The organism is Acinetobacter sp. CY79, from assembly GCF_059515845.1.
On record NZ_JCAKMY010000008.1, the window covers coordinates 1 to 115,343 of the forward strand.

General features: G+C 39.3%; 103 protein-coding genes and 1 pseudogene (1 of these 104 running past the window's edge). 46 read left to right on the top strand and 58 right to left on the bottom strand.

Translation table 11 applies throughout. From position 1 onward, the window contains the following. Window positions 1-616 precede the first annotated feature (616 nt). The 5 genes from AC5YCE_RS04265 (at window position 617) to AC5YCE_RS04285 (ending at window position 4,816) form a co-directional block, all read left to right on the top strand. Complete coding sequence (locus tag AC5YCE_RS04265) at window positions 617-1,597, top strand: MlaA family lipoprotein (RefSeq protein ID WP_496171178.1); 981 nt, start codon at window positions 617-619, stop codon at window positions 1,595-1,597. Between the two features lie 222 nt (window positions 1,598-1,819). Next, window positions 1,820-2,788, top strand: a complete 969-nt coding sequence (gigA, locus tag AC5YCE_RS04270) for an RsbU family protein phosphatase GigA (protein ID WP_496127244.1) — start codon at window positions 1,820-1,822, stop codon at window positions 2,786-2,788. Between the two features lie 113 nt (window positions 2,789-2,901). Then, entirely contained in the window at window positions 2,902-3,408 is a 507-nt protein-coding gene (gene gigB / locus AC5YCE_RS04275; protein ID WP_496127243.1) for an anti-anti-sigma factor GigB, read from the top strand. A gap of 47 nt (window positions 3,409-3,455) precedes the next feature. Beyond that, on the top strand, window positions 3,456-4,280 hold the full coding sequence (locus AC5YCE_RS04280) for a carbon-nitrogen hydrolase family protein (RefSeq protein WP_496127242.1): 825 nt from the start codon (window positions 3,456-3,458) through the stop codon (window positions 4,278-4,280). A gap of 110 nt (window positions 4,281-4,390) precedes the next feature. Further along, on the top strand, window positions 4,391-4,816 hold the full coding sequence (locus AC5YCE_RS04285; RefSeq protein WP_496171179.1) for an organic hydroperoxide resistance protein: 426 nt from the start codon (window positions 4,391-4,393) through the stop codon (window positions 4,814-4,816). A gap of 104 nt (window positions 4,817-4,920) precedes the next feature. Here the strand turns inward: AC5YCE_RS04285 and AC5YCE_RS04290 are convergent, their stop codons facing one another. Continuing rightward, complete coding sequence (locus tag AC5YCE_RS04290) at window positions 4,921-7,002, bottom strand: DUF262 domain-containing protein (protein WP_496171180.1); 2,082 nt, start codon at window positions 7,000-7,002, stop codon at window positions 4,921-4,923. Between the two features lie 255 nt (window positions 7,003-7,257). Next, window positions 7,258-8,745: a type II secretion system ATPase GspE gene (gene gspE / locus AC5YCE_RS04295; protein ID WP_496171181.1), complete on the bottom strand. Its 1,488-nt coding sequence runs from the start codon at window positions 8,743-8,745 to the stop codon at window positions 7,258-7,260. Between the two features lie 100 nt (window positions 8,746-8,845). On the opposite strand from gspE, the gene AC5YCE_RS04300 reads away from it, so the two are divergent. Continuing rightward, complete coding sequence (locus tag AC5YCE_RS04300) at window positions 8,846-9,664, top strand: DUF432 domain-containing protein (protein ID WP_496171182.1); 819 nt, start codon at window positions 8,846-8,848, stop codon at window positions 9,662-9,664. Window positions 9,665-9,673: 9 nt separating this feature from the next. Next, window positions 9,674-10,594 (top strand): mechanosensitive ion channel family protein, encoded by a 921-nt coding sequence (locus AC5YCE_RS04305; RefSeq protein WP_496124819.1) that lies wholly within the window; start codon window positions 9,674-9,676, stop codon window positions 10,592-10,594. A 141-nt stretch (window positions 10,595-10,735) separates the two neighbouring features. On the opposite strand, the gene AC5YCE_RS04310 is transcribed toward AC5YCE_RS04305, so the two are convergent. Beyond that, window positions 10,736-13,507 (bottom strand): DUF2339 domain-containing protein, encoded by a 2,772-nt coding sequence (locus tag AC5YCE_RS04310; protein ID WP_496171245.1) that lies wholly within the window; start codon window positions 13,505-13,507, stop codon window positions 10,736-10,738. A gap of 161 nt (window positions 13,508-13,668) precedes the next feature. Here AC5YCE_RS04310 and polA point away from each other — a divergent pair, with 161 nt between their 5' ends. Next, the gene (gene polA / locus AC5YCE_RS04315; RefSeq protein ID WP_496171183.1) at window positions 13,669-16,434 is read left to right on the top strand and encodes a DNA polymerase I; all 2,766 of its coding nucleotides are present in this window, start codon (window positions 13,669-13,671) and stop codon (window positions 16,432-16,434) included. Between the two features lie 102 nt (window positions 16,435-16,536). On the opposite strand, the gene AC5YCE_RS04320 is transcribed toward polA, so the two are convergent. The 5 genes from AC5YCE_RS04320 to ppx form a co-directional block, all read right to left on the bottom strand. Continuing rightward, window positions 16,537-17,085: a YggT family protein gene (locus tag AC5YCE_RS04320; protein ID WP_496151224.1), complete on the bottom strand. Its 549-nt coding sequence runs from the start codon at window positions 17,083-17,085 to the stop codon at window positions 16,537-16,539. Between the two features lie 25 nt (window positions 17,086-17,110). After that, complete coding sequence (gene proC, locus AC5YCE_RS04325; protein WP_496124822.1) at window positions 17,111-17,941, bottom strand: pyrroline-5-carboxylate reductase; 831 nt, start codon at window positions 17,939-17,941, stop codon at window positions 17,111-17,113. Between the two features lie 25 nt (window positions 17,942-17,966). After that, window positions 17,967-19,319 carry a tRNA lysidine(34) synthetase TilS gene (gene tilS / locus AC5YCE_RS04330; protein ID WP_496171184.1) on the bottom strand — a complete coding sequence of 451 codons (1,353 nt, stop codon included), beginning with the start codon at window positions 19,317-19,319 and terminating at the stop codon, window positions 17,967-17,969. Further along, window positions 19,256-20,080 (bottom strand): acetyl-CoA carboxylase carboxyltransferase subunit alpha, encoded by an 825-nt coding sequence (locus AC5YCE_RS04335; protein ID WP_496124824.1) that lies wholly within the window; start codon window positions 20,078-20,080, stop codon window positions 19,256-19,258. Before AC5YCE_RS04335 ends, tilS begins: the two co-directional genes overlap by 64 nt. 66 nt (window positions 20,081-20,146) lie before the next feature. Beyond that, on the bottom strand, window positions 20,147-21,670 hold the full coding sequence (ppx, locus tag AC5YCE_RS04340) for an exopolyphosphatase (RefSeq protein WP_496124825.1): 1,524 nt from the start codon (window positions 21,668-21,670) through the stop codon (window positions 20,147-20,149). A 268-nt stretch (window positions 21,671-21,938) separates the two neighbouring features. Here ppx and trxA point away from each other — a divergent pair, with 268 nt between their 5' ends. The 3 genes from trxA to AC5YCE_RS04355 all read left to right on the top strand — a co-directional run bounded on the left by trxA (window position 21,939) and on the right by AC5YCE_RS04355 (window position 24,553). Beyond that, entirely contained in the window at window positions 21,939-22,265 is a 327-nt protein-coding gene (gene trxA, locus AC5YCE_RS04345; protein ID WP_496124826.1) for a thioredoxin, read from the top strand. 321 nt (window positions 22,266-22,586) lie between these two features. Beyond that, on the top strand, window positions 22,587-23,855 hold the full coding sequence (rho, locus tag AC5YCE_RS04350; RefSeq protein WP_496124827.1) for a transcription termination factor Rho: 1,269 nt from the start codon (window positions 22,587-22,589) through the stop codon (window positions 23,853-23,855). A gap of 413 nt (window positions 23,856-24,268) precedes the next feature. Then, window positions 24,269-24,553 carry a hypothetical protein gene (locus tag AC5YCE_RS04355; protein ID WP_496124828.1) on the top strand — a complete coding sequence of 95 codons (285 nt, stop codon included), beginning with the start codon at window positions 24,269-24,271 and terminating at the stop codon, window positions 24,551-24,553. Window positions 24,554-24,754: 201 nt separating this feature from the next. Here AC5YCE_RS04355 and AC5YCE_RS04360 read toward each other — a convergent pair whose 3' ends face one another. The 3 genes from AC5YCE_RS04360 to pheS form a co-directional block, all read right to left on the bottom strand. Continuing rightward, entirely contained in the window at window positions 24,755-25,051 is a 297-nt protein-coding gene (locus tag AC5YCE_RS04360) for an integration host factor subunit alpha (RefSeq protein WP_496124829.1), read from the bottom strand. Then, complete coding sequence (gene pheT, locus AC5YCE_RS04365; protein ID WP_496171185.1) at window positions 25,048-27,429, bottom strand: phenylalanine--tRNA ligase subunit beta; 2,382 nt, start codon at window positions 27,427-27,429, stop codon at window positions 25,048-25,050. The genes AC5YCE_RS04360 and pheT overlap by 4 nt, the downstream gene beginning before the upstream one ends. A gap of 120 nt (window positions 27,430-27,549) precedes the next feature. Continuing rightward, entirely contained in the window at window positions 27,550-28,530 is a 981-nt protein-coding gene (gene pheS / locus AC5YCE_RS04370) for a phenylalanine--tRNA ligase subunit alpha (RefSeq protein ID WP_496171186.1), read from the bottom strand. A gap of 182 nt (window positions 28,531-28,712) precedes the next feature. Between pheS and AC5YCE_RS04375 the strand changes: the two genes are divergently transcribed. Beyond that, the gene (locus AC5YCE_RS04375) at window positions 28,713-29,771 is read left to right on the top strand and encodes a hypothetical protein (RefSeq protein WP_496171187.1); all 1,059 of its coding nucleotides are present in this window, start codon (window positions 28,713-28,715) and stop codon (window positions 29,769-29,771) included. On the opposite strand, the gene AC5YCE_RS04380 is transcribed toward AC5YCE_RS04375, so the two are convergent. Beyond that, on the bottom strand, window positions 29,756-30,298 hold the full coding sequence (locus tag AC5YCE_RS04380; RefSeq protein ID WP_496171188.1) for an AAA family ATPase: 543 nt from the start codon (window positions 30,296-30,298) through the stop codon (window positions 29,756-29,758). The genes AC5YCE_RS04375 and AC5YCE_RS04380 overlap by 16 nt on opposite strands. Window positions 30,299-30,347: 49 nt before the next feature. After that, window positions 30,348-30,722 (bottom strand): hypothetical protein, encoded by a 375-nt coding sequence (locus AC5YCE_RS04385; RefSeq protein ID WP_496171189.1) that lies wholly within the window; start codon window positions 30,720-30,722, stop codon window positions 30,348-30,350. Window positions 30,723-30,771: 49 nt separating this feature from the next. Here AC5YCE_RS04385 and AC5YCE_RS04390 point away from each other — a divergent pair, with 49 nt between their 5' ends. Next, the gene (locus AC5YCE_RS04390) at window positions 30,772-31,962 is read left to right on the top strand and encodes a hypothetical protein (RefSeq protein ID WP_496171190.1); all 1,191 of its coding nucleotides are present in this window, start codon (window positions 30,772-30,774) and stop codon (window positions 31,960-31,962) included. A 49-nt stretch (window positions 31,963-32,011) separates the two neighbouring features. On the opposite strand, the gene rplT is transcribed toward AC5YCE_RS04390, so the two are convergent. Together rplT and rpmI are read right to left on the bottom strand one after the other, a co-directional pair. Continuing rightward, complete coding sequence (gene rplT, locus AC5YCE_RS04395; RefSeq protein WP_151837196.1) at window positions 32,012-32,371, bottom strand: 50S ribosomal protein L20; 360 nt, start codon at window positions 32,369-32,371, stop codon at window positions 32,012-32,014. A 12-nt stretch (window positions 32,372-32,383) separates the two neighbouring features. After that, complete coding sequence (gene rpmI / locus AC5YCE_RS04400; protein ID WP_004278281.1) at window positions 32,384-32,578, bottom strand: 50S ribosomal protein L35; 195 nt, start codon at window positions 32,576-32,578, stop codon at window positions 32,384-32,386. 308 nt (window positions 32,579-32,886) lie between these two features. On the opposite strand from rpmI, the gene AC5YCE_RS04405 reads away from it, so the two are divergent. Further along, complete coding sequence (locus AC5YCE_RS04405; RefSeq protein ID WP_496171191.1) at window positions 32,887-33,618, top strand: TonB family protein; 732 nt, start codon at window positions 32,887-32,889, stop codon at window positions 33,616-33,618. Between the two features lie 39 nt (window positions 33,619-33,657). On the opposite strand, the gene AC5YCE_RS04410 is transcribed toward AC5YCE_RS04405, so the two are convergent. The 3 genes from AC5YCE_RS04410 to AC5YCE_RS04420 all read right to left on the bottom strand — a co-directional run bounded on the left by AC5YCE_RS04410 (window position 33,658) and on the right by AC5YCE_RS04420 (window position 35,074). After that, window positions 33,658-34,086 (bottom strand): YqaA family protein, encoded by a 429-nt coding sequence (locus tag AC5YCE_RS04410; protein ID WP_496171192.1) that lies wholly within the window; start codon window positions 34,084-34,086, stop codon window positions 33,658-33,660. Beyond that, window positions 34,086-34,370: a hypothetical protein gene (locus tag AC5YCE_RS04415; RefSeq protein WP_496171193.1), complete on the bottom strand. Its 285-nt coding sequence runs from the start codon at window positions 34,368-34,370 to the stop codon at window positions 34,086-34,088. The genes AC5YCE_RS04410 and AC5YCE_RS04415 overlap by 1 nt, the downstream gene beginning before the upstream one ends. An 80-nt stretch (window positions 34,371-34,450) precedes the next feature. Further along, window positions 34,451-35,074, bottom strand: a complete 624-nt coding sequence (locus AC5YCE_RS04420; protein WP_496171194.1) for a glutathione S-transferase family protein — start codon at window positions 35,072-35,074, stop codon at window positions 34,451-34,453. A gap of 319 nt (window positions 35,075-35,393) precedes the next feature. Between AC5YCE_RS04420 and AC5YCE_RS04425 the strand changes: the two genes are divergently transcribed. After that, on the top strand, window positions 35,394-35,864 hold the full coding sequence (locus AC5YCE_RS04425) for an Hsp20 family protein (protein ID WP_496171195.1): 471 nt from the start codon (window positions 35,394-35,396) through the stop codon (window positions 35,862-35,864). Window positions 35,865-35,949: 85 nt separating this feature from the next. On the opposite strand, the gene infC is transcribed toward AC5YCE_RS04425, so the two are convergent. After that, entirely contained in the window at window positions 35,950-36,501 is a 552-nt protein-coding gene (gene infC, locus AC5YCE_RS04430; protein WP_496124948.1) for a translation initiation factor IF-3, read from the bottom strand. Window positions 36,502-36,506: 5 nt separating this feature from the next. Continuing rightward, window positions 36,507-38,429, bottom strand: coding sequence for a threonine--tRNA ligase (gene thrS / locus AC5YCE_RS04435; RefSeq protein ID WP_496124842.1), 1,923 nt, complete (start codon window positions 38,427-38,429; stop codon window positions 36,507-36,509). A gap of 241 nt (window positions 38,430-38,670) precedes the next feature. Between thrS and AC5YCE_RS04440 the strand changes: the two genes are divergently transcribed. The 3 genes from AC5YCE_RS04440 (at window position 38,671) to AC5YCE_RS04450 (ending at window position 43,534) form a co-directional block, all read left to right on the top strand. Further along, window positions 38,671-39,738 carry a hypothetical protein gene (locus tag AC5YCE_RS04440; protein WP_496124843.1) on the top strand — a complete coding sequence of 356 codons (1,068 nt, stop codon included), beginning with the start codon at window positions 38,671-38,673 and terminating at the stop codon, window positions 39,736-39,738. A gap of 300 nt (window positions 39,739-40,038) precedes the next feature. Then, window positions 40,039-41,658, top strand: coding sequence for a glutamate synthase-related protein (locus AC5YCE_RS04445; RefSeq protein ID WP_496171196.1), 1,620 nt, complete (start codon window positions 40,039-40,041; stop codon window positions 41,656-41,658). A 229-nt stretch (window positions 41,659-41,887) separates the two neighbouring features. Beyond that, entirely contained in the window at window positions 41,888-43,534 is a 1,647-nt protein-coding gene (locus AC5YCE_RS04450; protein ID WP_496171197.1) for an acyl-CoA synthetase, read from the top strand. A 90-nt stretch (window positions 43,535-43,624) separates the two neighbouring features. Here the strand turns inward: AC5YCE_RS04450 and AC5YCE_RS04455 are convergent, their stop codons facing one another. The 10 genes from AC5YCE_RS04455 to mazG all read right to left on the bottom strand — a co-directional run bounded on the left by AC5YCE_RS04455 (window position 43,625) and on the right by mazG (window position 51,134). After that, entirely contained in the window at window positions 43,625-44,167 is a 543-nt protein-coding gene (locus tag AC5YCE_RS04455) for a cysteine peptidase family C39 domain-containing protein (RefSeq protein ID WP_496171198.1), read from the bottom strand. Window positions 44,168-44,383: 216 nt separating this feature from the next. Beyond that, window positions 44,384-44,920 (bottom strand): ribosome biogenesis factor YjgA, encoded by a 537-nt coding sequence (gene yjgA, locus AC5YCE_RS04460; RefSeq protein ID WP_496124847.1) that lies wholly within the window; start codon window positions 44,918-44,920, stop codon window positions 44,384-44,386. Window positions 44,921-44,922: 2 nt separating this feature from the next. Continuing rightward, on the bottom strand, window positions 44,923-45,192 hold the full coding sequence (locus AC5YCE_RS04465; RefSeq protein WP_496171199.1) for an HPr family phosphocarrier protein: 270 nt from the start codon (window positions 45,190-45,192) through the stop codon (window positions 44,923-44,925). Then, complete coding sequence (gene rapZ, locus AC5YCE_RS04470; protein ID WP_496124849.1) at window positions 45,189-46,040, bottom strand: RNase adapter RapZ; 852 nt, start codon at window positions 46,038-46,040, stop codon at window positions 45,189-45,191. The genes AC5YCE_RS04465 and rapZ overlap by 4 nt, the downstream gene beginning before the upstream one ends. A 21-nt stretch (window positions 46,041-46,061) precedes the next feature. Then, a complete protein-coding gene (panC, locus tag AC5YCE_RS04475; protein ID WP_496171200.1) occupies window positions 46,062-46,910 on the bottom strand; it encodes a pantoate--beta-alanine ligase in 849 nt (282 codons plus the stop codon). A gap of 33 nt (window positions 46,911-46,943) precedes the next feature. Further along, the gene (gene panB, locus AC5YCE_RS04480; protein ID WP_496124851.1) at window positions 46,944-47,753 is read right to left on the bottom strand and encodes a 3-methyl-2-oxobutanoate hydroxymethyltransferase; all 810 of its coding nucleotides are present in this window, start codon (window positions 47,751-47,753) and stop codon (window positions 46,944-46,946) included. 33 nt (window positions 47,754-47,786) lie between these two features. Further along, window positions 47,787-48,281, bottom strand: coding sequence for a 2-amino-4-hydroxy-6-hydroxymethyldihydropteridine diphosphokinase (gene folK / locus AC5YCE_RS04485; RefSeq protein WP_496124852.1), 495 nt, complete (start codon window positions 48,279-48,281; stop codon window positions 47,787-47,789). Then, on the bottom strand, window positions 48,278-49,756 hold the full coding sequence (gene pcnB, locus AC5YCE_RS04490) for a polynucleotide adenylyltransferase PcnB (protein WP_496171201.1): 1,479 nt from the start codon (window positions 49,754-49,756) through the stop codon (window positions 48,278-48,280). Before pcnB ends, folK begins: the two co-directional genes overlap by 4 nt. Window positions 49,757-49,909: 153 nt before the next feature. Beyond that, window positions 49,910-50,329, bottom strand: a complete 420-nt coding sequence (locus AC5YCE_RS04495) for a ComEA family DNA-binding protein (protein WP_496124854.1) — start codon at window positions 50,327-50,329, stop codon at window positions 49,910-49,912. Continuing rightward, window positions 50,310-51,134 (bottom strand): nucleoside triphosphate pyrophosphohydrolase, encoded by an 825-nt coding sequence (mazG, locus tag AC5YCE_RS04500; RefSeq protein WP_496171202.1) that lies wholly within the window; start codon window positions 51,132-51,134, stop codon window positions 50,310-50,312. Before mazG ends, AC5YCE_RS04495 begins: the two co-directional genes overlap by 20 nt. Before the next feature lie 120 nt (window positions 51,135-51,254). On the opposite strand from mazG, the gene AC5YCE_RS04505 reads away from it, so the two are divergent. Continuing rightward, window positions 51,255-52,031 (top strand): SDR family oxidoreductase, encoded by a 777-nt coding sequence (locus AC5YCE_RS04505; RefSeq protein WP_496171203.1) that lies wholly within the window; start codon window positions 51,255-51,257, stop codon window positions 52,029-52,031. A gap of 78 nt (window positions 52,032-52,109) precedes the next feature. Then, complete coding sequence (locus AC5YCE_RS04510; protein ID WP_496171204.1) at window positions 52,110-52,550, top strand: hypothetical protein; 441 nt, start codon at window positions 52,110-52,112, stop codon at window positions 52,548-52,550. A gap of 63 nt (window positions 52,551-52,613) precedes the next feature. On the opposite strand, the gene AC5YCE_RS04515 is transcribed toward AC5YCE_RS04510, so the two are convergent. The 7 genes from AC5YCE_RS04515 to cysM form a co-directional block, all read right to left on the bottom strand. Further along, a complete protein-coding gene (locus AC5YCE_RS04515; RefSeq protein ID WP_496171205.1) occupies window positions 52,614-53,309 on the bottom strand; it encodes a hypothetical protein in 696 nt (231 codons plus the stop codon). Between the two features lie 12 nt (window positions 53,310-53,321). Beyond that, entirely contained in the window at window positions 53,322-55,382 is a 2,061-nt protein-coding gene (locus AC5YCE_RS04520; protein ID WP_496171206.1) for a hypothetical protein, read from the bottom strand. Next, window positions 55,373-56,878: a hypothetical protein gene (locus tag AC5YCE_RS04525; protein ID WP_496171207.1), complete on the bottom strand. Its 1,506-nt coding sequence runs from the start codon at window positions 56,876-56,878 to the stop codon at window positions 55,373-55,375. Before AC5YCE_RS04525 ends, AC5YCE_RS04520 begins: the two co-directional genes overlap by 10 nt. A 273-nt stretch (window positions 56,879-57,151) precedes the next feature. Beyond that, complete coding sequence (locus AC5YCE_RS04530; protein ID WP_496171208.1) at window positions 57,152-59,458, bottom strand: RelA/SpoT family protein; 2,307 nt, start codon at window positions 59,456-59,458, stop codon at window positions 57,152-57,154. A 45-nt stretch (window positions 59,459-59,503) separates the two neighbouring features. After that, on the bottom strand, window positions 59,504-60,880 hold the full coding sequence (gene rlmD / locus AC5YCE_RS04535; RefSeq protein WP_496171209.1) for a 23S rRNA (uracil(1939)-C(5))-methyltransferase RlmD: 1,377 nt from the start codon (window positions 60,878-60,880) through the stop codon (window positions 59,504-59,506). 8 nt (window positions 60,881-60,888) lie between these two features. Next, window positions 60,889-61,719: a 3'-5' exonuclease gene (locus AC5YCE_RS04540; protein ID WP_496171210.1), complete on the bottom strand. Its 831-nt coding sequence runs from the start codon at window positions 61,717-61,719 to the stop codon at window positions 60,889-60,891. A 27-nt stretch (window positions 61,720-61,746) separates the two neighbouring features. Continuing rightward, window positions 61,747-62,667: a cysteine synthase CysM gene (gene cysM, locus AC5YCE_RS04545; protein WP_496171211.1), complete on the bottom strand. Its 921-nt coding sequence runs from the start codon at window positions 62,665-62,667 to the stop codon at window positions 61,747-61,749. Between the two features lie 152 nt (window positions 62,668-62,819). On the opposite strand from cysM, the gene AC5YCE_RS04550 reads away from it, so the two are divergent. The 5 genes from AC5YCE_RS04550 to rsfS all read left to right on the top strand — a co-directional run bounded on the left by AC5YCE_RS04550 (window position 62,820) and on the right by rsfS (window position 68,966). Beyond that, window positions 62,820-65,618 carry a GacS-like sensor histidine kinase gene (locus AC5YCE_RS04550; protein WP_496171212.1) on the top strand — a complete coding sequence of 933 codons (2,799 nt, stop codon included), beginning with the start codon at window positions 62,820-62,822 and terminating at the stop codon, window positions 65,616-65,618. 245 nt (window positions 65,619-65,863) lie between these two features. Continuing rightward, window positions 65,864-66,652 (top strand): crotonase/enoyl-CoA hydratase family protein, encoded by a 789-nt coding sequence (locus tag AC5YCE_RS04555; RefSeq protein WP_496124863.1) that lies wholly within the window; start codon window positions 65,864-65,866, stop codon window positions 66,650-66,652. 63 nt (window positions 66,653-66,715) lie between these two features. After that, window positions 66,716-67,582: an NAD(P)-dependent oxidoreductase gene (locus AC5YCE_RS04560; protein ID WP_496171213.1), complete on the top strand. Its 867-nt coding sequence runs from the start codon at window positions 66,716-66,718 to the stop codon at window positions 67,580-67,582. An 84-nt stretch (window positions 67,583-67,666) separates the two neighbouring features. Continuing rightward, entirely contained in the window at window positions 67,667-68,449 is a 783-nt protein-coding gene (locus tag AC5YCE_RS04565) for a hydroxypyruvate isomerase family protein (RefSeq protein WP_496171214.1), read from the top strand. A gap of 112 nt (window positions 68,450-68,561) precedes the next feature. Continuing rightward, window positions 68,562-68,966 (top strand): ribosome silencing factor, encoded by a 405-nt coding sequence (gene rsfS, locus AC5YCE_RS04570; RefSeq protein WP_496124866.1) that lies wholly within the window; start codon window positions 68,562-68,564, stop codon window positions 68,964-68,966. A 278-nt stretch (window positions 68,967-69,244) separates the two neighbouring features. On the opposite strand, the gene AC5YCE_RS04575 is transcribed toward rsfS, so the two are convergent. Genes AC5YCE_RS04575 through AC5YCE_RS04585 form a run of 3 tightly spaced genes read right to left on the bottom strand, consistent with a single transcriptional unit; the run spans window position 69,245 to window position 72,156 of the window. Then, window positions 69,245-70,690: an NAD(P)(+) transhydrogenase (Re/Si-specific) subunit beta gene (locus AC5YCE_RS04575; protein ID WP_496171215.1), complete on the bottom strand. Its 1,446-nt coding sequence runs from the start codon at window positions 70,688-70,690 to the stop codon at window positions 69,245-69,247. A 3-nt stretch (window positions 70,691-70,693) separates the two neighbouring features. Then, the gene (locus AC5YCE_RS04580) at window positions 70,694-71,017 is read right to left on the bottom strand and encodes a proton-translocating transhydrogenase family protein (RefSeq protein WP_004783638.1); all 324 of its coding nucleotides are present in this window, start codon (window positions 71,015-71,017) and stop codon (window positions 70,694-70,696) included. Between the two features lie 11 nt (window positions 71,018-71,028). Then, on the bottom strand, window positions 71,029-72,156 hold the full coding sequence (locus AC5YCE_RS04585) for a Re/Si-specific NAD(P)(+) transhydrogenase subunit alpha (RefSeq protein WP_496171216.1): 1,128 nt from the start codon (window positions 72,154-72,156) through the stop codon (window positions 71,029-71,031). Window positions 72,157-73,068: 912 nt separating this feature from the next. Between AC5YCE_RS04585 and AC5YCE_RS04590 the strand changes: the two genes are divergently transcribed. Next, entirely contained in the window at window positions 73,069-73,995 is a 927-nt protein-coding gene (locus AC5YCE_RS04590; protein ID WP_496171217.1) for a DMT family transporter, read from the top strand. A gap of 54 nt (window positions 73,996-74,049) precedes the next feature. Here the strand turns inward: AC5YCE_RS04590 and soxR are convergent, their stop codons facing one another. Further along, entirely contained in the window at window positions 74,050-74,532 is a 483-nt protein-coding gene (gene soxR, locus AC5YCE_RS04595; protein WP_496171218.1) for a redox-sensitive transcriptional activator SoxR, read from the bottom strand. A 66-nt stretch (window positions 74,533-74,598) separates the two neighbouring features. On the opposite strand from soxR, the pseudogene AC5YCE_RS04600 reads away from it, so the two are divergent. Then, a pseudogene (locus AC5YCE_RS04600) lies at window positions 74,599-75,030 on the top strand (RidA family protein). A gap of 21 nt (window positions 75,031-75,051) precedes the next feature. After that, window positions 75,052-76,257 (top strand): MFS transporter, encoded by a 1,206-nt coding sequence (locus AC5YCE_RS04605; protein ID WP_496171219.1) that lies wholly within the window; start codon window positions 75,052-75,054, stop codon window positions 76,255-76,257. Between the two features lie 102 nt (window positions 76,258-76,359). Here AC5YCE_RS04605 and AC5YCE_RS04610 read toward each other — a convergent pair whose 3' ends face one another. Beyond that, on the bottom strand, window positions 76,360-76,707 hold the full coding sequence (locus AC5YCE_RS04610; RefSeq protein WP_496171220.1) for a hypothetical protein: 348 nt from the start codon (window positions 76,705-76,707) through the stop codon (window positions 76,360-76,362). 45 nt (window positions 76,708-76,752) lie between these two features. Continuing rightward, complete coding sequence (locus AC5YCE_RS04615) at window positions 76,753-77,010, bottom strand: hypothetical protein (protein ID WP_496171221.1); 258 nt, start codon at window positions 77,008-77,010, stop codon at window positions 76,753-76,755. A 177-nt stretch (window positions 77,011-77,187) separates the two neighbouring features. Here AC5YCE_RS04615 and dusA point away from each other — a divergent pair, with 177 nt between their 5' ends. Continuing rightward, window positions 77,188-78,213 (top strand): tRNA dihydrouridine(20/20a) synthase DusA, encoded by a 1,026-nt coding sequence (gene dusA / locus AC5YCE_RS04620; RefSeq protein ID WP_496171222.1) that lies wholly within the window; start codon window positions 77,188-77,190, stop codon window positions 78,211-78,213. Between the two features lie 58 nt (window positions 78,214-78,271). Here the strand turns inward: dusA and AC5YCE_RS04625 are convergent, their stop codons facing one another. The 7 genes from AC5YCE_RS04625 to AC5YCE_RS04655 all read right to left on the bottom strand — a co-directional run bounded on the left by AC5YCE_RS04625 (window position 78,272) and on the right by AC5YCE_RS04655 (window position 88,730). After that, window positions 78,272-79,057 (bottom strand): tRNA threonylcarbamoyladenosine dehydratase, encoded by a 786-nt coding sequence (locus AC5YCE_RS04625; RefSeq protein ID WP_496171223.1) that lies wholly within the window; start codon window positions 79,055-79,057, stop codon window positions 78,272-78,274. Window positions 79,058-79,423: 366 nt separating this feature from the next. Continuing rightward, window positions 79,424-80,257, bottom strand: coding sequence for a TatD family hydrolase (locus tag AC5YCE_RS04630; protein ID WP_496171224.1), 834 nt, complete (start codon window positions 80,255-80,257; stop codon window positions 79,424-79,426). 32 nt (window positions 80,258-80,289) lie between these two features. Next, complete coding sequence (locus tag AC5YCE_RS04635; protein ID WP_496171225.1) at window positions 80,290-81,270, bottom strand: RsiV family protein; 981 nt, start codon at window positions 81,268-81,270, stop codon at window positions 80,290-80,292. Window positions 81,271-81,427: 157 nt separating this feature from the next. Next, the gene (locus AC5YCE_RS04640) at window positions 81,428-82,267 is read right to left on the bottom strand and encodes a hypothetical protein (RefSeq protein ID WP_496171246.1); all 840 of its coding nucleotides are present in this window, start codon (window positions 82,265-82,267) and stop codon (window positions 81,428-81,430) included. A 108-nt stretch (window positions 82,268-82,375) separates the two neighbouring features. Continuing rightward, window positions 82,376-83,968, bottom strand: coding sequence for a peptide chain release factor 3 (locus AC5YCE_RS04645; RefSeq protein ID WP_496124880.1), 1,593 nt, complete (start codon window positions 83,966-83,968; stop codon window positions 82,376-82,378). A 300-nt stretch (window positions 83,969-84,268) separates the two neighbouring features. Further along, window positions 84,269-86,332, bottom strand: coding sequence for a bifunctional diguanylate cyclase/phosphodiesterase (locus tag AC5YCE_RS04650; protein WP_496171226.1), 2,064 nt, complete (start codon window positions 86,330-86,332; stop codon window positions 84,269-84,271). Between the two features lie 214 nt (window positions 86,333-86,546). Continuing rightward, window positions 86,547-88,730 (bottom strand): carboxy terminal-processing peptidase, encoded by a 2,184-nt coding sequence (locus AC5YCE_RS04655; protein WP_496171227.1) that lies wholly within the window; start codon window positions 88,728-88,730, stop codon window positions 86,547-86,549. A gap of 197 nt (window positions 88,731-88,927) precedes the next feature. On the opposite strand from AC5YCE_RS04655, the gene nagZ reads away from it, so the two are divergent. Together nagZ and AC5YCE_RS04665 are read left to right on the top strand one after the other, a co-directional pair. Then, window positions 88,928-89,947: a beta-N-acetylhexosaminidase gene (nagZ, locus tag AC5YCE_RS04660; protein ID WP_496171247.1), complete on the top strand. Its 1,020-nt coding sequence runs from the start codon at window positions 88,928-88,930 to the stop codon at window positions 89,945-89,947. A 97-nt stretch (window positions 89,948-90,044) separates the two neighbouring features. Next, entirely contained in the window at window positions 90,045-90,941 is an 897-nt protein-coding gene (locus AC5YCE_RS04665) for a class I SAM-dependent methyltransferase (RefSeq protein WP_496171228.1), read from the top strand. A 118-nt stretch (window positions 90,942-91,059) separates the two neighbouring features. Here the strand turns inward: AC5YCE_RS04665 and AC5YCE_RS04670 are convergent, their stop codons facing one another. Then, complete coding sequence (locus tag AC5YCE_RS04670) at window positions 91,060-92,382, bottom strand: alpha/beta fold hydrolase (protein WP_496171229.1); 1,323 nt, start codon at window positions 92,380-92,382, stop codon at window positions 91,060-91,062. Window positions 92,383-92,669: 287 nt separating this feature from the next. Between AC5YCE_RS04670 and AC5YCE_RS04675 the strand changes: the two genes are divergently transcribed. From AC5YCE_RS04675 to AC5YCE_RS04710, 8 genes are all read left to right on the top strand, one after another. Continuing rightward, entirely contained in the window at window positions 92,670-93,935 is a 1,266-nt protein-coding gene (locus AC5YCE_RS04675) for a glutamate-5-semialdehyde dehydrogenase (RefSeq protein WP_496124886.1), read from the top strand. A 287-nt stretch (window positions 93,936-94,222) separates the two neighbouring features. Further along, entirely contained in the window at window positions 94,223-94,636 is a 414-nt protein-coding gene (locus AC5YCE_RS04680; RefSeq protein ID WP_496171230.1) for a hypothetical protein, read from the top strand. A gap of 309 nt (window positions 94,637-94,945) precedes the next feature. Continuing rightward, on the top strand, window positions 94,946-96,160 hold the full coding sequence (locus AC5YCE_RS04685; protein WP_496171231.1) for an acetate/propionate family kinase: 1,215 nt from the start codon (window positions 94,946-94,948) through the stop codon (window positions 96,158-96,160). 50 nt (window positions 96,161-96,210) lie between these two features. Continuing rightward, on the top strand, window positions 96,211-98,352 hold the full coding sequence (gene pta, locus AC5YCE_RS04690) for a phosphate acetyltransferase (RefSeq protein WP_496171232.1): 2,142 nt from the start codon (window positions 96,211-96,213) through the stop codon (window positions 98,350-98,352). Between the two features lie 82 nt (window positions 98,353-98,434). Continuing rightward, window positions 98,435-98,899, top strand: a complete 465-nt coding sequence (locus AC5YCE_RS04695; protein ID WP_496171233.1) for a hypothetical protein — start codon at window positions 98,435-98,437, stop codon at window positions 98,897-98,899. A 187-nt stretch (window positions 98,900-99,086) separates the two neighbouring features. Continuing rightward, window positions 99,087-100,613: a fumarate hydratase gene (locus tag AC5YCE_RS04700; protein WP_496171234.1), complete on the top strand. Its 1,527-nt coding sequence runs from the start codon at window positions 99,087-99,089 to the stop codon at window positions 100,611-100,613. 71 nt (window positions 100,614-100,684) lie between these two features. Then, on the top strand, window positions 100,685-101,188 hold the full coding sequence (locus AC5YCE_RS04705) for a hypothetical protein (protein ID WP_496124892.1): 504 nt from the start codon (window positions 100,685-100,687) through the stop codon (window positions 101,186-101,188). Further along, window positions 101,188-101,682: a DUF2059 domain-containing protein gene (locus tag AC5YCE_RS04710; protein WP_496171235.1), complete on the top strand. Its 495-nt coding sequence runs from the start codon at window positions 101,188-101,190 to the stop codon at window positions 101,680-101,682. Before AC5YCE_RS04705 ends, AC5YCE_RS04710 begins: the two co-directional genes overlap by 1 nt. Before the next feature lie 175 nt (window positions 101,683-101,857). On the opposite strand, the gene AC5YCE_RS04715 is transcribed toward AC5YCE_RS04710, so the two are convergent. From AC5YCE_RS04715 to tig, 4 genes are all read right to left on the bottom strand, one after another. After that, window positions 101,858-102,610: a DUF2846 domain-containing protein gene (locus AC5YCE_RS04715; RefSeq protein ID WP_496171236.1), complete on the bottom strand. Its 753-nt coding sequence runs from the start codon at window positions 102,608-102,610 to the stop codon at window positions 101,858-101,860. Window positions 102,611-102,774: 164 nt separating this feature from the next. Continuing rightward, window positions 102,775-104,085 (bottom strand): ATP-dependent protease ATP-binding subunit ClpX, encoded by a 1,311-nt coding sequence (gene clpX, locus AC5YCE_RS04720; RefSeq protein ID WP_496171237.1) that lies wholly within the window; start codon window positions 104,083-104,085, stop codon window positions 102,775-102,777. Between the two features lie 36 nt (window positions 104,086-104,121). Then, on the bottom strand, window positions 104,122-104,733 hold the full coding sequence (gene clpP, locus AC5YCE_RS04725) for an ATP-dependent Clp endopeptidase proteolytic subunit ClpP (protein ID WP_496124896.1): 612 nt from the start codon (window positions 104,731-104,733) through the stop codon (window positions 104,122-104,124). A gap of 192 nt (window positions 104,734-104,925) precedes the next feature. Then, window positions 104,926-106,260: a trigger factor gene (gene tig / locus AC5YCE_RS04730; RefSeq protein ID WP_496171238.1), complete on the bottom strand. Its 1,335-nt coding sequence runs from the start codon at window positions 106,258-106,260 to the stop codon at window positions 104,926-104,928. Between the two features lie 261 nt (window positions 106,261-106,521). Between tig and AC5YCE_RS04735 the strand changes: the two genes are divergently transcribed. From AC5YCE_RS04735 to AC5YCE_RS04755, 5 genes are all read left to right on the top strand, one after another. After that, on the top strand, window positions 106,522-108,708 hold the full coding sequence (locus AC5YCE_RS04735) for a TonB-dependent receptor domain-containing protein (protein ID WP_496171239.1): 2,187 nt from the start codon (window positions 106,522-106,524) through the stop codon (window positions 108,706-108,708). Between the two features lie 554 nt (window positions 108,709-109,262). Next, the gene (leuA, locus tag AC5YCE_RS04740; RefSeq protein ID WP_496171240.1) at window positions 109,263-110,960 is read left to right on the top strand and encodes a 2-isopropylmalate synthase; all 1,698 of its coding nucleotides are present in this window, start codon (window positions 109,263-109,265) and stop codon (window positions 110,958-110,960) included. A 100-nt stretch (window positions 110,961-111,060) separates the two neighbouring features. Then, window positions 111,061-112,221, top strand: coding sequence for a homoserine O-succinyltransferase MetX (metX, locus tag AC5YCE_RS04745; RefSeq protein ID WP_496171248.1), 1,161 nt, complete (start codon window positions 111,061-111,063; stop codon window positions 112,219-112,221). Beyond that, complete coding sequence (gene metW, locus AC5YCE_RS04750) at window positions 112,221-112,814, top strand: methionine biosynthesis protein MetW (protein WP_496124900.1); 594 nt, start codon at window positions 112,221-112,223, stop codon at window positions 112,812-112,814. The genes metX and metW overlap by 1 nt, the downstream gene beginning before the upstream one ends. Beyond that, window positions 112,811-113,401: a tetratricopeptide repeat protein gene (locus AC5YCE_RS04755; RefSeq protein WP_496124901.1), complete on the top strand. Its 591-nt coding sequence runs from the start codon at window positions 112,811-112,813 to the stop codon at window positions 113,399-113,401. Before metW ends, AC5YCE_RS04755 begins: the two co-directional genes overlap by 4 nt. 69 nt (window positions 113,402-113,470) lie before the next feature. On the opposite strand, the gene AC5YCE_RS04760 is transcribed toward AC5YCE_RS04755, so the two are convergent. Together AC5YCE_RS04760 and AC5YCE_RS04765 are read right to left on the bottom strand one after the other, a co-directional pair. Beyond that, window positions 113,471-113,746, bottom strand: a complete 276-nt coding sequence (locus AC5YCE_RS04760; protein WP_496171241.1) for a hypothetical protein — start codon at window positions 113,744-113,746, stop codon at window positions 113,471-113,473. Window positions 113,747-114,006: 260 nt separating this feature from the next. Next, window positions 114,007-114,255, bottom strand: coding sequence for a hypothetical protein (locus AC5YCE_RS04765; RefSeq protein ID WP_496171242.1), 249 nt, complete (start codon window positions 114,253-114,255; stop codon window positions 114,007-114,009). Between the two features lie 207 nt (window positions 114,256-114,462). Between AC5YCE_RS04765 and rdgB the strand changes: the two genes are divergently transcribed. Beyond that, the gene (gene rdgB / locus AC5YCE_RS04770; protein WP_496171243.1) at window positions 114,463-115,089 is read left to right on the top strand and encodes an RdgB/HAM1 family non-canonical purine NTP pyrophosphatase; all 627 of its coding nucleotides are present in this window, start codon (window positions 114,463-114,465) and stop codon (window positions 115,087-115,089) included. Between the two features lie 40 nt (window positions 115,090-115,129). Here rdgB and AC5YCE_RS04775 read toward each other — a convergent pair whose 3' ends face one another. Beyond that, window positions 115,130-115,309, bottom strand: a complete 180-nt coding sequence (locus tag AC5YCE_RS04775) for a hypothetical protein (protein ID WP_496171244.1) — start codon at window positions 115,307-115,309, stop codon at window positions 115,130-115,132. On the opposite strand from AC5YCE_RS04775, the gene AC5YCE_RS04780 reads away from it, so the two are divergent. Next, window positions 115,308-115,343, top strand: part of the annotated coding region (locus tag AC5YCE_RS04780; RefSeq protein WP_496170659.1) for a helix-turn-helix domain-containing protein (this coding region is incomplete at its 3' end). Its footprint extends 196 nt past the window's final position; 36 of its 232 annotated nt are in view. The two genes, AC5YCE_RS04775 and AC5YCE_RS04780, sit on opposite strands and share 2 nt — an antisense overlap.

Sequence of the window (115,343 nt, forward strand, 5' to 3'; positions counted from 1 at the left end):
TGCCGCCAGCGTTCAATCTGAGCCATGATCAAACTCTTCAGTTTAATATTGCTTAGTGCCTATAGGGCACCAATCTTGGCTCATCAATCTTCTGACAAATATTTCTCAAATAAACTTCGAGTCATTTTTACCATCAATCAATGAAAATAATTTCGATTAATCAATCAGTAAAAATCCACACAAGTTGTTCTTCATAATCTCTTAATGATCTTCTCGTTGGTTCGTCACCAGCAAGCTAGGTCGGCTATACTACTCTCTTTCGATAAATAGTCAACTGCAATTTCAAATTATTTTAAACTTTCTTTCTAAAACCCAACTTAATCATTTTAACTAAGTTACTGTTTTATCAGAAGTTTTAATCTTCATCACCGCCGATGGATGTGCATTCTACAGCATTTCAGATCAGGCACAACCCCTATTTTTAAATATTTTGCCTGACTGTATCTTTTTCATGCAAAAGTTATTTAATTTCACATTATTTGCACAAATATGAGATAGTTTTCGATCAAATTAGCATTAACATCTCATTTTAATAAGCTGTTAATATAGAACATGAGTGCTTTTTACAGTCATATATAGAGTACTTTTTCCTTTCATTATTATATTTGGGTTTGTTATGCATCATAAGAATATTTTATGGGTAAGTATGCTGGCGCTTGGATTAAGTACAACAACTTATGCTCAAGATGCTTTAAATGCTAATCAAGAATCTGCAAATCAGGCGTTGTCTACAGATACAGAAGCGAGCCGAACGAGTGATGCATTGGACTCAGATAGTATAGATTCCCAAAATGCAGAAACTAAGAATGCAGAAACTAAGAATAATGTACAGGATGCAGTTACTCGCCATCCTCGGCTTGAAGCTTTAAAAGAATTAAAGTCAATTAAAATAGACCAACTTAAAGTCGATGCCAATGCGGCTCAAGCCGAAGAAGTAAAAGATCCGCTTCAGCCTTTAAATCGTCAAATCTATGAATTCAACGATGTACTCGATCGAAATATAGCTCGTCCATTGGCTGTTCAATACACCAAAAAAGTTCCAACTGAAGTCCGTGGCTCATATCGATCTTTCCGTAAAAACTTGGGCGAACCGTGGAATGCTGTGAACCAACTTGCACAAGGGCGTTTTACTCGTGCAGCAAAAACCTTAGGTCGCTTCACTTTAAATACAGTCACAACTTTAGGTTTTGCAGATCCAGCGACTCGTTTAGGCATGAGTACTGAGGAAGAGGATTTAGGAACAACACTGGGTTATTATGGTGTGCCTTCTGGCCCTTATTTAATGCTACCAGTCATGGGTCCAAGTACATTCCGCGACAGCTTAGGGCGTATTGTAGATAGTCAAGCCAGACCTCAAAAATACATTTTAGAGAATAATGACCGTCTTTATTATGGTGAACAAGCGATGCGTGGTATTGATGCTCGTTCACAACTTTTAGACGTTGAACAAGTCTTACAAGGTGACAAATACGCAGCTTTACGTGACATTTACCTTCAACGTAAAAACTTTCAAATCGCAGAGAAGAAAGGTATTGAATCAAGTGATGGTTTATTCATTGAGGATAGCCTATCCAATGATGGCAATGCAAAAGAGTAAGGTTTTATAAAATAAAAGTATTTAGCGAAATGATTATGCCTATTACTTTAGGGTTCTAGGCATTGAAAGATAAATCCATAGAATTTATTAGTCATTTCTCACCCCATTTAAGTGTCCATCACTGACAAGCATGAGTTTTCTGTTTAGCTTAATGCTTGGATATGCTTTTTACTTGGTCTAAGATAGTGAAAAGCATCATCATTAGGATCAATCTTCAACTCCATGTATTTCATTCAGCCCACTCGCACAATTCCAAATTTAGAATTCGTTCTAGATACTCTTCCGAGTTTGCAAATGATTCATATAGAAGATATTCATCTCTATGATCCTACGATCATTGCTATTGCAGACGTGAATGATTTTCTTCACTATAAATGGTCGATTCCTACCATTGTCATTGGTCATGAAGATCAAGGTAGTGAACTGTCTCAAGCTTGGGAATTGGGTGCATTAGCCGGTTGGATTTGGACAAAGCTTCCAAGCCAACTTGAAGAGTCATTACTTAAAATTGATGCACAATATAAACGTAATCAAGATAGTCGCGATCTACCATCCGCAGCTGAACTACAAAAGAAACTTCTCCCTAATCCAATTGAACTGCAAAATTATGAGTTTGAGACTTTGTTTCAACCTTCTGCCTATTTATCAGGTGATTGGTATGACTATTGGAAGATTAGCGATAAAGAAATCATTTTCTATCTCGCTGATGTCTCAGGACATGGTGTCACCAGTTCGCTTTTAACATCTTGGATGGCTGCCTTTCATGGTCGCTCTAAAACTCCACGTGAATTACTTAAAAAATTGAATGGAATGCTCGTTCAAGAAAATATTGAAAAGCATATCACGATGATTGCAGGTGTTTTGAATCTAGAAACACATCAATTGAAATGGTCTAGTGCGGGTCATTACCCTCCTGCTATTATTTTTGAGCCGAATCAACCCCCTCGTATCTTAAATACCAGTAGTTTTCCATTAGGACTGACTGAAGACCTCGACATCGAAGAACAAGAATGTACCTTGAATCGTCATGCTCGTTTTATCATTTGTTCGGATGGTGCACTTGAACCTTTTGACGGTGGGCTCAATGAACAATTTGCTCAATTGGTCTATCACTTGCAAAATCATTCATTTGAAGCACCAGAACATGTTGCTGATGATATTGCGATTTTAAGTCTAAAAAGATTGAATTAAGTTTATAATCAATACCCTAGAGTTTTTTACTCACTTCTACGACCCTAGACTACTTGAGAATAGGGTTGCGCTATGTGATAATTTTCCAATCCTTCTCTGCAAATGGCATTTATATGTCAACAGGTCATGTTGAATATGCAAGCTTGAATGGAACGCATATTTTCAAAATTATTGGTGAAGTGCGAGCCCAATCTTGTATTAGTCTAGACAAACTTTTGTCTCGGATTGAACAGCAAAGTAACGTCACTGGCGCGATTGTTGATTTAACCCAAACCACATTTATAGATAGTACTGTTTTAGGCATATTGGCAAAGCTTGGTCTGAAACTGAAACAAATTCATCATATCCAAGCAGTGATGCTGTCTACAAACCCAGATATCACCACGCTTGCCAATAGTATGGGTCTAGGTCAAGTTTTTGTAATTTTGAATTATTGTGGTGATCCCAATGTTTGCACACGTGCACTCTTGGATGAACATATTTCACATAACACCATGCTTTCTACAGTATTAGATGCGCATCGTACATTGATGAAATTAAATGAAAGCAATCAAAATATGTTTGAACCTTTGGTTAAACAGCTCGAAAAACAGCAAGACACGATTGATCACAGCATCTAAATGATAAAAGCTAGACTATAAAATCTAGTCCACGTATGGGATGAGTCATGACTTTACTTTCCGTTGTTCAAATGAATTCTCAAAATGACATTGAAGTAAACTTCAGTGTGATTGAGTCATTGATGATTGAAAGTAAAGCTCAAGGCGCGAGCCTGATCGTTTTTCCAGAAAACTTCGTGTGTTTTGCTGCTGGAAAACAACGTGAAACAGCTGACCGTTTTGATGAGTTTCAAACGCGTTTACAAAATCTGGCACATCAATATCAACTTTGGATCGTTGCAGGCACTCTCCCTTGCCCTTATCGCCCAAATGGTACGGTGATTCAAGATGGTCGTGTTCGTACAGTCAGCTTATGTATTAGCCCTGAAAGAACCGAAGCACGTTATGACAAGATCCACTTGTTTGACGTTCAAGTCGGTGATGCGGTCGGTGGCTATCAAGAGTCTCAGTTTTTTGAGCCTGGCGATGAAGTTGTCTTAGCAATGACTCCTTTTGGCAATATTGGCTTAATGGTGTGTTATGACCTGCGTTTTCCAGAACTTTCACTGACTTTAAGAAATCGTGGTGCAAATATCTTAACTGCTCCTGCTGCTTTTACTTATACCACTGGTGAAATGCATTGGCAGTTATTGCTTCAAGCACGTGCCATGGACAGTCAATGTCAAGTTCTCGGTGCTGCACAACAAGGTTGGCATGGTGAGAAACGTCAAACATGGGGTCATACTTCGGCGACGAATAGTCGCGGTCAACTTTTAGATATGGTGTATCAAGAAGGTGCTCAGCTCATTACTGTTCCGTTTAACTTAGAAGAACAATCTAAAATTCGCGAATCTATGCCTTTAATGCAGCATAGAAAATTAATCCAATATTGATTCGGTTCATTTTTAATTTAACTCGCTCTACATCTTTACAATTCTACTGCTTATTTTTCAATCAAATTCAGCCACGATCTTAGTTCAATATAATGAATTAGGATAAGTTCATGTCTTTAGAAAAAATTGTCTACACTGCAAAAGCGAAAGCAACTGGCGGTCGTGATGGAAGTGCGACTTCATTAGATGGAATTTTGGATGTCAAACTCGCTGCACCTAAAGAAATGGGTGGTCCGGGTGGTGGAACTAATCCTGAGCAATTGTTTGCTGCGGGTTATTCAGCTTGTTTCTTAGGTGCTATGAAATTTGTTGCAAACCGTGACAAGCTTAAAATTATACCTGATGCCTATATTCAAGGTGAAGTAAGTATCGGTCCGATTCCAACAGGTTTTGGGATTGCGGCAACTTTAAATATTCATTTGGAAGGTTTAGAGCAAAGCGAAGCGCAAAAGTTGGTGGATGCTGCACATATCGTTTGCCCTTACTCTAATGCAACGCGTGGCAATATTGATGTGACGTTAAATGTAATTGTTTGATTTTTAAAAATTAAAGCTCAACATAAAAAGGAAAAGCTGATCTTGCAGATCAGCTTTTCTATGAATAATAGATTTAACTTCATATAGAAGCTTATATGTGAAATTTAATCCTCATTATTCTCTTCAGCACTAGAAGAGTATTTTATAAACAATTCGTCCTCTAATTTTAGTAACTCTAAGGCATGCTTAATTCTGTTGAGTTTTTCATTATTATTAATATTTGTTTCTATGCAATAATTATCATTAATTTTTGCAGGAGCTCTCAAATAATTTTCCCTTTCGATAGGAACTAGATTAATTTTGTTTCCTAAATTCGAATTAAAAAATGTATTTGGTTCTAATTCAAATAATTGACTCATTATTTCAGCATATAATTTTGACATATGCCTTACTTGAAATTTCCTTCCTAAAAATACTGCATATTCAAGTTTCTTATATTTAGCATCATCGATATCAAAGATATTTATTTCATCATCATTGATTGAATTATCCAATTCAATTTTAGGGAACGCCCATATTCTTAAAAATCTCTCAGCTATAGTGTTAAATCGATTCTCAATTTCACTTTTCCCCCATTTTTCGAAAGAAGCTATCTGTTTATTCAACCATAAACGACTTGCTTTATAACCTTTATCCTTTAGGTCACGTTTTTCAATAAAGGTTTTATTTGATAATGACCCATTATTTCCAGACAATGTTAAATTTGATATCGTATGTAAATAATTGTTTTCAATAAAATTGTAGTCTTCTGAGCCTATGTCAGTTTTCCATTTTATATCAGGATTTTGAGGGAATATGTGCTCAATAGTAATATTCGAATTTTCATCTATATTAACTTTTTCATTGTTATTAAAATTTTCAAGCCTATTTAAAAAATAAGTTCTATTTTTTGATTGTATATTGTACACATCTTTGATCTTTAAAGCATCTAACAACTCAGAATCTTTAGGAAATCTTTGAGCACCAACTTTTTTAATTAGAGCTTCTTGTATAGAATACAGATAATTATTAGTATCTACAGACTTATATAAATTCATGAATGTTTTATTTAAAGAATTAGTTTGCAATCCTAAAATAAATCTTCGCCATGTATAAGACTGAACCAACTCTAAAACCTCAATCAACGTATCTTTTGTTATTATATTTTTAAAGTAATCATCATAAACTTTTAATAAAAAAGGATATGCAACATTTATTTCTAATTTTTGAATATATTCAAGCTGATTTCTTATTTCAAAATCACTTTCATTTTCTGGATTTATTAGCTTATTATAATGTTTTACTAATTTTTTTAATTTTAATAGTGTGGATTTAGTACTTTCAAAGTTGTTAGTTGGATAATTTTTTTTAAACTCTATATAAACTTTTCCTTTATTGGGAATAGTACTTGTTTCTAGTGTCAGAAAGTCTCGAATAAAATCAGAGACTAAACTTTGATTGGTTGTTTCATTCTTTGCTAAATTTTCAATAATTTCCCAATAGTTTTCATAGATATTTTTTTGGTCATCATGATTTAAGCCCATTAATATATAATTTCTAATTAAATCAGCTTGAGTAAGTTCTAAGCCAGTCGAGTTCAAACTTTCGAATATTCTTTGAGGATCATCTTTTTCTCTATCCAATGAAACCTCTACGAACATTAATTTAGATAGACCATCTCTTACAAATTTTAGGTTATCTGAGTGAATTCGTTTTCTAAAAAAATTAAAATTATCAATTATTTTTGAAAACCCCCTATATTCTTCATTTTTATCAGCTCTTAATAAAAATTTTAAAGCATTTAAATTATTCTCAGTAGTTTTAAGTTTTACTTTTTCGTTTTCAGATGCAAATTTATTTATTAAATAAGTTTCGTGTATCTCACTTTTTAATTCTTCATTATTCATGCTAATTGCTAGATCAAAAATAGCTAAATATATTAAGGTTAAAGTTGTTAAACGTTGTTGTCCATCAATAATATTTAATTCTTTTATTTTTGAAGATGTATAAACATCATCATGCACATATACGATACTTCCAATAAAATGTGCACTAAGCTTTTCATCACTTCCGACTTCTAATATATCATCTAGAAGTTGATTGCATTGAATAGTATTCCATTCATAGTTTCGTTGATATACAGGAATTAAAAACTGTGTCTTATTCGATGCTAAAAAATCTTCAACTTTTGTTTCACTTGCTTTCATAAAACACTCTTATAGATTTAAACAATAAATATTTTATTTTTTTAAATAAGCTTAAAGACTTATTCAATATTTATAAAATCATATCAATTAATAAAGGTAGCGAATTAAAAATCACTACTATGTAACTCATCTAACATTCGCATAATACAATTCTTGCTAAATAGTTTCTAATTACTTAAATAGCTTAATTTTAATCTTAAAATGCCATTCGTCATGATTCAGGCATTTCATTGAACATTACTCAACTACTCTTAATCACTCCGCTGCTTCATTTGTCACTCTTAAAACTTCCTCAAGTGTACTCTTACCTGCCAGTACCTTTCTCAAACCATCATCACGAATCGATGTACTTTGATTTCGAGCATAGGTTTCCAACTCATACTCAGCCGCATTGCCATGAATCAAACGGCGCATTTGATCGTCTACAGGCACAATTTCATAAATCGCAGTACGACCACTAAAACCTGTATGAGAACAATGCTCACAGCCTTTTGGACTTGGAAGCTTCAATTCTTCAGTTAACTCTAAATTTTTAAATAGCTCTTTTTCAAAGGCATCTGCTTCATGCCATGTATGGCAATGTGGGCATAGCGTTCGAACCAAGCGCTGTGCAATGACTCCGATCAAGGAGCTTGCCAACAAGAATGGCTCAATCCCCATATCTTTTAGACGAGTCACAGCACCAATCGCAGTATTGGTATGCAGTGTAGAAAGAACCAAGTGACCTGTGAGTGATGCTTGGACTGCAATTTCAGCCGTCTCCAAATCACGGATTTCCCCCACCATCACTACATCAGGATCCTGACGAAGCATGGCTTTTAAAGCACGTGCAAAAGTCATATCCACTTTATTATTAACCTGCGTCTGCCCAATACCTTCCAATTGATACTCAATCGGATCTTCAGCAGTCAGAATATTTTTAGAGCCATCATTTAAGTCAGACAAAGCAGCATAAAGCGTGGTGGTTTTACCTGAGCCCGTAGGTCCCGTCACCAAAATAATGCCATGCGGTCGATGCACCAAATGGGTCAGACGTTCATAGTCATCTTTCATTAGACCCAAATGGGTCATATTTAAACGCCCCGCTTGTTTATCCAGTAAACGCATCACCACACGTTCACCATGTGAAGAAGGCAATGTCGATACACGCACATCGACTTCACGACCTGCAAGTCTTAAAGAAATACGGCCATCTTGAGGTACACGCTTCTCCGCAATATCCAGTTTTGCCATGACTTTAATACGTGACACAAGGAGGGGCGCAAGCTCACGACGAGGTTGCACAATTTCACGCAGTTGACCATCTACACGTAACCGCACTGAAAGTTTCTTTTCGAATGCTTCAATATGAATATCAGAAGCTCCAACACGAATCGCTTCCGACAGTAATGCATTAATCAAACGAACGATGGGTGCATCGTCCTCTTGATCCATGAGATCTTCAGTTTCAGGCACTTGATCGGCAAGACTGAGCAAATCAGGATGATCTTCAAGTCCCGCAGCCACTTGCTGTGACTCGCCTGTCTCACCTGCATAACTTGAAGTCAACAATTGATTAAAATCTTGGTCAGAATTAAGCTGATGATGGGCAACTCGACCTACGAAACGTCGTGCCTCTTGAATCGCAGTTAAAGTCGTATCTTGACGGCGAACAATAAAAACTTGATCACCCTCATAACGTAACAAAACGCCATGCTTTTTTGCAAAACTATACGGAATTTGTAGTTGTTTAAGTACTTGCATTACAACTTATGATGATGATTTAGGTTAATTTGAGTGTACTCTAAGCACATCTTAGCGTGAACCAGTTTTTTGAAAGAATTTAAATAAAGGATGAGTGACTTTGTTTCAAAATGATCAATTCGAATCTGAAGTTACAGATTTTAAGTGGTGGGGCGAACAACAATTTGAACTGAATCAATCCAAGGCATGGAAATTCGGTTCTTTGTTGGTGAGAGTGACGCGCAGTTTACAAGAATGGCGCTTGGAATATTATCGTCCTCAAGTTCAATACGACTATGAACAAACTTGGCACCGTATAGAAGATGTGAATTTTGCATTTCCACAGCCAGTTCATGTCGAACGCTATATGTTTCGAGAAACCAGTCCAAGTTTTCAACTGATTCCCAGACTAGCTGATCGCTCAGTGGTGATTCGCCCTGTAGATCCGATTTATATTCCTGCTGGACAACGCGGTACACTCTATATCAGTACACCACTATGGATTTCAGGTTTTGCACAAGGTCAAAAAAATCCTTTATTTGATATTCCTGTCATTCAACCCAAAGATACTTGGTTTGGTCCAGATCATCGTAGTGGTGACATGTGTTATGCCACCTCTGTCGATGGACGTACCGAGTTGAAACAACTTCGCCCTCGTGCTTTTCGTGCGGTGACGCCGATTGATTTCCATAATGTCAGTAACCATCAGCTTCGTTTCGACCGTATGAATGTTCCAGTGCCTGCCCTTCCACTATTTTTTAGTGAAAGTACTACTCGACTATGGACATCACAAATTAAGGTTATCCATGAAGGAATGGACCGTCCAGCGCGTATTCGAATTGAAAATAAAACGCCTCCTTTGGCTGGAGAAGTGACTTATATCAATCAAGCGCGAGCACCGGGTGGTGTTTTATTTAATATGTTTGATTCATTCTTCTAAGGAGGCAACATGGCAGATAGTCTTACTAAAACCATTGCAGACAGCCTCAAAAGTATATTTACCAATATCAATACCGATCGCCTGACTGAAATTATCATTGCGATCGTCCTGTGTTTTATTGGCTTTTTGTTTGCTCGCGTGGTATCAAACACTTTCATCCGTACCATCGGTGCAAAGTTTAATGCTCATCAACGCTTAGTCTGGCGTCGGGGTATTTTCTACTTTATTTTTCTCATCTTCGTGATGGCAAGCTTAAAAGAAGCCGGATTTAAACTCAGCGTCTTTCTCGGTGCTGCGGGTATTTTAACGGTTGCCTTAGGTTTTGCCTCGCAAACGTCTGCAACCAACTTAATCAGCGGTTTGTTCCTCATCGGTGAAGGCTCATTTGAGATTGGCGATACCATTCAAATTACTTTGATTCGTGGACATACCATTGAAGGTGAAGTAATTTCGATTGATTTATTGTCTGTGAAGCTTTTAACGCAGGACAATGTCTATGTTCGATTGCCGAATGAACAGCTGATTCGAGCCCCTGTACACAACTTATCGAAGTTTCCTATACGGCGAATTCCGATTACGCTTGCAATCAACTTTCATGAAGACATTATTAAAGTACGTGAAGTTCTACTCAAAGTTGCGGCATCTTATCCATTGGTTCTTGCCGATCCGAAACCCGCAGTAACAGTAACTGCTTTTCGTGAATCCTCTATCGAATTGTTATTCGCAATTTGGTGTCAACAAGAGAACTTTTTAAAAGTTCGTGATGAAATGCAAGAACGTATTCGAAATGGTTTTGTGGAAAACCAAATCGAGATTCCTGTACCTAAAATGGGCTTTGTGGATCGTCCATCTCAGCAACTGTTGCAAGACGAGGAAATTGATCAATATGCCAATCAAAAAGAAATTGACCGTGAGCCGAAATTAAAATAAAGCCCAATAAAAAGTACATCCAGTCTCTTCGTGATTAAGGAACTGGATGTACTCAATTAAATACTTTAAGTTCTTATCAACTCTTAATCCAAATGCTTTGGATGCTCTCATTCTTTGTCTTTATGACATCATCACATTAAACTAATTCGCTTCATGTTTGATGACTTGCTCACTTTCTGGAATCGGTGCGATATAAGCAATCATCAACATCACCAAGCCTGCCCCTAAGAATGATATGACTCGTGTTAGTGTTCCGATATGTGACAAATCAAACAGCACCAACTTCAAGGTCACAATAAATAAAATACTTCCACCTAAAATCCACACGGAACGGATTTTTTTTCGACTGGCTAGGCTCATGGTGATAAATGCGAGACTGACCCAAAGCAAGGTCAAACTCAGTTGTATCAGTGCATTGCCCCAAATGGTTAAATCGTTATAAGGCGTATCGAAATAGACATGCAATGCTCTTAACAGAATATAACTACTCAGCCACAACACACTTAAAACCATCAATATCGCGACAATGCCTTGATCAAGACCTGATTTAAGCTGAAGGGATAGCATCCACAAGAATCCAGCAAGCATAGCCAAACTCACCACATCAAAAGGATTGATTACGACGAATAAATAGCCTTGAAATGCCTGCTGTGAGAAAAGTTGTGAACCAATAATCCAAATCATCATCAGCAATAAACTACTGCGCGTTTGCCAAAATATTTGCCAGTCTGAATCCGTCTTTTTGAAATAGCACCAAATACAAAATACCAATGGCAGAATCACGACACTGATAAAGGGCATGCTTGGAACGATCGTCAAACTTGCCAAAGCGAAAGATGACAATCCCCCTAGACTGACCCACTCTTGTTCAGCCTTTAACCCCAACATCGATCCTAGCCCCAGCAGGGGTCTTAACCATAGCCAAGCCATCATTAAACCTGCCAATGCGAAGCCTAATTGATTGAATGTCGTTGTCCAAAGCACCACACCCTCTTGGCTATAACGAATCAGAATGCCAAATGCGAAGATAAACAACACCATCAGACCGAAGCATTTCGGTAGTCGCCAAGACCATGCGGCTTTCGCATTGAATAGACCTTCATTGATCAGCATGAAAATCGTTGTTCCAATGAGCAGGCTCATCACCCATTGATTCGAACTATTGAGATAATCCATACATAAGATGAGCAGCATTGTTGTGGCAACAATACTGATCAGACTAAAGAATGCTGTGGTCGCCATTGAAAGTTGGCTTTGAAAACTCGCTTTGACATTGGCAATGTACAGAACTGCAAAATAACAAAGCGTTAGAACCCCAAACATCAGTCGCGGAAATTCAGGCAATTCCACCCAATAATACAAACTGGTCAACCCCGCAACCATCAGCAAACCCATTGCAAGATAACGGCTAATCGAGGAATTACGATATAAAGCGAAGATAAAAATGAGTAAGCCTTCAATAGACCAACCAATGACACTCCAGTCTTGTTTTAATAAAATCGGAGGAATCAATGCCAAGAAAATCAGCATCAAACTAAAATAACTTTGTGCAATCATACTGACGACATGACTGCGCTTTGCCAATAGATAAAGGAATCCATAACTTGTAGCAAAGCCTAAACTCATCCCTGCTTGCGTATAACTTTCCTGAAAGTAGATTAGATAAATAAAGCCAAAACCGACAATCGGTGCACTAAAAATTAAGGCAACATCGAGCACGGGTTTTAATTTAAATTGATCTAAATCCGTCTGAGCAATCAACTGACTAAATCGAAAACCTAACCACACAAAAATCGTAGTGTGTATAAGCACTAAAATGGTCATCATGGATCGGTCATGATCACTCCCATTTAAAAATGCATAGCCACCTGCAACAAATACCGTCGCTAAAAAGGCAATCTGATTAAGTATTTTCCATGGTCTAAGCGTCGTTAAAATAGCAACCGCTATATTGATCACCACATAGTAGGCAACAAATTCAACCGCAGTTGCATCGCGAACAGGCAAAGTAAACGGTGCTAAATAAGCAATCAACATTGCCATCAACGCCAACTCAATACTTTGTTGTTTTAAACTGAGATACAAAGTCAGCATCATGATGATGGCATAACACAGTGCAGCGACAGTTAAAGTACTGATCACTTGATTATAATACGCAAAAAATAAGGTCAGAAATAATCCAGCTTGCCCCAACCCTTCTAATGCCAACGAGAAACTACGATTCTTATTGTGTAACACATACCCAATTGCGGTGACCGTAGCACTCATCAGGCCGACGATTCCTAGCTTCAATGCCAAGCTCAGTTGCCAATGTTCAGTTGCAAACCGAAGTAAAAGAATGACACCAATCACCAGTACCAATATTGCAACTTTTAAGACTGGATTACCTTTAAAAATCCACTGACTCATTTGTTCAGTGAAACTGAGTTGCTCATGCTTGGTTAAAGAGTTGTTAAGATTCGATGCTGGATAAGGCAATTGGTGTGCATCTAAAGGGATATTAGAAGTTGGTTCTTGGGCTTTACTTTGTTGCTGTTGGACAGCCATTGACTGACGATAATGAATGACTTCTAAATTGGTTTCTAAACGCCTTAACCATCTTAAAAAGAAAAAAATCCACAGTGTCGCGCCAAGGGCGACCATCCAACTTAAATGAATAAATCCACCCACCAAAGCAATAAGGGATGAAATGTATAAGGGCACTTTGGAGGTATAAGCGACTTGATCATCATGTTGTTGTGCGATCACCTCTATGGGTTTCTGAATGGCATCCACGTACTGAATCACACTCATCACGAAAGCAATTAAACAGATATACGTTAAAGTCGGTACGGCTAAAAACCATGCTCCGACGGCACAAATGATCAGGACCATCAACCAAATCATTCTGACTTCGCTTTGCGCTTTAAACATATTATTTGTTTCTCTTTCCATGAACCGCGATCATACAACAGCTTATTTCTTTATATGCTTCAATTCATCAGATATTCGGTAAGTCCATGATTCATCTTGATACAACTTTGGGAGCTAAAATCACGTACAATACCCTAGTTATTTGGATTAGGAACGTTTCGATGCCACCATTTGTCTTGGTCGATGGGTCATATTTTTTATTTCGTGCATACCATGCATTACCACCGCTAACCACTTCAACAGGGTTACAGACCAACGCGATTCGTGGTGCAATTTCTGCGATCCAAAAACTGATGCGTCGTGTCCAACCAACTCACATGGCGGTTATTTTTGATACGCCAGAGCCTACTTTTCGTCATGAGCTTTCACCGATTTATAAAGGTGATCGTCCAAGCATGCCAGATGAACTCTCTCAGCAAATTCCTTACTTGCACAATTTAATTCGTGCTTTGGGTATTCCTTTGCATGTTCTGCCCGGTGCTGAAGCCGATGATATTATTGGTACATTGGCAAAACGTGCGGAAAAAGAAGGTTATCAAGTCTTGATCTCGACAGGAGATAAAGACATGGCACAGTTAGTGACTGACAAAGTAACTTTAGAAGACAGCTTTAAAGATAAACCGATGGATGTGAATGGCGTCTTTGAAAAATTCGGCGTCTGGCCACACCAGATTATCGACTATCTTACCCTGATGGGTGATGCTTCTGATGGCATTATGGGAGTCCCAGGTGTCGGTGCAAAAACTGCCGCTAAACTGCTAAACGAATATGGTTCAATTGGCGGTATTCTAGAAAATGTCGACAAGATCAAAGGTAAAGTCGGTCAAAACATTAAAGACAGTGTTGAAGGCATTACCCTCGATCATCAATTGGCAAGTATTGTGTGTGACCTAGATTTAAATCTAACGTATGAAGATTTAAAACTGGCTGATCCAAATGTAGAGGAATTACGCCGTTTATATACTGAATTGGAGTTCCGTAATCAACTTCAGTCTTTAGACCACCCCAATAATCCAAATAATTCGACCTACAAGCAAACTTCTAAAAGTATTGAAAAGTCTGTCCCTGCAGTACCTATAACAGCACCAGAAGATCAAGCCACCTTAAGCAGTGTAGATGATCAATTAGGAAAAGCGACTTACCACACGGTACTGAGCCAATCCGACTGGGAAACATTCTTCAAACGCTTAAGCACAGCAACACGTTTTGCATTTGATACTGAGACCACCAGTCTAGATTATCGGATTGCTGAAATGGTCGGATTTTCGGTTGCATTTGATGGCAATGATGCTTATTACGTACCACTCGCACACGATTACGAAGGTGCGCCTGAACAGCTCAATCGCGATTCGATTATCGCGCAGATCAAACCGATTTTAGAAAATCCTCAAGTTGAAAAAATTGGACATCATTTAAAGTACGATGCTCATATTTTAGAAAATCACGGCATTCATTTGCAGGGTTGGTATTTCGATACCATGTTGGCGTCTTATGTCCTGAATGCGGTTGCGACGCGTCATGGCATGGATGATGTGGCACGTGTTTACTTGAGTCATTTGACTACAACTTACGAGCAGGTTGCAGGTAAAGGTGCAAAACAAAAAACCTTTAATCAGATCGAGATTGAAACTGCTGCACACTACGCCGCTGAAGATGCGCATGTGACCTATCGCCTCTATGAAGTGCTGGATCGTAAGCTCAAAGAAACGCCACCATTAAGTGACATTTTACATAAGATCGAAGTCCCAACAGCATCGGTACTGACCTCTATGGAGGAAAATGGCATTGAGCTTGATTTACAGTTCCTAGATCAATTGGGTTGTGAGTTTGCAGATACCATTCAAAACTTAGAAAACCAAATTATTGAGATAGCGGGTCAACCGTTTAATGTCAGCTCACCCAAACAAGTCGGTGAAATTCTATTTGATAAATTAGGGTTAAAAGGGGGCAAAAAAACAGCTACAGGTCAGTACAGCACCAGTGAAAGTATTTTAGAAAAAATTGATCACCCGATTGCAGAACTGATTTTGGAATATCGTGGGCTGACCAAACTTAAAAGTACTTACACAGATGGTTTGTTAAAACAGGCCAATGATGGAACCAAACGCGTTCATACCAGCTACCATCAAGCTTTGACAGCAACGGGTCGCCTCTCATCTACCGATCCAAATCTACAAAACATTCCTATACGTGAAGAAATTGGTCGTCAAATTCGTAAAGCCTTTGTCGCACCTGAAGGTCGCGTATTACTAGCAGCCGATTATTCGCAAATCGAGCTACGTTTAATGGCACATTTCTCTCAAGATGATGCTTTGGTAGATGCTTTCAATAACGGACAAGATGTACATCGTCGCACTGCTGCGGAAGTATTGAATGTTGCACTGGAAGATGTGACCCATGATCAACGTCGTCAAGCCAAAGCGGTTAACTTTGGATTGCTCTACGGTATGTCTGAATTTGGCTTGATTCGTCAACTCGGTTTTACTCGTGAAGAATCACAAAATTACATTAAGCAGTATTTCCATCGCTACCCTGGTATCTATGAGTACATGCAACGTACTCGCCAAGTCGCTTTAGAACAAGGTTATGTGGAAACCATCACTGGACGCCGTTTATATACACCCGATATTGATGCACGTAATATGATGATTCGTAAAGCAGCTGAACGTGCAGCCATTAATGCGCCACTTCAAGGCTCTGCGGCTGAAATCATTAAACTCGCGATGATTGAAGTTGATAAAATTCTGCCCAAAAATCAAGCAAAGCTGTTACTGCAAGTACACGATGAATTGGTGTTTGAAGTAGATGAAAGCATCGCAGATGAATTGGCAGTGAAAATTGCTGAAGCTATGCAAAATGTGGTGAAAATCTCAGTGCCTTTACTGGTTGAAGTCGGTCAAGGTAAAAACTGGGACGAAGCACATTAACCATTATAATCTCCCTAAATCCCTCTTTTTCAAAGAGGGACTTCAGTCCCTCAAGCAATAAAAAAGGACTCTACTGAGTCCTTTTTTATTGCTTATCAAATTTTATCCGATTGATTTCAACATCATTTCAGCAATATACAGTGTAAAAAATGCCAAGATTGGAGAAAGATCGATCATCCCCATATTCGGCATAATTTTACGGAATGGCGCAAGCATCGGCTCAGCAAGTTCTTGTAATACTTCAATGTATGGGGAACGAGATTGAGTAAACATCACGATCCAACTGCAAATGATGTAACCGAACAGCATGTATTTCAAAATACTCACTAACGAGAGCAACATCGACAACATGGTCGAAACAACAAAATAAACCGTTGTTCCAGTCGGTTGAGCATTGAGATATTTAAAACCAAATACTTTTAAGAAATAAAGTAAAATGACCAATACCAATGCAGCGAGATTGACACGTCCACCTGCAACAGTCGGTAAAATACGACCAAATACATCGACGATTTTTGTCGCTTTGGTGGTCGATTGAACCACTGGATTATATGGATTTACACCCGCCAATTGCATTAAGAAGCGAAAGAAAACCAATAAAATTGCAACATTAATGATAATGTCAAAAAATAGCGCAGAACTCGCACCCATACTTCAACTTTCCTAATAAAATTGGTTATTTAGCACTATCGCTTAAATCTTGAGCCAACTCTTGACTACGTTTTTGTGCAGCAGCCAAAGCTGTTTGAATATTTTGTGATATTTGCGCGCGATCAAAAACTTCAAGCGCAGCTTGCGTCGTACCATTTGGCGAAGTCACATTTTTACGTAACTCAGCAGGTGTATTTGAACTGGTGATGGCCATTTGTGCAGCACCCAACGCTGTTTGTAAAGTCAAAGCAGTCGCCGTTTTTTCATCCAAGCCCATATTTTTGCCTGCGCGAATCATACTTTCCATCATATAGAAAAAGTATGCTGGACCTGAACCTGATACTGCTGTTACTGCATCAATTTGATCTTCACTTTTTACCCAAAGCGTCAAACCTGTTGCAGCCAATACCTGACTTGCCAATTCACGCTTAGCATCATCAACGACAGGATAAGCAAATAAGCCATGCGCGCCAGTTTGTACCAGAGCAGGCGTATTCGGCATGACACGAACCACCATTTCAGAACCCGTGAATTTAGAAAGGGTTTCAATTTCAGCACCAGCAACGATTGAAACGATCAATTTATCGTTGAATAAACCATTCAATGGTTTCAAAACATCTGCTAAAACTTGAGGCTTAACAGCAAGAACAACGATGTCTGCATCACGAATTGCATCGATATTATTGTCAGTCACATGAATATCTTTAGCTTGTAATAATTCACGCACATGTTCAACTGGATCAGACACAGTCACACGTGTAGCAGGTAAACCACGACTCAATAGACCGCCAATTAAGGCTTGAGCCATATTCCCACCACCAATGAAACAAATATTACAATTTAAAGCAGCACTCATGAATCACACTCGACCTAAAATCTTTTTATAACGAAGAGATTAACTTTGGTTGCCATCCGCCCACTTCACAATATTCGGATTGCGCCAACCAAAACCCTTTTGGCGTAAAAACACCAAGCATAACATTATCTATGCTTAATATTTGAATTGTATGACGAGTCCAAGGAAAAATTTGCGCTTCTTGAATGGCTTTTTTCAATGGCCATGCACCAACCCGACCATAGAGATGAATTTTTTCTCCACCCTGTCGTAACTTTAACTCTAGCTTTTGATTTAACAATGCAAAATTCAAACCTATTTCGGCAGTCTCAATGTGAAAATGACCACTTGCAGTTTGGATCGCTTGATTTAAGAAGCATTGAATCTTTTGATCAACTTTTAAAGCCTGTTGATCTGCCAAATATATTGCTTTGTCTAATCGATATAAAACCTGCTGGAAACGAACATAATAAAATTCATTCCAATGCAAAGCGGATTGAGCATCTTTTTTCGACTCAATCACTTCATCCACTAAACGTTGAACCATTTCAAATGCAGGCCGATAAGTTGACTCCCCTCGCATCCATGAAGAAAGTAGCTGACGTTGGCGTGCTTTGGAGAGCTGATTTAAAGCCTCTATTTTGAGATGTTGACTATCTCCACACTTTAGTAAATCTTGTTCTAATACTTCATTTAGAATTTCATCAGCATCCTGCATCAGATAACTCGTTCGACTGACAGCTTGCTGCATTTTAGGAAAACGACTTTGCAAAATATGCCAAAGTTCTTGCCTACACCATGCACGGTCATAGTGAGTATCAAAATTGGTCGGATCATCAACATAGGGGATCTGGCTTTGCGCTACCCATTGGCAAATTTGCTCACGAGATAGATCAAGAAGAGGACGCCAAATAGATAAATGATTGCGTTGATCTACGTGCTTCATCGCACTCAAGCCTTGCACTCCAGCGCCTGAAAGTAAACGCAGTAATACGGTTTCAGCTTGGTCTTGTTGATGATGCGCAAGTACTAAAACTGCATGCGATTGAATATGTTGCTGGTAAGCTTTATACCGAGATGTTCTGGCTTGATTCTCAACATTTCCTTCAGCGACAGTCACTTTTTGAATGATGTAAGGGATATCAAGCGCTTTACATTGCTCAGCTATAAATTTAGCCCAATCATCACTGATCGCTTGAAGTTGATGATTGACGTATATCGCTCTTATTTTTTTAGGAAATATTTCAGACATCAGATATAACAACAGCATGGAATCCATGCCGCCGCTACATCCAATCAGGAAGGTAGTATCTTCACTAAATTGTGAACTTTGTTTTAAGAAGCGAGCCCTAAATTGTCGCTGCCAAACTTCATTAAACGTTGGTAACGTGCTTCGCATCGTTGGTTTGCATCCATTGGAAGAAGTTCATCAAGTGTTGCTTGTAATACATCTTTCAATTTTTCCATGACGTCATACGGATGTAAATGTGCACCTTCACCTTCATCAACCACATGTTCCACGATTCCCATCGCTTTTAACTTATCCGCAGTTAAAGCCAGTGCTTCACTTGCTTGTTCAGCCTTTTCAGCTGTTTTCCAGAGGATGGAAGCGCAACCTTCTGGAGAAATCACAGAGTAGATACTGTGAGAGAGCATGATTACGCGGTCAGCTACACCAATACCCAGTGCACCACCTGAACCACCTTCACCCAATACGGTTGCAATAACAGGCACTTTTAAACTAGAAAGTTGCGCTAAGCTTGTTGCAATCGCTTCAGCCTGACCACGTTCTTCCGCACCCACACCTGGATATGCACCCATCGTGTCAATGAACGTGAACACAGGTAGATTGAAACGTTCAGCCATATCGAGCAAACGTTGTGATTTACGATAACCTTCAGGATTACTCATCCCAAAGTTATGTTGAAGTTTTTCACGAGTACTACGACCGCGATGCTGACCAACCACCATCACAGCTTGACCATTAAAACGTGCTAAACCACCAACCATTGCACCGTCATCACCATAGAGACGGTCACCATGCAAGGCATCAAATTCAGTAAAAATTTCACCGACATAGTCCAAAAATTGTGGACGTTCTGGATGACGTGCAATTTGAACCGTTTTCCATGCTTTAGACTGAGCAGCTTTATTTTTCATAAGTCGATGAATATCCCTAAATTAGCTTGATCAGCTAACCAATAAAATTCTGTTTTAGAGATGCGATTAGGCATCAATAAATTTTTCCGACTGAATATTTAAAACAATATCCCAGTTTTTAAATTGCACTTGCTCATCATGCAAGTCTGCAACCAACAAGGGCCACTGTTTCGAATCTCCGGAAACACTAAGTTGCCATTGTTGCTCATTCTCAATGGTCAATTCAATGGCAGGAAGCATCTCATCACTGCGACTATGATTCAGTAAAATTGCGAGACGAAGTAATAAACTTAAATGTACAAGCTTAATTCCACCGACTTTTTGCACATCCATTTTGGCTTCAGCGCGTAATTTACGACGGTGATGAGCGACCAAATGTGACAAAAAGTTCTGATCAATTTGAGAGAAACCGGGAATATCCGAGTGCTGTAGTAAGTAAGCACCATGACGATGATAACCCGAATGACTGATTGCCAATCCAATCTCATGTAAATAAGCAGCACGACGCAATAAATCACTGTCATCGCTATTCATTTTTAAAGCTTCAGCAACACGATCAAACAACTTCTGTGCAGTTTCGACCACACGCTCAGCCTGTTTTGGATCCGCTCCATAGCGACCCATCAAAGCATGCACACTGCGATCACGCACATCTTCGTGCTGGAAACGACCCAATAGGTCATACATTACGCCTTCACGTAACGCACCATCTGAATACACCAATTTATCAATATTCAGCAACTCAAATACGGCATAAAGAATGGCAATCCCCGCAGGTAAAACAGCACGACGGTCTTCTTTTAGACCATCAAATTCTATTTCTGCAACATGCTTATATTTAAGCAATCTATCTTTTAATTTTTCCAAACCTTCGCGTGTCAGATTTTCCTGATCATCACTCCAGCCCATATTAACTGCAATTTGACGACATGCCTTAATCGTTCCACTCGATCCAACAACCGTATCCCAACCAGCAGCTTTATAAGTATTGACCAAGCCTGACATTTCTTTACGCGCAGCAGTGAGTGCTTTATCAAATGCTTTTGGGCTAATTTCACCATCTGCAAAAAATGCTTTTGTAAACGCAACACAACCCATTTGAACAGATTCGGTATGGATCGGCTCAAATTCTTCACCAATGATTAATTCAGTTGAACCACCACCAATATCAACCACCAAACGACGACCTGAATTTGCCATCGTATGTGAAACGCCTAAATAAATGAGACGAGCTTCTTCACGCCCTGCAATAATTTCAATCGGCTTAGGTAAAATTTCAGCAGCTCTTTGAATAAATTCGTGACCATTCTTCGCCTGACGTAAAGCATTGGTTGCGACAATACGTAAACGATTACTTTGTACTGAGCTTAAACGTCCAACAAAACGTGCCAAACACGCCAGCCCACGTTGCTGTGCAGCTTCGGTTAAATTTTTATTTTCATCTAGCCCAGCAGCCAGTTGAACCTTTTCTGACATTGAAGCAACTTTCTTCACTTCACCATGATCAACACGTGCAATCGCCAAATGGAAGCTGTTCGACCCCATATCAATGGCAGCAAGTAATTCTTCATCAATCAAAAAATCTGACATTATTTTCGACAAGTTCAACCGGAATTGTTGCTTAGATTAATTCACGCGCTCATTTTTTTAAAGCCATTTATGATGACAAATCATGCAAATTGATTATTTTCACTATTCTGATCATGTTTAGAGCTCCGATTGTAAATATCGTGAGCTTCAATTGGACAATTGCACAATTTAGGATAAAAATGGATGCATTCCCCTACTTTGTTAAAGTGGTCTATGTAATACTTATATTCATAGATAGATCATCTTTAAAATATTTGGAGCAGATTCCATGTCAGCTAACATCGTAAATACAACTGATGCTAACTTTGAAGCAGATGTTTTAAACTCAGATACACCCGTACTTGTCGATTTTTGGGCAGGTTGGTGCGCGCCTTGTAAAGCGATTGCACCTGTGCTTGAAGTCCTTTCTAACGAATACGAAGGTAAAGTTAAAATCGTTAAAGTTGATGTGACTGCTTGCGAACAAACAGCTGTAAACTATAACATTCGCAACATTCCTGCACTATTAATGTTCAAAAATGGCGAAGTTGTGGCGACTCAAGTCGGTGCTGCACCAAAATCTAAATTAACTGCTTTCATCGAAGACAATATCTAAGCATTGATTAGATTTTAAATATTAAAGCGCTATAAATTTATAGCGCTTTTTTTCAAGCTTAAATTGACAAAAGCACTGCTCTGACTTATATTGCTAAATCAAGAAACCCTTGGGCAATTTATCCTCGTTTCTTACAAAGACACAAAACATAAGATCGCCGCTCGGCTCAAGAAATTGTTTATACATTTCTCCTCGAAAGAACTAACTAGATTTAGAGTTTGTTATTGTGCAAGTTCAATTGCGATTCTTTTCTTGCATTGCGGATATCTTTTGCTTCTATTTTTTCTGTATACCACACACCTTTATTCAATCTGACCATTTATGAATTTAACTGAACTCAAGAAAAAACCGATAGGCGAACTCATCAAAATTGCTGAGTTTATGGGCCTTGAAGGAATGGCGCGTAACCGCAAACAAGATATCATTTTTGCCATTTTGAAACGCCATGCTATGAATGGTGAAGAAATTTTTGGTGATGGTGTTCTTGAAATTCTTTCTGACGGTTTCGGCTTTTTACGCTCTGCTGCGGGTTCTTACCTTGCAGGTCCAGATGACATCTACATTAGCCCATCTCAAATTCGTCGTTTCAACCTGCGTACAGGTGATACGATTACAGGTACGATTCGCCCACCCAAAGAAGGTGAACGTTACTTTGCACTTCTGAAAGTGAATCAAATTAACTACGACACACCTGAAAACTCTCGCAACAAAATCTTATTCGAAAATCTCACACCACTATTCCCGACAGAACAACTGATCATGGAATTGGGGAATGGTTCTTCTGAAGATCTAACAGCGCGTGTTGTCGATCTCATTGCGCCAATTGGTAAAGGACAACGTTCAATTATTGTTGCTCCGCCAAAAGCGGGTAAAACAATGTTGCTCCAAAACATTGCGCAATCGATTGTTCGTAATAATCCTGAATGCTTCCTGATCGTTCTTCTGATTGATGAACGTCCTGAGGAAGTAACGGAAATGGAACGTACAGTGCGCGGTGAAGTCATTGCTTCAACATTCGATGAAGCACCTGCTCGTCATGTACAAGTGGCTGAAATGGTGATTGAGAAAGCCAAACGTTTAGTTGAGCATAAAAAAGATGTGGTTATCTTATTGGACTCAATCACGCGTTTAGCTCGTGCATACAACACAGTTATTCCATCTTCTGGGAAAGTATTAACAGGCGGTTTAGATGCACATGCACTTGAGCGTCCTAAACGTTTCTTTGGTGCTGCACGTAATATTGAAGAAGGTGGTTCACTGACCATTATTTCTACTGCATTGATTGAAACAGGCAGTAAAATGGATGAAGTGATCTACGAAGAATTCAAAGGTACAGGTAACCAAGAAATTACACTTGATCGCCGTATTGCTGAAAAGCGCGTATTCCCTGCTATGAATATTAAAAAGTCTGGTACACGTCGTGAAGAACGCTTAATGTCTGAAGACAACTTACGTAAAGTGTGGATTCTACGTAAGCTACTTCATCCTATGGATGAACTTGCCGCAGTGGAATTCTTGCTCGATCGTATGAAAGAAACCAAAACCAATGATGATTTCTTCGATCAAATGAAGCGTAAAGCCTCAAACTAATGATTTAATTTTATAGACTTAAGCCATCTTTTAAGATGGCTTTTTTATGCCCGTTGACAAAAGTTACATAAAATAACAATTGGCGGTTTTTTATGTAAACTTAGATGTAAACATGTGATTTATCTCATTTATTGCTAAAAAATCTGTTTGAATTTATAAGCTTACCTTCCCTTTACCAATATAAAATGTAAAATCAATTGTAAATACCTGTTAAAAAAACATCTTTTTTTTACCTATTTGAGCATTTTTTTTGAATCACCCAGTAGTATTTCAAAAAGCGCAGTGATAGCATGTGCGCATACCAGTTAGGCTGCTCCATGCGTTATTTACCTTACTAACGTCAGGAACAATAAAAGCACACAACAGACTAACCAGGTTTTTTATGTCTCTAATATTTTAATGAGAGTGATGCCATGTTATTCAAAAAAATCGCTATTGCTGCTGCCGTTGCTACTACTTTAGCTTTCGTTGGTTGTGCTAAAAAAACTGAAGAAGCTGCTGCTGACGCTACTGCTGCTGCATCTGAAGCTGTTGAAGCTGCATCTGAAGCTGTTGTAGCTGCTGACGCTGCTGCTGTTGAAGCTACTTCTGAAGTTGCTGTAGCTGCTGAAGCTGCTGCTGCTGATGCTACTGCTGCTGCATCTACTGCTGTAGAAGCTGCTGCTGATGCTACTGCTGCTGCATCTACTGCTCAATAATAATCGATTCGATTATTATTTGAAAAAAAGAGAACCTTTGGTTCTCTTTTTTTATATCTATATTTTTTATAGATGCATAGAAACGGTTTGCTGTTCCAAATTAGATAAATAAATAACCTAAAAAATATAAAATTACATTAAATAATAGTTATAAAAAAACCCCGAATAGTTAACCATTCGAGGCTCTACAATCAACTCTAATTATTCAACTTGCTCAGTTCCAACACGTTGTCTAAATTTCTGACCCGCACGGAATGTCACTACACGACGTGCTGAAATTGGAATTTCTTCCCCAGTTTTAGGATTTCGACCTGGACGTTGACGTTTGTCACGTAGCTCAAAATTACCAAAACCCGAAAGTTTAACGTGCTCACCCGCAATTAATGCCTGGCTAATTTCATCAAAAAACAACTCAACCATTTGCTTAGCTTCACGACGGTTTAAACTCGTCAGCTCGCTCAAATGATCAGCCATTTCTGCTTTTGTTAATGCTGTCATGAGGCCCTCAATGTCGCTTGGTAAGTGTCTTGCAACACTTGAATAATGTGATCCATACCGGATTTTATTTCAGCATCTTCAAGTGTTCGTGATGGATGCTGCCAAAGAATTGCAAACGCTAAAGAACGCTTACCCTCTTCAACACCTTGACCCGTATACACATCGAACAACCAAGTAGAGTCTAAAAGCTCGCCACCTGTTTTTTCGATAAGTTGCTGAATTTCACTAACATTAATCTTATCATTAATTAAAAGCGCAATATCACGTCTTACCGATGGAAATCGTGATAATTCTGTAAAATTAGATACATAAGTTTGCAAAACAATCGATTGATCAACTTCAACCACCCAAGTTGCAGCTAAATCAAGGCTTTCTTCAAGTGAAGGATGTAAACGACCTAAATAACCGACTGATTGACCATTTACTAAAATTTCAGCAGACTGTCCAGGATGTAACCAAGCACGCTCAGAACGGACATATTCAACATCCACACGTGCTGAAGCAAACAGCTCTTCAACTTCACCTTTCAGATCGAAGAAATCCATAGATTGTACTTTGCCGTGCCACGACTCTGTCGACTTCGCGCCTGTTGCAATCATCGCCAAAGTTGGGATTTGCTTCAAATCATGAATATTTGCAGCATCTTGATAATCAAAACGTAAGCCCAACTCAAAGAAACGTACACGACTTTGTTGACGGTTCACATTGTACTGAACGCAAGGAATCAAGCTAGAAAGCAATGTTGAACGCATCACCGCTAAATCACTTGAAATGGGGTTTGCCAATGCCAAAGGATTGATATCAGGGTTCAATTGCTTTTCAAGTTTTAAATCAGCGAAGCTAAAGCTAATTGCTTCTTGATAACCTAAAGTAACCAGAGTTTGACGCAGTTGTGGCAATTCAAACTGATCTTGATGCTTCGCAAGTTTTACATCGATCACAGGCAAACTGATTTGAATATTGTCGTAGCCATGGATACGTGCAACTTCTTCGATTAAGTCTTGGTAAATTGCCATATCGTAACGATGTGATGGAGGAACAACAGACCACTCACCCATTGCTTTTACAGTCACAGCACAACCTAAGCGCTGTAGTGCATCAGTAATAAAGTCTGATTCAACTGTATATCCCAAGAGTTGATCAACTTGAGCCTGATTTAATTCAATCGCTTCACGTTTTGGAAGTAGGGATTGATTTTCCGCAATGGTAATTGGACCAAAATCACCACCCGCAAGTTCAGAAATTAACTGTGATGCACGGTGCATCGCAATCAATGGCAATTCGAAATCGACACCACGTTCATAACGCTGAGACGCATCGGTATGCAAACCAAACTTACGTGCACGACCTGCAATCGCAAGCGGCGCAAAGAATGCTGATTCTAAGAAAATCTCAGTCGTTTCATCTGTTACCGATGAAGATAACCCACCCATGATCCCTGCGATTGCCAATGCTTTTGCATCATCTGCAATCACCATTACATCTTCAAAAAGTTCAACTTCTTGCTCATTGAGTAGTGTTAATTTTTCAGCAGCCGTTGCTTGACGAACGTGTACCGAACCTTCAACTTTTCCACCATCAAATGCATGAAGTGGTTGACCCAGTTCCATGAGTACATAGTTAGTAATATCAACCAAAATACTGTGCTGACGAATACCAGAACGCGCTAAAGCACGCTCCATCCATACTGGCGTAGGTGCTTTAGTATTGACGTTTTTGATCACACGACCTAAGTAACGTGGGCAACCTTCCGTTGAAACAACAACTTTTTTCTCATCCGAAATCGATGCTGCAACTTCCTTGATTTCAGGTACAGTTACAGGCAATTGGTTGATCACACCAATTTCACGTGCAATACCACGGATGCTGAAACAGTCACCACGGTTTGGCGTGATACTGATGTCAATCACATTGTCATCAAGTTCTAAGTATTCACGGATATTTACGCCCACAGGTGCATCCGCAGGTAATTCTAATAAACCATCAATCTTATCTTCTAGATCGATTTCAGAAGCACCACACAGCATCCCTTGTGATTCAACACCACGAAGTTTGCCTTTCTTGATTTTGAAATCGCCCGGTAATACAGCACCGATTGTTGCCACAGGCGCTTTCATACCTGCACGTACATTTGGTGCACCGCAGACGATTTGAAGGGGCTCACCTGAACCGATATTCACAGTGGTTACACGTAAACGGTCTGCATCTGGATGCTGTTCAACTGTTAATACTTCACCTACAACCACACCCGTAAATGCTTTTGCAGCAGGTGCAAGCTCATCAACTTCTAGACCTAACATGGTCAATTGGTCAGACAAAGTATCGCTATCAATCGCTGGATTTACCCACGTACGTAGCCAATTTTCGCTAATTTTCATTAATAAAAACCTATAATTCAAATCTCTAGAATCCCCTCAGACTCTCATTCTTTTTGAGTCCATCTCCTTTTTATAGGAGATGAGAAGCACGGCTTCGCAAGAGAGGATTAAATAAATGTTTTAAGCAAACTGGCGTAAGAAACGCACGTCATTTTGGTAGAACATACGAAGGTCATTGATGCCATAACGCAACATTGCAAAACGTTCTACACCCAAGCCAAATGCAAAGCCCTTATATTTATCAGGATCAATGCCGGCAGCCTGAAGTACATTTGGATGCACCATACCGCAACCTAATACTTCTAACCACTTACCACGCTCATCCATAATATCCACTTCAGCACTTGGCTCAGTAAATGGGAAATAAGAAGGACGGAAACGTACGTTCAAATCTTTTTCGAAGAATTCATTCAGTAAGTTGATTAACAAGCCTTTTAATTCTGCAAAGCTGGTATTTTCAGCGACGTATAAACCTTCGATTTGATGGAACATCGGTGAATGCGTCTGATCTGAGTCACAACGATATACACGACCCGGACAGACAATACGAATCGGCGGTTGTTGAGTTTCCATGGTACGTACTTGAACACCTGAAGTATGCGTTCGAAGCAAATGGTTCGCATCAAAATAGAAGGTGTCATGCATTGCACGCGCTGGATGATGCCCCGGAATATTCAATGCTTCGAAGTTATGATAGTCATCTTCAACTTCTGGACCAGTGGCAACGGTAAAACCTGCTTTGGTAAAGAATTGACAAATACGCTCTTGAACTTGAGTCACAGGGTGAATACTTCCCACAGTCTGACCACGACCCGGTAAGGTAATATCAATTTGTTCGCTTGCCAATTTTTGTTCTAAGGCAACTTTTTGTAATGCGGTTTGACGCTCAGTTAAAGCTGCTGTAATCGCTTCACGTACAGCATGAATTTGAGCACCGAAAACTTTACGTTCTTCAGGGTCCATTTTACCCAGTGCTTTCGATTGTTCAGCAAGCTGGCTTTTCTTACCCGTAAACTGCACTCGTACTTGATCGAGTGTAGCAAGGTCTTGAGCTGCTGCAATGGCAGCGAGCGCTTCAGTGGTCAGGGCTTCCAGTGACATAGTAACTCTCAAAGCAACAATATAAGAAAAAATAATATAACTGCACATTCTAACAGTTTTTATGCAGTGGGATGAAGCCTACTCTTCAGTAAATCTACAAGAAAAAATAGATCGTGAATTTGATTAGTAATTTGATTTATAAAAAGGATAAGATAAACGCATTGTCACCAAGAAGATGAATAATGGCACTTGATCCAATTTGGAAGCAACAGCTCACCCTTGTTACCTATGGTAATGAGTTCCTCAGTCAAAAGTTGAACTTTAAGCAATGGGTGAATCATTCTATTTTCAATCAGCACTATTTTGCGTTCCGTGATCTAAATTCACAGCATTTACTGGCACAGCATTTTCAAGTCTGGCTCGAAGGCTTAAAACAACAAGGCGTGACCCAACTGAGCTTACACAATTCAAGCTTACTTTTAGATGAGAAAAATCCAAATCCAAATGTTGAGCTGTTGCCTTATGCTCATTTCATTGTGAGTCATGTTGGTAGTCATAAAACAGCTTGGATTTGTGGCAAAGAGTTGGCGACTTGGTACATCGCAGATAATGATTATGAGATGCCTAGTGCTCAAAAGATTCCAACACGTATCGAAACCATGTGGCGTTATGAACTCAATGCAAGCCACGCTAAACGTGTAGATACCGATTTAGCACACCCCAATTGGGAAGATATTCATGTCTATACAGATAATGAACTCTTTGATCGCCCTCTCGCTCAAGGATTGATTCAGCCTGTAGAACTTGGACAATCTTACTTTGGCTATCAGCAATCAACAGCACATCCAGATTCATCCTCTAAAAGCTTAGATTTGTCATTACTGCCTGATGCTTATAGTGCGAGTTATGCGCATGAAACATTGATTCACTTAGAAACATTGGATCAAGCTTTAGAAAAAAAGTTAAAACAGCCTTTTAATGATCTTGGTGAGGCAATGACTTCTGAAGAAATTTTAAATATCCGTCATTTCCGCCAAAAATTAGAAGATTTAACTGCCAAATTTGTGACTAAGGTTGCGAACCATTATAAAACTGCAAGGCTCACCCCGATTGCAGTCACTTCACCTTTGGATGAGTCTACTGAGGCAAGCAATCAAAAACGTTTCTTTCAAAATAAAACTATAAATTCAAATCAAGAAACAGTAACACCCCCAACGACCAAATCAGGTAAAACGGGTGTATTTACACTGATTCTCATCACTGCACTGATTTGTATTTGTGCTTATTATTTCGGACTATGACCTTGTTTTAGAAACTTATCCATTTCTCTTTGATTTCTCAATCTAATCCAATGGATATGAGCATACTCATTGGATTGCATCATCTCTAAATATTTTTGCCGATTCTTTTGATGCGTTTTAATCATCCACCACACGATCGAGTCTCGACTAAACAACGATTGAATACTCTCTATATTGTTTGAGCTCACCCAAAGGTGTTGCTTGCTCCAAGCCCGATGTAGCGCCCGCTTCACTGAACGATAAAGATTAAGATGAAAAGGTAAATCTAACCAAATAATCGTGTCGGTGTCTTTCCACTTAATATGCTTTGTCCGAGTATAGTTCCCATCAATGACATAACCCTCAGAGGCCTGATCGATTTTCTGTTGTAACTTTTTAAAGAACTCATGATCGGATGATTCTCTCCAATCATCCAACCAAAACAAATCATCCAGTTCGATATAACTCAGACCCAACTTGTGAGCAAGCATTTTAGAGAATGTGCTTTTTCCAGAAGCCGATGTTCCGACGACATTAATTCTTTTCACACCACCCTCTACACATGAGCCTTCTTTTTATTGAGTTGCACACGCCACTTCAATCATAAGATAAGTCATCTTCATCAACATTGATAAAGTCAGGTTGTGGCATAACTTCAAATTGCACCGCTTGAACTGCATTCAGATTCATCATTTTAGTTTTTGCTACTCGATGCATACCATCCATCACTCGTCCTTCGGGACATAGAATAATGGGATAACTTAGATCAGCTTCCTGTACTAATTGGAAATGATCTATTAACTCCTGCGTTGTTGGATGGTGATTTGGAAACCAATAAGGCTCCCTCAACTCTTGAATATTATCCAATTGAACTTGGATAACAGATAAATGTGAACTTTGATCAATTAAATGATCCACATCCCAAATATAGGTGTCTTCACCGACCTTTCTAAAATGATATTGTTTTCGCACTGAGATATAATTTCCTAAATTTTTATAATTTAAACTCGGATAATAATAAATGTATTTAGAACAAGCTTACCGTCAAATTGCATTTGTGAGTTATGGTAATGAATACTTAAATGGTGCCGTAGAAAGTGAAATTTTAGACCGACATCCTCTCCTTTTTAATCATTTTCCAATTTTACGTGATCTAGAATACGGCACTCTATTATGTGGTTCAGCATCACATCTACTTGAACATCTTAAATCTCTAGGAGCCACCAAAATCAGTCTTCACCTAAGTTCTGATTTACTCAGTGATCTTACGGACTCTAAGCTTTTCACATTTTTTAATAGTGAATCGAGTTTTTGCATTGCTGTGCATTTTCAAAACAATACCGTCAAAGTTTTAATCTTCAGTAAAGAGCGACCCAGCTTTCAAATTTATGATGATACTAATTATCCTGTTTATTCAAATTACGCTAACTATTACGACAATACAGAAGCTTACACTTTGCATGAACTATCAGAGAGTAGTATTCCAATCATACAAAAAGATATAGCATCCATAGATTGGCAGAGTTTTTTTAATTTCATACAGAATAATTTATACCCGAATGAAATCGCAAAACGATATGGAATCTATCCAATTCCTTTAGATAATAATAATTGCTATGAAGGAGATTTATTTAATAGCCAAAAAGAAGAGCAGTATCCATTATTGCCTTTTACCATACGTAAAAATTATGCCTCAAATTTAATTGAGAATACTGCCATTTTAGAAAAGTATTATGCCTCTGCTTCACATTGTAAAAATGAATACAATGATTACATTCAAATGAATGACGATGAAAAAAAACAGTTTGATATCGCAACTAGAAACTTAACCCAATTACATCCTATCATCATAAAAAATGCAGCGAATCACTATCAATACTCAGGGTTTCAAAATACAAACTATTTCTCTGGTCATGCTATCCCGTTAAATCATAATTACAACTCTAATTCTCATCTACAGATCGATCAAGCCACTAAAGGGTATGAAAGCATATCTCCTTACGATGAAACATTCTTATTAGCTGATTCCAACCTTCAGAAAGAAGAACCTAAAGTCTCTTTGAGTCTTTTTGGGGTATTAAAATTCTTTTGGTATTTAATATGGTGTTACTGCGCCATTTGGACACTGACTAATTTTGTCGTTCAATGGGGAAATATTGTAATTACAACATGTGCGCTAATTTATGCCATTTATAAAATATCAAAAAAGTGAGGTAATAAAAAAGACCGCTAAAAAGCGGTCTTTTTTAAGTCATAAAGACTTATGCAGCTAATGCGCTTTTCGCTTTTTCAGCGATAGCAGCAAATGCAACTGCATCATGCATAGCGATGTCAGCAAGAACGCGACGATCGATAATTACTTGAGCTTTTTTCAAACCAGCAATCATACGGCTGTATGACAAACCGTTTAAACGAGCACCAGCATTGATACGTGCAATCCACAAAGCGCGGAATTGACGTTTCTTTTGACGGCGGTCACGGTAAGCATATTGACCCGCTTTGATTACAGCTTGGAACGCTACGCGATATACGCGTGAACGAGCGCCATAGTAACCTTTAGCACGAGCAAGAATTTTTTTATGACGACGATGCGCCTGTACACCACGTTTTACACGAGCCATTTATAAATCTCCTTAGATGTATGGGCACATACGACGAACTGAAGCAACGTCACTCACGTGAACCATTACACAGCCGCGTAATTGACGAATACGCTTAGCAGATTTTTTGGTCAAAATGTGGCGTTTGAACGCTTGTTTACGCTTAAAACCGTTAGCAGTCGCTTTAAAGCGTTTAGCTGCACCACGGCGAGTTTTCATCTTAGGCATAACAACCTCTTTTGAACACCTGTTCGGAACGTCTGCACCATTGCAAAACGACCTGCAGGTAAGGGAGCGAATATTCTAAAGCATATTTGTTTAAAACAAAAGCACAAACCATCATTTCTGTCACGCATGCGAGTGAACATTTCTAAGTAATTTTTATCTTCTTTTTATTGATTTTTTGTTTGTTCATTAAATCTAGTAAACATAAACAATTATTGTATCCCCACTCACGCTCTTTTCTCTGTATGCGTTAAAATGCTTCTCAATTCAAAGCCATCTTCATCCAGCCGCACCTTACAAGACTTAAAACTATGAAATCACTTGCCTGCATTACGTTTACTTTATTATGTGCAACAACTATGGCGCATAGCCAAACAGCTGAAACCGTTGCCAAACTGGGCGTACAAACGGTGATGGCAGAACCAGCGCATTTAACTACACGTATTGAATGGGTCAAATTCCCTAAAGTTGATTTCCAAGATTCAGATCTTGCTGGGCGTGACCGTGTTGCTATAGTTCGAATCAAAGCCAGTGAATCAGGTAAAATCGTCGATGCTTCTATCAAAGAAAGTACAGGATTGGCGAAACTCGATCAGAAACTCTTGAACGCAGTATTTAAAGGCAAAACTAAACCTTATCAAAACCAAGGTCATGAATTATCCCTTATCGGTTATCAAGTCTTTAAATTGAACTTGAGTAAAAATAATGAGTCAGCATGTAGCTATACATTTGAATCAAAAGTATGGAATAACCAACAAGGAGATCGAAGAGTTCCTTTTCAATATCTCACCCAACCCAAGTTAAAGATCAGTGCTGAAGACTTAAATGATCACACTCGTAAGATCAAATTTAGCTTCAAAGTTAATAAACATGGAGACGTGAAAAGTTCGAAGATTACCAAGGGCTCAGGCATTTATCGCCTAGATCAACAGGTACTGACTGCTGTGAATGGTGCGAAAGTGGATGTTCCTAGACAATACTGGATATATAAAAAATCCAAATTAAAAGATGAGATTGAGTTTAATCTTCAAAAGTGTGATTAAAATTGTTAAATTTCCTGTTCTAAGATAAGTAATAGAGCATTAAACAATTCCAATATATAAAAGGTAAATAAATAGATAACGTCCGATTTTTGCAATGGAGACAATCCATAAAAATCGGACGAAATTTTCTTTCATCAATCCTGCAATCAAAGTGATTGGGTCTCCAATAATAGGCACCCAACTCAACAGCAAAGACCAAAATCCATATTTATGGTAAATATTTTGCGCTTGATTCAATTTACCTTCGGAGACAGGAAACCATTTCTTATCTTTAAACTTCTCTATCTTTAGCCCAAGATACCAATTCACACAAGAACCTAAAATATTTCCAAGGCTTGCCACAGCAATCAGGATCAACGCCGAGTATTCAGCCTGAATAAGCAGCCCGACAAGAACAGCCTCCGACTGGAGAGGCAACAGTGTGGCAGCCCCCAAAGCACAAATAAATAGAAAGAATAAACTCAGCATTAAAGCCCTAATTTTTTCTTAGTAGATTTATATTCATAAATAGACCACACAATCCCAACGATCAAAAGCCCATAACGACTGAAATCATAACGCTGTGTCAAAGGGCGAATCACTTCTCGTAGGATAGATTGGTCTTTGGTTGCCAACTCTGTTACCACAGATTGAATATGAACTGCTTCAGTAATGAGCAACAATAAACACCCGACTAAGCCCAAAAGAATACCAGCATAGATGCGTGGATTAGTCTCAATCATCTTCGTAAGGTTTAAAATAAATGTTTTCATAAGGCGTTTACTCAATAAAAAACCACCATTGCGGTGGTTTAACTCTTCACTTTTATCTTATCACAACTCTTTTAACACTGTTATTTCACACTCATATTGGATAGTGCTTTATCCACCGCAGGGCGTTGCTTTAAGCGTTCAAAATATCCTTTAACATTTGGAAATTCATTAAGATTTATTCCCTGCCACTCATAGCGCATTAACCAAGGGAAAATCGCAATATCTGCAATTGAATAATCACCTGCGACATAATCTTGACCAATTAACTGGCGATCGAGTACCCCATACAGTCTTTTAGTTTCAGCTTGATAACGCTCAATGGCATACGGAATTTTTTCAGGAGCAAACTGACTAAAATGATGATTTTGACCTAACATTGGTCCGAATCCCCCCATTTGCCACATCAACCATTGCTCTACTTCGACACGCTGTTGCTCATCCTGAGGATAGAACAGCCCAGTCTTACGACCTAAATATTGCAGGATAGCGCCAGACTCAAAGATGGAAATCGCTTCACCTCGAGGACCTTGCTGATCGACAATGGCTGGAATTTTATTATTGGGAGAAATTTTTAAAAAATCAGGTTGAAACTGGTCATTCTCTAAAATATTAATTGGATACACTTGATAATCCAAACCCATTTCTTCTAATGCAATCCTAATTTTAAGCCCATTGGGTGTTCCCCAATAATATAAATCGATCATTTGCCTTTTTTACTCCATTCACCATTTCGGTGCTCTGCTAGACAACATAATAGAACTCTGATGAAACAACAAGGACGTTTTATACACATATTATTAACCATATGCGCAAATGCACCAACTCCATCCTTATTTTTTCAAAAATTTTTAAAATTGATCACTTGAAATTTTTCACCCAGATCACATATTTATTTTGAGCAAGATTGAGCTGAGACTACATGCTTCATTTGTAGTGATTCACTCGTTTGCTTACTGTTGATGCTTAGCATGACAGGCTGATTTCTTATTTTTATGACTTTGCTAAATATAGAAGGTTCTAATCATGAGCAATTTAAACTTAAACCCACTTTTCCGTCGTAGTATTGGTTTTGATCGTTTGCATGACTTTTTCGATTATGCAATGCAAAGTGATACCCCGAATTATCCGCCATACAATATTGAAAAACACGGTGAAAATCGCTATCGAATTATTGTTGCCACAGCAGGTTTCAATCAAAGTGAATTAAACCTCAGCATTGAAAATCAATTACTCACGATTTCAGGAAAACCTGATGCATTGCAAAATGAGTCAACTGAGTATTTGCACAAAGGCATCGCACGTCGCTCTTTTAAATTATCACTTCGTTTAGATGAGCATATTGAAGTGCAACAAGCCGATTATGAAAATGGTTTACTCATTATTGATTTAGAACGGATTATTCCTGAAGAAAAGCTCCCACGTGAAATTCCGATTGGTAAAAAGCTTCTTTTAGAATCCAAAGATCAAACTGAGAAAACAGTTCAATCAGATTAACTTCAACCTAAAAATATCAAACTCTATGTTTGAACATAAAAAAAGCCCTGCAATTGCAGGGCTTTTTTTATGTCATAAACGTATGTTATTTTTTCTTTTTCGGTCCAATTAACATACCCATTTGACGACCTTCCATTTTTGGTGATTGTTCAATCACACCAAATTCAGCTACATCTGCTTCAATTTTTTGCAATTGAGCTAAACCTAACTGTTGGTGAGCCATTTCACGACCACGGAAACGTAGAGTAATTTTAACTTTGTTACCCTCTTCTAAGAAACGAAGAATGGCACGCAGCTTGATGTTGTAATCACCAACGTCTGTACCAGGACGTAACTTGATTTCTTTCACCTGAACTTGATGCTGCTTTTTCTTCGCATCTTTTTGCTTTTGCTTCAGATCAAATAAATGTTTGTTAAAGTCCATGATTTTACAAACAGGTGGCTCTGCATTCGCTACGATCTCTACAAGATCAAGCTCAACTTCTTCCGCAGCACGCAATGCTTCAGCCAAAGAAACGATGCCCTTTTGCTCTCCTTCAGCACCAACGAGACGTACTTCTTTTGCACGGATCTCGTCATTTAATGCAGGACGATTGCTTTTAGCACCTTGTTGTTGGTTACGGTCAGGCTGTTTAATCTTTCTTACTCCACAATATACCGGCCGCGTTCGGCTACGGCTGCTTTCACTAAGTCAACGAAGGCATCAATTGACATAGTACCTAAATTTGTTCCAGAGCGAGTACGTACGTTTACTGTACCTTCCTCAACTTCACGGTCTCCAAGAACCAATAAGTAAGGAATACGCTCTAATGTACGCTCACGAATCTTAAAGCCGATCTTCTCATTTCTCAAGTCTGAAATCGCTCGAATGCCATTTTCTTGCAGTTTAGCGACCACTGACCCACATGCTTCTGCTTGAGAATCGGTAATATTCATGACACATGCTTGGACTGGCGCCAACCATGGTGGCATAAAGCCTGCGTAGTGTTCAATAAGTATACCAATAAAACGTTCGAAACTGCCAAGAATTGCACGATGCAACATCACAGGATGATCACGATCGTTATCTTCAGTGACAAATGACGCATCTAAACGCACTGGTAAGTTAAAGTCACACTGTATTGTACCGCACTGCCAGATACGACCTAAACAATCTTTTAAAGAAAATTCAATTTTTGGACCGTAGAATGCACCTTCACCCGGTTGTAGATCCCATTCAAGCCCTGCAGCATCTAAAGCATCCGCCAAAGATTTTTCAGCGACATCCCAAAGTTTGTCATCACCCACACGTTTTTCAGGACGTGTAGACAATTTCATTTGAACGTCTTCAAAACCAAAGTCTTTATATACATCTAAAGTCAATTGAATGAAGTCTGCTACTTCTTGACCAATTTGTTCAGTGGTACAGAAAATGTGTGCATCATCTTGCGTAAAACCACGAACACGCATAATCCCGTGTAGAGAACCTGATGGTTCGTTACGATGACATGAACCGAATTCTGCCAAACGAATTGGAAGATCACGGTAAGACTTTAAACCTTGGTTGAACACTTGTACGTGACAAGGACAGTTCATGGGTTTAATAGCATAGTTACGGTTTTCAGAATGCGTGGTAAACATGCCATCAGCATAGTTTGCAGCATGACCTGACTTTTCCCAAAGGGTAAAATCAACCACCTGTGGTGTACGAATTTCTTGGTAGCCATTGTCTTGCTGGATTTTACGCATGTATTGTTCTAATACTTGGTAAATGGTCCAACCATTTGGATGCCAGAACACCATACCTGGTGCTTCTTCTTGCATATGGAACAAGTCTAAAGCTTTACCAATTTTACGATGGTCACGCTTCTCAGCTTCTTCAATACGTTTTACATAAGCAGCTAACTGTTTTTTGTCTGCCCAAGCTGTACCATAAATACGTTGAAGCTGTTCATTTTTCGCATCACCACGCCAGTATGCACCTGACATTTTGGTGAGTTTAAATGATTTTAAGAATTTAGTGTTTGGTACGTGTGGACCACGGCACATATCGACATATTCTTGATGATAGTACAGACCCATTTGAGTCTCGTTCGGCATATCATCAATCAAACGTAATTTATAATCTTCGCCACGTGCTTTGAACACTTCGATCACTTCAGCACGCGGTGTCATTTTTTTAATGACATCGTAATCTTCATCGATCAGCTTTTTCATGCGTGCTTCGATGGCTGCGAAATCGTCTAATGTAAATGGTTTTTCGCTGAAGATGTCGTAATAGAAACCTTCTTCGATCACAGGACCAATCACCATTTTTGCTTCAGGGAACAATTGCTTAACAGCATGACCCACTAAATGTGCGCAAGAGTGACGAATAATTTCGACACCTTCATCATCTTTAGGCGTGATGATTTGTAGTGTTGAATCTTCTGTAATGAGATCAGACGCATCAACAAGACGGTCATTTACACGACCTGCGACTGTATTTTTTGCTAGACCTGGTCCGATGCTGAGCGCAACGTCCATCACTGAAACCGCTTGATCAAACTGCTTTTGATCACCGTTTGGCAAAGTAATAATTGGCATAAAAAATCCTTAAGGAGTGATGCCCCGTACCATAGGGCATGTCACCGCGAGATTATGATCGAGGAAATCCTCAAAAGATAAAATCGGTGCAACCAAAATAATGTGCGAAAATTTTACACCCTTATTCATTTTTTATAAACCATTCACTAAAATTTAACAGTGATCTCATCCAAAATATGACAATATTCTCAAAACTATATTTTTTTATAACAACGAACAACAACTTTTGATTGAGATCACAATGAATATTAAACCTAAATTTAGATTCAATGCATTGCTTACATCCTTAATCACAACTTCTCTATTATTGAGCGCATGCGGCGGTGGCGGGGATGACCTATCGTTTACAGATAACCTTGATCAAAACCAGGCAATTGAGTGTGTGAATGGCATACCGAAAAATTTAAAAACCAAGGGGCAAGGTATTCTTTCAGAAGAATTATTTGAACTTGAAAATGATCGTCAACAAAACGGTAAGCCAATTGTATTTTTCCTATCTAGCTTTCTAGATCAAGGTGTTTGGTATCAAAAAGTCAGTCAATTGATTCCCAATCAAGTCCCAAATAGTTTTAGCGAATTTGATTCTGCTTATCAAATTTCTCCAAACATACTGACCACTCAATTTAAACAGCAGGTGGGGTCTACAGGCTTTCCGCTTGGCTATGTATTATCGCAAAACAAGGAAGCGTTACAAGTTGTTCCATTTAGCGATAGTTGTAATACTCAAACTGAACGTCAAATTGCGATGCATTTAAAATCAATCGACGTCAGCGGTAAAAAAATTGCAGATTTATTTGCTTACTACGAAAAAAACTCGAATCAAAATGAACGTTTAATTAATTCTGAACTTTATCAGATGATATCCTCCGATAGCGAACTCAATCCAAAGCTTTTGAAAAGCAATGCAATCTTCCCTGCCAATGCTAAAATTTATTACATCGATCAAGAGATTTATAATCAACCAATTATGGATTTCCATGACAAAAGCATTACTCAATATCGTAATTTAAATGAATATATCAGTGATAATAAACACCAACTTCCAAGTGGATTTAGCTGGAAATCGGATCAATTCTCAGGTCAAAACGTAGTCTACCCAGTGGACACTAAAACTGGAAAATATGCGTATTTGCAAAATGATGACATTTATCCAGCAGTTCAATACAACGGAAAGATTTATGCAGGTGAAGGTGTAATTCCAGGGAACTTTATTGAATACTCAAAAGATGATCCTGATGAAGCGATCGATATGTATACCACCTACTTCAATAAAGTTGCAGCTCAAGCTTTTGCGGATGCATTGAAATAATTTACTTGAAAAATTAGTTTCCTAAATAAGGCCACAAATATGTGGCTTTATTTTCATATCCCTCAATCCGTGCATTGTCCTAGATTTAGAAAACAGCTTATTGAGATTCTTGCTAAAACTAAATCCTTGTCATGGCATACTAAATACGCATTTTTTGATATTTTTAATTGAGATCATAATCTGATATCCATGAATAAATGGATACAACCCAAAATAACTTATCCTCTAAAAATAACATATTGATTCATCAACACTTTAGATCTATTTAATTTTAGCCACCAAAATATATAGGCAGGTCACATGCAAGCACATCCGCTCATTTCATTTGATTCATTAGACGTTTTAAAACCGGCTTACGCACTCGCAGCCAATGTTGATCTGGTGGTTTTAAGATTAGCCGAGGATGACCCCGAACAAGTTGTGGTTATGTATGGGCGTTGTCAGCATCGTGGTGCATTGATGTCAGATGCTCACATTCAAGGTGATAAAATTGTCTGTGGTCTACATGGCTCACATTACAATTATAAAACTGGCATTAACCCCCGCTATATCACCCATAATCTGCAAAAATTTAAAGCATGGATTGAAAATGATACGGTTCATGTTGATCTTGAAGAAATTGCAGCTTGGGAAGTTAAACACCCTCAAAATATTAAACGCGACCAATATCAGGGCTTATATGCTGACTCGCAATCTGCCCCCGAAGAACCACACAACAAATTTATTTTAGAACTCGCAAAAAATGGTTTAAGCAAATTTGGACATCATGGTCCAAGTGCAGCTATGGGTGTTCCTTTTGACAAGTTACCTCAATGGGACGACATCCAGATGGTGACAGCTCAACTGTGGAAAATTCCCCTTTTAGATGATGCTCATGTCTCTACTGAAGTCATCATTGGTCCCAATGCTAAAAAACCGCTGAAATTAGATATTCCACTTTTTGTTTCTGACATGAGCTTTGGTGCATTGTCACAAGAAGCTAAAGTTGCATTAGCACAAGGCGCCGAACTTGCAGGCACAGGTATTTGTTCAGGTGAAGGCGGCATGCTGGATGATGAGCAAGCATCAAACTCCAAATACTTCTATGAACTGGCTTCAGGACGTTTCGGCTATGACATCGAAAAAGTAAAAAAATGTCAGGCTTTCCATTTTAAAGGGGGTCAAGCAGCGAAGACAGGAACAGGTGGTCACTTACCTGGACATAAAGTGGTGGGTAAAATTGCTGAAGTGCGCGGTTTACCTGAAGGTCAAGCGGCAATCTCCCCTGCGACATTCCCAGACTGGACTGAACTTGCTCAATATAAAGCTTTTGCAGACTATATCCGCGAAGAAACAGGTGGCATCCCGATTGGTTTCAAACTCTCAGCCCAGCATATTGAACGTGACATTGACGCAGCACTCAGTATCGGTGTGGATTATATTATTTTAGATGGCCGTGGTGGCGGTACAGGCGCGGCTCCAACGCTGTTCCGTGACAATATCTCAGTACCCACGATTCCAGCTTTAACACGTGCACGTCGTCATTTAGATCGTTTGGGTCGCCGTGATATTAGTTTGGTGATCACCGGCGGTCTGCGTGTGCCAGCAGACTTCATCAAAGCCTTAGCTCTGGGTGCAGATGCGATTGCTGTCTCTAACTCAGCAATGCAAGCCATTGGCTGTTTAGGTATGCGTGCATGTCAAACCAATGACTGTCCTGTTGGTATTGCAACGCAACAAGATCATTTACGCCGTCGCTTAGAAATTGAAAAATCAGCACAACAATTGGCAAATTTCTTTGGGGCATCTGTTGAGCTGATGAAAGTCATGGCGCGTGCATGTGGTCATCATCACTTAAATCAATTTAACTTAAGTGATTTAACCACTTGGAAAAAAGAGATCAGCGAGTTAACTGGAATTGAATACGGCGGTATCCTTTAAAATCATCCTGATATACAAGATCTGCAAAAGTCTATTCATTTAAATGGGTAGGCTTTCCTTTAGACCCTACAATTATTTTTGATTTAAGTTGCCTGATTGATAATTGATACAAAATCCCACTAAAACACACCAGTGACGAAATAACACACGACTAAAGCATAAAGGACTTTTTGATAAAAAATTCTTATCTTGTAGCAAGGAAGAATAATTATACTTTTGGAGAAACACCATGGTCAGTGCTTATGATGAATTACCACGTACACCAGCGAATTTTGTTGCTTTATCCCCTTTGCGCTATTTAGAACGTGCTGCATACATCTATCCTGATCAAGCTGCCATTATTCATGGACAGCGTCGTATTACGTGGCGTGATAAATACAATCGCTGTCGCCAATTTGCCCATCAACTGCAAAATCTCGGCATTAAAAAGAACGATACTGTTTCTGTACTTCTTCCTAACGTTCCTGCGATGCTGGAAGCACACTTTGCTGTTCCCATGTCAGGTGCTGTTCTCAATACATTAAATACTCGCTTAGATGCCAAAACTTTAGCGTTTATGCTCGAACATGCAGAATCAAAAGTGCTGTTGGTCGATCCTGAATTTTCAGTACTTGCACAAGAAGCACTGGCACTCATTGATCAAGATATTTATGTGATTGATGTTGCTGATACTGAATATGAAAATCATGCCACGACTGCTTTGATCGGTCAGATAGAGTATGAAGAATGGCTCAAAGGTGGTGACAGTAACTTTGAATGGCATTTACCACAAGATGAATGGGATGCCATCAGTTTAAGCTATACCTCGGGTACAACAGGCAACCCGAAGGGTGTGGTTTATCATCATCGTGGGGCTTATATCAACGCAGCCAGCAATATCATTGCCTGCGGTATGACCCCTCGTGCGACTTATCTTTGGACGCTGCCACTGTTCCACTGCAATGGTTGGTGTTTTGGCTGGACAATGGCAGCCAATGGTGGCACCAACATCTGTTTACGCAAGGTTGACCCTGAGTTAATTTTCAAACTGATTGCTGAGCATAAAGTCGATTATTTCTGTGGTGCACCGATTGTCCTTTCCATGATGATCAATGCGCCAAAAGATAAACAAATCAAAATTGAGCATCGAGTAGAAGTCATGGTTGCAGGTGCTGCACCTCCAGCAGCAATCATTGAAGGCATGCGTAATCTCGGTGTGAATGTCACCCACGTTTACGGTTTAACCGAAACCTACGGTCCATCTGCGCTTTGTGCTTCTCAAGCGGGTTGGAGCGACCTTTCTATTCAGGAACAGGCTCAACTCCATTCGCGTCAAGGTGTACCTTATCCGCTACAAGACGGCATGAAAGTGCTAGACCCTGACACCATGCAGCCTGTTCCCAACGATGGAACGACCATGGGAGAAATCATGTTCCGTGGCAACATCGTCATGAAAGGTTATTTGAAAAATAAACAAGCCACTGAAGAAGCCTTTGCAGGTGGATGGTTCCACACAGGTGACTTAGCGGTGAGTCAGCCTGATGGTTATGCAAAAATTACCGACCGCTCAAAAGATGTGATCATTTCAGGTGGTGAAAATATTTCATCCTTAGAAGTTGAAGAAGTCCTTTATCAACATCCAGCGGTGATGACGGCTGCCGTCGTTGCAAAACCTGATCCACGTTGGCAAGAAGTGCCATGTGCATTTATTGAACTCAAGCAAGGGGCTGAAGCAACACCTGAAGAGATTATTGAGTATTGCAAACAACATCTCGCACGCTTCAAAGTGCCTAAAGATGTGATCATTACTGAAATTCCAAAAACATCGACAGGAAAATTACAAAAATTCGTTCTGCGTGAATGGGCGAAAGAGCGCTCAGTCGGTGAATTCACCTAAGTGATCAAAATCTGATGAAAGGCTAATTTTCCTTAAAATAAAAAGCGACCGATTGGGTCGCTTTTTATTTTTAGTCTTGAAATTATTCATTTAGGAATAAAGCACGGATTCAGTTTCAAGATGTAATAAGGGTTTAATCACAATCGCTTGACGACAAATGCCCTCAACTGCGCGTTGTTGCTCAAAAATATCAGCAGGCATGGCTTCAAAAGAATCAAAAAATTGAACTTCAAGCTCATCAATGTCATAGATCAAGGAATGGTTACCAGTACCATCCAAGGTGTCGTAATACACGATTACCCAAGCACCTTGTTGTACTTCATTCAGAAGCTCAGAATAACCCAGTGCGGGTTGAACCTGAATATTCATCTTTTGTGCAGCTTGATATAGAGCAGGTTCATTTTCATGCTGATCCAAATCCTCATCGGTATGGAACAACACATTGAAGCCTAATCGTTTCAATCCCACTGCCAATCCAATGCCAAAGGTTCCAACCTCAGAATCATAGTTTAAAATTTCAAGTAGCTGACTAAATGCGATCTCTATTTCACAATGCTGTAATACCATCCACACTGCAAATACACCGCAGTTTGACTCCAGATTCTGTAACTCTTGGGGTATGACTATACTCATGTCAGGGCTCATATGGGCTGGTCATTGTGATTGCTTCATTCATACCTTTAGCTCACTGAATAAAGATTCAACTTAGCTTTGATGCAAATCTAAATCAGTTGACTAAAAAAATGCAGTGCAATTTTAAAAGGTTTGAAATGTAAAAAAGCGACCAAAGTCGCTGAATTACAGAGCTCAACATACTTAAAATTTAAGCATATCAGCAGATGAAATAGATTATGAATTTTCTGAAATCAGTGCAACTTGCTGTACATAATTGGTTAAATTCAATTTTGACTGTGCAACAGCTTCTTCGCCCAACTGCTGCTTAATATCACGTTGAATACGCAAAATATGTTGGCGAATAGGATGATGCTCCGCTGCATTATACATTTTCATGAATTCTTTAATCGCAGGATCACCTTGTGCAATCATACGATCAACCCAACGATGTAACTGCGCTGTCTTCTTTAAACCTTGTTGAGGGGTTAAATAAGACAAAATCACCGATTCATCCTCATTACGCAATAATTTACCAATGCGTAAAAATTGACGACGACGAGCCTCTCCCGATGTGATCAATTGGACATCTAGAATTGCTTCGATTAAGCGCTCTTCCACAGGAAGACTGAGGATTTTCTTTTTCGGCAACTCAGCGAGTTGCGCCCCTAAAGCAGCCATGCGTTGCACAGCTTTCTTTTGTTCGGTTTTACTTGCACGCCCTTCTAAAGAATCAAAATCATCTTCAGTAAAACGTTGCGATCGACGTGCCACGATTATTCAGCCTCGTAAAATTTTGCTGCGAATAATGCTTGAATCTCAGACAAAGCTTTTTCTTCGTCCGCTCCTTCAACCACTAAACGTAAAGTTGTACCTTTGCCTGCACCAAGCATCAGCAATGACATGATATTTTTGGCATCAACTAATTTATCGCCTTTACCAATTTGAATCGAACTACGAAACTTGGTAGTAACTTCGATGAGCTTGCCAGATGCACGCGCATGTAATCCTAATTTGTTAATAACGTCAACAGTTGTGTCAATCATGACCAGTGCTTCATTTCTCTATGCAAGACTTGAATAGACCATTTTGCCTCAAGAGCCTTTTTCAGTCTATCTACAATATATACAGAACGATGTTGACCGCCCGTACACCCAATAGAAATCGTAATATAATGACGATGCCCTTCCGCAAAGGCAGGCAGCCATTTATTTAAAAATTGATGTAAATCATTATACATCTCATTGGTTTGCTCAAATGAATCTAAGAAAAGTTGCACAGGCTCATCTAAACCTGAATATTTTCTGAGTTCATTGTCCCAATGTGGATTTGGCAAATGACGCACATCAAAAATAAAATCTGCGTCTAAAGGAATGCCATGCTTGTATCCAAATGATTGTAAAATCACGATCAGATTATCAACCTGACCCAATTTGGATAATAAAGTATCTTTTAAGTCATGAACACTTTTATCTGAAGTATCGATCTGAACAGTAGCTTTATGTTGAATGGGGCGAAGTAATGATTTTTCTTCTTGGATACACTCATTCAAGCTTTTAAAGCGACTAGCCAAAGGATGTGGACGGCGTGATGCGCTAAAACGTGCAATCAGCTCCTGATCCTTGGTGGTCAAATAGATAACATCAACAGCGCCATGTTTTTGCAACTGTTCAAAAACCTGATCAAACTCTTGCAAATCAGCTCGGGTGCTACGAACATCTACACCCAAAGCCAACTGTTCTAAATTATTTTCTTGATCCAATTTACCGACAATTTCAGGGAGTAAAGCCAAAGGCAAATTATCAATACAGTAATATCCAAGGTCTTCAAGTACCTGCAAAGCAGATGACTTACCTGATCCAGATTGTCCTGTAACAATAAGAATGCGCTTCATGAAATCTCCATAAAAAATGCGTTAAGCTTTGAAATTCACCTGTAAATTATCAATCAAACGTGTTTTACCAATTTTTGCTGCCACAAATAACACGACATTTTGATCAAAGTTTTCCACTGCTTGAAGCATCGGTGTACGTGCTTCAACATAATCAACAACGAAACCAGCAGTGGTTAATTCAGCTTTAATTTTAGCTAATACGTTATTGAGATTTTCGCCAGCACGAAGACTTGCTTCAGCCGCCTTTAGAGATTGATAAATCACAGGAGCAGTTTGACGATGCTCTTCTGATAAATAACCATTGCGTGAACTGAGTGCCAAACCATCTTCCGCACGTGCAATTGGCACACCAATCACTTCAATGGGCATGTTCAAGTCTTGTACCATTTGCTTAATCACGGCCAATTGCTGAAAATCTTTTTGCCCAAAGAAGGCGAAGTTTGGCTGAACAATATTAAATAACTTGGTGACAACCACAGCAACACCATCAAAGTGCCCTGGACGCTGTGCACCACACAGATCGTTGGTGATTTGGCTCACACTGATATTAGTCAGGCGTGGCTTTCCTATACCATACATTTGTTCAACTGAAGGCGCAAAAACGATGTCACAACCGACATCTGCCAGTAGATTACTGTCTTGCTCTAACGTGCGTGGATAACTGTCATAATCTTCATTGGGTCCAAATTGAATTGGATTGACGAAAATACTTACAACCACAACATCACAAAGCTTTCTTGCCTCACGAACAAGATTCAAATGACCCTGATGCAAGTTACCCATTGTAGGTACAAAACCGATCGTTTTACGCGTTTGACGAGCACTGCTTAATGAGGCAGTTAATCCATGTATTGTTGTTTCAGTTTTCATTCTTTACAGCTCAACTTCTTCGCATTTGACGACTTAGAGTTCGACTTGAAATGTATGTTCTTTCGCAGGGAAAGACTGATCTTGTACCGCAACATGATACGCTTTAATCGCATCAAGAATCGCAGTTTCACCTGATTGTTCTTTCATAAAGTTACGGACGAAACGTGCCACTCGACCAAAATTTAGACCTAACATGTCTTGAACAACCAGCACCTGACCATCTGTATCTGCACCCGCACCAATACCAATCACGGGTACATGTGGGAACAATTCCGTAATTTCTTTACCCATTTGTGCAGGGACACATTCAAGCAAAAGTACAGCAGCACCCGCTTCTACTACCGCTTTACAATCCGCAATCAATTGATCCGCTGCATCGCGTGTTTTCGCTTGTAATTTATAGCCACCAAAGACATGGACAGATTGAGGCGTTAGCCCCAGATGCACACACACAGGAATACCATTACGCGTCAGGGTTTGTACCGTTTCGCTCAGCCAAGCACCCCCTTCAATTTTGACCATTTGCGCGCCAGCTTGCATCACTGTTTTCGCATTGACTAATGCATCATTCAAAGTCGCGTAGCTCATGAACGGCAAATCCGTCATGATAAATGAATGCTGATTGGTACGACGTACTGCAGCGGTGTGGTACGCCATATCTGCAACATTAACGGGTAATGTCGAGTCATGACCTTGAATGGTCATACCCAAAGAATCACCAATTAAGATCGAATCAATTTCGGCAAGTTCCATTGCCTTTGCCATGCTTGCGTCATAACACGTTAGACATGAAAATCTGCGACCTTGCTGTTTGAATTGTCTTAAATCGCTTAGACTAATCATGACGATGTCCTCTAAAATTGTTCTTTCGAACATTTAAAATGAAATATTGACCCAAGTTGCATCTGCGAGCACAGTCAAATCACTCTGTTGCACGATGTCTAAATCTTTGATCGAATGATCGTTTACAACTAAATTTGGATCAAGATCTAACAGCGGAATCAAAACAAAATCACGTTCTAGTACGCCCACATGTGGAACGGTTAAACGTTCATTCTGTATCTGCTGTTGTCCATATATCAGCAAGTCTAAATCTAAAGTTCTTTCACCCCAATGACGTAGACGTACCCGACCTGACTCTTGCTCAAATTGCTGTAGTTGATCAAGCAAATCGAGCGGTGCTAACTCAGTGGTCAATGCAACCACAGCATTATGATAATTGGGCTGATCCTGCGGTCCCATCGGAGAACTTTGATAAAGCTTGGAGGCTTTCACTGTCCCTAAGGTTGCAAGCTTATGGTAAGCCTCAGCCAAAATTTGCTGAGAATCCCCTAAATTACTACCTAAACCAATGTACGTAAGCTGACTCATTGTGTAGGACCAAAAACCACTTCTTTTAAATCACGTTGAACACGACGACGCTTTAATATCGGGTGATCTGCATGAATCGTACCCGGTGCGACAGCTACTTGTGACGCTGAACGTCCTTGACCATTACGATGATTCTCATACGGTTGATTAGCAGGTTTACGCGGACGACGCGTTCTAGACTCGGACTCTTTCACTAAAGGTTCGATACGCGCAGAAACAGTTTCTTCAGGTAGTTGCTCTGTCGTCACTGTTTTTCGACGACTCTTGGTACGTTGACGATTATATTGCGCAATTACGCGCTCTTTTTCATCACGTGACATGACCTGATAAGCATCCCACCAAGATCCCATGCCTTGTGTCGAATCATCACCCGATTTTTCGCGCAATAGCATAAAATCAAAACCAGCGCGGAATCGTGCATGACTTGATAATGCTTCAATTTGCTGTGGTTTTGGATTCAATAAACGGGTTTGCATTTCCCAAACTTCACGAATAAATGTTTCCGCGAAGCGTGGGATAATGGTGCGCGTGGCTTGAAGTTTCAGGACGTCTAATCCCGCTTGAGCTCTAGCTTCAGCGGCGACCATGCCTTTACTTAAATTTGCAGCACAACGCTCTAAGAAAGGCTGCCATAACAACACTGCATAGAAAAATGCAGGGTTAATCGTTTTACCCACCTGAATACGTTGATCAGTATTTTTAGCTGCACGCTCGATAAATTGATTGGTTTTCGGGGGTAATTCGGCAAATAACTGCTTCCAAATACCAAATTCAATCAACATCGGTAGCACACGATGCAAATGCCCCATCGTAAATAATTTTTGTGACTCATCGTATAAACGGTGCGGAGAAACATCACGTAAAAGTTGAGTCAATTCTGGGGTGAAAACTTTAAGAATTTCAGGTGCAATTTTAAAATTTAATTTTGCAGCGAATCTTAAAGTACGCAACATACGCACTGGATCTTCTTCAAAACGCAATAACGGATCGCCCAATAAACGTAAGGTTCGAGATTGAATATCTTCTATTGCATTACAAAAATCCAGCACAATGCCTTTACGTGGTTGGTAATACATGGCATTGATCGAAAAATCACGGCGAACAAAATCTTGTTCAATCGTACCCCAGTTATTATCGCGTAAAATCATACCAGCGGCAGACGTCACGGCTTTTTTAGGGGGAGCACGGAATGTCGCCACTTCAATCAGTTCACGCCCTGAATAGACATGTGCTAATTCAAAGCGACGACCGATAATACGGCAACGACGTCCAAAGACTTCCTTAATTTGCGAAGGTGTTGCGTTGGTTACTGCATCAAAATCCTTAGGTTCAAGCCCAAGCATTAAATCACGCACCCCACCACCGACTATATAAGCGTCATAGCCAGCTTTAGTTAATGAATCGATGACATCTAAAATGTAAGAAGGTAATTGAGTGGTGGATAATCCACACTTTGACGCGTGCAAAGTTTGCAAAAGACGCTGTCTCCTACGTCAGGACGTAAAAATCATAATTGTGCTAATCATATATCTAACACAATCAAAGGGCAATTTGATTATCCCAATCTATCGTATATTCTTCAGTCACCAGCTAAAACATCTAAACTATAAATAACCCTACTTTTCAGGTTATAAGCTTAGCAGCGCCTTATTCTTTTCTAAAAGTTTAGGTCCTATCCCCTTCACATTTTTAAGTTCATCAATACTTTTAAAGCCCCCATTCTTTTGGCGATATTCAATAATCGCTAATGCTTTTTTCTCACCAACACCATGAAGCTGTTGTAGCTCTGATACGGGTGCAGAGTTTAACTTGACTTTTCCACCCGCTAAATGCTGTGTTGATTTTGAGGATGAGCCTTTACTCGAAGTCGTGGGTCTGGACAGATAGTGATTCGGTTGGCTTTTAGCCAGTTGAGCATCCTTCGCCTCTTGCTCGGCTTTCCACTGTAAATATTGGCGATCAAATTGCTGAGCATGCCCAAAGATAGGAATACTCAAAGCCACAATAAAAGAAAGTAGAGAAAATAACTTAAGTTGAAGGATTTTCATAAGATACCTGTACAAGACTATGTTTATTTTTAAGTTCAGCTTGTTGTTTTAAAAATTGTTTTGCCTGATCCCAAAGTTGATCCATTTCTTCTAAACTCATCTGTTCCAAGTTCTTATTTTGTCGGATCGCTTGGTCTTCGATATAGCTAAATCTGGATTTAAACTTGTGAATTGTACTTAACAACGCCATTTCACTGGACACATTGAGTTTACGACCAACATTGATTAAAGAAAATAAACAATCACCAAACTCATCCTGCATTTCATCGGAATTATTATTCAGTACAGCTTGACGTAGCTCACCTAACTCTTCTTCTAGTTTTTGATAAGCATCTTCGGCATGTTTAAAATCAAAACCAATTTTTGCCACATTTTTTTGAATTTGCTCAGCTTGTATCATCGCTGGACCATGCTTTATTTCATCCAATCGAGATTTCGGCTGATCTTTTTTTTCATCCGCTTTAATCAGCTTCCAAAGCTCAGCAACCTCATTTTCACTCAATTGATTAAACTCATCTAGTTGAAACACATGAGGATGTCTTCGAATGAGTTTCTCAGAAATACTTTCAACCACATCATTAAAATCAAATGCACCTTGCTCACTATACATTTGCGCTTGAAAAACCACCTGCAACAGTAAATCCCCCAATTCCTCCTTAATATGTTGTGCATCACCAGATCGCACCGCATCTTCAACTTCATACGCTTCTTCGATCGCATAACGCGTTAGACTCATTGGCGTTTGAGCTTGATCCCATGGACATTTTTCTCTTAATGTTTGCATGATGTTTAGTAGTTTTTCCATTGAAGAAACCTCTCATAAAACCTGTAGATACAATGCTTAAATCATTTGCTTAAAGCCAATGCTCGTTTTATGCTCAGAACAACAAGTCAAAACAACAATGCAATAAACAAGGACATTTAAATGACACAGAGTATTTTCATCAGTGGGTCAGCACAAGGTATCGGTGCAGCAGTTGCAAAATTATTTTATGCGAAAGGTTATAAAGTCGGTATTTATGACATCAATACTGTTCAAGCGCAGAATTTAGCATCTGAATTAGGGGCAAATGCTAAAGCAGGATTACTCGATGTCGCCGATTATGAAAATTGGCAAAAATCATTACAAGAGTTCAGTGACTGGGCTGGCGAAATCAATATTCTGGTCAATAATGCAGGGATTCTGTATTCAGGTGCTTTCGAAGCTACGGACATTCAGGCGCATCATCGAACCATTAATATCAATGTGAATGGCGTACTTAATGGTTGTCATGCCGCATTTCCTTATCTTAAAAATGCTTCTTTTGCTCGAGTTATTAACCTTTCGTCAGCTTCAGCTATATATGGCCAAGCAGATTTAGTGTCTTATTCGGCAAGCAAGTTTGCGGTGCGTTCGATCACTGAAGGTTTAGATGTCGAATGGGAAAAATATGGAATCCGAGTTTTAGATGTCATGCCACTCTTTGTGCAAACGGCAATGGTAAAAGATATGGATGCAGGAACGATTCAAAATATGGGGGTTAATCTCACGCCGGATGATGTTGCAGAGCAAATCTTTAAAACTGTAATACTGAAAGATTCAATTTTTACTGCGACTCATCATACTGTTGGTCTCAAAGCCGAAGCCATGTTTCACCTCTCTCGCATGAGTCCTCAATTTATAAATAGATTGAGCAATTTATTTTTAAGTAAAAAGAAATGACAACTTCGTCACATTTATGTAATATTCTCTCGCCCTCCAGGGCTTTTAATAACAATGCGTTACTTATGAGAATATAAAATGAAAAAAATGATTACTTTGGCTCTTGCTACAGCGCTTACATCGACAGCATTTGCAAACTCTACGAGCGAGACACAGAGTTTAACAAAGCAACATACCACTGCTGAACTTAAAGCAATGGACTGCGCAACACTTGCTGTTGAAAAAGCGAATGCTAAGCGTAACCTAGAAGCTGCTGATAAAAACATTGCAGCGGCAGCAACTCAAACTCCAGGTAAGTCTTTGAGCAAATGGGCTGGTATGGCTGGTAGTGCACTGTCTACATTTGGTGGTAACTCTGAAAAAGCGACTAAAATGGGGCAAGTGGCGAACAGCGTAGCGGGTGAGAAAGATACTTCTGAAGCGGGTAATGTTCAATTACAACAGCAAATCAAAGCAGCATCGCAAGCTAACGTTGACAATATTGGTATCTACCAAGGTTCTAAGAAATGCAAGATCTAAGTCTTAATTAATATTTTGACTTTCATCAGTATTTAAAAAGCCTGCAATTGCAGGCTTTTTAGCTTATAGAAAACTACTAATATCAACAGGCTTGGATGCAGAGGATTCAGGTGCTTTGAACTCGATACCCGCTTTTTTCAAAAGCTTTGGATACTCTACAAGAGCAAGTGTCGAATTTTTAGCAATGCCACCAATATCACTTATTAAACCTCGTGTTTCCATAAGCGAAAGCCCCGTGTTGGATAAACTCATAGGATTGGAGATCAAACCAATTGAGATCTGCTTACCATTAACGACAAGTTCACGTGCAGTTAGACCTGCAATAAAAAAATTGGTCATCGATCCAAGTAATAAACTCTTTTGCTTACTATCTAAGGTTGATAACTTTTCAAGTGTCCCTGCTTCGTCCTTCTTAGATGCCTCAATTACACTATCAGATAGTTTTGAAATTTCTTTCTGCAGAGCCTTTTGTTCCTTCAAGTCTGAAGTGTTTTGTAGGCTCTTTAATTTAGTTTTTAATTCATCTGAGTCCTTTTTACTCGCAATCAATGAGGCAAGCATAGTACGACTTTCCATAAACATATGATTCGTCGCTTGAGCTTGTTTAACAAATCCAGCGAGATCCATATTTGAAGAAGAAACACCTGTCACAGATTCAGTAAGTGACGATGCTAAACTACTTAAAGAGCCCCAATTTGCCTGGGCTTGAACCGATGTAAAACACATTGTAATCGCAAGTATTTGTACCACTTTATTCATTGACTCATTTCCTTATTGTGTCGCATCTGCTTTTTCAACGACTTGATTTAAAATTTTTGGTAAGGCATTAAACATTTGAATGTTATACATTTCATTTTTATGATGAAGATCTATTCCTTCCAATTTAATTTCTTGCTGCAACCCATAAGCACCCACTCTTACAGCACTACTATTAAATCTTCTCGCACCACTACTCATAACTAGTGTCACATCACACTGAGTTTTTTGAGCATTGCAATTTACGCTGTCTTGTTTCACTTCTATTTTAAATACAGGCTGCAGACAATCATTTTGAGGAATATGCAGTTTTAGGTTCATCTCTTTTTTAAACCCTGCATTCTCGGTCATTCTAAACACGGCATCTTTAAACAAAGTTTGCCCTTTGAAGCCTGAACCTGTTGCATAAAAAGGATGTTTTGATTGACTCGTAAATGCGTGATAAATCAATGGTCCAAAACCATAAAAAGGAATTTCACCGATTTGTTCAGTATGCAGAGAGGGACATAATACTCTGGACATTTTCGAGTCACCAACAGGTGCTGAACTATCGAGTAATACCCGATCTCCAGATCTCACTGGCAGTCGATCACTATGACTTACTGCAAAATCAAGCTGAGCTGTAACTTTTGAACGATTTTTTTCAATTACCGTAGCTTCCCAAGTTGGAATCAAAACCTCACGTCCTGCGGCTTTATCTTTACGATAAATATGAACTTTCATTCCTGTCGTTAAACGATCTCCCTGATCATCTATTTGAATGGTTTGATTGTTCGCACTCGAAACCTTTAAATCAGATCGGGTAAATTGAATCCCAGACTGAAACTTTTCACCCAATTTGATCAGAGCATTTTTTAATACAATTTCTTTACGAGCTTCAATCGAAAAACCCATCCCCTCCGAAATCACTTCTTTAATTTCATCAGATGCTTGAGCTGAATATATTACGCGACCAGATCGATCAATCATTTCAGCAAAAACTTGACTATGCGCAACCTGTTGTTGGGTAATCTGACCAATTTTCTGATGATATGTAATCACCGGTATAACCGTTACCCTTACAAAGAATTCAGGTAAATCACGCTGATTAATATCACTCAATTGAGCAAGCTCAGTCTGCTCACTAATGCTTTGCGCTAACGTACTGTAACGATGATTTACAGGCGTTAATGTAAAGGCTGCATTTTCACCAACAGCATCCGAAAAAATTTGTTCAATCAGATCTTTAGACTCACCCTGATAAGTCAGTACATCGACGAGTAATGCTTTCGGCTTATTCATCGACTGTCGCGTATTGGTCACAACTTTCACAAATTTCTTACTATTACTTTGCATCAACACAGGCAATGCAACAGCATAGTCACTATCTACATGTACTATTCGAATCAGATCCCCTTCATTCGAGCTCAATTCATCCTGCATCGAAATACCGTGATTGAAACCTTTATCCAAAATCAAATAGGATTTCCACTGATCAATTACATTCGTTTCAATTTCTGTGAGCTTTAATTTATGCTTGAGTGATTCGCTTACTTGCTGAGTTAAGGTCAACATGGTGCTTTGGAATTTTTCTTGAACTGCTAAACGCGTTTCAGGTGTATCAAGATCAGTACTTAAAACTTGTATTGGCTGAGATAAAGTCGAACTATCACTATAGATCACCTCTCCAGTGAGAATATTTGTAAGCTTTAAGCTTATAGTGACTGGAAGAAAGATTTCAGCAGTTGATTCCTTTTGAACCACATATTCACTCGCACGTATTACTTCTAATGAGGCCACATAAGTTCTATGTTTCGTGTTCTGAGAAATTGTGTCTACAACCTGATCAGCAAAATTCTTTTTGAGTGTAGATGTGAACATTTGATCGGTCTGCTGACGCATAACATTATTAGATACAGCTTGATTAAAGCTGCATACAATAGATGAATCATTGGCCTTATAGATTTCAGAATTCTCTCTACATTGTTGCTCTAAGCCATAAATTCCCTTTGCTGGGAATATCAGAATCTCTGAATGAGCCCATGTAGAAATAAATAGCGGCAATGTATACAGCAACAATTTCTTCATCATTTGCATTGGGTGCCACCAATACATAAAGTAATGGTATTTCCTGCCTGTAGGCGCTCAGCATTAGATAAGGTTGGATTAACTTTTCGTAATACTTTGGCTAATTCTGCTGTAATGGGTTTATCACTTTTATAAATCATGGTCATTTCAACCAGTTTTCCATCTTGGGTCCGGATATCAATATCTTCAGCACCCTCAATATCATCCAGTGCTATATATAAATCATCCCCTAGACGCGTTGAAACATTTCCTGAAATACTTTTTACGAATATCGTGATTTCTTTTCCATACATAGAACGATTTTTTGCATAGCCGAGAATCTGTGGTCCAACTGTACCAATCGCAAGTTCACCTAATTTTTTTGCGACATTGGTTCGACATGTATCTGTAGTAGCCCCAGATGCAGACTCGGTCCGTGTTTCACCGCCCAATAAGGTTGAATCATTGACAGAATAAATCTTAAAACTAATTGCACCATCACATACAAACTGTCCTGTTACATCTGAGCGACCACGATCATAAATATAAGAACTACCCGCCATGAACCAATCTGCTTTCACTTTCCGTGCTGCAACCACCAACTTGTTAAGTTCAGCATCACTGGTAAGTTGTTGAATCGTCATACTACGACCATTCAAATACTGACTTTTGAATACATCTGAATCGAGTAATCGCAAATCATATTTGGATGCTGCTGACGAAATAGCACTTAAAGTTTGATTATCCCGCTCAGCCTTAGTACTTGGCGTTTGATATTCGACATATTTTACAAAACTTTGGATATCATTTTGACGTTCTGATTGGTTATATCTTGCTGACTCACTAGCATTGTAGCTACTTGAAGCTTTTGATTTAGCTGACTCGTTGTAACTCGCTGATTGTGAAGCTCCGCCAGCACCTCCACCATAATAATTGCCATAAGCATAACCAGAAGAACTAGCAGCGCGGCCTTTTGAGGAATAAGCATCACTCGAACTTGCTTTTGCATTGGCTTTTGCATCATAGCTTGCATTTTCATCATAGCTATAACTACGGTCAGAGAAATAAGAGGTAAATTCTTTAACAGGTTTTGAGTTATCTCTAGGTACACCAAAATACTCATCCATCACGATCATGATTGGACTGGTACGACTGGTTTTCTTTGCCAAACCCATATCATTTAAAATACTACGAAATTCCTGATCATCCATTTCTAAACTGATTTGAGTTATCAGCTCATTATCAGCATTGGTCGTACTTCCACGATTAGAAACATAATGATTATCTACTTGCTTGATAATGTCATTCAACATTGGTTCTGCATCATGCAGCGCTTGAGGACCATTCACTTTTTTTATTAGTGCAATAACAGCATCTTTTTTTGCATTTTGAAAAGCTAAATTACGCGTTGCAGTCGGATCTTTTTTTATTATTTTTGCTATCCCTTCACCATTTACCTTAATGATCTCCGCTTGAACCAAACTACATCCAAATGTACATGCCAATGCTATTAATGTCTTTTTCATGCAATATTCCATTCTTTAATTTATTTTCAAAATCCAACTTTTCTTTGAATTCTAAAAAATTAAAACTTCAAGTGAATAATCAAATAATAATCAAATAATAATCAAGGCAATACTATACAAAAATAAACAAAACAAAAACATAAAATTCAATAAAAATCATATATTTAATTTAACTTAAGAGTCTGTTAAACAATAATAAAAATATACATCTTAAATTTTAAAATAAAAAAAGAGCGATAAATCGCTCTTTTTTTTATAAATAGCTTAAGCCAGTTAATTACCCTGAACTAAACGTCTTGCACTGATAATTCCAGGCTGCTGCTCCAGACGAGCTAACAAACGCGATAATTGGGCTAAGCCTTTAACCTCAATCAATAATTTCATATTCGCGATACCATCCATTTCAGAAATGGTATTCACCTGACGAATATTAATTTGATCTGAGAAAATCACCTGCGTTAAATCTTTAAGCAAGCCACGTCGATCATAAGCCTCAACCACGATTTGGACACTTTGACCACGTGTGGGTTGCATTTCCCAATCCGCCTCAACAGCACGTTCAGGCTCATGTGAGATCATGCGCACATAATCAGGGCATGCAACTTTATGGATACTCACACCACGATTTAATGTGATATATCCTGCGATTGACTCACCATGTACAGGCTGACAACATTGTGCGATATGCAATTCAACATTATCTAGACCATCAATTAAAATCCCATGTGCAGACAAAGTATGGCTTGCACGTGGATTTAAAGTCGGCTTCAACACCAGTTCAGGTTCATCCTGATCCAAGTGCATATGACGATTCACTTGATTCATCAGTGCGTGCAAACTAATATCGCCACTCACCAATGAAACTAAAATATCCTCACCTGTTTTGACATTAAAATGATTACAGTAATCGTTCAGGTCAATACTCTTTGGGTGAATCGCAAGACGTGAAAGCTCTTTTGCAAGCAATTCACGCCCCACTTCAAGATTCTTACTACGATCTTGTTGTCTAAACCAATGACGTAATTTATCTCTTGCTCGCGCAGTTTTAATATAACCTAAAGAATTTACCAACCAATCACGATTTGGTTCACGATCCTTCTTGGTTAAAATTTCAACCTGCTCACCTGTTTTCAATGTATAGGTCAGTGGTACATAGCGTTGGTTCACTCGTGCGGCATAGCACTTATTCCCAACTTCAGTATGTACGTGATAAGCAAAATCTAGAACCGTCGAATTACGTGGCAATTCTTTGATATCACCATCGCGACTAAAGACATAAATTTTCTCAAAGTCTTCAAAATCTTGAAGCTGATCAAAACTCTCTGTGTCATCCTCATTGGGATGACCACTTGACTCATTACGCTCTTGATAATGTTCGAGCACTGAACGCAAAGAATGTAAGCGATGATTAAATGAATAATCGGTTGCTTTCGAGCCTTCTTTATAATTGAAGTGAGAACACACCCCAAGCTCGGCTTCATTATGCATTTCATGCGTACGAATCTGAATTTCTAAAGATTTATTTTCCGCAATCACCGCTGTATGCAATGAACGATAGCCATTGGCTTTAGGATTAGTAATGTAGTCATCAAATTGATGTGGAATATGGCGCCAAATCTGATGAACAATACCAAGTGTGTGATAACACTCAGGCACTTGTTTGACCAATACACGTAAAGCGCGAATATCGTAAAGCTGATCAAAACTTAAATTCTTGCTTTTCATTTTTCGATAAATCGAATAAATGTGCTTCACTCGACCAGAGATTTCAGCTTCAATACCGTGATCTAAAAGCTCATTCTTGAGACGATCAACCACAAACTGAATATATTGTTCACGCTCTAAACGCTTTTCATTGAGCAATGATGCAATTTCTTTATAACGTTCTGGTGCAAGATAACGGAAGGCTAAATCTTCGAGCTCCCACTTTAACTGCGCAATCCCTAGGCGATGCGCTAAAGGTGAATAAATCGTTAGAATTTCACGTGCTACCCGTTCTTGACGTTCACGTGATGCATCAGCCAACTCACGAAGTGCCAAAGTACGTTCAGCCAACTTAATCAATACAACACGAACATCTTCAGTGACAGAGATCAGCATCTTATAGATACCGGTCAAATGCTCACGTTGGTTGTTATTAAAGTGATCCTCTAAACGCTTATTTTTCTCAATCAATTCAGAAAGTTTACCCATCGCCAAAGTTCCTTTGACGAGGTTATACACATTTTCACCAAATGATTTTTTAATTTCTTCAAGCGAGGTAATGCCTTCACGGACACTACGATAAAGCATTGCCGCTGAAAGCGTATCTTCGTCTACATGTAAATGCGCAAGAATATCCGCCATTCCCAGGCCTGTGGCAAAGGTATTGGTCTTATGATTTAGCGTCGACTCAAGTTCCTTTTGTAGTACCGACTGAGCTACTTTTTCTAGTTGTTTAAGTTCTATACCGTCCAAAATAACACGCGCACGGTCTAGCCAAGTTGCTAGTCCCAATTGCGCTTCAGCGGCATGTTCTACAGACGTTTCCTCAGACAACTCAGTGAGTCGTCCAGGCAACTGTTCACGTACTGTGACCATACCCTTCTCCTATCAATCTACTCTTCATTATTCTCAATCAAATACTTAACTTTTTTCAAATAAAGCAATAGATTCAACATGTCCCGTGTGGGTAAACATATCCATTACACCTGTTTTTTTAAGTTCATATCCATATTGAACCAAAATACCAGCGTCTCTTGCTAATGTAGCAGGATTACAAGAAACATAAACTATTCTTTTTGCACCAAAATTAGGTATATAGTTCATAATTTCTTCTGCTCCAGCACGAGGCGGGTCAATTAACAGTGCATCAAAGCCTTGATTTGCCCAAGAATGTTGCGAAAAGTCTTGTGTTAAATCTTGCGAGTAAAATTTAACATTGGTGATGCCGTTTTTCAGTGCATTTTCTGTACCGCGACTCACCATCTCTTCACTCCCTTCCACCCCCACAACAAGCCCTTCTCTACCCACTTTACGCGCCAATGGTAGAGAAAAATTACCTAAACCACAGAACAAGTCGAGCACTCTTTCACCTGACTTTAACTGTAGCAATTCACATGCCATCTTTATCATTTGGGCATTAACTGTTGGATTAACTTGGGTAAAATCTGTTGGCTTAAACGAAAATTTAATATCAAATTCATGTAATTGATAATGCAAACGCATTTCCGCTTGAGCATCATCTATACGATGTAAGCTCTCTATTCCTTTCGGCTGCAAATACAATTGCCACTGTTTATCTAACGCAAATTTCTTTAATCGGTTGACATCATCTTGATTCAATTTATTGATATGACGGACCAATAGAGCAGTATCCTCATCTCCCTTGGCTAATTCTATATGACCAATGTCGGATTTGCCTTTTAGACTTTCGAGTAATGCGCGTAGCTCAGGAAGTGCTTGATCTAGCCCTTGATTTAATATTTTACACGTTTGAATATCAGTGAGTCGGTTACTTTGCGCTTCTCGAAAACCCATCAGTAATTTATTTTTGTTGGGAATATAACGAATGCCAATACGGGCTTTATGACGATAATCGGATCGTAATGAAAGAATGGGCGCTAACCACTCCCGTGGTTGAATTCCTGCAAAATGTTCTAAATGTGATTTGAGCACGTCTTGCTTTACGCGAATTTGCTCGTCGGTGTGAATGTGTTGCATGCTACATCCACCACACGATCCAAAATGTGGGCAGATTGGATCGACACGATATGGACTGGGTTCACTCACCAATTGCACACAATCTGCTTCTTCTAATTTTTTGGCTTGATGCGTAATTTGAGCTTCGACAGTTTCTCCAGGTAAAGCATAACGGATAAATACTTTCTTACCTTGCTTGTCCTTTGGATGATCTGTCCCTTCCGTATAGTGTGCGATCCCTCGCCCCTCATGTGAGATTCTCTCAACTTGAAAAGTATAACGTGGAAGTTGAGATGGGCGAGATGGAGCGCTATGTTTCAAAGGATTACCTAATGCTGATGAGTAGACTGAGTCAGAAAATCTGATGATGTAAAATCAGTTTGAAGTGAATTGGTCTTCCACATGTGCAAAAATTCTTCTTGCTGTGGTTGACCCTGTAAATAATGAATCGTGGCTTGAATCCATAAACGATGATCTTCAGCAGACATTTGCCCTTTGAGTAGAAGATAGCGTAAATAGACCAACCAAGTATTGAGTACGTCGCCTTCACAATAACTGGTCATTTCTAACCATTGTTGATGACGCACATACTCTGGAATTAAATAGCCAGATGGTCCGCGTTTACCCGGAAAGCCAAGTAAATGTGCAATATCATCTAACTTTTGAAAATGACGACCGTTAAACATCGCCATAATATCCATCAGATCAATATGACGATGGTGATAACGGTTCTGATAGTTATTATAACGCTTTTGCGTATCAATTTCGCCTTGATCGAACAGACTTGGCGCAGATAAGCCATGGTACATTGCTCGGAATAAAATCACAGGTAAATCAAATTGTGATCCATTCCAACTGACTAATGTCGGATTACGCTTATCAAAGATCGATAGAAATTTTTTCAAGATTTCAGCTTCAGTTAAATTTTCTCTGCTAAAAGAAAATAGCTTCATCGCCCCATTTTCATCAATCCATAGCCCTGAAATACACACAATTTCATGCAAAGGCAAACGCTGAAAATCCGAACCTGAATCTTGACGGCGCAGTTTCGTTAAAGCACTTTCAAGATCAGCATCGGGTAAATCTAAGCCGTATAAATGCGCCCCCGATTTTAAATCAGTTAAGGTTTCTATATCGAACACTAAAACTGGAAGACGCATATATACTCTCTTTTTTAATCTTTTCGATTAATCTTCATCAACAACTGAGAATAACCCTGTTGATAGATAACGGTCACCACGATCACACACAATACACACAATCACGGCATCGGGGTTCTGTTCAGCAATCTTAATCGATGCCCACACTGCACCACCCGAAGACGTTCCTGCACTAATGCCTTCTTGACGTGCAAGACGACGTGCCGTTTTTTCGGCTTCGATTTGTGGAATATCCATGATCTGATCAACACGTTTGGCATCAAAAATCGTTGGAAGATATTCTTGAGGCCAACGGCGAATTCCCGCAATATTTGAACCTTCTGAAGGCTGCAAACCAATAATTTGTATCTCTGGATTTTGTTCTTTTAAATATTTTGAAATCCCCATGATCGTGCCCGTGGTTCCCATCGAGCTCACGAAATGAGTAATTTTACCACCTGTTTGCTTCCAAATCTCTGGACCTGTCGTCAGGTAATGTGCCTCAACATTATCAGGATTTCCAAATTGGTTTAAGACTAAACCTAAGCCGTCTTTCTCCATTTGTAGCGCCATATCACGCGCTTGTTCCATATTTTCAGCATCAATCAGCTCAGCGCCATATGCACGCATCGCATCTTTCCGCTCTTGGCTTGAACTTGCAGGCATAATGAGTTTCATGTTGTAGCCACGCATTGCAGCCACCATAGCTAAAGCAATACCTGTATTTCCACTCGTCGCTTCAATCAACGTATCACCCGGTTTAATTTGTCCACGCTTTTCAGCTTGCATGATCATATTATATGCAGGACGATCCTTCACGGAACCTGCTGGGTTGTTGCCTTCCAATTTAGCCAATACGGTTGCTTGAGTATGATTTGCAAGACGTTGTAACCTTACTAGCGGCGTTCTTCCGACATAATGGTCTAACAAAAATTCGTCTGCTAAGAAATCAGGTTGTGTATTACTCATTATTCATACCTAGATCGAGGTTCGGCTATTGTATGAAAAAATCAATCTAACTGCATTAACTTCACAGGCTTTTTATCGAAAGTGATTAAAGCGCAAGCATTTTTAATAAAGCATGCTAATATTCTTTGCATGGGGAATGAGCCGCTTAATACATGTCGAATTTCAACAACAAACTCTTCAAACGCCTTAAACTTAACCATGCTTATGGTCAGCTCATTGCACTGATTTTTGTACCGATTGCGATACTTGCCAGTGTCGGTTCTGCTTTGGTTTTATCTGAAACCAGCAACTCAGCTAAATCTGAACAAAAGTTCGCAGCCAATGCCATATTAAGCCGCTACAAATATACGGCAGAGCAAGTCGTTGTAATCTTAGAATCATCTCCTTCTCAGCAACAACATGATCGCGCGAAAAGTATTTTGCAAAATATGTTCAATGAAAAATACTTATTGAGCGTTGCAATTGTCGATCAACAACAAAAAAACTACTTAGGTTTAGGCTATCAAAATCAACGAACTTGGCCTAGACCACCGACTAAAGGCAGTTTTTTCGGTCCAATCAGATCAGATCACAGTAATCTCTATGGACTTCAACTGAATGGTACACATCCTGACAAAAAATGGTTAGTGATCGAACTGGACAATCAGCCGCTTGCGATCTCTCAATATCGCGTGTTTGTCGTGCTCATCACAACAGGTTTGTTGACCTTACTGTTGTTACTGCTGTGCCTGAATTTTTATTCAAGACGTTGGATTGCCCCTATGTATGAAATTCGCATGCAATTACAACGATTAAATGCCGATACGCTTGATCAACACATGGTCATTAACAGTACAGGGGAGCTTCGTCTTTTACAAAGAGATATTGCCAACGTTGTTAAACGATTACATTTCAGTTTCTTGGAACTCAAAGAACATACTGAGCAAACTGAAGATGATTTACGTCGTACACTCGACACCCTTGAAGTCCAAAACATCACCTATAAACAAGCACGTGACCAAGCAATTTCATCGAATCAAGCCAAATCGGTCTTCTTAGCCAACATCAGTCATGAGTTAAGAACACCTCTGAATAGTATTGATGGCTTTATTCATTTGTTGTTACGCCAAGACAACTTGAGTAATGATCAAAGTCTATATTTACAAACCATTCGAAAATCATCTGCACACTTATTGGCATTGATTAATGATGTCCTTGATTTCAGTAAAATTGATGCAGGAAAGCTTGAACTGGATAAAGCGTCTTTTGATTTAGAAGAAGCCATCTTTGATGTGATGGATATGCTGTCACCTTTGGCCGCGCAAAAGCATATTAATATGGCTTTTTATTTTGCTGATAATGTACCGCAACACGTCATTGGTGATGCTTTACGTTTTAAACAGATTCTGACCAATCTGATTTCCAATGCCATTAAATTCACCCCTGACGGCGAAATTATTGTTCGTGCACGAATGGAACATGATGATATTGGACATTGTCATCTGCATTTCAGTGTACAAGACAGTGGCATTGGCTTAAGCGGTACAGATCGTAAACGCTTATTTGAATCCTTTTCACAAGGTGATGCCTCAGTTACCCGTCAGTTTGGTGGTACGGGTTTAGGTTTAGCCATTTCAAAGCAGTTGGTCAGCTTAATGCATGGGCAAATTGGCTTTGAAGACAATCAGGAACGTGCGCCTACAGAAAAAGGATCAACCTTTTGGTTTACTGCACAATTTGAGGTGGATGAAGAAGAGATCATTCATCCACAATACCCTGAATTGAAAGTCATTTCTTATTTGGCACACCCTGCGACTGCCAATGTATTACGTCATTATCTTGAAAACTATCAAGTTGAGCATATTGAATCCGCGTCTATTTTAGATCTCTTTAGCCGTCTAAACGCTTCAAATATTGATATCGACAATACATGGCTGATTGTCGACCACAGTGGTGATACACAAGCATTATTACGTGAAATCCGTGGTCGCTATCAAGGACATATTGCCATCTATGGCTATCAAATGTCGCTCGACTTAAATATGCTCAATGAATATAAAGCACGCCCTTTATATCAACCTTTAAGTCGTTCTTCGCTGATTCAACTTTTAGACAATAAGCCTATCTTTGAAGCTGAAAAACATGATGATTTCAAAGCCCTTGATCTTAATATTTTAGCTGTCGATGATCATTTACCCAACCTGATCGTCCTTGAGGCACTTTTAGGCGATATTAATGTCAAAACAACCAAGGCTCAAAGTGGGCAAGAGGCTTTACAGATCATTCAAGAACGCATTCAACAAGGTGCTGAACCATTTGATTTGATCTTTATGGACATTCAAATGCCAGTGATGTCTGGGATTGATACTACACGTGCGATTCGTTCATTAGAATCCACCATTGAAGGCATGAAAATGCCGATTATTGCTCTCACTGCTCATGCCCTCGCCGATGAAAAAGAAAAATTACTCAAAGTCGGCATGGACGACTATGTGACCAAGCCAATTCAGATGGATCAAATTATTCAAATTTTGACTCATTGGACCAGTGATAATTTTGTAAAACCCTTAAAGTCACAAGAAAAATCGAGTCGCTTAGATACGCTTGATCCTAATATTTTAGATTGGAAACAATGTATTCAACTGGCAGCAAATAAAGAAGATTTAGCGCAAGACCTATTGAAAATGTTGGTCGACAGTTTCCCGACAGAGCTAAATGAAATTGAGCAGTTAATCGAGATGGAAGATTACCCTCAACTTGAGCATGTACTGCATCGTTTATACGGAGCAACACGTTATGTAGGCACGCCTCAACTCCAAATGATTACAGGTGAATTTGAGCAATTTGTTTCTACGTTGAGAAAAGAGAGACGTAAAGCCGATGAAAAATTCATTGCTGAAACGCTACAACGTTTGGAAAAAATGAAGCATGCGATTCATGATGTTGAAATGGCCTATCAACAAATTTTTTAAAGTTTTTAGATTCGATGGTTAAAAGTTTAAATAGTTTTAATTTGAATCAGTTTTAATTGCTTAGTTGTGTTGCGTTGAGAATGAATTCTTAAGCAATAAGCTTTAAAGGTGCATCATCTTATTTACTTTATTTAAGTCCTTGGAAGCCTAGCATTTAGAAAAAGGACAGATGACTCAGCTGTCATGTATGCCAATCAGACACATGCTATGCTTGATGCATAACACAATAATCACGAGTAGGGATCATGGATTTATTACGTATTGAAAAAAATAATGGTATTGCGACAGTCTATTTAAACCGCCCAGAAAAGCGTAATGCCATGAGTTTTGCTTTACTTCAGGCATTGGTGGATACCGCTAAAAAAATTAGAAAAGACCGCACTATTCGTTGTGTCATTTTAACAGGTGAGGCATCAGTGTTTAGCGCTGGTATCGACCTTGCTGATCTGAATAATCCTAAAAATCGTGCTTATGCGGCTTGGGAGTTAATTAAACCCGGTCAAAGTTTATTTCAAAGAGCTTTTCTCATTTGGCAAGAACTCCCTGTACCTGTGATCGCAGCCATTGAAGGATACTGCTTTGGTGCGGGTATGCAATTGGCATTGGCAGCCGATATTCGTATTGCACACCCTAAAACGCAAATGTCGATTATGGAAACACGTTGGGGACTCGTGCCTGATATGGGATTAACACGCTCGATTAAAGGTGTGATCGGTATTGATCTTGCTAAAGAACTGTCATTAACAGCACGCATTTTTGAAGGCCATTATGCAAAAGACATTGGATTGGTCACGCATTTAGATGATCAACCTTTGGTGAAGGCTCAAACCATTGCTGAAGAAATGTTACAACGCTCACCAGATGCTTTAGCAGCCGTCAAACAAGTACTCGACGCAATGCAACATCAGCCTAGAAAATCACTGCGTCTAGAAAAAATTTGGCAACTCAAATTACTTTTGGGTAAAAACAGTCAAATTGCCCGTAAAAAAGATAAACATCCTGAAGTACAATTTTTACCGCGCCAATTCAAATAGACAGAATGATGTGTTTCACATCATCTCACTTAATCGCACAATCAGAATCACGGAAGAGTTGCTATGAGCTACACCAAACAGACTAAAATTGCATTCTTAGGCATGGGCTTAATGGGAAGTCGCATGGCTTCTCGACTGCTTCAAGCCGACTTTAAAGTGGCCGTCTGGAATCGTACTGCATCCGCATGTGATCCGCTTTTGTCTCAAGGTGCAAAATTCCTCAATTTAGAAGAGGTGGGCGACTACCCTGTTGTACTGATGTGTTTATCTGATGATGATGCGGTGCAAAGTGTATTGAATCTGATCAAGCCCCATTTAGTTGCACATCAGGTGATTGTGGATTTCTCAAGTTTATCTGTGGATAAAACCAAAAGTCTCGCTGAAGAAGCAAAATCTAAAAATGTCATTTGGATTGATTCCCCTGTTTCAGGCGGAACAGCAGGTGCTGAAAACGGTTCATTGGTGATTTTCGCGGGTGGTGATACCCATGTGATTGAAAATCTGAGCGAGATCTACACTGTACTTTCTCAACGTGTTACACGGATGGGCGACACAGGTACAGGGCAAGCAACCAAAATCTGTAATCAGCTGATCGTAGCTGCTAACAGTACGCTCATTGCAGAAGCCGTAGCGCTGGCGGGTCAAGCAGGTGTGGATACACGTTTACTTGCACCTGCACTGGCCGATGGATTTGCGGACTCAAAGCCTTTTCAAATACTTGCGCCACGTATGGCAATCCATCTTTTTGAACCTGTGCAATGGAAAGTGAAAACTTTATCCAAAGATTTAAACAATGCCCTAAAGCTTGCTGAACAATTTAATTTAGACATTCCTGTTGCAAAACAAGCATTTTCGCAATTGTCAGCGCATCAACAACTCGGTCATGCTGAAGATGATTTAGCAACGGTCATTCAACACGTTGAAAAGTAGCTACTGTTTCCATCGTTCATGGCTATACGACTTCATCTGCTTTAACTTATGCTTCAACTTATAAATAAACAAAGGAATACTTTCATGATTCAACTGGCTGTCAATTTGTCGATGATTTTCACTGAAGTTCCTTTGGTTGAACGTTTCGCATTGGCAAAAAAACATGGTTTTCAGAATATCGAAATCCAATTTCCTTATGAATTAGATATTGCCACCATTCAACAGCAATTAGATGAGCACCAGCTTAGACTTTGTCTGATCAATGTCCCAGCAGGTGATCTGATGCAAGGTGGAAATGGACTTGCGGGAATACCGGGTCAAGAAGTTGCATTTGCACAAGCGGTAGAACGTGCGATTGAATATGCCACTGCTTTACAAGTGTCCTCGGTGAATATTCTTGCGGGAAAGCAGCCTCAAGATGCTGACCTTCTCCCTTGCTTGACCACTTTGGCTGAAAATTTAAAGTTTGGTGCAATCAAGCTTTCTGACAATAACATTCAACCCGTATTTGAAATGATTAATGGCACGGATATGCCACGTTTTCTGATTCAGAATATTGCTCAAGCACAAGAAATGCTCGAAGCCGTCAATCATCCTTTCTTGAAAATGCAATTTGATTGCTACCATATGGCGATGATGAATGAAAATATCCTCGAAGCATTACAAGAGAATATTCAATCTATAGGTCATATCCAATTTGCAGATTGTCCTCATCGTCATCAACCTGATACCGGTGATATTCACTATGCAGATATTTTTGAATATTTAAATCAAAGTAATTACAAAGGTTTTGTTGGGGCAGAATATAAACCCACCCCAACGTCTGAAACTTCATTTGATTGGAAAGATAAATACTTTTCGAATTAAATGGCTCAATGGGTTTAGAGAATCGCTTGATGGTTTTATCCACTAAATTTGAAATTTTGCTGTAAAAGCGCTATAGTGAAAGATGAGTTATAGTCAGGACAAAACACTTCTCATGAATTTAGAACCATCGCCCGGCGCTTCTAATTCTCACGAACTCTCAATGAATTCTCAAAATCAATCTGTTCAACAATGTTTGGCTGTTGTTAAAGAAGCATTGCTAGACGTTAAAGCGAAAGAAATTACTACGATTGAAGTTTCAGCAATTAGTAACGTTGCTGATGCTATCGTGATTGCATCAGGTACTTCTACACGTCATGTGAAGTCTCTAGCAAACAACGTGGCTGATGAAGCACGTAAAGCTGGCTTCCGTCCGATCGGTATCGAAGGTGAAAGCGATGCAGAATGGATCCTTGTTGATTTAGGTCTGGTTGTTGTTCATGTCATGCTTCCGACAGCACGTAAATTCTACGACTTAGAAAGCTTATGGCGCAATGCTGCTACAGAACCTGTAGCTTAAAAACGCACATGAATGAAAAAAGCGACTCTTGAAGTCGCTTTTTTTATGACTTTAATTTGGTGTAATCTTGGTATTTTAATCTGCTAACGATATTGAGGCATAATCTCGATTAATGAGAATGCTATATACTATCTCTTCAGCTTCGATGCCATCAATCATTTACAAGGTATGTCTTAAATCAAGATCCTGAGATTTCGGAAATACTTTGCCCTGCAACTTGGCATAAAACGCAAAAAACCACCCGAAGGTGGTTTTCATTACATTAGGAAATTAAAGTCTTAGTGACCCGTACCATTGATGGCTTTAGTCATGTCTTCTACCACTTTTTTCGCATCACCAAAGATCATCATGGTCTTGTCGTTATAGAACAAGTCATTATCCAGACCCGCATAACCTGTTGCCATTGAACGTTTGATCACCATAATCGTACGTGCTTTATGCGCTTCAAGAATCGGCATGCCATAGATTGGAGAACTTGGATCATCTTTTGCCGCAGGGTTCACCACGTCATTTGCACCGATCACCAAGACTACATCTGTCGCAGGAAAATCAGAGTTGATTTCATCCATTTCTAGAATATCTTCATAAGCAACATCTGCTTCTGCAAGTAATACGTTCATATGTCCTGGCATACGACCTGCAACTGGGTGAATTGCAAAACGAACCGTTACACCTTGTTCTTTAAGCAAGTTTGCGAGTTCCTTAACCGCATTCTGTGCACGACCTTGCGCCATACCATAACCAGGCACAATCACAACGCTGTCCGCATTTGACATTAAAAAACCAGCATCATCTGCAGAACCAGAGCGATGGTTACGTTGAACTTGCTCACCGGCACCCGCTGTTGGTGCAGTTGCTCCACCCATCGCACCACCGAACAAAACGTTGATGATTGAGCGGTTCATGGCTTTACACATAATGTAAGATAGAATTGCACCAGATGAACCGACTAGAGAACCTGCCACAATCAGCATGTTGTTTTCTAAAGTAAAACCAATACCTGCCGCAGCCCAACCAGAGAATGAGTTCAATAATGACACCACTACCGGCATGTCACCCCCACCTACAGGCGCAATCCAAACCCAACCAAAGGCAAGTGCAAGACCTGTCATCGCCCAGAAAGAATTCATATGCCCTGTTAGGAAGAAATGAGCACCGAAACCAAGCATCGCGATAAAGATGACCGCTTGAACGGGTTTAACCCATCCACCAGAAATAGTTTTCGCCCATTTTTTAGCAGCTAATTTACCATAAGCGAAGACCGATGCTGTAAAGGTAATCGCACCGACAAAACAGCCTACAAACAGTTCAAATAAATGAACTCGGCTCATTTCATGGAAATTCACACCATTAGCAGCAAGAAGATCAGGACCTAGCTCAATCAGTTTGTTATTGTGAATAATCGCAGCAATCGCAATCAATACCGCAGCTAGACCAACTAAAGAGTGCATCAAAGCCACTGTTTCAGGCATTTGTGTCATTGGCACTGTACGCGCACGTGCAATACCGACAATCGCACCAAGCACCATTGCACCAACAATCATCCAAACCACTGGTTTGTCAGCAACAAAGAACGTGGTTAACACGGCAATCGCCATTGCGATCATACCGTAGCGGTTCCCTTGGATCGCAGTTTTAGGACCCGATAAACCACGCAAAGTTAAGATAAAAAGTACGGCACCGATCAGGTAGAACCAATCCGCATATTCTCGAATCATTTCCATGAATTAACCCTCTTTTTTCTTTTGCTTAGGTTTAAACATTTCTAGCATTCGAGCAGTTACTGCAAAGCCACCAAAAATATTAATACTTGCCAAGAACACAGCAATCGCACCTAGAACACTCACGACATTGATGGTTTGGAAATCCACACTGCCTTCAACGCCCACCATTGGAAGTCCAACAGTTTGAATCATCGCACCGACAATAATGATTGAAGAAAGTGCATTGGTCACCGCCATAAGCGGTGTATGAAGTGCCGGTGTAACGCCCCAAACCACGTAATACCCTACGAAGATTGCGAGCACAAAAATTGTAATTGTTTCAACCATGATCAGTCTCCTTAACCACGTTTTAACAGCACTTGGCCGCCATGCGTGACAAGCAATGCTTTTTGAATTTCATCTTCTTGATTGATTTTGAAGTTTTTATCTTGATCAAAAAGCGTTTCAACGAAATTGAATACGTTTCGTGCATAGAGTGCAGAAGCTTCTGTGGATACAGTCGCTGGAATATTTGGAATACCCAAAATTTTCACCCCATTTGCCGTCACGACATTTTCACCACACACAGAACCTTCGACGTTACCGCCAGACTCAACCGCCATATCTAGAATCACAGAACCTGGTTTCATCTTGGCAACAGTTGTGGCACTAATTAAACGCGGTGCATTACGACCAGGTAAAAGTGCAGTTGTAATCACAATATCGGCATTCGATACTGCTTTGTCCACGATCACGGCTTGGTCTTGAATGTACTGTTCACCCGGCATCCAGCCGTAACCATTTTTAGCCGCATCGGCAGCTTTTTGTTTTTCTTCGTCAGACATGGGCACGTCTAACCATTTACCACCCAGTGATTCCACTTGATCGCGTGCAGTTGGACGTAAGTCTGTCGCTTCAACAATTGCACCAAGACGCTTTGCGGTGGCAATCGCTTGAAGACCTGCCACACCTACCCCCATGATCACCACACGTGCAGGTTTTACTGTACCTGCAGCCGTCATCAGCATGGGGAACATTCGTTGATATTCAGCCGCAGCAAGTAATACTGATTTATAGCCAGATAAGTTTGCTTGAGATGACAATACATCCATGTTTTGCGCACGAGATAAGGTTCGTGGCAAAAGTTCCAATGCGAATGCAGAAATCTGCTTGCTCGCAAACTGATCTAAATCGGGATTACGGTAGGGATCAAACATTGCAACGACGGATGTATTCGCTGATAATTTTTCGATTTCAGACGCTTGTGGTGCACGAACTTTCAAAATGAGTTGGCTACCTGTATATGCGTCGTCGGTCATTGTTGCACCAACTTGTTCAAAAGCACTATCGATATAAGCAGCTTTTACACCTGCTCCACGTTCAATGACGACACTATGACCCGCGCCAATTAATTTTTTGACTGTTTCTGGCGTCGCAGCAATACGAGTTTCACCGACGACAGTTTCAGTAGGGATTCCGATCTGCATGAGCATTCCTCAAGCTAATTTTTCTTAAGTAAACATCACAACCTGTGATGCTCCCCTCTGGATATAATTCATACGAATTTTTTGATTCTAATTGAACTTTTTTAAAATACTACCCAGTATTTATTTAATAAATGGGGATATTTCGAACGGTGAAGTCACATTTTTTTATCTAAAAAATATTTTTATATGTATTTGTTGACGAAAAATTATCACAAACAGGTTTAAATTAGATCACTTATTAATCAATTTCTATTCTGTGTAGATTTTAATAAAGTAAATAAGACTATTTATAACTGTAAATTGATCTTTCTGACATTTTTTTAAACTTTTCAGACAAAAATACCAATGCTTAAAAAAGTGCTGAAAGCAGATGTGATCAACGTTTCAGTCTTAGTCAAACTATCCATTTGCTTTAATGACATTTCTTTTATGATTAAGATAATTCAACATGACTTTTGGAAAGCCACATTGCTGTCAGTTGGGTCAATTGATCTAACTCTGATGTTTTGCCTTTTTTGATTGAGAGAATGAAAATTAAAACCGCACAAGAAATAATCAGTGTTTTTTTCTATTCATCGCAATTTGATGCATTTAATTTGTTTCTGCATTTTGTTTGATGATGACTCAACACTAGATTGTATTTTTTGAACCAAATTGGTGCGAAAAATAATCAGTGATTTAGATGAAATGATCAAATCAAACCTTAAAACCCTATTCTGAATCAAGCGACAATATTGAAAAGACTTAGATTTACAAGATTCAGATTTAAAAGAGATACCATGTTGCTATCGACTAAATCAGCTTTTATTATTTTATTGCTGGATCAAAACTTCATATACTGAATAGCCATTCTAATGGCACTCAATTTCACTCCAGGCTTAAAATACTTAAATAGAGAAACTGTAGATCCAAATGAAAGTCATATTATCAAGCACTCAACTGGGCTCAGTCTTCGCTCTTTCTGCCGCATTCCTTTTTAGTACCAAAGCTATTTTCATTAAACAGGCTTATGAGTTATCGAGTTTGGTTGATGGCACAGTCCTGATGGCTTTACGTATGTTCAGTGCTTTGCCTTTTTTCTTACTCATCGCGTGGTTCAATCGTCATCACAACAAAAATTTGAATAGTAAAGATTGGCTCCTTCTGATCTTTGCGGGTTTACTCGGTTTCTATATTTCAAGTTGGTTAGACTTTGCAGGCTTGATGTATATCAGTGCATCATTAGAAAGAATTATTTTATTTCTTTATCCAACCTTAACGGTGTTGGCATCAAGCTTTATCTATAAACAAGCTTTAAGCCTTAAAAGCATCATTGCCATCGCACTCAGCTATGGCGGAACCGTGATTGTGATGTGGCAAGAGCAAAGCAACGTCCCACATGAAAGTAATTTTTGGCTCGGTGCAAGTTTGGTTTTTGCTAGTGCTGTGTGTTTTGCGATTTACCTCTTGTTTACCCCTAAACTGATTCAAAAATTTGGCTCTTGGAACTTTACAGGTTTGGCTTTGAGTGTGGCATGTCTGGGAACACTTACACATTACTTGATTGCGACACCAAGTCCTGTACAACTTCTCATGCAACTTCCTGAAGTCGTAATTTGGTATGGCGTTGCTTTAGGTATTGGCGTAACGGTCATTCCAACCTTATTGGTCGCTCAAAGTATCGCGCGAATTGGGGCTTCACAAACCGCAATGATTGGTTCAATTGGACCGATCCTCACCATTATTTTAGCGACTTTATTTTTGGGTGAATCAATGAATATCATCCAATGGTTGGGTTGTGCACTGAATATTGTTGGCGTGATGATTATCTCGTTGTCAAAAAGTAAGCTTGGCCGTTAATCACGAATGGCTTAATCCATTTAACTGAATTGTCCAGTAATGAAAGTTGAACAGTTACTTCATGATTAAGCGCTCATGATCAAGCTCAAATAATATTTTATTAAAATGTGCCCCTGCGGATTGCTTCCCTAGCTCATCATTTGGATTGCGAAGTGGACATTCTGTCATGGATAAACAACCACAGCCAATACACCAATCCAATTGCTGACGCAGTTGTAGCAGTTTGATAATTTTTTCATCTAACAGTGTATGCCAGCTCTTCGACATCTTCTGCCAATCTTTTTGGCCAGTCACACCTTGTCTGGGTAAGTTTTCAAACTCTTGTTTTATGTCAGCTAGACTAATCCCAACCTGCTGTGCAACTTTTATAATCGCAATGCGTCGCAACATAGCACGCTGATAACGTCTTTGATTACCTTCTGTGCGTACACTCCAAATCAGTTCCTTATCTTCGTAGAACCTTAAGGTTGCGACTGACACTCCACTACGTTGCGCCAATCCACCAATACTGAGCCACTGTCCTAAATTTTCTCCCACAGCACTTGACCTCAAGTTAACTAGAGCTTTGATAATCACTCATCATCTTTTAAATGTCACCTTCTCATGTCAAATTCTAATCACAGTAAGCAAAATTCCATCCTGAATATTTACAATCCATCGGCTTTATACAACCCGATTCCCTATGCTTATAGTCATGTTGCAGAAGTAAAAAATTTCTCACGGATTATTCATATCGCAGGTTAAGGTGGTGAGGATATTCATGGTGTATGCGCTATCGGTTTTGAACAACAACTGATCAACACATTTAATAATATTAAAATTGCACTAGATCATTGCAATGCAAAATTCTCAGATATTGCCGTTTTGAGAATACTCGTTGTGGATCATGATTCACAAAAACATCAGCTTTTGATTCGTGAAATGAATAGAATATGGAAAGATAAAAACTTTCCAGCATGTACGCTCATACCTGTTCCTTGTTTAGCGACGACAGATATGCTGATTGAGATTGAAGCAACAGCTTATTGTGCTTAAGGTGATCATAAGGATATAAAGATGCAGCATGACCTCGATCAGCTCAATCAAAAAGACATTAGTCAGGACAAAGGGCTGTTATTATTAATGGCAATTGCCTGTGGTATTTGTGCGGGTGCAAACTACTATTCACAACCTTTAATCAACTCTATTCAGCTGTACTTTCAAGCACCTGCCTCTGATGTAGCATTGAATGTGACCTTTGCCCAAGTGTCTTATGCACTTGGTTTATTGTTCATTGTTCCAATGGGTGACATCCTCAATAAAACTAAATTCATTCCATTCCTTATGTTTCTAGCCTCATTAGGATTATTTATTTGTGCATTTTCAGTCAATCTTGAAATGCTTTGGATTGGAACAATCATCACAGGATTATTCTCTGTCGCGGCTCAAATTCTGATTCCTTTTGCGACCATGGCAGTGAAACCTGAAAAAACAGGTGAAGTGGTCGGTCTACTGATGAGTGGCTTACTTGTGGGTATTCTGATTTCAACGAGTTTAGCGGGCTTACTCTCCAATTTATTCAATTGGAAATTGATTTATATCGTCAGTGGCATACTTATGCTCATGGTGGCAGTGGTGCTCAATCTGAGACTCCCTTATATTGAAACCAGTAAAATGAGCTATGCCAGTATTTTTCGTTCGATGGGAAAACTACTGAAAGATGAGCCACGTTTAATCTTCCGTTCATGTGTTGGTGCTTTTGCTTTCGCCACTATGAGTATCTTGTTTTCAACCATGGCCATCCTACTCAGCTCCTCTTTTCAACTCTCTGATGTGATGATCGGGTTATTGACTTTGGTTGGAATATTTGGCGCTTTATCGACTAAAAAAATTGGACAATTTGCAGATCAGGGCTATACCAAAACCATCACTTGGTCTGGGATTGGGATATTAGGAATCAGCTGGATTTTTCTCTATCTCGGGCAGTATTACCTGATCAGCTACATTATTGGTTTTGGTCTGATTAATTTAGGGCTCGCATCCGTACACAGTAGTAATCAAAATATTATTTTTAGGCTCAGTCCAGATGCGAAGTCTCGCATTAATTCGATTTATATGACCTCTTATTTTATTGGTGGCGCTGCTGGTTCTGCTTTAGGTATTTATGCATGGCATCATGGGGGGTGGGCAATGTCATGTCTGGTTGGTGTGGGATTAGTGATATGTACTGCTTTTTTTGCAACACTCGATTTTCGTTTTGTTCGTCGTCACAATATTGTTTGAAAGCCGAGATAAATTCGATCATTTGATCTTAGAAAAAGCCCCGATTGAGGCTTTTTTTATTGGATGACTTTTATAAAGAGCATCTTTATTAAGAGACTTTTATTATGAAACTTGTACAACAGGATAATGCGGTTTTAAGAAATGCCACTTTTGAGCATTATTAATGAGTAGTTCTAAAATTGTGGGAATCAATGCCGTTAAAATTTGGCAACATTGACCAATTAAAGGACGGTTTAAACTGCTGTTATAGCTGACCCCACCCTGTAAAATCTGATACTCAATGGTTAACATTCGGTTTAATAGGGTATAAAGCAGCGTGTTTAAATCTTTTATCTCTAGCAGATACTGTATCCGTTTTTTCTCATTTTCAAAATGCTCTCTCCATGTAGCTTGAGACACCGTTTGATTGCGATAGTCCCAATACATTTGATAAGAATATGGATTATCCAATACTTTTTTAATGGGTGCTTCGAGTTTCCCCCATATAATATTTGATCATTTTTGTGTTGCATCTTGAGGTGAAATCAGCTCTAGAAATTGTCCAATCTGATCTTTTTGTTGCGTTTTACTGTCCACATCTTCTGCATGAATGGCATTAAAAGAAACCCATAGGCTTAAAAACTGAAGATCTTTATCATCTTCCATCAAAACTGATTTTTTTAACCAACTCAATGAGCGTTGAATCCTTAAATTAAATTGCTCAGAATTTTGATTTTTTGTACTTTTAAATATTTCTTCAAGTACGTAGATCATAGTGACCTCTTACTTTTATCTCTTATTTTTCCAACATACTTAAATTTTAAACATTGCACAATTTTGATTTTGTTATGTCATACCCATTAAATGTGTGTATTTTTCTAAGACTGTCGATTTTTTTCGAAAACTCGTATAATTCTGCGCTCTTTATATTCTTTGCTACGGATCTTGTTTATGTCATCAATCCAGTCATTAACACCTCGAATCTCGGTTGCACCGATGATGGATTGGACGACTAAGGACTACCGTTTCTTTGCTCGCTTGTTCAATCCAAACGTCATCATGTACACCGAAATGGTAACCACTGGTGCGATTATTTACGGTGGGGCGAATCGTCATTTAGATTATAACCATGAAGAACATCCGATTGTTTTACAGCTTGGTGGTTCTCATCCGAAAGACCTAGCAACCTGTACCAAAATGGCGCAAGACTGGGGCTATGATGAAGTCAACCTCAATGTCGGGTGTCCAAGTGACCGCGTTCAAAATAATAAAATTGGCGCATGCTTGATGGCAGAGCCTGATCTAGTCGCTGAATGTATTGCAGAGATGCGCAATGCGGTTGATATTCCAGTGACGGTAAAACATCGGATTGGGATTGATGACATGCAGTCGTATGAAGAAATGTTGCATTTCGTCGATACCGTGGCGAAGACAGGCTGTAATAATTTCATCGTTCACGCCCGTATTGCATTACTGCAAGGTTTATCGCCTAAAGAAAACCGTGATGTTCCACCTTTGCGTTATGAAGATGTATACCGATTAAAACAAGACCGCCCGAATCTACTGATTGAAATCAACGGTGGTATTAAGACGTTTGCAGAAACCCAAGAACATCTCAAGCATGTTGATGGGGTAATGATTGGACGAGAGGCTTACCATAATCCGTATTTATTGGCTGAACTCGGTCAATTGTGGAATTTAGATCTGCCTGATCGTTTTGAAATCATGGATCAAATGATGCCGTATATTGCGAAACGTATGCAAGAAGGTGCGCCACTTTCTATTATCACACGTCACATTCTCGGTTTATTCCAAAATTTACCAGGTGCACGTAAATGGCGTCAGGCTTTAAGTGGTGGCAATGCCAAAACTTTTGCTGATGTTGAAAATGCGATTGTGAATATCAAAGATGCGATGCAACGCACTGAAGATTATTTAAAAGAAAGTGAACTCAGAAATCAGCAACCTGAAATTTAATACCTATAAAAAAGCCCCATAAATTGGGGCTTTTTACAATGAAGTTTAAGCAATCAACTCACTTTAAAGCGTTTAATTGCTGGGCTTTTTTCCGATCCAATTTCTTAAGTACTTCTGAAACTGCCACCATGGCAAAACTCGAAGTCACAACGACAGCCGAACCATAACCACCACAGCGCAATCCTGCACTTGGGCAAACCTCAGCACTTGAGAATGGATTATCAATCGAGTACACGCAGGTAATACCAAATTTCTCTTTTGGCTTTTTACAAATACCTTTGCTACGGAGTTGAGTCCGTAACTTGGCTAACATTGGGTCTTGTTCGGTTTTAGATAAGTCAGCCACACGGATTTTTAACGGATCAAGCTTGCCACCTGCGCCACCCGAGACAATCAAAGGAATTTTGTTAAAGCGACAATGCAACATTAGAGCAAATTTGGCTTTCACATCATCGATACAATCCAGAATCAAATCAGGTGTACTCGCTAGAATGTCTGGGATATTTTCAGGTGTTAAATAATCATCGATCAAATTGATTTTAATTCTAGGGTTAATGGCGCGACAACGCTCAGCCATCACTTCAATTTTTTCATGACCGAGGGTTGTCGTCATTGCAGGTAATTGACGATTAATATTTGACGCAGCAACCACATCCATATCGACCAATGTCAACTCACCAAGCCCTGTACGCGCTAAAGCTTCAACCGCCCAAGAACCAACCCCACCAATCCCGATGACCATGACATGACTTTGCTCATAATGATTGAAGCTTTGTTCTCCATAAATTTTCGCAACACCTGCAAAACGGCGTTCATATTCATCATCTTGGAGAATTTCACTCATAGCTCAAATCAATCTTAAAAGTACAAATTACATTTTAACAAATTCACCTGTGAAAATGTATTTTCAGCCGAATGATTGTCGCTGAACGACATTATCTAAAAAGCTAGATAAAAAAAAGCCCCACTGCTTTTGGTGTGAGGCCTGGAGAACTGAGTATTTTTTGGTATCTAATGTTGAGTCTGTAATGGCATATGAAATAGAGTGATTAGAATTAGATTTCATTCTGACATTAACATATGTCAGTTTGATTAAACATTCAAGCAAACATAACACTTTGAAACGAAGCTACCGATCATTTGCTTAATCTAACAACATTTTCAAAATTAAATTTATCCTGTTTTAAACGTTTAAGCTTAAATTTTTAATCTAGGATTTTAAATGTAACGCCTCCATAGAATTCATCCATACTGTATTGGCGATTTGCTCACGATCACCACCGAATACGTCAACAAGTCCATCTAAAACGAAGGGTAAATTGACAGGTGTGTTCCGTGTCCGATGTTGATTCGAAAGCTGACAACATAGTGGCGTCATGTCGGGACAGTCTGTTTCTAAGACCAAATGCTCAATACCAAGCTCCTGTACGACTGTGTGGAGCTTTTTGGCTTGAGGATTGGTAATTTGTCCTGTAATCCCCAACTTAAAACCCAATTTGATCAATGCTTTTGCCTCTTCCACACCCCCGCTAAACGCATGTGCGATACCACCTTGCTTAAATTGATGTTTTTTAAGCATCGCTAAAGTTTCTGCATGGGACTTACGGATATGTAGCAATATAGGTTTATCAAAATGTTGCGCCATCTCTATTTGTCTTGAAAAATAAAGCTTTTGCTTCTCAAAAATTTCAGCTTGCTTATGTTGCTTTAAAAAAGTATCTAAGCCAATTTCACCAATAGCAACACAATCATGTGCTCTCAATACTTTTTCTAATTCATCCAAATGTTGAGTTTGATGTTGCTCGATATAAAAAGGATGAAGCCCTGGTGCTAAATAGCTTCGTGGTGCATTAGGTAATTGATTCAGTTGGTGATGCGTCTGAATTAAAATATCAAAACGCTCTCGTAGAAAACCAATTAAGACAAGCGCCTGCACCCCTGCCTGTTTTGCTTTGAGTGCTAATTCTGCGCGATCAGCATCAAAATCCGATACATCAAAATGTGTATGTGTATCAAATAAAGGAACAGGGGGCAAAGAACTCATGAGATCTATTTCGTACTCTACTTTATTGAGGTTTATGTCTTAGACGACTGAGTAACCACGGCATCCGAACTTGCCTGTTGCTCTTTAAAGGCTTCAGGTAAATATTGCGGTTTCAAAATACCTTTGAGCTGTTCATAGGGAATCGTTAACCGCGGTAAACCCACCACATAAGGACCAATTTCATATTCTTGATATTGTAAAATTAAGCCTTGCTTGCCCAAATAGTAGTTTTGACTCAGCTCAAATTTCCAAGCTTGTTCATAGTCTTGAACATTTTCAGCCAATTTATTGTCTATCACCCATGTTTTAAATTGGTCATGTGCCAATTGTTTCAGATCAACCCGTTTATTGGCTTCAATCAATTGATCAAGTTCAATGATTTTTTTCTCTTTTAAATCGTAATTATAATAATGCTGTGCTGAAGAACCATGCGCACCACCCAAATAATGACTTGAGTTGATCACAACAGTTGCCAAAGGTTCTTGAGAGTTTAAAATTTTAGGGCTTACACTAAATGTAATTTCATGATTTACACCGAGCTTTTTCAGCTCATCATCCAATTTTAAAAAATTATTAACGTAAGGCTGTATCTGCTGTGCCAAAGCCTGAGTAGCAGTAGCTTGTTGATCCACTTCACTGGCAGACGTTTCAGCATTTGCATCAGACGCAGTAATTACATCCTGCGATACCTTTTCATCTTTTGCATCGACTTCAATCGTTGATTGAAGAATTTTCACGATTGCCTGATCAATGATTTTGTCTAACTCAGGTTGATTTGTACTTAATCGATCAAGACGGATTTCAGGGCAACCATTGCCACGACAGGGTTCAAGTACCACTGGAATCGTCTGCGTTGAACCAATGAGTCTAAGTTGCTCAACAACAGGCTCTGATACTGCACCTTGATCAATCGGCGCTTTTGCATCTTGATCTTTATCAACGGGCTGACAAGCACTCATCAGTGCCATTAAGCTGATCACGGGCATTAAAGCTAGTTTATTAATTTTTAACATCTCTTGATCCCAATCAGGAAATCGCTTTTATCTAAAATCCTAGCCTAGCGCTGTCACTTAGCATGCTCAAGCTTCATTTGTATAGGTTTAGATACCTTGAGTTTAAATCTAACCGCTTAGTTCTTACAGAATATGACAGTCGCTATCATTATAAAATTTAAAACATTTTTTCAAGTATTTCTGGGCGTAACACCTGTGACGTTTGTTCTTTGGTGAGATAAATATCTAACTGAGTCCCATCTTTAACAATTTCATTGGCGCGATAATGTAACCCGATGCCTTCACCATCAAAAAACCAGTCGCTTTGTCCCCAATACAATTTTTTAGGCGCTGCTTTCTGGGTGTCAGAACTTTGATCTGCTTTCCATTCAGTATATTTTACTTGAATCATTTCATTTAAAGCATTTTGCTGATTGTTTTGAATCACATCCAACAAACTTAACTTCTTTTTTAATTTTCGATCAGCGACAAAGAAATAACCACGGTCTTTGACCGTCATACTTTGTTGCTTGGTATTCACAATCACTTGTAGTAATACATATTGGTTGCGCTGTGAGGCGATTCGCGTATTCAAATGCAATTCATAAGCCTGATTTGTTGCAAACTCAGCCTGCCAAGCATCTGATTTTTTGACATAGGCATCGATTGCTTGTTGCAATGACATCGCTTGTTTTAAACCTATTTGATCCTGAATCACACGTGATTGGCTTTCAGCAATCCATTGATTCATCCATGCATCTTGAGTTTGAATCGTTTGAATATCCATCTCAATACAATTTTTCTTCTCACAAAAAGGCAAAGCATATTTTGCGGGTTGTTCTTGAATATTTAAAAAAGGAAGAATCTCTGCTTGTTGTTCCTTTTTCAATTCGATATTCGATTGCTCATCATTTGATTCTTTATTTTTAGCATCACAAGCCACCAGACTCGAAATACAGAAGCTGAATAAACACGCCTTGAAAAATGTAGGTATAAATGTTGAGTTATTGAGTTCCATTTTCACAGCATACATTCCTTGAATTCACCTAAATGATCATAAGCTATTTTGAAATAAAAACAGCTTCCTGAAGAAGCTGTTTTTATCACTATACATATTTAAACTGTATTAATGCTCACGTGTTGCACGGAAATTAATATCAGGATAACGCTCTTGCATCAACTGCAAATTCACACGACTTGGAGCAAGATAAGTCAAATGCCCACCACCATCTAAAGACAGTTGATCATGTGCTTTTTTCTTAAATTCGTTGAACTTTTTCTCATCATCACAAGAAACCCAACGAACTGTATTGATGCTGATTGGCTCGTAAACACAATCCACTTTGTATTCTTCTTTAAGACGGTATGCAACCACTTCAAACTGAAGCACACCCACAGCACCAACAATTAAGTCATTACTGTTTTGTGGCATAAACACTTGCGTTGCACCTTCTTCAGAAAGCTCTTTCAGACCTTTTTGAAGCTGTTTAGATTTCAATGGATCTTTTAAACGAACGCGACGGAACATTTCAGGTGCAAAGTGAGGAATACCCGTAAATTGAAGTTTTTCACCTGAAGTAAAGGTATCACCAATCTGAATCGTACCGTGGTTATGCAAACCAATGATATCACCCGGCCACGCTTCTTCTAAGTGCTGACGGTCGCCTGCAAGGAATGTTAAGGCATCACTGATACGTACATCTTTATCTAGACGTACATGCTTCATTTTCAAGCCTTTCTCATAGCGACCTGAACAAATACGCATGAATGCAATACGGTCACGATGTTTTGGATCCATATTGGCTTGAATTTTAAAGACAAAGCCTGTGAAACCCTCTTCAGTTGCTTCAACTTTACGCGCTTCAGTAGGATGTGCTTTCGGCTCAGGTGCATATAAGCTAAATGCATCCAGCACATGATCAACACCGAAGTTACCCAGAGCTGTACCAAATAACACAGGCGTTTGACGACCCGCTAGAAACTCTTCCGTGTTTAATGGCTCATTTGCCATTTCAACTAACTCTAGTGATTCTTCAAATGCCGCCCAAGCCAAGTCACCTACTTTTTCTCGTAGATCTGGATAGTCATAACCATCACGAACCTCAATATCGGTAATGGTTGACCCAAAGCCTGCTTGATACACATAGAATTTCTTTTCAATGATGTTATAAACACCAGCGAAATCACGACCAGTCCCTAAAGGCCAAGTCAACGGAACGCATTTGATCTTGAGGACGTTTTCAATTTCATCAAGCAACTCTAGTGGCTCACGAATCTCACGGTCCATTTTGTTGACGAACGAAATGATCGGTGTATCGCGCATACGACACACTTCCATTAATTTAATCGTACGATCTTCGACACCTTTTGCACCATCAATCACCATTAATGCTGAGTCTACTGCTGTTAATGTACGATAGGTGTCTTCTGAGAAATCTTCATGTCCCGGTGTATCTAGAAGGTTAATCATTTTATCTTTAAATGGAAATTGCATCACCGACGTGGTAATCGAGATACCACGTTCTTTTTCCATTTCCATCCAGTCAGATGTCGCTGCACGATCAGACTTACGGCTTTTCACCATACCTGCAACCTGAATCGCTTGCCCCCACAACAGTAATTTTTCTGTCATGGTGGTCTTACCCGCATCGGGGTGGGAAATGATAGCGAACGTACGTCTTTGAGCGACTTGTGCCGCTAATTCATCTTTAAAGCTCATGTTAATACCTGCCGCAGAAGAGCAGCTTCAAGATCAAGTGCTGATCAAATTTAAAATTTGGCAGTATTGTAGCAGATTTATCGCTATTGTTTTCTGATCGTGCTATGCAAAATGTGATACTGAATAGTGAAAATCAATTGCTTAAAAACTTTAGGTGAAATCCTTATTGAGGAGGGAGCTGAACGCATTTCTTGGATATGAATCTAAATGCTTGAGTAGAAAATATATTCAAAAAATAAAAATTTTAAATTCAAGATTTATTTGCATCGACTATTTGAATTAAAAGGCATCCAGTCTAAATCAAACATTTTTAAAAGTGGTTTCTAATCGGTCTACAGGCAATGGCATCCCGAGTAAATAACCTTGGAATTGCTGGCAACCTAAAGCTTTAAGAATATCTGCTTGTTGCTGTGTTTCCACGCCTTCTGCAGTAACCACTAAACCCAAACGATTCGCCAATTCAATAATACTACGCAGAATAATCTCATCTTTTGAACCCACTGATAAATTACGAATAAATTCACGGTCAATTTTCAACTCATCAACCGGTAGATCTTTTAAATACAAGAAACTTGAATGTCCTGTTCCAAAGTCATCAATCGCCAAAGAAATACCCAAATTACGCAAATTTTCAAAAGTACGAATACTCATATCGATATGATGCATCGCTGTAGATTCAGTGATTTCAATAATTAAATCACTTGAATCAACGTTATATTTCGCAATCAAATTGGCTAAAGTATCAATCAGCTGTTTATGTTCAAATTGAACTGCAGATAAGTTGACCGCAATAGGTGCAAATGCACGTCCTTGCGCCGTCCAAAGTTGTAATTGCTTACATGCCTGCTCAAGTGCCCAATAGCCCATTTTGATAATGAGACCTGTTTGTTCAGCACCCTCGATAAACATATTTGGCGCGAGCAATCCTAGACTTGGATGCTTCCAACGTATCAATGCCTCTACACCACAGACTTCTAGATCTGCGTTAAATTTTGGTTGATAGAACAATACAAATTGTTGTTCTTCTACGGCCTTGTAAAGATCATTGATGAGCTTCGATTGACTGCGTGCAATTTCTTGTTGGTCAAGCGAATAATTAAAAACACTAAATGTGTTACGCCCTTGCTCCTTCGATTGAAGCATAGCCGCATCTGCATTGATCAACAGGTCATGTAAATTTGTGCCATGATCAGGATAATAAACAACGCCTAAACTTGCAGATACATTGATTTCTTTACCTGCAACATTAAAACCATCTTGAATATTCTGTAAAATTATTTCTGCAACAGCTTCAGTACGGTCAGGTTTAAAGTTTTCAATCACCAATAAAAATTCATCGCCACCAAGCCGTATTAATTTTTGATCGGGCTCTAATAGCGCGTGCAGCCGCTGAGAAAGCTTCACCAACAACTCATCACCAATATGATGTCCAAAAGCATCATTCACTGCTTTAAATCGATCTAAATCAATATAGATAAATGCGATTTTTTTATTTGAAAATTTATGCAGGGAAAATAGCGAAGTGGTGTAATCAATTAAAAATAAACGATTGGGAAGTTTGGTGAGATTATCTTGTAAAGCTAAATTTTCCAGTTCTTGATTGACTCTTAAAAGCTGTAAATTTCGGTCTTCTAATCTTAATTCCAAAATAGCGACTGCAAAAGACGCAACAAGTATCAAGCAAGTAATCGCAATAATCACAAAGAGTGTTAATTCCGAACCTTCCTGCATCGCCATCGCATGCATACTTTCTTGAATCGTATGAAAGCTCGCTGCTGCCATGCCTGTATAGTGCATCCCAACAATACTAATGGCTAATAATGCTGCGACTGTTAATTTTAAGATAAAACCATTTGCATTAATTTGTTTTATTTTAAAAAATAACCAAAATGTCAAACCTGTACCACAAATCGCAATCAGAACAGAAAGTATGACTAACATGGAGTTGTAATGGATGATATACCCTGGAATAAGTAACCCAACCATCCCAGTATAGTGCATCCCAGATATACCAATCCCCATTACAAAAGAGCCCAGTACCAGCCGGCTTAGAGGTAAGGTTTCACGGCTTGTAAGCCAAACTGCAAAAATAGAGGCTGCAGCGCCAATAATATAGGATAAGAAAGTAACACTTGGAGAAAAACTGTAGCCTTCGGGCAAATGACAAGCCAGCATGCCAACAAAATGCATGACCCAAATCGCAAAGCCTAGAATCAATCCACTGAAAAATATAAGTGTTTTTTTTCGAGATGAGTTGGAGTTTGAAAATATGAGCTGCTGTAATGAAATAGCAACATAACAGGTAATGACTGCCGCTACGACAGAACCTGTTACAAGTGCATAATTATAACTCATATGAATCATATAAAAACTATTCCATTCCTGAACCTAATTATTCTTCTATTTAAACCCCAAAAATACAGCCTATAAATGTAAGAAGGTTCAACTTTTAATGAGCGTTTATCGCTTACAACAATATCACCATCTCATTGAAGGTCAAGTTCTTTTTATCTGGGAATATAAAAAAATGGCATATAAAAATACGCCATTTTTTAACTAAACTAAAGATTAAATTTAGTTATTTTTTCAAGTGATTCAAGTCCAATAAGACGTTTGCAGCTTCTATGACGAATGTCTCCTCTTCAGGAAGCGCAGGTCTTTGATTTGCCTTAATTTTAGATCTTGATTCAACCAAAGCATCCATTGAAGCTTGATAACTTTCCCAGTTTGGATAAGGTTTTTTTCCTGTTTCCGTTCGTCGTTTATTTTCAGCATCTAAGGTTTTTTGTTCAAGCGCGTTAAGTTCAGCTTTGCGTTTGTCTATATCTAGAACAATTTTCTTTTGTTCTTTCGCCGCTTGAGCGATCATTTTTCGCGCTTCTAAGTATTGAAACTGTGCATCAGCAGCAACACGTTGTTTAGATTTCTCACTTAATGCTGGAATATGACTTTCGATTTCACCTTCACGTTTAAATGGCGTGGTTGCAATCGTATCCCATTCCAATGCATTTTTTGCCTTACGCTCACCAAATTCTTCATCGTAGATGTCGACAAGTTTGATGTCTGGAATCACCCCTTTATTTTGCGTACTGCCCCCCGTGACGCGATAGAACTTACGTTGGGTAAGCGTTGCTTGACCATGGGCCAAAGTATCTAGCTGAACCTGCGCAGTTCCTTTACCTGTCGTGGTACTGCCAATCACAACGCCACGACCATAGTCCTGAATGGCAGCAGAATAAATCTCACTGGCAGATGCAGATGCCAGATTGATCATGACTGCGAGAGGACCCGCATAGGTCTGCTTACCCCCATCGGTATCCTCAAAGACGCTGACATTACCATTACCATCACGAATCTGTACCACCGGCCCAGACTTAATGACTTGTCCTAGCATTTTGGCAACTTCTTCAAGTGAGCCACCTGGATTATTACGTAGATCAATCAAGATGCCTTCAACATTTTTAGTGGCTAATGCCTGTAAGGCTTTATTGGTATCTTCAGAAACAGAACGATAATCCGCCCCTGCTCTACGTGCACGATAGTTCAAATAGAACGATGGGATTTCAACCACACCAAAAATATGCTTCTTACCATCACGTGTAATCTCCACAGTCCGTGAACGAACACCTGCATCTTCTTCTTGAATCACATCTCGAACGATAGTCACTGATCGTGCTTGGCTCATGGCAGCGCCCGCACCAAGTAACTTCACGGTGACCTTGGTGCCACGTTTACCGCGAATAAGCCCTACAATCTCTGAACTTGGCCAGCCGATCACATCGACCATCTTCTCGCCATCTTGAGCAACACCAATGATGCGATCACCTGACTTCACTTGTCCGGTTTTACTTGCTGGACCGCCATCAACGATGGTTTCAATCTTGGTATAATCTTCATTACCACGATCTGGACGGATGGATACACCAATTCCCTCTAACTGTAAAGTCGTTTGACGGTTCAATTCCATCGCATCCACAGGCGGGAAATAGTTACTGTGAGGATCATATGTCGCCAACATGGCATTTAATGTTTTATCTAGAACATCGTCACTTTTAATACGTGCCATACGTTCCAATTGACGTGTATAACGCTTAGTTAAAGTTTCAACGGGGGTTAAATCTTCAGATGCTGTTAAGTCCTGTCCATCCGCAAGTGTTGGGTCATCTTTTAACGCTTGCTGTTTCGCTGCTTCTTCTTCTTTAGTGATCGTCAAGTTGATCAATTGAGATACCAGCATTTTACGCCATTGCGTTTCTTGATCTGCACGCTGGGTAAAATACGGCGCTTTCTCGCGGTCAGTCTCAATATATACATCTGCTTGCTTTAAGTTCTGTGGCTTTTTCAACTCAGCCAACATGAATTCATAAAATTGTTTAAGTCGCAAACGATATTGCTCATGAATGGCATAAGGACCAGACAAATCACCTGCTTTTAAAGCTGCTCCAAAGGTTGAGCCATATTTCTTTTTATATTGACTCACTTCATTCGCGAGAAATAAGCTGTGATCTGGATCTAGACTATCCAAATACATATCTAAAATACGATTCGATGTATTGGCATCAAGGCGCATATTTAAATAATGCTGACGATCAACTAAGGTTGCTAGCTGACGTGAAACTAAGGCTTGCTCTCTAGATGGCTGGATACTTTGAGCTGTCGACGTTACTGGGTCACTCGCAGCAATCGCATCATTCATCGCATGAGTAAAAAATAAACCACCGGTTGCAATCGCAACTGCACAAGCTAATGTTTGTAGTTTCATAAATACTTTGTGTTTCCTTGGATTAACCAATTTCATTACTGTTATTTTGATATGAATGCTTGATATTCAAAATCTTAAACAATTTTTTATGTCTCTGCCGTGTATTTTTATCATAATCTCTAATGAGAAAATGTAGCAAATCATTGCAGAATTCGGGTATTGTTTTCTCTTTTAAAAATACAACGACGGACTCTACGATGATTGGCGCATTGATGCTCGATATTGCGGGCACAGAACTAAATCAAGAAGATATTGAACTCTTAAAAGCGCCGCAAGTCGGTGGCATGATTCTATTTAGCAGAAATATCGAATCACCTCAACAAGTTCGCGCACTTACCGATCATATGCGTCAAGTTCGACCAGATATTTTAATTGCGGTCGACCAAGAAGGTGGTCGAGTTCAACGTCTAAAAAATGGTTTCACTTTACTTCCAGCAATGGGTAAGTTTGGAGAACTTTACTTAAAAGATGCTGAAAAAGCTATTGATCTTGCTGAGAAATGTGGTTGGCTGATGGCAACTGAAGTTCTTGCGGTTGGTATTGATTTTAGCTTTGCACCTGTTTTAGATATTAATGATGTCAGTGATGTAATCGGCGACCGTGCTTTTGCTCAAAATGTGCAGGATATTATTCCTCTTGCAAGTGCCTTTATGCATGGCATGAAGCGTGCAGGTATGGCAAATACGGGGAAACACTTCCCAGGTCATGGTTCAGTAAAAGCAGATTCTCATGTAGCAGCGGCAATTGATCAGCGTAGCTATGAAGAAATTTATCAAAATGACATGCAAAGTTTCATTCAACTCAAACCACAACTGGATGCACTCATGCCTGCGCATGTCATCTATGAAAATGTCGATCCTAACCCTGCTGGATTCTCACCATTTTGGATTCAAAAAATCCTACGTCAAGAACTCCAATATGATGGCGTGCTCTTTTCAGATGACCTCACCATGCAAGCTGCATGTGTTGCTGGTGGCGCAGATGCACGAATTTTGGCTGCCTTAAATGCAGGCTGTGATATGGGTTTGGTCTGTAATCAACGAGAGGCCGCATGCTTAGCACTCGATGCCATTACCGACTTAGCTCTCCCAAATCAAGAGCGATTAGAGCGCATGCGCGGTCGCATCCCTCAGATCAGCATAGGTGAACAACTTGATTTAGGTGATGAATGGCAAGCGGTCAAAAAGACCATTGAAGTATTTAAAAGCTCAATCTAAGAATGAAAGGAACATCAACGATGTTCCTTTTTCTTTATTGGACAAACATGATAAAAATAAGATAACGAGAATAAAGCATCATATAACAAGGATAACTATGTCTAACTCCAAGTCTAATTCAAAGTCTAATCCAACCTCTAAATCCAACTTATCCAAACATCGACATATTTCATTTACCGCACATTACACAGGTTATATCTGGTATCAAATGGGGATTTCACACCCTGCTCTTGCGACAGCCAAAGGTAAGTCGTTAGCTATGATTGCCAATCCAGTGGAAACGCTTGCGGAGAAATATATTGGTGGAAGTATGCGTACCACTTTAAGAACACGCCATACTTTACTGGATGAACATCTCACCCAACTCATCGAAAAACATCCAGACCTTCAAGTTCTAGAAATCGCAGCGGGACTATCTCCACGCGGTTGGTGGTTTAGACAACATTATCCTCAAATTGATTATCGCGAACTGGACTTGCCGGATATGGCTGAAACCAAACAAGTTGCCTTAGCACAAATAGATGCACTTAGCCCTGCAATGCTCTCTGCTGACTTGTTTACTGAAGATTTTCAAAATGCATTTACCGTTTTTGACCCTCAACGACCATTAGTGATCATCAGTGAGGGATTGATCAACTATTTTGACAAAGCATTATTACAACAACTACTTAAATCAATCGTGAAATATGGTTCATCTTTTAAAGCTTTGCATTATTTAACGGATATTTATCCAGAGCCTGTTAAAAACAAGCTGGCTAAGGTGATTTGGTCAAGCAGTAAACTATTAAAATTAATGTCTCGAAGTGCGTTTAGCTTTCATTTTATCGATCCCATTGAAGTAAGATCTTTTTTTCAAAATGCAGGATTTACTCAAGTCAATGTAGTTCAACCAACATCCTATTTTCAGCAAGAAAATAACCATTCTGATCAAGCTGAATCAAGCGAACACTTAGGTGATTTAGTTTGGATGATCCATGCACAGGTGACTAAATAAAGTACTATTTACACAATAACCTATGGCATAGAGTAAACATTTGCTCATTGATCAAGAAAAGAAAGGGCTTCATTTCAATCAAATGAAGCCCTTAATTGTTTTAGATCTACAAGATAGATTAAAAATGCTCATCAATATGACTTTTCTGCTGATGGATAAATTTAAGTAATCGATCCGCAACCTCAAAGTAACCGTGTTTAAATAAAGCACGAACACCCTGATCAGTTGCCTCAAAGATTAAGCATTCGACTTTGAAATCACCCTCTTCATCTTCCAAATGCAGTGCCAAATCACGAGCATGCTGATTGATATAATCAATTTCAGATGCAGGTGCATTGAACAACACGCCAAAATAGTTAAGATCAACGATCTCCACATGAAGCACCTTTTCTGAAAGGCGATGTGATAAACACGTTTTAGGATGAGATACCTTGATACGCTCTTCGCCACGGCGTTCCAAGCTCTGCATTTGCTGACGGTTGAGTGGAATAATTCCTTCAATACCTTGAATTGATTGCTCTTTTAAAAATGCAGTAAACAAATTCATGGTTTCCTTGCGACGTTGCAGTTGAGGTACATGATCCGCATTGGCAATCATGGCAAACTCAACATCGGGACATTGCAAAGCGAAGTTGGCATTTTCATAGGGCAAAGTAAAACTATCAAACTGACCACAAGCAACTAATGTTTTACAGCTTGGAATCGGGACGTTGTCTAGTCTCAATAAACGATGACAGTTAATTTCATAGCGCTCTTGCTCCGTATGACTAAACTCAGCCATTTGCTTAAAGAATAATCGTTTTGCTGTAGGTGACATCCGCGTTCGATCCAGCTTGGCATGATTGACCAAATACAAAATCACCGCTTGTCCAAACTCATCCATACGCTGTTCTTTCATCAGCATTAAGGATTCTTCTAAAAGCATGCGCCAGCTTTTACGGGTCTTTTGCATCACGCCCATGAGGATCATACGATCCATGAGCTCTGGACGCTGTGCGGCAAAGCAGGATGCAACCACAGAGCCTAAGGACATTCCCATGACCGATACTTTAGAAATCTCAACAATATCAAGCCAATTACCCAGCATCATTGCAAGTTGTGAAATTTCTAAACTTCCTGCAGAAATGCCTGTATCACGATTATGAATTTGCTGATTTGAACCCAACGAAGGTAAATCAATTAAGATCACTGGTCCTTTTTCAAAAAGCTGTTCCACACAATATTTATAAGAACTAAAGGTTTGAAAGGCACCACCAACAATCACAATCGGGGTGTTATGCATTGTTGTAGGATCGGCGATCGCCATATACTCAACTTTCCAACCGTCGATCCAAGTGATCCGTGGCGGTTGCTTGAAACTATTTTTATTGTATATATCGAAAAAATTAAACCCTGATGTATTCGGGTACATTTCCGAGTCCATTTGTATAACGGAATTCATTTCCCTATCTCCATTTGGCCTTATAGTTTTAATTTGCAAGCCACTTATCTAGACGACATTCTCAAATATTTTTGATTGTGTAACTTATTTAGCATTCACATTTCATTCTATACAAATGAGTGAATATTACGCAATCACAGGATCAACCATTTATCTTTTTTCCTAGATACACTGACTCAGGAAATAGTTACAAGTTTTATCCAATGCCGATTTTTATAGAATAAACATAGATTGTTATAGCATCGACTGCTACTATTTGAGTGAGATTTTTAAGTAACCATACCGCTATGCACGAGTCTATCGAACAGTATATGCAAATGTTGGGGCAAAATGCTCGAGAGGCATCTCGCTTCTTGGCTGCCGCTTCAACATTTGAAAAAAATCATGCTTTATCTGCTATTTACACTGCTTTGCAAAATAGCCAATCGCACATTTTAGCTGCCAACACTATCGACATGACCAAAGGTCGTGAGAATAATCTGGACAGCGCATTACTGGATCGTTTAGAACTTAGCCCCACACGCTTTCAAGGTATGCTTGACGGTTTAAGAGACGTGATGAATTTGGTCGACCCGATTGGTGAGATTACAGATTTAGCTTATCGTCCCTCGGGCATTCAACTGGGTAAAATGCGTGTACCGCTGGGTGTGGTGGGCATGATCTATGAGTCACGTCCAAATGTCACATTAGAAGCTGCATCGTTAGCGATTAAATCGGGCAATGCAATTATTCTGCGTGGTGGTTCTGAAGCATTAGAGTCAAATAAAGCGTTATCCACTGCAATTCAACATGGTTTAGAAGCAGCGGGCATGCCACAAAATGCAGTGCAAGTGATCAATACACCTGATCGTGCTGCTGTCGGTCAATTGATCACGATGTCTGAATATGTCGATGTGATCATCCCTCGTGGTGGCAAAGGCTTAATTGAACGTATTACCAATGAAGCAACCATTCCCGTCATTAAACATTTGGATGGGAACTGTCATGTCTTTGTTGAAGCGCAAGCCGATCTTCAAAAAGCACTTCCAATTGCACTAAATGCAAAAACACACCGCTATGGCGTATGCAATGCCATGGAAACGCTTTTAGTCGATGTAAAAGTCGCGGATGAGTTTTTACCCTTGGTTGCTGAATTGTACGCTGAGAAAAAAGTTGAACTTCGTGGTTGCCTCGATGTGCAACGTATCTTAGGGGATTCTGTGAAGGCTGCGACTGAAGAAGATTGGTATGAAGAATACTTAGGTCCAGTTCTAGCTGTAAAAATTGTCAGTGGTTTGGAAGAAGCGATTCTTCACATCAACAAATATGGTTCACACCATACTGATTCTATTATTACTGAAAACTTCACCACGGCGCGTAAGTTCTTAACACGTGTAGATTCAAGTTCAGTGATGGTGAATGCTTCTACGCGTTTTGCAGATGGCTTTGAATACGGTCTGGGTGCAGAGATTGGTATTTCTACCGATAAAATTCATGCCCGCGGACCCGTTGGCTTAGAAGGCTTAACTTCCCAAAAATGGATTGTTTTGGGTGACGGTCAAATCCGCCAATAAAAAGTGATTTAAAATCACCCTAAAAACGCGTCATAGCCCCGTGCATGACGCGTTTTTCTATTTTAGTTGATACATGTTAAGGCGAGTTTAAAATTTTTCCGATTCAACACCTTTAATCCGATGTTTGTGATTGAATTCAGCCACATTCCTAATTCATCAATTCAATTTGATGAATTAGATTGAACCGTTTAGCTACATATTCATCCATCATTCGATGTATCTTTATTTTGATAAGAACTGCTTACGTTTTATAAAAACCACTGAATAGATAATATTAGGATGACTCAATGTTCTACTACCTGATTATCACCACCTTTGTTTTAGCACTTGGCGTATCACTTTTGGTGATGTGGCTTTTCTCCAATTCGATCAATAGTATCCTTGCACGCATTATCCACGACCCGATTCATCATGCATGGGCGAAATATACAAAATTTGCAGGTATGGTCGTCGGCACATCATCTGGTATTCGTATTTACGACATGGAAAAGTACATCACCCCACTGACCTATATCGGGGAAGGTGAGAATCAAAAAAGTGTGATTATCGAACTGACTCAAGAACGTTGGTTTTTAGAAATCTATCGCACCATCATTGAAACTTTGCAGGGTCTAGCGTGGATGATGTTATTGTTTTTTATGGTGGCATTGTTTGCCTATGTCATCGTGCGTTGGTCTGAAATAAAAGATAAAAACGGATAATTTGATTTGTCCTATTTGTTCAAAAAACAACAAGCATGTTATGGTGTACGCGACACACAAAATCAACTCGCAGATCATCGTTAACCTAGATCGACACCTAGTATTTAGATAATAAATGGAAACTGATAGCCGATAAATTCTAATTATTATTATCATTTGGGTCGATAATGCTTAAGTCTAATCACCTAAAGTCTATCTAGGACAAAAAAATACTGCGTGATACAAATGCAACCAGATCAAGAATACAGCATTTAAGATCATTGGTACGACAACAAGCTAATACTAAAATCGCCAGTCAAGGAATACACCATGCCTAACTCAGTTCTTATCATCAATTGCGGATCTTCTTCAATTAAGTTTGCTTTATTACTCAAAGATCAAAACTTCCGCATTCATGGACTTGCTGAAAATTTAGGTACCCCTGATGCGCGTATTAAAGGGGTGACTTTAGGCAATGAGCCTGTCGATATCCATATCCCAAATGCCGATCACAAAGAAGCTTTAGAAGTGGGTTTATCTCGCTTAGCCAACCATAAACCTGATGCAATCGGTCATCGTATTGTACATGGTGGCACCCTGACTCAAGCTGAGCTGATCACTGACGATATTATTGAGATTATTCGTGAGGCAACCCCACTTGCACCATTGCACAATCCTGCTCATCTAGTGGGTATTGAAGCCACTCGCCGTTTATTTCCAGACCTTCCGCAAGTGGCTGTATTTGATACTGCATTCCATCAAACGATGCCTGCACATGCGTATCGCTATGCAGTTCCTAAATTCCTTTATACAGAACATAACGTGCGTCGTTATGGCTTCCACGGTACCAGTCATGCTTATGTTTCTGAACGCGGTTCAGAACTTGCAGGTAGCTATAAAGAAGGGGGCTGGTTAACAGCACACTTAGGCAACGGTAGCTCGACTTGTGCCATTTGGAATGGTCAAAGTGTCGATACCTCTATGGGCTTGACGCCATTAGAAGGTTTAGTCATGGGTACGCGTAGTGGCGATGTAGATCCAAGCTTACATAGCTTCCTTGCGAAAAACTTAGGTTGGGACATCTACAAAATTGACAAAATGTTGAATAGCCAATCTGGTCTACTTGGTTTATCTGATCTATCCAATGATATGCGTACCTTGATTGAAGCATCAGAACAAGGTAATGAAGATGCAGCATTGGCCATTGAAGTGTTTTGCTACCGTTTAGCGAAATCACTTTCAGCGTTAAGCTGTGGTTTACCGCGTTTAGATGGTTTGTTCTTCACCGGTGGTATTGGTGAAAACTCAGCATTCATCCGTGAAAAAACCATGTCTTACCTACCGCACTTTGGTTTCAACTTCAGTAAAGAAAAGAATGATGCTCTGAAACGCGGTACAGAAGGACGTATTGATGCGGGAACTGGACCGCAAATTTGGGTTGTTCCAACAGATGAAGAAGGTCGTATTGCTCAAGAAACTTCAAATGTCGTGATACGTGAGGTTGAAAACGCAATGACAAAAAATCCTGAAGCAGCAACTGCATAAGTTGCCTTCAGTTCAGTATTACTCTCATTTAAACTTTTGAAATAGATGTTATGAAAACGATTGTACTTGTACCGACTGGAGAAGGCGTAGGACTGACGTCAGCATGCTTGGGTTTAATCTTTGCGCTCGAAAGCCAAGGAATTAAAGCAGGATTTTTAAAACCTTTTTCTCAAGAACAATACGATACAACGGCTGATCGTACGACCACTTTAGTTCGCCATGTTTCAAAAAATGAAACTGTAGAACCTATTGCATATAGCACAATCATTCAACAGATCAATGCTGATCAAACGGACGAGCTACTTGAAGCTGCGGTGCATTTACATCGTCAGATCGCTAAAAAACACGATGTGATCATTGTCGAAGGCTTAGTACCAAACGGTCGTGATGCTTTTGCTTCTGAACTTAATGCTCAATTGGCTCAAGCGCTAGATGCTAAAGTTGTGATTGTGAGTAATGCTGATATTCAAAATCCAGTGGCTTCTGCAGATAAGGTCGAAAGCCAATTACGTCATTTGGGCGGTGCATCAAATAGCCGTACTTCTGGCGTATTGTTCATGCGTACCAAAGGGCTCTCTGAAGAATCAGCTCAGATTCCTGTAACCATGGATCCAGATCTTCGTTTAATTGATGACACGACCAACTTTATAAAAGCGATTCAAAAAACACATCCTCAAATTGGCTCTGAAAAATTGCCGGTGATTGGTCTTGTGCCGTTTAGTAATACCTTAAGCGTGCCACGTATGTCTGACATTGCACAACATATTCAGGCAGAATGGATCAACTTAGGCGAAGCTCAGCAGCGTCGTGTTTTGCATAGCAGTTTAATTGCATCCAATATTGCGCATGAGTTACATAAATTTGTTGCAGGTGAACTCATCATTAGTGCATCAGATCGTATTGATGTTCTTCTCGCAGGAAGCCTCGCAAGTAGCAATGGTATTCCACTGGCGGGTTTAGTGTTGACTGAACAATATGCACCGAATCCACAGGTAATGGATTTCTGCCAAACAGCGATCAAGCAAGGTTTACCGATTTTGCACACTCAACTCAGTACGTTTGATACCGCTCAAAAGCTGTCAAATCTGAGTAATGAAATTCCTGTTGATGATACTGAACGTGCTGAACAAGTCACTCGTTTTGTATCAAGTCATATTCATCCTGAGTGGATCACTCAACTGATTAATGGCTCGTACCAACCTCGTTTATCCCCTTCTGCGTTCCGTCATGAATTGGTACAAAAATCAATAGCCGCGAAAAAACGTATTGTACTCCCTGAAGGCGATGAACCTCGTACCATCGAAGCAGCATCGATTTGTCAGTCACGTGGTATTGCGCATTGTATTCTACTGGCTAAACCTGAAGCGGTCATTGAAGTTGCTAAAGCACGTAACATCACCCTACCTGACAGTCTAGAAATCATTGACCCAGACACAATTCGTGAGCAATATGTTGAAAAAATGGTTGAGCTGCGTAAAGGTAAACTCAGCGATATTCAAGCACGCGAACAACTTGAAGACACCGTTGTTCTTGGGACAATGATGCTTGCCTTGGATCAAGTTGATGGTTTGGTGTCTGGCGCGGTTCACACCACAGCAAATACGGTTCGCCCTGCATTCCAATTGATTAAAACAGCGCCTGACTATTCTTTAGTATCTTCAGTGTTTTTTATGCTGTTGCCTGATGAAGTTTATGTTTACGGCGACTGTGCCATTAACCCTGATCCGAATGCTGAACAACTGGCTGAGATTGCGATTCAATCCGCAGATTCTGCAAAAGCATTTGGTATTGACCCACGAATCGCGATGATTTCATATTCTACCGGCACTTCAGGTGCAGGTGCAGAAGTTGAAAAAGTGGCTGAAGCAACACGTATTGCGAAAGAACGTCGTCCTGATCTATTGATCGATGGTCCATTACAATATGATGCAGCATCCGTTGAAAGTGTGGGTCGCTCTAAAGCGCCTGAGTCTCAAGTTGCAGGTCGTGCCAACGTGTTTATCTTCCCTGATTTAAATACAGGTAATACGACTTATAAAGCCGTGCAACGTTCTGCCAATGTCGTCAGTGTAGGGCCAATGCTTCAAGGTCTAAACAAACCTGTGAATGATTTGTCTCGTGGTGCCTTGGTCGATGACATTGTGTTTACCATTGCTTTAACAGCAATTCAATCTGAACAACAAGAAGCGTAATTTAAGTTTCGAGTTAATGACCACCCCTTCGAAAGATCGGGTGGTTTTGAATTTATTAATAGAATAAGTTAAGAAAATTTACATGACCTCCGAAAAAGATAAGTTAGCTAGATACTGGTATGAACAAGGCCATAATTATTATGAAAGTTCAAAACTTTTATTAAAGTATCAAAATCAACAAACAATTTTTCCTGTATTAACATTACTAGCTTTTAGTAGCGAATGTTTTTTTAAAACTTTACTTACATTAACCAATGTAAAAATTAAAAGGTTTCATGAATTAGAAAAATTATTTAATGCATTACCATCAGATGTAAAGGATCAAATTTCAAATGAATTTTTAACAACTTATCATCATCGGATAGATCTATGTCTAATCCAAAATTCTAAAACCTTTATAGACTCCAGATACTTTCTCACAGAAACTACTTTCATTGATTCAGGTCAAGCACAACCTTTTCACCTCGGTACCTTAGAAATCTTGTGTGAATTCTTATATAACTTTATCAAGCATAATGGTGAAACGATTAAGTATAATTATAAATAGTACATTCACTCTTTTTATGAGTTGAGAGCCTAATAAACTGAAAAAAATGTTCTGCCGATTAAATTTACTTTCTCATTCAAACGCTGTATTAAACTTTCGCCCAAATCCTCAGCAAAAAAACCACAATTGAGTCATTTTGTCTTATAATTTAGCCCGCTAGCTATCAGCCCGCTCAAGAGATTTTTGTATGACAACTATTATCAAGCAAGATGACTTGATCACATCGGTTAAAGATGCGCTTCAGTTCATTTCTTACTATCACCCACAAGATTTCATCCAAGCGATGAGCCGTGCGTATGACCGTGAAGAAAACAAAGCTGCAAAAGATGCGATCGCACAAATCCTGATTAACTCTCGTATGTGTGCAGAAGGACATCGTCCAATCTGCCAAGATACGGGGATTGTAAACGTATTCGTTGAAGTGGGCATGGATGTTAAATTTGATTTAACGATGGGCTTAGACGATGCAATTAACGAAGGTGTGCGCCAAGGTTACCTAGAGAACTCAAACGTACTTCGTGCATCTGTATTAGCTGACCCTGCATTTGGTCGTAAAAATACAAAAGACAACACCCCTGCTGTGATCTATCACAAATTGGTTCCGGGTAATAAAGTAGATATCACGGTTGCAGCGAAAGGTGGCGGTTCAGAAAACAAATCTAAGCTTGCAATGTTAAACCCATCTGACTCAATCGTGGATTGGGTACTTAAAACTGTTCCAACGATGGGTGCAGGCTGGTGTCCACCGGGTATGCTCGGTATCGGTATTGGTGGTACTGCTGAAAAAGCCATGATGCTTGCGAAAGAAGCATTGATGGAAGAAATCAACATGGACGAATTGCTTCGTCGTGGCCCACAAAGCAAAATGGAAGAGCTTCGTATCGAAATCTTCGAAAAAGTAAATGCTTTGGGGATTGGTGCACAAGGTCTTGGCGGTCTAACCACTGTTCTCGATATTAAAATTAAAGATTACCCATGTCATGCTGCGGGCAAACCAGTCGGTATGATTCCGAACTGTGCTGCAACGCGTCATGCACACTTCACATTAGATGGTTCAGGCGTTGCAAATATTATTGCGCCTAAACTTGAAGATTATCCTGAAGTAACTTGGGATTCATCGTCTTCTAAGCGTGTTGATCTAGACAACATTACTCAAGAAGAAATGAATTCTTGGCAACCAGGTGATACTTTATTGCTGAACGGTACAATTTATACAGGCCGTGACGCTGCGCACAAACGTATGGTGGACATGCTCAACAATGGTGAAGAGCTTCCTGTCGATCTTAAAGGTAAGTTTATTTACTACGTGGGTCCTGTAGATCCTGTTGGTGATGAAGTGGTTGGTCCTGCTGGCCCTACAACTGCAACACGTATGGACAAGTTCACTCGCCAAGTGTTAGAAGCAACGGGTCTTTACGGTATGATTGGTAAAGCTGAGCGTGGTCCTACTGCCATTGAAGCAATCAAAGACACCAAAACAACTTACCTCATGGCTGTGGGTGGTGCTGCTTACTTAGTATCTAAAGCGATTCGTGAAGCTGAAGTCGTTGCTTTTGAAGATTTGGGTATGGAAGCAATCTATAGGTTCGTTGTAAAAGACATGCCTGTATCTGTAGCTGTTGACGTAAATGGTACTTCTGTTCATGCAACTGCGCCGAAAATCTGGCAAGCGAAAATTGGTAAAATTCCAGTAGTGGATGCAGCTGCTAACTAATTTAAAACTTGTTTTAAGTATAAAAAGCACTCTATCATTAGGGTGCTTTTTTTATACTTTATGAGAAAATTATGATAATAAAAAACAAAATTGCAGTGCTAATCCTTAGCTTGAGTAGCTTTCAAGTCATGGCCTCGCCTGCAACAGATCAACAGGTTCAAGAGCTGGTTCAACTTGAAAATTGGAATCAGTTGAAGTCAGCTTTGATCAAAAATGGTCTACCAACATTTAAAAGTAGTGTAGAAGACAGTCTGATTGAACAATTACAGATTCCGCAGCCTATTTCAGCTCAGAATCAACTGATGATCATGAAAATATCTGATATTACGGTGAATGATACTTTAGATCAAATCGATGAAGCCAAGATTATTCAAGATATTAGTCAAGCCTATAAGCGTCTAAGCTCAGAGGAAATTACTGCATTAATTGAATTATATAAAAAACCTAATATGCAAAATGCTGCGAAAAAATCTCCAATCCTCATCGCACAATCGATCGACCAAGCGACAGAAGACTTCACTCAACTTCTACATTCAAATGAAATCATAAATACTATGAAGAAATTGGAAAAATAATGAAAAAAATATTGATTGCCCTAATCATTGGCTTGCAAGCATCCTTCACTTACGCCGCCAACACAAATACAACTTCAATGGCCAACGAACTGGTCGATATCATCGACCAGCATAGTTATCAGATGTTTTTATCCGATGAAAATACCACGAAAACAGCTGAAGTTTTATTAACTTATTTCCAACTCAAGCCATCAGCTAAAAATCGTCAAGCCATGGCTAGTGCCGTGAAAAAATACTATAACCAACCTGATGTACGCCAAAAGTTTAAAGCTAAAAGTGCTGCACTGTATCAATCAACCTTTAGTGAACAAGAGATCCAGACTTGGACTGATTTCTTTAAAACGCCACATGGCCAATCTATACTAAAAAATCAAGCCTACTTCCAAGGCATGAGTGATACGGTCGAAAATCTATTTCCTGTAGATCAACAACCATCACCCGAGGCCGAAAAAAAGATAATGGATATTATTATGCAATCCATGCAAGGTGAATAACTTATAAAAGAATGATTGAAGCTTTATGATTTACATAAGCTTCAATTACTTTCTAAAATATTTTCTAAAACTAAAATATTCTCTAAAAAAAATATATACGCTTTTATTACTCATCTCTGATGATTTTTCAGATCAAATTAAAGAAAATAAAAGGCCCTCCCCAACCCTCAACTTATTACCAAGTTCTTGGATCATAAATCTTAAAGGGCACTGTCAAACGGACATCATCACTGGCTTTATATTTCCCGCTCTCGACTTTCTCACTTGTTTTAATGATTCCACCATTTGGACTTATTTGAGCCACGTAATTCAAACCTGGGGATTTGAGCTGTGTCATCCCAATTTCTTTTAGTGCTTGACGTGTCGGCATCTGCATCAAAGGACCTACACGCAATAAATCCGCATCGCCATTTGGTCCTCCACGGAACTGCTCTTCTTCATACTTTAAAAAGTATTGTTGCCCTGCTTTAACCGTGAAATTTGCTGCCAATGGCTTTTGAAAATGCACCACAGCCAAAGGTCGAGTAATGCTGAGGCGATAATCCCCTTCAGCCAATTCAATCCAATAATGGTGATTACTGATCAGACTGGGGATTTTCTTCCCATTTAAAAAGAAACTGGGAGCAATAATTTCTTGTCGGTTCCATTTGCTGTCTGGACGGTACAAATACAACACTGCGGCATTTTCATGTTGTGGTTTGATCAATTTAAAATACTGACCCGGTTCCTGATTGACCCAAGAACCCAATGAAAACCCAGCAACTTTATATTGATCTAATTTTGATGCGACAAAACTGGTTTTTTTTGAAAAATCGACAGGTTCTAAAGTAGAAATAACCTGAGTTTGAGCAACTGTCTCTTGATTCGGTGAATGACTACACGCAGTTAAACCACTGCTTGCTAAAAGTATAAATGCCAAATAACGCATGATTTTCCCTCATCACGTATTTCTTATTTTGTTTGATGGTGAATTATTTTGTTTTTTGAGCTTAACATTTCAATTCGATATTAAAAATAAAAAAAGGTAGAAAAAGTCGCCCTTTTCCCACCTTTCAGATGAAATACATTTGAAGTTTAAATGATCAATCTCAGTTAAGCAGATTTACTGTCTAAAATTTTCAAATCTATTTTTTCTTCAATAGCTTGTTCAGTCTTAGGCTGACGCTCAGCTTGATACTCAGGTTCAGCTTTATCATTGATGACAGCGTCATTGATGATAACAGTCCCGATATCAGTACGACTTGGCAAGTCATACATGGTTTCAAGCAAAACATTTTCCAAGATTGAACGCAAACCACGAGCACCTGTATTACGCTCTAATGCTTTCTTGGCAATTGCACGTAATGCTGAATCTTCAAACACCAAATCAACATCTTCCATTTCGAAAAGGTATTGATATTGACGCGTTAAGGCATTCTTAGGCTCTGTCAGAATCTGCATTAAAGCTTCTTCATCAAGCTCTTCAAGCGTTGCAATCACAGGTAAACGACCGATGAATTCAGGAATTAAACCAAACTTCACCAAGTCAGCCGCTTCAACCTGACGGAACAATTCTGATAGTTTCTTGGTATCATCTTTGCTTTTCACATCTGCTGTGAAACCAATACCACCTTTCTCTTGACGCTGCTGTACTACACGCTCAAGACCTGAGAATGCACCACCACAGATGAACAAGATATTCGACGTATCAATTTGAATGAATTCTTGTTGCGGATGCTTACGACCACCTTGTGGTGGGATTGATGCAACCGTACCTTCGATCATTTTAAGCAAAGCCTGCTGAACACCTTCACCTGACACATCACGTGTAATAGAAGGATTTTCAGACTTGCGTGTGATCTTGTCGATCTCATCGATATAGATAATGCCTTTTTGCGCTTTCTCTACATCATAATCTGCTTTTTGAAGTAACTTTTGTACGATATTTTCAACATCTTCACCGACATAACCTGCTTCGGTTAAAGTGGTTGCATCTGCCATCGCAAAAGGTACATCTAAAAGACGAGCAAGGGTTTGCGCAAGTAAAGTTTTACCTGAACCTGTTGGTCCGATCAGCAAAATATTACTTTTCGCGAGTTCTACACGCTCTTCTGATTTATTTTCAGATTGAGTCACTTTCAGACGTTTGTAGTGGTTATATACCGCAACAGAAAGTGTCTTCTTCGCAGTATCTTGACCAATCACATACTGATCGAGTGCAGCACGAATTTCATGTGGTTTCGGCAATGGACGTGTAGCCCACTCACCTGTTTCAACTTGTTGACTCGTCTGAACCAAATCTAAGCATACATCTACGCATTCATTACAAATGTAAGCGTCCTCGCCTGCAATGAGCTTACCCACTTCAGACTGCGTTTTACCGCAAAATGAACAATGCTTTTGTCCTTGAGGATTTTCAGACATTTTCACTCCAAATTTCTTAATCTATGCTTTTAAAGCTTAATTTTGTGGACGTTTTGACAGAACTTCATCAACTAAACCATATTCTTTTGCAGCTTGAGCTGTCATAAAATTATCACGGTCTGTATCACGCGCAACAGTTTCATAGTCTTGACCACTGTGCTCTGCCATCAAACGGTTTAAACGCTCTTTGATGAAAATGATTTCACGTGCATGGATTTCGATGTCCGATGCTTGACCACGGAATCCACCCAATGGTTGATGAATCATCACACGTGCATTTTCCAAGCAGTAACGCTTACCTTTGGCGCCAGCATTTAATAGGAATGCACCCATTGAAGCCGCTTGACCCATACAGTAAGTCACCACATCTGGTTTGATAAATTGCATGGTATCGTAAATCGCCATACCTGCAGTCACCGACCCCCCTGGAGAGTTGATATATAAATGAATATCTTTTTCAGGGTTTTCAGCTTCTAAAAATAACATTTGCGCGACAATCAAATTCGCCATGTTATCTTCAACTTCACCTGTTAGAAAAATCACACGTTCACGTAAAAGACGTGAAAAAATATCGAAAGAACGCTCGCCACGAGAAGATTGTTCAACCACCATCGGTACGAGTGCGTTAGCAATTTGTGGAACATACATACGTTATTTATTCCTGAATTCTTGTTACTCAACACATAATCACAATATGAGGGATAATTGTTGAAAATGCAAAATATTCCCCATTAATTATCAGAATTATTTTGCATATGCTATGTGATGAAAGGACATCTTATCGATCTTGAAAGTATTAAAAAAGGCGCTTGTCAGCGCCTTTTTCACAACGAAGAAGAATTAACCTTGTTGTTGACGAGCTTGTTGCTCTTTCAACAATTCTTCGTAGCTTACAGTCACATCAGCCACTTTAGCTGAAGCTAAAATGTAATCGACAACTTGATCTTCTAAAACCACGCCTTCGATTTGAGCACGTTGCTTTTCATCGTTTTTGAAGTATTCAATCACTTCAGTTGGATCTTCGTAAGAAGAAGCCATGTCTTCGATGTAAGCCTCAACACGAGCAGCATCAACTTCAAGCTTCGCATCAGTTAATACTTTGCTTACCAATACGCCTAATTTAACTGATTTCTCAGCTTGTTCTTTGAACAATTCATCAGGAAGCATGCTTGAATCAAATGCTTTAGCGCCTTGAGCACCGAACTGCTGAGTGAACTGTTGAATCATTTGTTGACGTTGACGGTCAATTTCTTGAGACAACATTGATTCTGGAACTTCGATTTCATTCGCTGCTACAAGCGCATCAAAAGTTGCACCTTTCACTTGGTTACGAAGACCGTTTTTCACTTCACGTTCCATGTTTTTACGAACGTCAGCTTTTAATTTCTCAATACCTTCTTCTTCAGTTACACCAAAGATTTTAAGGAATTCAGCATCAATTTCTGGAAGTTTTTGCTTTTCAACAAGTTTCACAGTGATTTTGAATTGAGCAGCTTTACCCGCTAAGTTTTCAGCTTGGTAGTCTTCTGGGAAAGTAACATCAATAACTTTCTCTTCGCCTTTCTTCATACCAACGATGCCGTCTTCAAAGCCAGGGATCATACGACCTGAACCCAATACAAGTTTGAAGTCTTCAGAAGAACCGCCTTCAAATTTTTCGCCGTCAACTGAACCTTCAAAATCGAAAGTTACTTGCATGTCTTTTTTAGCCATGCCTTTAGTTTCAGCCCAACCCGCACGTTGCTTTTGAAGATTTTCGATCATTTGATCTACATCTTTATCGCCAACTTCTGCAGTTTTGCGTTCTACTTCTAAGCCTTCGAACTTAACTTCAACTTCTGGATAAACTTCAACAGTCGCTTCAAATACGAGCGCATCTTCTTTGTTTTCAACTTTATCAATGTTTGGCATACCAACAGCATTGATTTTTTCTTGTTGAATGGCTTGGAATACTGAGTCACGAATAACATCGTTCACAACCTCGTTGTAGATACCAGCACCGTACTCACGACGTACAACGTCTAATGGCACTTTACCTGGACGGAAGCCGTTGATCTTAACAGTTTTAGATGTGCGTTTTAAACGAGCTTCAAACTGCTCATTCACACGGCTCGTCGGTACAGATACAGTTAAACGACGGGCAACGCCCGAAACCGCTTCAGAAGTTACTTGCATGGCTTCCTCGATATAGAAATAGTGATTGCAATTTTTTAAGTGCCACATTATATGACAACAATCAAAGATATACAAAATACCTTTTTTTAACCACTGTTTTATTGGGTTTATGCCCTATTGACCCTAAAAATATTTTCTTATTCTATTCACACTTAGTTAATTTTGTATTGTTTTTATTGCAAACGATAAGGTTTATCATTAGTATTTGCATCAAATTTAATCAGCTCTCTCAAGCTTACTCATACCTTTAGGATCGAATATATGAGTCATTTCAAGTTGCAGCCGCTAACACTTGCGCTTTTAGCAGTGACAAGTACTTCTGTTATTGCAAATACAACAGATAAAGAAGTCAAAAATGCACAACAGCTATCTACTATTGTTGTTTCTGCAGCGGGTTTTGAACAAGATATTAAGAATGCACCTGCTTCGATTAGTCTTGTGACAAAAGAAGATATAGAAAAGAAAAATGCGACAAGTATTGCTGACTTACTTGCAGATGTTCCAGGGATTGATGTTCGTAATGGCGTTGGTAAAACTGGTGGGTTAAACGTCAGCATGCGTGGTATGGGCGCAGATGACACACTTATATTAATTGATGGTCGTCGTCAAACTACTTCAACAGATGTTACACCAAATGGTTTTGGAGAAACATCTACAGGATTTATGCCCCCACTCTCTGCGATTGAGCGTATTGAAGTGATTCGGGGACCAATGTCTACTCTTTATGGTTCAGATGCGATGGGTGGTGTGATCAACATTATCACTAAAAAAGTATCTGATGAATGGAACGGCAACGTCACTGTCAGTGGTAACTTGATGGAACATAAAGGTGAAGCCGATTCTTGGAAAACAAGCTTTTTACTTAATGGCCCATTAATTAATGAAAAACTAGGCTTACAACTTCGGGGTAGCTATTTAGATCGTCAGAAATCTGAACGTGTAGTCGAAGGCTCTACTGGCCGTGATCCACGCCCGAATAAAGCAGATAACTATGATTTTGGTGGAAAATTATCGTTTGTTCTTGATGATAAAAATTCACTTTGGCTTGATGGATTTCACTCTAGTCAAACATATGACAACAAAGACAGTCGCCTAGGTGATCTCGATTGGGTAAAAAAACCTGCTGAAGCACCAGGTTATAGCGATGAATTAAAATTTAACCGCACCCAATTTGCAATAGGTCATGATGGAAACTACGACTTCGGTACTTGGAAAACGTATGTAAGCCATTCAGAAACAGAGAAAGAAGGTAGAACCTTACCGTCTGGTGCATTTACTAACGCCGAAGTTGCAGCACTTGACCCACGTATTGGTAGCCCACGTAATCTAAAAAATACTGACATTATTGCTGACAGCCATGTTATTTCTACATTAGGTGATCATAAGCTAACTCTAGGCACACAATATAAAGAACAAATAATCGCAGACAACGTTGCTCAACATATTACTGGAAAAAATGAATTCGATAGCACATCTTGGGCACTATATGCAGAAGATGAGTGGAGTATTTTAAATAATCTTAACTTAACACTAGGTGGTCGTTATGAAGATCATTCCGGCTTTGGCGGTCATTTTAGCCCACGTGCCTACTTAGTTTGGAACACTAGTGACATACTTACTTTTAAAGGTGGTGTAAGCACAGGCTATAAAGTTCCTTCAGCGAAATCCCTTGAAGACAATTTAATTAATCTTAGTGGACAAGGCCGCAATTTAACTTTTGGTAACCCTAATTTAAAACCTGAAAAATCTACTAACTATGAACTAGGTTTTAATTTACAACCAAGTGATCAAATTACATTTAACGCAACGGGCTTCTATAATGAAATTGAAGATGTCACTGTTAGTGTTGATGCAACAGATCATCCTCTTTGTACAAGTGGCAAAAGATGCAGTAAAAACATTAATGCTAACAAAGCTGAAGTCTATGGCTTAGAAACGACTTTACAATATGCGATTCTTCCAGAATGGGATATTAAAGCATCATATACGTATACAAAGAGTAAAATCACTGATAGTAACAACCCTGAATCAGAAGGTAATTACTATAACAACAACCCTCGAAATGCATTTAACCTAACATCTACTTGGCATATTAATCCAGCCTTTGATCTTTGGTTACAACATGAATATAAATCCAGCCGTGTACGCTCAACAGATTCTTTTGCATCTTTAGATGCTGAAGATCAAGCTATTTACACGGCTTCAGGAAACAAATTTTCGGGTTATAACTTATTTAACTTAGGGGCTAGTTATACAGTTACTGATCAATTAAGTTTGAACATGGCGGTCAACAATTTCTTGGATAAGGACTTTACAAAAAACACTGAAGTTCAATATGTAGATGGATCAGACACAGAGTCAACAAATGTCTATAAATACCTTTCTGGAACTGAAGGGACTTATTTAGCAGGACGTAACTACTGGTTATCAATTTCTTACGACTTCTAAATTTATTCCCCAATAAAAAACCCTACTTCAGTAGGGTTTTTTATGCTCAAAAGAAAAGTGATGAAATGAATTCATCATCATCTGATCACTAAATTAATTAAGTTCTAGTTTCGAATATCGTAAGTATTTTACTCAGTAAGTATTAATTCAACTCCACCTTCATCAAAATGTAGGAAAATAATCAGTTTTATACAAACTTAAATCTGCTTAAAAAAATTCCAATACCCTAGATTAAAGAAAAAATTAACTCCACATAAATACAAAAATTAAAAAATATTTTTAAAATTTATTAAATATTAGAAAAACTTTATCAACATAAGACTAAAATATATAAAAATAGGAAAAACATTTCGACGGTTCTCGATTAAACTTTAAGTTATAGTTTTACAAGGTTTTGAGAATATATTGAGTCAGTAAATACAAAAATATTTTACGAATTCATATATTTATTTATATAAGACCCTTGTGAAAAACACATATAGACACAATCTATTTAGTAGAAAGGTTGCCTTTTATAAAAGTTAAGCAATCCACCCTACGCAAGGAGTTACCTCATGATGTTGGCTGATCCAAGTAAAAAATATCGTCGCATGTATCAACGTGTTGACTTGCCAGACCGCCAATGGCCGAATAATGAAATCAACAAAGCGCCGATTTGGATGAGTACGGATCTCCGTGATGGTAACCAAGCGATTTTTGAGCCGATGGATATCGATCAAAAATTCAAAATGTTCCAAATGTTAGTCAAAATTGGTTTTAAACATATTGAGATTGGCTTTCCATCTGCGTCTCAAGTGGATTTTGACTTTACACGTAAATTAATTGAAGAAAACCATATTCCAGATGACGTTTATATCGAAGTTTTGGTGCAAGCACGAGATCATTTGATTCAACGTACCTTTGAATCTTTGGCGGGTGCAAAGCGTGCCATCGTGCATATTTACAACTCAAATTCACCGACATTCCGTCAAAAAGTATTGAATGTGGATGTTGCTGGCGCGAAAAAATTGGCGATTAATGCCGCTGAAAAAGTAAAAGAATATGCTACTCAATATCCTGAGACAGATTGGATTTTCCAGTACAGCCCTGAATGTTTCACTGCAACTGAACTTGAGGTTGCTAAAGATGTCTGTGATGCGGTCACTGAAATTTGGGAAGCATCACCAACAAACAAAGTGATTTTAAACTTGCCTGCAACTGTTGAAGTGTCAGGTCCGCATGTCTATGCCGACCAAATTGAATGGATGCATCGTAACCTTCAACGTCGTGATGGTGTGATCATTTCTGTACACTGTCATAATGACCGTGGCTGTGGTATTGCGGCATCTGAGCTTGCGATTATGGCAGGTGCGGACCGTGTCGAAGGTTGTGTATTTGGTAACGGTGAACGTACAGGTAACGTAGACGTTGCAGCGATTGCATTGAACATGTATACCCAAGGTGTTGCACCAAACTTAGATTTTTCAAATATCAACGAAATCATCGCAACTGTTGAAGAATGCACAGGCTTACCTGTTCACCCTCGCCATCCTTATGCAGGTGATTTGGTCTTTACTGCGTTCTCTGGTTCACACCAAGACGCAATTAAAAAAGGTTTTGAGTTCCAAAAGAACGAAGAAATTTGGGATATGCCTTACTTGCCCATCGATCCTAAGGATTTAGGTCGTGACTATGATGCGGTCATCCGTGTCAACTCTCAGTCAGGTAAAGGGGGTATCGCCTACTTGTTAGAATCGAACTACAATGTGGTTTTACCGCGTCGTTTACAAATTGAATTCTCTCAAGTGGTTCAACAAGTGGCAGATGATGAAGGCGTTGAAGTATCAGCTCAACAAATTTGGGATCTGTTCAAAACAACGTATGTTGAAGCAAAAGATACCCATTATTCTGCGAAAAACTATCGTTTATCCGATGAAAATGGCAATCAAGTGGTAGAGTTAGACGTAGAAGTGGATGGACAAGTTCAGCACTTACGTGGTGAAGGCAATGGTCCAATTTCTGCCATCTTAAATGCGCTTCAATTACCTATTGATGTCGTGAACTATGAAGAACGTAGTATTGGTTCTGGTGCAAACGCTAAAGCATTGGCGTTGATCGAACTTCAAGTCAAAGGTACGGGCAAATCGGTGTTTGGTGCAGGTATGCACGACAACATCGTCACTTCATCGATTGAAGCGATTCTTGCAAGTACCAACCGTTTGATCGACCAAGGTTTATTAAGTGCTGATCAAGTGATTGCTGCTGCGGTATAAGTTTTCACATTATCAATTAACATTAAAATGACTTTAGAAGGATACCCTCAAGTGGTATCCTTTTATGATTCAATATAAAGATTTAAGGCGAATTGCTCCGGTGTCTTTTCCAGCTGATTCAGTGGGTATCGTTACCCCAGAAAAATTCCAATTTGAAGAACCTCTCTCGCTTGAATGTGGACGTATCCTTCCTCGCTTTGAGCTGATGGTTGAAACCTATGGCACTTTAAATGCAGATAAATCGAATGCGATTCTGATTTGTCATGCCTTGTCAGGTCATCACCATGCCGCAGGTTATCATCATGAAGATGATAAAAAAGCCGGTTGGTGGGATGCCTGTATTGGTCCAAACAAAGCGATTGATACCTCTAAATTCTTTGTGGTTGCATTTAATAATATCGGTGGATGTAATGGGTCAACTGGTCCAACCTCTCCAAACCCTGAAAATGAAAATCGCCCTTATGGTCCTGACTTCCCTTTAGTTACGGTTCGAGATTGGGTTAAAACCCAAGCGATGCTTTCAGATCGTTTAGGCATTGATGTTTGGTATTCGGTGATTGGTGGATCATTGGGTGGTATGCAAGCACTACAATGGTCAGTGGACTATCCTGATCGTTTAAAAAATTGTGTGATCATTGCCAGCGCACCGAAGCTGTCTGCCCAAAATATTGCATTCAACGAAGTGGCACGTCAGTCGATCTTGTCTGATCCAGATTTCCACAATGGTCGTTATTTAGAAAATGACAGTTATCCGAAACGTGGTTTGATCTTGGCACGTATGGTCGGTCATATCACCTACCTATCTGAAGAAGCCATGAAGCAAAAATTTGGTCGTGATTTAAAATCAGGCAAATTTATGTATGGTTTCGATGTTGAGTTTCAGGTCGAGAGCTATTTGCGCTATCAAGGTGAACAGTTCAGTCGGAACTTTGATGCCAATACGTATCTGATTATGACCAAGGCATTGGACTATTTTGATCCTTCGCGTGAATATGAGTCATCACTCAATAAAGCAATGATGAATACCAAATGCCGTTTCTTGGTGGTGTCATTTACCACTGACTGGCGCTTTACCCCGCAACGCTCGCAAGAGATCGTTGATTCACTCATTACTTGCCAAAAGCCTGTCAGCTATATTGATGTCGATGCAGAACAAGGTCATGACTCGTTCCTTTTCCCGATTCCATTGTATGTCAAAACACTAAGAGCTTTCTTGGGTGGTCCAGACCATCTTGCTTCAACACCTAAGGAGACTGTGTAATGCGTATTGATCAACAATTGGCAGATAAATGGATCAAACCAGGTTCAAGCGTGCTTGATTTGGGTTGTGGTGATGGCGAATTGTTATCACAAATGGGCAAAAAACACCAAATTCGTGCCTATGGACTCGAAATTGATCAGGAAAAGATTGCAATTGCCGTCAGTCGCGGGTTAAATATCATCCAACAAGACTTAAACCTAGGTTTGGGACGCTTTGCCGACCAGTCTTTTGACTATGTGGTGATGGCACAAGCTTTGCAAGCTGTTGATGCACCTGATGTTCTTTTAAGAGACATGGTGCGTGTAGGTAAACAAGCGATTATTACCTTTCCCAACTTTGCCCATTGGAAGACTCGTTCTTTCTTGGCCTTGAAAGGAAAGATGCCTGTTTCTGAAGCATTACCGTATATGTGGTATAACACACCAAATATCCACTTATGCACATTTAAGGATTTTGAAGCACTCTGTGCTGAAAATCAGATAAAAATTATTGATCGACTTGCCGTAAATGGTGATCAACAAGGCAGTATGCTGAGTAAGCATTTGCCTAATTTGTTCGGTGAAGTCGCTATATATAGAGTGAGCGCTATATGAAAAATTTCTTATTAGGTAGTACATTATTTTTGGGGATGCTGAGTATTCAAGCTCATGCGGATTATGTACCTCAACAACCATCAACTTCTGCTCTAGCAGCACAATATGCCCATATGAATGTGGCAGATCTGCAAAAAGCAGCCAAAGCTGGTCAAGCTGCTGCTCAGTTTTACTTAGCAACGCACTATCAAAAAGGCACGACTGTTCCTAAAGATGCGAAGCAAGCATTTACTTGGTTTAAAGCTGCGGCCGATCAGGGTATCGCTGCTGCTCAGCTCAATGTAGGTCGTATGCTTGCAGATGGTACGGGCACAGCTAAAAATGAAACCTTAGCTCGTTCATATTTTGAGAAAGCGGCAAGCCATGGTGATAATCGTGCGAGCTTTAATCTCGCCATGATGGAAGAGAAGAAGAAAAACTATATGGGTGCATACCAATGGTATGAACTGTCTACTCGTGATGGCATGTTAGACAACCGCGTTGTGAATATGTCTGAAACCAAGAAAACAGCTTTGGCTGCCAACCTAACACCAGATCAAATTCGCACTGCCCGCGACCGTGCAGATCAGTGGATTCAAGCACAGTAAATAATAAACAAAAAGCACCTCAGGGTGCTTTTTTTAATCTCTGATTTTCAGACTTTAAATAGCCTTAGACTACTCCATTGGTATCCCTGCTTTTTTACAATCTTGATCCTCGATAATTTTCCATTTATCTGCTTCAGCTTGATTATTGGCTTGTGTGTAAGCTGCAGTCACTATTCCTGCGTAAACGCAAATTTCAATTTTATCGTTGGTTTTTTTGACCGCCTCATACTGAGCAATTGCATCTTTAGTGACTTGCTGTTGAATATCTTGTAACTGTTTTTCTTCAGGACTTGTACATCCAGATAGCATAAGAGCTGACAGAATGAGGCTTAAATAAATTTTCACGTGATCACCTATAATTTTTCTAATTGATCAATATCAACACTGCTATAAATTGAGAATGACTATTTTTATCTGAACAACATTTAGTTGAATAACATTAATTTTTTATTGCTCAGTGTTATAACTTATTAGCATTTTGAATATTAAGCATACATCAAAATAACTTCACTGATTGAACAATTGCTTAAAATAAAACTTAAATTGTGGAGCTCATATCAAGCTAATATTTAACCTTATAGACAAAACATTAAAATCAGATTTACTTAATGAATTAAAGCATCCATGATCGGTTGATAAATTCGCTTTTCTAAAAATTCTTCATTTCTCTGCTCAAACCGATGCAATAAATACTGCTTTGCCTCAGGACTCAGCACCAATTGACAAATAACTTGAGATTGTTGTGTTCGCTCTTGTTGAGACAATGCCGAATCACAAGCAAGTTCAACTAACAATTGCTCTACCTGCTCAATAATATAAAGTTGAGTAAGATCCATTGCTTGGGTATCGTTCATATCCATAAAATCGACCTATTTTCTCATCATTATTGAAACACTGACCATCATTAAATCTACCAAATATATTTTATTTTTAGCACGCGATTTTGATTTACTTTTGAGCATTAGGACGCATTATTTCGAATACTTAAAGTCGCAATCATCATATTCATAACAATCTAAATTCAGTTAGAATGAGCTTTTTAGAATTTTAGAGTATTCAACATGTCTGCACAAGATTGGCTGTCTCAAGGCACATTGGTTTTAGCCAGTAATAACAAAGGTAAAATCGCTGAATTTGAAAAGCTTTTTGCAGAATTGAATCTTCCTGTAAACGTTATTCCACAAGGCAAGCTAAACATTGGAGATGCGATTGAAGATGGTTTAAGCTTTGTCGAAAATGCCATTATCAAAGCGCGTCATGCCTCTAAAATTTCAGGTAAGCCCGCGATTGCTGATGACTCTGGAATTTGTATCCCTGCTCTAGGTGGAGCACCAGGCATTTATTCGGCGCGCTATGCAGGTGAACACGGTGATGATGCTGCAAACAATCAAAAGTTGTTGGCTGATTTAAAACCTTTACGTCAAAATGGCGAAGCGATTGAAGCGATGTTCGTCTGTGTGCTTGCACTTGTAGAACATGCTGAAGACCCTCTGCCTAAAATCTTCCAAGGGATTTGGACAGGCGAAGTTTTAGAACAGGCTCGTGGTGAAAATGGTTTTGGTTATGATCCTTTGTTTTGGCTTCCTGAGTTGAATATTTCCAGCGCTGAACTGTTAAAAGAGAAAAAAAATAAAATTAGCCATCGTGGACAAGCTATGCAATTATTCAAAGCAAGTTTAGCCCAATAATTTGAACTTAAAATTCCCTCTATTTAAGAGGTTTAAGAAATTAAAAGTTAAATATGGCATTGATCACAATGCCATATCCACCAATCAATAAAATACTCACCACTGTTCCCGAAGCAATAATTTGAGCAGATACCCCTGTACCTCGATAATGCGTCTCTAGCGCTATAGCTAAAAAACCAATATGAGCTACAATAGAAAAAACACTAAGATTTAGGATCATGCCAAAAACATATTCTGTCGATCTACGCGAAAAA

Bases quoted from the DNA above. Each gene is read 5' to 3' on its own strand.
- AC5YCE_RS04415 (WP_496171193.1), bottom strand. From the start codon at position 34,370: ATGAAAACATTTATTTTAAACCTTACGAAGATGATTGAGACTAATCCA.
- AC5YCE_RS04635 (WP_496171225.1), bottom strand. From the start codon at position 81,270: ATGTTAAAAATTAATAAACTAGCTTTAATGCCCGTGATCAGCTTAATG.
- clpX (WP_496171237.1), bottom strand. From the start codon at position 104,085: ATGTCTGAAAATCCTCAAGGACAAAAGCATTGTTCATTTTGCGGTAAA.
- AC5YCE_RS04525 (WP_496171207.1), bottom strand. From the start codon at position 56,878: ATGAAAAAGACATTAATAGCATTGGCATGTACATTTGGATGTAGTTTG.
- AC5YCE_RS04410 (WP_496171192.1), bottom strand. From the start codon at position 34,086: ATGCTGAGTTTATTCTTTCTATTTATTTGTGCTTTGGGGGCTGCCACA.
- AC5YCE_RS04445 (WP_496171196.1), top strand. From the start codon at position 40,039: ATGCAAGCACATCCGCTCATTTCATTTGATTCATTAGACGTTTTAAAA.
- folK (WP_496124852.1), bottom strand. From the start codon at position 48,281: ATGAGTCAGCTTACGTACATTGGTTTAGGTAGTAATTTAGGGGATTCT.
- AC5YCE_RS04520 (WP_496171206.1), bottom strand. From the start codon at position 55,382: ATGCAAATGATGAAGAAATTGTTGCTGTATACATTGCCGCTATTTATT.
- AC5YCE_RS04310 (WP_496171245.1), bottom strand. From the start codon at position 13,507: ATGTTTAAAGCGCAAAGCGAAGTCAGAATGATTTGGTTGATGGTCCTG.
- AC5YCE_RS04765 (WP_496171242.1), bottom strand. From the start codon at position 114,255: ATGAACGATACCCAAGCAATGGATCTTACTCAACTTTATATTATTGAG.
- AC5YCE_RS04495 (WP_496124854.1), bottom strand. From the start codon at position 50,329: ATGAAAATCCTTCAACTTAAGTTATTTTCTCTACTTTCTTTTATTGTG.
- tig (WP_496171238.1), bottom strand. From the start codon at position 106,260: ATGCAAGTAACTTCTGAAGCGGTTTCGGGCGTTGCCCGTCGTTTAACT.
- AC5YCE_RS04455 (WP_496171198.1), bottom strand. From the start codon at position 44,167: ATGAGTATAGTCATACCCCAAGAGTTACAGAATCTGGAGTCAAACTGC.
- AC5YCE_RS04335 (WP_496124824.1), bottom strand. From the start codon at position 20,080: ATGAAAAATAAAGCTGCTCAGTCTAAAGCATGGAAAACGGTTCAAATT.
- rdgB (WP_496171243.1), top strand. From the start codon at position 114,463: ATGTCTGCACAAGATTGGCTGTCTCAAGGCACATTGGTTTTAGCCAGT.
- AC5YCE_RS04650 (WP_496171226.1), bottom strand. From the start codon at position 86,332: ATGATTCATATGAGTTATAATTATGCACTTGTAACAGGTTCTGTCGTA.
- gigA (WP_496127244.1), top strand. From the start codon at position 1,820: ATGTATTTCATTCAGCCCACTCGCACAATTCCAAATTTAGAATTCGTT.
- AC5YCE_RS04655 (WP_496171227.1), bottom strand. From the start codon at position 88,730: ATGAAACTACAAACATTAGCTTGTGCAGTTGCGATTGCAACCGGTGGT.
- AC5YCE_RS04615 (WP_496171221.1), bottom strand. From the start codon at position 77,010: ATGATCTACGTACTTGAAGAAATATTTAAAAGTACAAAAAATCAAAAT.
- AC5YCE_RS04505 (WP_496171203.1), top strand. From the start codon at position 51,255: ATGACACAGAGTATTTTCATCAGTGGGTCAGCACAAGGTATCGGTGCA.
- AC5YCE_RS04515 (WP_496171205.1), bottom strand. From the start codon at position 53,309: ATGAATAAAGTGGTACAAATACTTGCGATTACAATGTGTTTTACATCG.
- AC5YCE_RS04590 (WP_496171217.1), top strand. From the start codon at position 73,069: ATGAAAGTCATATTATCAAGCACTCAACTGGGCTCAGTCTTCGCTCTT.
- AC5YCE_RS04425 (WP_496171195.1), top strand. From the start codon at position 35,394: ATGAGCAATTTAAACTTAAACCCACTTTTCCGTCGTAGTATTGGTTTT.
- AC5YCE_RS04440 (WP_496124843.1), top strand. From the start codon at position 38,671: ATGAATATTAAACCTAAATTTAGATTCAATGCATTGCTTACATCCTTA.
- pheS (WP_496171186.1), bottom strand. From the start codon at position 28,530: ATGTCACTGGAAGCCCTGACCACTGAAGCGCTCGCTGCCATTGCAGCA.
- AC5YCE_RS04735 (WP_496171239.1), top strand. From the start codon at position 106,522: ATGAGTCATTTCAAGTTGCAGCCGCTAACACTTGCGCTTTTAGCAGTG.
- nagZ (WP_496171247.1), top strand. From the start codon at position 88,928: ATGATTGGCGCATTGATGCTCGATATTGCGGGCACAGAACTAAATCAA.
- AC5YCE_RS04355 (WP_496124828.1), top strand. From the start codon at position 24,269: ATGTTATTCAAAAAAATCGCTATTGCTGCTGCCGTTGCTACTACTTTA.
- AC5YCE_RS04665 (WP_496171228.1), top strand. From the start codon at position 90,045: ATGTCTAACTCCAAGTCTAATTCAAAGTCTAATCCAACCTCTAAATCC.
- gspE (WP_496171181.1), bottom strand. From the start codon at position 8,745: ATGCAAGTACTTAAACAACTACAAATTCCGTATAGTTTTGCAAAAAAG.
- AC5YCE_RS04530 (WP_496171208.1), bottom strand. From the start codon at position 59,458: ATGGTCACAGTACGTGAACAGTTGCCTGGACGACTCACTGAGTTGTCT.
- AC5YCE_RS04375 (WP_496171187.1), top strand. From the start codon at position 28,713: ATGGCACTTGATCCAATTTGGAAGCAACAGCTCACCCTTGTTACCTAT.
- proC (WP_496124822.1), bottom strand. From the start codon at position 17,941: ATGAGTGCTGCTTTAAATTGTAATATTTGTTTCATTGGTGGTGGGAAT.
- AC5YCE_RS04565 (WP_496171214.1), top strand. From the start codon at position 67,667: ATGATTCAACTGGCTGTCAATTTGTCGATGATTTTCACTGAAGTTCCT.
- rplT (WP_151837196.1), bottom strand. From the start codon at position 32,371: ATGGCTCGTGTAAAACGTGGTGTACAGGCGCATCGTCGTCATAAAAAA.
- AC5YCE_RS04715 (WP_496171236.1), bottom strand. From the start codon at position 102,610: ATGCGTTATTTGGCATTTATACTTTTAGCAAGCAGTGGTTTAACTGCG.
- tilS (WP_496171184.1), bottom strand. From the start codon at position 19,319: ATGCGAAGCACGTTACCAACGTTTAATGAAGTTTGGCAGCGACAATTT.
- AC5YCE_RS04540 (WP_496171210.1), bottom strand. From the start codon at position 61,719: ATGCGTCTTCCAGTTTTAGTGTTCGATATAGAAACCTTAACTGATTTA.
- AC5YCE_RS04450 (WP_496171197.1), top strand. From the start codon at position 41,888: ATGGTCAGTGCTTATGATGAATTACCACGTACACCAGCGAATTTTGTT.
- AC5YCE_RS04465 (WP_496171199.1), bottom strand. From the start codon at position 45,192: ATGATTGACACAACTGTTGACGTTATTAACAAATTAGGATTACATGCG.
- AC5YCE_RS04360 (WP_496124829.1), bottom strand. From the start codon at position 25,051: ATGACAGCATTAACAAAAGCAGAAATGGCTGATCATTTGAGCGAGCTG.
- AC5YCE_RS04585 (WP_496171216.1), bottom strand. From the start codon at position 72,156: ATGCAGATCGGAATCCCTACTGAAACTGTCGTCGGTGAAACTCGTATT.
- AC5YCE_RS04640 (WP_496171246.1), bottom strand. From the start codon at position 82,267: ATGGAACTCAATAACTCAACATTTATACCTACATTTTTCAAGGCGTGT.
- pheT (WP_496171185.1), bottom strand. From the start codon at position 27,429: ATGAAAATTAGCGAAAATTGGCTACGTACGTGGGTAAATCCAGCGATT.
- rho (WP_496124827.1), top strand. From the start codon at position 22,587: ATGAATTTAACTGAACTCAAGAAAAAACCGATAGGCGAACTCATCAAA.
- ppx (WP_496124825.1), bottom strand. From the start codon at position 21,670: ATGTCAGATTTTTTGATTGATGAAGAATTACTTGCTGCCATTGATATG.
- AC5YCE_RS04645 (WP_496124880.1), bottom strand. From the start codon at position 83,968: ATGAGCTTTAAAGATGAATTAGCGGCACAAGTCGCTCAAAGACGTACG.
- AC5YCE_RS04680 (WP_496171230.1), top strand. From the start codon at position 94,223: ATGTTCTACTACCTGATTATCACCACCTTTGTTTTAGCACTTGGCGTA.
- mazG (WP_496171202.1), bottom strand. From the start codon at position 51,134: ATGGAAAAACTACTAAACATCATGCAAACATTAAGAGAAAAATGTCCA.
- trxA (WP_496124826.1), top strand. From the start codon at position 21,939: ATGTCAGCTAACATCGTAAATACAACTGATGCTAACTTTGAAGCAGAT.
- AC5YCE_RS04580 (WP_004783638.1), bottom strand. From the start codon at position 71,017: ATGGTTGAAACAATTACAATTTTTGTGCTCGCAATCTTCGTAGGGTAT.
- AC5YCE_RS04670 (WP_496171229.1), bottom strand. From the start codon at position 92,382: ATGAATTCCGTTATACAAATGGACTCGGAAATGTACCCGAATACATCA.
- AC5YCE_RS04405 (WP_496171191.1), top strand. From the start codon at position 32,887: ATGAAATCACTTGCCTGCATTACGTTTACTTTATTATGTGCAACAACT.
- AC5YCE_RS04775 (WP_496171244.1), bottom strand. From the start codon at position 115,309: ATGATCCTAAATCTTAGTGTTTTTTCTATTGTAGCTCATATTGGTTTT.
- rsfS (WP_496124866.1), top strand. From the start codon at position 68,562: ATGAATTTAGAACCATCGCCCGGCGCTTCTAATTCTCACGAACTCTCA.
- AC5YCE_RS04290 (WP_496171180.1), bottom strand. From the start codon at position 7,002: ATGAAAGCAAGTGAAACAAAAGTTGAAGATTTTTTAGCATCGAATAAG.
- metW (WP_496124900.1), top strand. From the start codon at position 112,221: ATGCGTATTGATCAACAATTGGCAGATAAATGGATCAAACCAGGTTCA.
- AC5YCE_RS04575 (WP_496171215.1), bottom strand. From the start codon at position 70,690: ATGGAAATGATTCGAGAATATGCGGATTGGTTCTACCTGATCGGTGCC.
- AC5YCE_RS04305 (WP_496124819.1), top strand. From the start codon at position 9,674: ATGGCAGATAGTCTTACTAAAACCATTGCAGACAGCCTCAAAAGTATA.
- AC5YCE_RS04695 (WP_496171233.1), top strand. From the start codon at position 98,435: ATGACCTCCGAAAAAGATAAGTTAGCTAGATACTGGTATGAACAAGGC.
- AC5YCE_RS04265 (WP_496171178.1), top strand. From the start codon at position 617: ATGCATCATAAGAATATTTTATGGGTAAGTATGCTGGCGCTTGGATTA.
- AC5YCE_RS04510 (WP_496171204.1), top strand. From the start codon at position 52,110: ATGAAAAAAATGATTACTTTGGCTCTTGCTACAGCGCTTACATCGACA.
- AC5YCE_RS04700 (WP_496171234.1), top strand. From the start codon at position 99,087: ATGACAACTATTATCAAGCAAGATGACTTGATCACATCGGTTAAAGAT.
- AC5YCE_RS04390 (WP_496171190.1), top strand. From the start codon at position 30,772: ATGTATTTAGAACAAGCTTACCGTCAAATTGCATTTGTGAGTTATGGT.
- AC5YCE_RS04605 (WP_496171219.1), top strand. From the start codon at position 75,052: ATGCAGCATGACCTCGATCAGCTCAATCAAAAAGACATTAGTCAGGAC.
- AC5YCE_RS04675 (WP_496124886.1), top strand. From the start codon at position 92,670: ATGCACGAGTCTATCGAACAGTATATGCAAATGTTGGGGCAAAATGCT.
- thrS (WP_496124842.1), bottom strand. From the start codon at position 38,429: ATGCCAATTATTACTTTGCCAAACGGTGATCAAAAGCAGTTTGATCAA.
- AC5YCE_RS04320 (WP_496151224.1), bottom strand. From the start codon at position 17,085: ATGGGTGCGAGTTCTGCGCTATTTTTTGACATTATCATTAATGTTGCA.
- AC5YCE_RS04550 (WP_496171212.1), top strand. From the start codon at position 62,820: ATGTCGAATTTCAACAACAAACTCTTCAAACGCCTTAAACTTAACCAT.
- clpP (WP_496124896.1), bottom strand. From the start codon at position 104,733: ATGTATGTTCCACAAATTGCTAACGCACTCGTACCGATGGTGGTTGAA.
- AC5YCE_RS04555 (WP_496124863.1), top strand. From the start codon at position 65,864: ATGGATTTATTACGTATTGAAAAAAATAATGGTATTGCGACAGTCTAT.
- leuA (WP_496171240.1), top strand. From the start codon at position 109,263: ATGATGTTGGCTGATCCAAGTAAAAAATATCGTCGCATGTATCAACGT.
- rapZ (WP_496124849.1), bottom strand. From the start codon at position 46,040: ATGAAGCGCATTCTTATTGTTACAGGACAATCTGGATCAGGTAAGTCA.
- AC5YCE_RS04630 (WP_496171224.1), bottom strand. From the start codon at position 80,257: ATGAGTTCTTTGCCCCCTGTTCCTTTATTTGATACACATACACATTTT.
- AC5YCE_RS04705 (WP_496124892.1), top strand. From the start codon at position 100,685: ATGATAATAAAAAACAAAATTGCAGTGCTAATCCTTAGCTTGAGTAGC.
- AC5YCE_RS04625 (WP_496171223.1), bottom strand. From the start codon at position 79,057: ATGAGTGAAATTCTCCAAGATGATGAATATGAACGCCGTTTTGCAGGT.
- AC5YCE_RS04280 (WP_496127242.1), top strand. From the start codon at position 3,456: ATGACTTTACTTTCCGTTGTTCAAATGAATTCTCAAAATGACATTGAA.
- AC5YCE_RS04560 (WP_496171213.1), top strand. From the start codon at position 66,716: ATGAGCTACACCAAACAGACTAAAATTGCATTCTTAGGCATGGGCTTA.
- AC5YCE_RS04420 (WP_496171194.1), bottom strand. From the start codon at position 35,074: ATGATCGATTTATATTATTGGGGAACACCCAATGGGCTTAAAATTAGG.
- panC (WP_496171200.1), bottom strand. From the start codon at position 46,910: ATGAAAACTGAAACAACAATACATGGATTAACTGCCTCATTAAGCAGT.
- gigB (WP_496127243.1), top strand. From the start codon at position 2,902: ATGTCAACAGGTCATGTTGAATATGCAAGCTTGAATGGAACGCATATT.
- AC5YCE_RS04755 (WP_496124901.1), top strand. From the start codon at position 112,811: ATGAAAAATTTCTTATTAGGTAGTACATTATTTTTGGGGATGCTGAGT.
- dusA (WP_496171222.1), top strand. From the start codon at position 77,188: ATGTCATCAATCCAGTCATTAACACCTCGAATCTCGGTTGCACCGATG.
- AC5YCE_RS04710 (WP_496171235.1), top strand. From the start codon at position 101,188: ATGAAAAAAATATTGATTGCCCTAATCATTGGCTTGCAAGCATCCTTC.
- rpmI (WP_004278281.1), bottom strand. From the start codon at position 32,578: ATGCCTAAGATGAAAACTCGCCGTGGTGCAGCTAAACGCTTTAAAGCG.
- pta (WP_496171232.1), top strand. From the start codon at position 96,211: ATGAAAACGATTGTACTTGTACCGACTGGAGAAGGCGTAGGACTGACG.
- AC5YCE_RS04685 (WP_496171231.1), top strand. From the start codon at position 94,946: ATGCCTAACTCAGTTCTTATCATCAATTGCGGATCTTCTTCAATTAAG.
- panB (WP_496124851.1), bottom strand. From the start codon at position 47,753: ATGATTAGTCTAAGCGATTTAAGACAATTCAAACAGCAAGGTCGCAGA.
- polA (WP_496171183.1), top strand. From the start codon at position 13,669: ATGCCACCATTTGTCTTGGTCGATGGGTCATATTTTTTATTTCGTGCA.
- cysM (WP_496171211.1), bottom strand. From the start codon at position 62,667: ATGAGTAATACACAACCTGATTTCTTAGCAGACGAATTTTTGTTAGAC.
- AC5YCE_RS04285 (WP_496171179.1), top strand. From the start codon at position 4,391: ATGTCTTTAGAAAAAATTGTCTACACTGCAAAAGCGAAAGCAACTGGC.